The 98,108-nt window shown below is 62.4% G+C and carries 86 protein-coding genes, 1 tRNA gene and 8 pseudogenes; 42 read left to right on the top strand and 53 right to left on the bottom strand.

Going from position 1 to position 98,108, the window contains the following annotated elements; translation table 11 throughout:
• The first annotated feature begins 212 nt into the window (after positions 1–212).
• The 4 genes from F3H13_RS02345 (at position 213) to F3H13_RS02360 (ending at position 5,218) form a co-directional block, all read left to right on the top strand.
• Positions 213–1,742 (top strand): glycerate kinase type-2 family protein, encoded by a 1,530-nt coding sequence (locus F3H13_RS02345; protein WP_149797440.1) that lies wholly within the window; start codon positions 213–215, stop codon positions 1,740–1,742.
• Between the two features lie 20 nt (positions 1,743–1,762).
• Positions 1,763–2,821: an ornithine cyclodeaminase family protein gene (locus tag F3H13_RS02350; protein WP_149797546.1), complete on the top strand. Its 1,059-nt coding sequence runs from the start codon at positions 1,763–1,765 to the stop codon at positions 2,819–2,821.
• An 80-nt stretch (positions 2,822–2,901) separates the two neighbouring features.
• Positions 2,902–3,402: a dihydrofolate reductase gene (locus F3H13_RS02355; RefSeq protein WP_149797441.1), complete on the top strand. Its 501-nt coding sequence runs from the start codon at positions 2,902–2,904 to the stop codon at positions 3,400–3,402.
• A gap of 142 nt (positions 3,403–3,544) precedes the next feature.
• The gene (locus F3H13_RS02360) at positions 3,545–5,218 is read left to right on the top strand and encodes a histidine kinase N-terminal 7TM domain-containing protein (protein WP_149797442.1); all 1,674 of its coding nucleotides are present in this window, start codon (positions 3,545–3,547) and stop codon (positions 5,216–5,218) included.
• An 86-nt stretch (positions 5,219–5,304) separates the two neighbouring features.
• Here F3H13_RS02360 and F3H13_RS02365 read toward each other — a convergent pair whose 3' ends face one another.
• From F3H13_RS02365 to gatB, 6 genes are all read right to left on the bottom strand, one after another.
• Positions 5,305–7,812 (bottom strand): extracellular solute-binding protein, encoded by a 2,508-nt coding sequence (locus F3H13_RS02365; protein ID WP_149797443.1) that lies wholly within the window; start codon positions 7,810–7,812, stop codon positions 5,305–5,307.
• Positions 7,813–7,885: 73 nt separating this feature from the next.
• Complete coding sequence (locus F3H13_RS02370) at positions 7,886–8,677, bottom strand: 23S rRNA (uridine(2552)-2'-O)-methyltransferase (RefSeq protein WP_149797444.1); 792 nt, start codon at positions 8,675–8,677, stop codon at positions 7,886–7,888.
• A 78-nt stretch (positions 8,678–8,755) separates the two neighbouring features.
• Positions 8,756–9,205 (bottom strand): GNAT family N-acetyltransferase, encoded by a 450-nt coding sequence (locus F3H13_RS02375; protein WP_149797445.1) that lies wholly within the window; start codon positions 9,203–9,205, stop codon positions 8,756–8,758.
• Positions 9,202–9,420, bottom strand: a complete 219-nt coding sequence (gene samp2, locus F3H13_RS02380) for a ubiquitin-like small modifier protein SAMP2 (RefSeq protein WP_149797446.1) — start codon at positions 9,418–9,420, stop codon at positions 9,202–9,204. Before samp2 ends, F3H13_RS02375 begins: the two co-directional genes overlap by 4 nt.
• Positions 9,421–9,473: 53 nt before the next feature.
• Positions 9,474–9,788 (bottom strand): hypothetical protein, encoded by a 315-nt coding sequence (locus F3H13_RS02385; protein ID WP_149797447.1) that lies wholly within the window; start codon positions 9,786–9,788, stop codon positions 9,474–9,476.
• Positions 9,789–10,334: 546 nt separating this feature from the next.
• Positions 10,335–11,822, bottom strand: a complete 1,488-nt coding sequence (gene gatB / locus F3H13_RS02390; protein WP_149797448.1) for an Asp-tRNA(Asn)/Glu-tRNA(Gln) amidotransferase subunit GatB — start codon at positions 11,820–11,822, stop codon at positions 10,335–10,337.
• A 166-nt stretch (positions 11,823–11,988) separates the two neighbouring features.
• Here gatB and pyrE point away from each other — a divergent pair, with 166 nt between their 5' ends.
• On the top strand, positions 11,989–12,537 hold the full coding sequence (pyrE, locus tag F3H13_RS02395; RefSeq protein ID WP_149797449.1) for an orotate phosphoribosyltransferase: 549 nt from the start codon (positions 11,989–11,991) through the stop codon (positions 12,535–12,537).
• A gap of 26 nt (positions 12,538–12,563) precedes the next feature.
• On the opposite strand, the gene F3H13_RS02400 is transcribed toward pyrE, so the two are convergent.
• Positions 12,564–13,526, bottom strand: a complete 963-nt coding sequence (locus tag F3H13_RS02400; protein ID WP_149797450.1) for an AAA family ATPase — start codon at positions 13,524–13,526, stop codon at positions 12,564–12,566.
• 104 nt (positions 13,527–13,630) lie between these two features.
• On the opposite strand from F3H13_RS02400, the gene F3H13_RS02405 reads away from it, so the two are divergent.
• Positions 13,631–13,715 (top strand) — tRNA-Ser (locus tag F3H13_RS02405).
• Between the two features lie 54 nt (positions 13,716–13,769).
• Here F3H13_RS02405 and F3H13_RS02410 read toward each other — a convergent pair.
• The 3 genes from F3H13_RS02410 to F3H13_RS02420 are packed head-to-tail and all read right to left on the bottom strand — an operon-like array spanning position 13,770 to position 17,049.
• Positions 13,770–14,393, bottom strand: a complete 624-nt coding sequence (locus tag F3H13_RS02410) for a diacylglycerol/polyprenol kinase family protein (protein ID WP_149797451.1) — start codon at positions 14,391–14,393, stop codon at positions 13,770–13,772.
• Between the two features lie 4 nt (positions 14,394–14,397).
• Positions 14,398–16,200, bottom strand: a complete 1,803-nt coding sequence (glyS, locus tag F3H13_RS02415) for a glycine--tRNA ligase (protein ID WP_149797452.1) — start codon at positions 16,198–16,200, stop codon at positions 14,398–14,400.
• Entirely contained in the window at positions 16,201–17,049 is an 849-nt protein-coding gene (locus F3H13_RS02420; RefSeq protein WP_149797453.1) for a CBS domain-containing protein, read from the bottom strand.
• 346 nt (positions 17,050–17,395) lie between these two features.
• On the opposite strand from F3H13_RS02420, the gene F3H13_RS02425 reads away from it, so the two are divergent.
• Entirely contained in the window at positions 17,396–17,617 is a 222-nt protein-coding gene (locus F3H13_RS02425) for a DUF7556 family protein (RefSeq protein WP_149797454.1), read from the top strand.
• An 88-nt stretch (positions 17,618–17,705) separates the two neighbouring features.
• On the opposite strand, the gene F3H13_RS02430 is transcribed toward F3H13_RS02425, so the two are convergent.
• The 3 genes from F3H13_RS02430 to F3H13_RS02440 form a co-directional block, all read right to left on the bottom strand.
• Positions 17,706–18,602, bottom strand: a complete 897-nt coding sequence (locus F3H13_RS02430; RefSeq protein ID WP_149797455.1) for a ketopantoate reductase family protein — start codon at positions 18,600–18,602, stop codon at positions 17,706–17,708.
• A gap of 80 nt (positions 18,603–18,682) precedes the next feature.
• Complete coding sequence (locus F3H13_RS02435) at positions 18,683–19,885, bottom strand: pyridoxal-phosphate dependent enzyme (protein ID WP_149797456.1); 1,203 nt, start codon at positions 19,883–19,885, stop codon at positions 18,683–18,685.
• Complete coding sequence (locus F3H13_RS02440) at positions 19,885–20,841, bottom strand: succinylglutamate desuccinylase/aspartoacylase family protein (protein WP_149797457.1); 957 nt, start codon at positions 20,839–20,841, stop codon at positions 19,885–19,887. The genes F3H13_RS02435 and F3H13_RS02440 overlap by 1 nt, the downstream gene beginning before the upstream one ends.
• Positions 20,842–20,992: 151 nt before the next feature.
• On the opposite strand from F3H13_RS02440, the gene F3H13_RS02445 reads away from it, so the two are divergent.
• Positions 20,993–23,191, top strand: coding sequence for a caspase family protein (locus F3H13_RS02445; RefSeq protein WP_149797458.1), 2,199 nt, complete (start codon positions 20,993–20,995; stop codon positions 23,189–23,191).
• Here the strand turns inward: F3H13_RS02445 and F3H13_RS16680 are convergent.
• The gene (locus F3H13_RS16680; RefSeq protein ID WP_449405057.1) at positions 23,188–23,319 is read right to left on the bottom strand and encodes a DUF7503 family protein; all 132 of its coding nucleotides are present in this window, start codon (positions 23,317–23,319) and stop codon (positions 23,188–23,190) included. The genes F3H13_RS02445 and F3H13_RS16680 overlap by 4 nt on opposite strands.
• A gap of 216 nt (positions 23,320–23,535) precedes the next feature.
• Between F3H13_RS16680 and F3H13_RS02450 the strand changes: the two genes are divergently transcribed.
• Together F3H13_RS02450 and F3H13_RS02455 are read left to right on the top strand one after the other, a co-directional pair.
• A complete protein-coding gene (locus tag F3H13_RS02450) occupies positions 23,536–23,784 on the top strand; it encodes a hypothetical protein (protein WP_007345008.1) in 249 nt (82 codons plus the stop codon).
• A gap of 91 nt (positions 23,785–23,875) precedes the next feature.
• A complete protein-coding gene (locus tag F3H13_RS02455; RefSeq protein WP_149797459.1) occupies positions 23,876–24,673 on the top strand; it encodes a helix-turn-helix transcriptional regulator in 798 nt (265 codons plus the stop codon).
• A gap of 14 nt (positions 24,674–24,687) precedes the next feature.
• Here the strand turns inward: F3H13_RS02455 and F3H13_RS16480 are convergent, their stop codons facing one another.
• A complete protein-coding gene (locus F3H13_RS16480; RefSeq protein WP_262488586.1) occupies positions 24,688–24,822 on the bottom strand; it encodes a hypothetical protein in 135 nt (44 codons plus the stop codon).
• A 97-nt stretch (positions 24,823–24,919) separates the two neighbouring features.
• Positions 24,920–25,453, bottom strand: coding sequence for an inorganic diphosphatase (locus F3H13_RS02460; RefSeq protein WP_149797460.1), 534 nt, complete (start codon positions 25,451–25,453; stop codon positions 24,920–24,922).
• A 419-nt stretch (positions 25,454–25,872) separates the two neighbouring features.
• Between F3H13_RS02460 and F3H13_RS02465 the strand changes: the two genes are divergently transcribed.
• Positions 25,873–26,223: a PadR family transcriptional regulator gene (locus F3H13_RS02465; protein ID WP_149797461.1), complete on the top strand. Its 351-nt coding sequence runs from the start codon at positions 25,873–25,875 to the stop codon at positions 26,221–26,223.
• Between the two features lie 99 nt (positions 26,224–26,322).
• On the opposite strand, the gene F3H13_RS02470 is transcribed toward F3H13_RS02465, so the two are convergent.
• Together F3H13_RS02470 and rnhA are read right to left on the bottom strand one after the other, a co-directional pair.
• Complete coding sequence (locus tag F3H13_RS02470) at positions 26,323–27,063, bottom strand: DUF7108 domain-containing protein (RefSeq protein WP_149797462.1); 741 nt, start codon at positions 27,061–27,063, stop codon at positions 26,323–26,325.
• Positions 27,050–27,646 carry a ribonuclease HI gene (rnhA, locus tag F3H13_RS02475; protein WP_149797463.1) on the bottom strand — a complete coding sequence of 199 codons (597 nt, stop codon included), beginning with the start codon at positions 27,644–27,646 and terminating at the stop codon, positions 27,050–27,052. Before rnhA ends, F3H13_RS02470 begins: the two co-directional genes overlap by 14 nt.
• Before the next feature lie 141 nt (positions 27,647–27,787).
• Here rnhA and F3H13_RS02480 point away from each other — a divergent pair, with 141 nt between their 5' ends.
• Together F3H13_RS02480 and F3H13_RS02485 are read left to right on the top strand one after the other, a co-directional pair.
• Positions 27,788–28,774 carry a transcription initiation factor IIB gene (locus tag F3H13_RS02480; protein ID WP_149797464.1) on the top strand — a complete coding sequence of 329 codons (987 nt, stop codon included), beginning with the start codon at positions 27,788–27,790 and terminating at the stop codon, positions 28,772–28,774.
• Positions 28,775–28,900: 126 nt separating this feature from the next.
• Positions 28,901–30,229, top strand: coding sequence for an Nre family DNA repair protein (locus F3H13_RS02485; RefSeq protein WP_149797465.1), 1,329 nt, complete (start codon positions 28,901–28,903; stop codon positions 30,227–30,229).
• 451 nt (positions 30,230–30,680) lie between these two features.
• Here F3H13_RS02485 and F3H13_RS02490 read toward each other — a convergent pair whose 3' ends face one another.
• The gene (locus tag F3H13_RS02490; RefSeq protein ID WP_149797466.1) at positions 30,681–30,977 is read right to left on the bottom strand and encodes a DUF7130 family rubredoxin-like protein; all 297 of its coding nucleotides are present in this window, start codon (positions 30,975–30,977) and stop codon (positions 30,681–30,683) included.
• 447 nt (positions 30,978–31,424) lie between these two features.
• On the bottom strand, positions 31,425–32,423 hold the full coding sequence (locus tag F3H13_RS02495; protein WP_149797467.1) for a radical SAM protein: 999 nt from the start codon (positions 32,421–32,423) through the stop codon (positions 31,425–31,427).
• Between the two features lie 161 nt (positions 32,424–32,584).
• Here F3H13_RS02495 and F3H13_RS02500 point away from each other — a divergent pair, with 161 nt between their 5' ends.
• Positions 32,585–33,304 carry a DUF6517 family protein gene (locus tag F3H13_RS02500; protein WP_149797468.1) on the top strand — a complete coding sequence of 240 codons (720 nt, stop codon included), beginning with the start codon at positions 32,585–32,587 and terminating at the stop codon, positions 33,302–33,304.
• 120 nt (positions 33,305–33,424) lie between these two features.
• Complete coding sequence (locus tag F3H13_RS02505) at positions 33,425–34,534, top strand: DUF373 family protein (RefSeq protein WP_149797469.1); 1,110 nt, start codon at positions 33,425–33,427, stop codon at positions 34,532–34,534.
• 32 nt (positions 34,535–34,566) lie between these two features.
• Here F3H13_RS02505 and F3H13_RS02510 read toward each other — a convergent pair whose 3' ends face one another.
• The 5 genes from F3H13_RS02510 to F3H13_RS02530 form a co-directional block, all read right to left on the bottom strand.
• Positions 34,567–35,709 carry a DUF7139 domain-containing protein gene (locus F3H13_RS02510; protein WP_149797470.1) on the bottom strand — a complete coding sequence of 381 codons (1,143 nt, stop codon included), beginning with the start codon at positions 35,707–35,709 and terminating at the stop codon, positions 34,567–34,569.
• 105 nt (positions 35,710–35,814) lie between these two features.
• Positions 35,815–36,876 (bottom strand): phosphotransacetylase family protein, encoded by a 1,062-nt coding sequence (locus tag F3H13_RS02515; RefSeq protein ID WP_149797471.1) that lies wholly within the window; start codon positions 36,874–36,876, stop codon positions 35,815–35,817.
• Positions 36,869–39,043 (bottom strand): acetate--CoA ligase family protein, encoded by a 2,175-nt coding sequence (locus tag F3H13_RS02520; RefSeq protein WP_149797472.1) that lies wholly within the window; start codon positions 39,041–39,043, stop codon positions 36,869–36,871. The genes F3H13_RS02515 and F3H13_RS02520 overlap by 8 nt, the downstream gene beginning before the upstream one ends.
• Before the next feature lie 89 nt (positions 39,044–39,132).
• Positions 39,133–40,722 (bottom strand): PAS domain-containing protein, encoded by a 1,590-nt coding sequence (locus F3H13_RS02525; RefSeq protein ID WP_149797473.1) that lies wholly within the window; start codon positions 40,720–40,722, stop codon positions 39,133–39,135.
• A gap of 97 nt (positions 40,723–40,819) precedes the next feature.
• A complete protein-coding gene (locus tag F3H13_RS02530; RefSeq protein WP_149797474.1) occupies positions 40,820–41,206 on the bottom strand; it encodes a winged helix-turn-helix domain-containing protein in 387 nt (128 codons plus the stop codon).
• Positions 41,207–41,321: 115 nt separating this feature from the next.
• On the opposite strand from F3H13_RS02530, the gene F3H13_RS02535 reads away from it, so the two are divergent.
• From F3H13_RS02535 to F3H13_RS02550, 5 genes are all read left to right on the top strand, one after another.
• The gene (locus F3H13_RS02535; protein WP_149797475.1) at positions 41,322–41,954 is read left to right on the top strand and encodes a helix-turn-helix domain-containing protein; all 633 of its coding nucleotides are present in this window, start codon (positions 41,322–41,324) and stop codon (positions 41,952–41,954) included.
• A 64-nt stretch (positions 41,955–42,018) separates the two neighbouring features.
• Entirely contained in the window at positions 42,019–42,177 is a 159-nt protein-coding gene (locus F3H13_RS16070; protein ID WP_188127977.1) for a DUF7560 family zinc ribbon protein, read from the top strand.
• Between the two features lie 158 nt (positions 42,178–42,335).
• Positions 42,336–42,791: a pyridoxamine 5'-phosphate oxidase family protein gene (locus F3H13_RS02540; RefSeq protein WP_149797476.1), complete on the top strand. Its 456-nt coding sequence runs from the start codon at positions 42,336–42,338 to the stop codon at positions 42,789–42,791.
• A gap of 84 nt (positions 42,792–42,875) precedes the next feature.
• Positions 42,876–43,277 (top strand): type II toxin-antitoxin system death-on-curing family toxin, encoded by a 402-nt coding sequence (locus F3H13_RS02545; protein WP_149797477.1) that lies wholly within the window; start codon positions 42,876–42,878, stop codon positions 43,275–43,277.
• 30 nt (positions 43,278–43,307) lie between these two features.
• Positions 43,308–43,478 carry a hypothetical protein gene (locus F3H13_RS02550; RefSeq protein WP_188127978.1) on the top strand — a complete coding sequence of 57 codons (171 nt, stop codon included), beginning with the start codon at positions 43,308–43,310 and terminating at the stop codon, positions 43,476–43,478.
• 613 nt (positions 43,479–44,091) lie between these two features.
• Here F3H13_RS02550 and F3H13_RS02555 read toward each other — a convergent pair.
• Complete coding sequence (locus tag F3H13_RS02555) at positions 44,092–47,166, bottom strand: BGTF surface domain-containing protein (RefSeq protein WP_149797479.1); 3,075 nt, start codon at positions 47,164–47,166, stop codon at positions 44,092–44,094.
• A gap of 470 nt (positions 47,167–47,636) precedes the next feature.
• On the bottom strand, positions 47,637–50,174 hold the full coding sequence (locus F3H13_RS02560) for a hypothetical protein (RefSeq protein ID WP_149797480.1): 2,538 nt from the start codon (positions 50,172–50,174) through the stop codon (positions 47,637–47,639).
• A gap of 153 nt (positions 50,175–50,327) precedes the next feature.
• On the opposite strand from F3H13_RS02560, the gene F3H13_RS02565 reads away from it, so the two are divergent.
• Complete coding sequence (locus F3H13_RS02565; RefSeq protein ID WP_149797481.1) at positions 50,328–51,794, top strand: sugar transferase; 1,467 nt, start codon at positions 50,328–50,330, stop codon at positions 51,792–51,794.
• Between the two features lie 59 nt (positions 51,795–51,853).
• Positions 51,854–51,982, top strand: coding sequence for a sugar transferase (locus F3H13_RS16485; protein ID WP_149797482.1), 129 nt, complete (start codon positions 51,854–51,856; stop codon positions 51,980–51,982).
• 505 nt (positions 51,983–52,487) lie between these two features.
• Here the strand turns inward: F3H13_RS16485 and F3H13_RS02575 are convergent.
• The 3 genes from F3H13_RS02575 to F3H13_RS02585 form a co-directional block, all read right to left on the bottom strand.
• Positions 52,488–53,906, bottom strand: coding sequence for a carboxypeptidase-like regulatory domain-containing protein (locus F3H13_RS02575; RefSeq protein WP_188127979.1), 1,419 nt, complete (start codon positions 53,904–53,906; stop codon positions 52,488–52,490).
• A gap of 312 nt (positions 53,907–54,218) precedes the next feature.
• Positions 54,219–55,661 (bottom strand): hypothetical protein, encoded by a 1,443-nt coding sequence (locus F3H13_RS02580; protein ID WP_149797484.1) that lies wholly within the window; start codon positions 55,659–55,661, stop codon positions 54,219–54,221.
• A 5-nt stretch (positions 55,662–55,666) separates the two neighbouring features.
• Positions 55,667–58,816, bottom strand: a complete 3,150-nt coding sequence (locus tag F3H13_RS02585; protein WP_223174358.1) for a tubulin-like doman-containing protein — start codon at positions 58,814–58,816, stop codon at positions 55,667–55,669.
• Positions 58,817–59,153: 337 nt separating this feature from the next.
• On the opposite strand from F3H13_RS02585, the gene F3H13_RS02590 reads away from it, so the two are divergent.
• From F3H13_RS02590 to F3H13_RS02615, 6 genes are all read left to right on the top strand, one after another.
• Positions 59,154–60,140 (top strand): NAD-dependent epimerase/dehydratase family protein, encoded by a 987-nt coding sequence (locus F3H13_RS02590; RefSeq protein WP_149797485.1) that lies wholly within the window; start codon positions 59,154–59,156, stop codon positions 60,138–60,140.
• A 99-nt stretch (positions 60,141–60,239) separates the two neighbouring features.
• Complete coding sequence (locus tag F3H13_RS02595) at positions 60,240–60,515, top strand: hypothetical protein (RefSeq protein WP_188127983.1); 276 nt, start codon at positions 60,240–60,242, stop codon at positions 60,513–60,515.
• Complete coding sequence (locus F3H13_RS02600; protein WP_149797486.1) at positions 60,512–60,949, top strand: type II toxin-antitoxin system VapC family toxin; 438 nt, start codon at positions 60,512–60,514, stop codon at positions 60,947–60,949. The genes F3H13_RS02595 and F3H13_RS02600 overlap by 4 nt, the downstream gene beginning before the upstream one ends.
• A 116-nt stretch (positions 60,950–61,065) precedes the next feature.
• Positions 61,066–61,773: a sugar phosphate nucleotidyltransferase gene (locus F3H13_RS02605; protein WP_149797487.1), complete on the top strand. Its 708-nt coding sequence runs from the start codon at positions 61,066–61,068 to the stop codon at positions 61,771–61,773.
• 136 nt (positions 61,774–61,909) lie between these two features.
• A complete protein-coding gene (locus tag F3H13_RS02610; protein ID WP_149797488.1) occupies positions 61,910–62,467 on the top strand; it encodes a DUF7342 family protein in 558 nt (185 codons plus the stop codon).
• 5 nt (positions 62,468–62,472) lie between these two features.
• On the top strand, positions 62,473–62,976 hold the full coding sequence (locus F3H13_RS02615; RefSeq protein ID WP_149797489.1) for a hypothetical protein: 504 nt from the start codon (positions 62,473–62,475) through the stop codon (positions 62,974–62,976).
• A gap of 4 nt (positions 62,977–62,980) precedes the next feature.
• Here the strand turns inward: F3H13_RS02615 and F3H13_RS16630 are convergent.
• From F3H13_RS16630 to F3H13_RS02630, 3 genes and pseudogenes are all read right to left on the bottom strand, one after another.
• A pseudogene (locus F3H13_RS16630) lies at positions 62,981–63,115 on the bottom strand (twitching motility protein PilT); the annotation flags it as partial.
• Between the two features lie 107 nt (positions 63,116–63,222).
• Entirely contained in the window at positions 63,223–63,636 is a 414-nt protein-coding gene (locus tag F3H13_RS02625; RefSeq protein ID WP_149797490.1) for a type II toxin-antitoxin system VapC family toxin, read from the bottom strand.
• Positions 63,623–63,850: an antitoxin VapB family protein gene (locus F3H13_RS02630; RefSeq protein ID WP_149797491.1), complete on the bottom strand. Its 228-nt coding sequence runs from the start codon at positions 63,848–63,850 to the stop codon at positions 63,623–63,625. The genes F3H13_RS02625 and F3H13_RS02630 overlap by 14 nt, the downstream gene beginning before the upstream one ends.
• Positions 63,851–64,013: 163 nt before the next feature.
• On the opposite strand from F3H13_RS02630, the pseudogene F3H13_RS16340 reads away from it, so the two are divergent.
• Positions 64,014–64,193 (top strand): annotated as a pseudogene (locus tag F3H13_RS16340) (hypothetical protein); the annotation flags it as partial.
• A 48-nt stretch (positions 64,194–64,241) separates the two neighbouring features.
• Positions 64,242–64,457, top strand: coding sequence for a hypothetical protein (locus F3H13_RS02640; protein ID WP_223174359.1), 216 nt, complete (start codon positions 64,242–64,244; stop codon positions 64,455–64,457).
• A gap of 176 nt (positions 64,458–64,633) precedes the next feature.
• Here F3H13_RS02640 and F3H13_RS02645 read toward each other — a convergent pair whose 3' ends face one another.
• Positions 64,634–65,095: a GDP-mannose mannosyl hydrolase gene (locus F3H13_RS02645; RefSeq protein WP_149797492.1), complete on the bottom strand. Its 462-nt coding sequence runs from the start codon at positions 65,093–65,095 to the stop codon at positions 64,634–64,636.
• Between the two features lie 185 nt (positions 65,096–65,280).
• Here F3H13_RS02645 and F3H13_RS16685 point away from each other — a divergent pair.
• The 6 genes and pseudogenes from F3H13_RS16685 to F3H13_RS02675 all read left to right on the top strand — a co-directional run.
• Positions 65,281–65,461 (top strand): annotated as a pseudogene (locus F3H13_RS16685) (cell division control protein Cdc6); the annotation flags it as partial.
• 172 nt (positions 65,462–65,633) lie between these two features.
• On the top strand, positions 65,634–67,439 hold the full coding sequence (locus F3H13_RS02655) for an ABC transporter ATP-binding protein (RefSeq protein WP_149797493.1): 1,806 nt from the start codon (positions 65,634–65,636) through the stop codon (positions 67,437–67,439).
• A gap of 103 nt (positions 67,440–67,542) precedes the next feature.
• Positions 67,543–68,565, top strand: coding sequence for a polysaccharide biosynthesis protein (locus F3H13_RS02660; protein ID WP_149797494.1), 1,023 nt, complete (start codon positions 67,543–67,545; stop codon positions 68,563–68,565).
• Positions 68,558–69,514 carry a dTDP-glucose 4,6-dehydratase gene (locus F3H13_RS02665; RefSeq protein WP_149797495.1) on the top strand — a complete coding sequence of 319 codons (957 nt, stop codon included), beginning with the start codon at positions 68,558–68,560 and terminating at the stop codon, positions 69,512–69,514. The genes F3H13_RS02660 and F3H13_RS02665 overlap by 8 nt, the downstream gene beginning before the upstream one ends.
• Positions 69,507–70,697: a DegT/DnrJ/EryC1/StrS family aminotransferase gene (locus tag F3H13_RS02670; protein WP_149797496.1), complete on the top strand. Its 1,191-nt coding sequence runs from the start codon at positions 69,507–69,509 to the stop codon at positions 70,695–70,697. Before F3H13_RS02665 ends, F3H13_RS02670 begins: the two co-directional genes overlap by 8 nt.
• An 89-nt stretch (positions 70,698–70,786) precedes the next feature.
• Entirely contained in the window at positions 70,787–71,785 is a 999-nt protein-coding gene (locus F3H13_RS02675) for an N-acetylneuraminate synthase family protein (protein ID WP_223174360.1), read from the top strand.
• Here F3H13_RS02675 and F3H13_RS02680 read toward each other — a convergent pair whose 3' ends face one another.
• From F3H13_RS02680 to F3H13_RS02690, 3 genes are read right to left on the bottom strand one after another with little or no spacing between them, the layout of a single operon-like run.
• Positions 71,786–72,463, bottom strand: a complete 678-nt coding sequence (locus F3H13_RS02680; RefSeq protein WP_149797498.1) for a formyltransferase family protein — start codon at positions 72,461–72,463, stop codon at positions 71,786–71,788.
• Complete coding sequence (locus F3H13_RS02685; RefSeq protein ID WP_149797499.1) at positions 72,460–73,476, bottom strand: PseG/SpsG family protein; 1,017 nt, start codon at positions 73,474–73,476, stop codon at positions 72,460–72,462. Before F3H13_RS02685 ends, F3H13_RS02680 begins: the two co-directional genes overlap by 4 nt.
• Positions 73,476–74,225, bottom strand: coding sequence for a cytidylyltransferase domain-containing protein (locus F3H13_RS02690; RefSeq protein WP_149797500.1), 750 nt, complete (start codon positions 74,223–74,225; stop codon positions 73,476–73,478). The genes F3H13_RS02685 and F3H13_RS02690 overlap by 1 nt, the downstream gene beginning before the upstream one ends.
• A 152-nt stretch (positions 74,226–74,377) precedes the next feature.
• Here F3H13_RS02690 and F3H13_RS02695 point away from each other — a divergent pair, with 152 nt between their 5' ends.
• On the top strand, positions 74,378–75,535 hold the full coding sequence (locus F3H13_RS02695; RefSeq protein WP_149797501.1) for a polysaccharide pyruvyl transferase family protein: 1,158 nt from the start codon (positions 74,378–74,380) through the stop codon (positions 75,533–75,535).
• A gap of 301 nt (positions 75,536–75,836) precedes the next feature.
• Here F3H13_RS02695 and F3H13_RS02700 read toward each other — a convergent pair.
• From F3H13_RS02700 to F3H13_RS02730, 8 genes and pseudogenes are all read right to left on the bottom strand, one after another.
• A pseudogene (locus F3H13_RS02700) lies at positions 75,837–76,478 on the bottom strand (IS6 family transposase).
• 94 nt (positions 76,479–76,572) lie between these two features.
• Positions 76,573–77,886, bottom strand: coding sequence for a hypothetical protein (locus tag F3H13_RS02705; protein ID WP_149797502.1), 1,314 nt, complete (start codon positions 77,884–77,886; stop codon positions 76,573–76,575).
• Between the two features lie 187 nt (positions 77,887–78,073).
• Positions 78,074–78,357, bottom strand: a pseudogene (locus F3H13_RS16690) (IS6 family transposase); the annotation flags it as partial.
• 108 nt (positions 78,358–78,465) lie between these two features.
• Positions 78,466–79,893: a hypothetical protein gene (locus tag F3H13_RS02715; RefSeq protein ID WP_223174361.1), complete on the bottom strand. Its 1,428-nt coding sequence runs from the start codon at positions 79,891–79,893 to the stop codon at positions 78,466–78,468.
• 405 nt (positions 79,894–80,298) lie between these two features.
• Positions 80,299–80,771 (bottom strand): annotated as a pseudogene (locus tag F3H13_RS16695) (IS6 family transposase); the annotation flags it as partial.
• Between the two features lie 31 nt (positions 80,772–80,802).
• Positions 80,803–81,579 (bottom strand): annotated as a pseudogene (locus tag F3H13_RS02720) (IS5 family transposase).
• Between the two features lie 376 nt (positions 81,580–81,955).
• Complete coding sequence (locus tag F3H13_RS02725) at positions 81,956–82,831, bottom strand: glycosyltransferase (protein ID WP_149797503.1); 876 nt, start codon at positions 82,829–82,831, stop codon at positions 81,956–81,958.
• Positions 82,832–82,993: 162 nt separating this feature from the next.
• Positions 82,994–84,046: a glycosyltransferase family 4 protein gene (locus tag F3H13_RS02730; protein ID WP_149797504.1), complete on the bottom strand. Its 1,053-nt coding sequence runs from the start codon at positions 84,044–84,046 to the stop codon at positions 82,994–82,996.
• A 183-nt stretch (positions 84,047–84,229) separates the two neighbouring features.
• On the opposite strand from F3H13_RS02730, the gene F3H13_RS02735 reads away from it, so the two are divergent.
• Positions 84,230–85,486 carry a polysaccharide pyruvyl transferase family protein gene (locus F3H13_RS02735; RefSeq protein ID WP_149797505.1) on the top strand — a complete coding sequence of 419 codons (1,257 nt, stop codon included), beginning with the start codon at positions 84,230–84,232 and terminating at the stop codon, positions 85,484–85,486.
• Here F3H13_RS02735 and F3H13_RS02740 read toward each other — a convergent pair.
• The 6 genes and pseudogenes from F3H13_RS02740 to F3H13_RS02765 form a co-directional block, all read right to left on the bottom strand.
• Positions 85,483–87,018, bottom strand: coding sequence for an alginate lyase family protein (locus tag F3H13_RS02740; RefSeq protein ID WP_188127980.1), 1,536 nt, complete (start codon positions 87,016–87,018; stop codon positions 85,483–85,485). The genes F3H13_RS02735 and F3H13_RS02740 overlap by 4 nt on opposite strands.
• 247 nt (positions 87,019–87,265) lie before the next feature.
• The gene (locus tag F3H13_RS02745; RefSeq protein ID WP_149797507.1) at positions 87,266–88,528 is read right to left on the bottom strand and encodes a nucleotide sugar dehydrogenase; all 1,263 of its coding nucleotides are present in this window, start codon (positions 88,526–88,528) and stop codon (positions 87,266–87,268) included.
• Positions 88,525–89,607 carry a non-hydrolyzing UDP-N-acetylglucosamine 2-epimerase gene (gene wecB, locus F3H13_RS02750; RefSeq protein ID WP_149797508.1) on the bottom strand — a complete coding sequence of 361 codons (1,083 nt, stop codon included), beginning with the start codon at positions 89,605–89,607 and terminating at the stop codon, positions 88,525–88,527. Before wecB ends, F3H13_RS02745 begins: the two co-directional genes overlap by 4 nt.
• Before the next feature lie 56 nt (positions 89,608–89,663).
• Positions 89,664–90,887 carry a glycosyltransferase family 4 protein gene (locus tag F3H13_RS02755; protein WP_149797509.1) on the bottom strand — a complete coding sequence of 408 codons (1,224 nt, stop codon included), beginning with the start codon at positions 90,885–90,887 and terminating at the stop codon, positions 89,664–89,666.
• Between the two features lie 35 nt (positions 90,888–90,922).
• Positions 90,923–91,075: pseudogene (locus F3H13_RS02760) on the bottom strand (glycosyltransferase family 1 protein); the annotation flags it as partial.
• Between the two features lie 154 nt (positions 91,076–91,229).
• Entirely contained in the window at positions 91,230–91,550 is a 321-nt protein-coding gene (locus F3H13_RS02765; protein WP_149797510.1) for a MarR family transcriptional regulator, read from the bottom strand.
• A gap of 403 nt (positions 91,551–91,953) precedes the next feature.
• On the opposite strand from F3H13_RS02765, the gene F3H13_RS02770 reads away from it, so the two are divergent.
• The 4 genes from F3H13_RS02770 (at position 91,954) to F3H13_RS16075 (ending at position 96,547) form a co-directional block, all read left to right on the top strand.
• A complete protein-coding gene (locus tag F3H13_RS02770) occupies positions 91,954–92,271 on the top strand; it encodes a PadR family transcriptional regulator (RefSeq protein ID WP_149797511.1) in 318 nt (105 codons plus the stop codon).
• A gap of 520 nt (positions 92,272–92,791) precedes the next feature.
• Positions 92,792–95,647 carry an ArsR/SmtB family transcription factor gene (locus F3H13_RS02780; protein ID WP_149797513.1) on the top strand — a complete coding sequence of 952 codons (2,856 nt, stop codon included), beginning with the start codon at positions 92,792–92,794 and terminating at the stop codon, positions 95,645–95,647.
• A complete protein-coding gene (locus F3H13_RS02785) occupies positions 95,647–95,904 on the top strand; it encodes a hypothetical protein (protein ID WP_149797514.1) in 258 nt (85 codons plus the stop codon). The genes F3H13_RS02780 and F3H13_RS02785 overlap by 1 nt, the downstream gene beginning before the upstream one ends.
• Positions 95,897–96,547: a restriction endonuclease gene (locus tag F3H13_RS16075; protein ID WP_188127981.1), complete on the top strand. Its 651-nt coding sequence runs from the start codon at positions 95,897–95,899 to the stop codon at positions 96,545–96,547. The genes F3H13_RS02785 and F3H13_RS16075 overlap by 8 nt, the downstream gene beginning before the upstream one ends.
• A gap of 587 nt (positions 96,548–97,134) precedes the next feature.
• On the opposite strand, the gene F3H13_RS16080 is transcribed toward F3H13_RS16075, so the two are convergent.
• Both F3H13_RS16080 and F3H13_RS02805 read right to left on the bottom strand, forming a co-directional pair.
• Entirely contained in the window at positions 97,135–97,677 is a 543-nt protein-coding gene (locus tag F3H13_RS16080; protein ID WP_188127982.1) for a winged helix-turn-helix domain-containing protein, read from the bottom strand.
• A gap of 153 nt (positions 97,678–97,830) precedes the next feature.
• The coding region (locus F3H13_RS02805) for a zinc ribbon domain-containing protein (protein ID WP_149797516.1) at positions 97,831–98,108 on the bottom strand (278 nt) is incomplete at its 5' end.

Raw genomic sequence — 98,108 nt, forward strand, 5'->3', positions numbered from 1 at the left:
GCGGCTGGGGCTTTGGAGGTGTTCGCCATCGATCCGCTCTCAGATGTTTATAAACGAGCGGCTGGGGCTTTGGAGGTGTTTGTCGCGGTTTCGACAGCGCGGGTTCGCAATTGTATTTCAACGACGCGAATCGGTCGAACGCGCACCCATTCCGTGGGCGGCAGAATACTCTTGAGCCGCCGGGACGCATCCCGACCGAGGCGACCGAAGCAATGTCCGATCAGTCCGCCGACTTCGCCGTGACCGTCGCCGACCGCGAGCGACACGCGAGCGACCCGGCCCGCGAACTCGCGCTCGACTGCGTCACCGCGGGCATCGAGGCCGCGCATCCGGAGCGAATCGTCGCGGAGGCGCTCTCTCTCGACGGCGATCGACTCACGGTCACCGCCGTCGACGACACCTCGATCACCTACGACCTCGCCGCGTACGACCGCGTGCTGGTCGGCGGCGCGGGCAACGCGGCGGGCCACTTCGCGGCCGCGGTCGAGGAACTCCTCGGCGACCGGATCGACGGCGGCGCGGTCGTCACTGACGATCCCGTCGAAACCGAACGAATCGCGGTCCTGCCCGGCGACCACCCGACCCCGAGCGAGGCGGGTGTCGAGAGCGCCCGGCGGGTACGAGGGCTCGCAGCCGACGCGGGCGAGTCCGACCTCGTGCTCGGCCTGATCACCGGCGGCGGGAGCGCGCTGCTGGCCGCCCCAGCGAACGAAATCGGTCTCGACGACATCCGCGAGACGACCGCGGCGCTGCTGGCGAGCGGCGCGACCATCTCGGAGTTCAACGCGGTCCGCAAACACCTCTCGGCGGTGAAGGGCGGGCAGCTGGCGCGGGCGGCCGCCCCCGCCGACGTCCTCGGCCTCGCGGTCAGCGACGTGACCGGCGACGACCCGGCCGTGATCGCGAGCGGCCCGCTCTCGCCCGACCCGACGACCTACGCGGACGCGCTCGCGGTCCTCGACCGGTACGCGGTCGACGCGCCCGCAGCCGTGACCGACCGGCTCGAACGCGGCGCCGCGGGCGAACTCGCGGAGACGCCGACGCCGGGCGAATCCGCGTTCGAAGGGGTCGACTTTCGGGTCGTCGCGAGCGCGCGCACGGCCCTGAACGCGGCCCGCGAGGTCGCCGCGGCGCGGGGGTACGAGCCGCTCGTGCTCTCCTCGCGGGTGCGCGGCGAGGCGCGGGAGGCGGCGAAGACCCACGCGGCGGTCGCCGAGGAGTGCCGCACGGCCGGGGAGCCGGTCGAACCGCCCGCGGTCGTCCTCTCGGCCGGCGAGGTGACGGTAACGCTCGGGGAAGATCCCGGCAAAGGCGGCCCGAATCAGGAGTTCGCGCTGTCGGCCGCGCTCGAACTCGTCGCCGGAGGCGGCGCCGGGGGAGCGAGCGGCGCCGAGACAGGCGAGGCGACGGCTAGCGACGAGGCCGCGGTCGCCGTCGCGAGCGTCGACACCGACGGGATCGACGGCGCCACGGACGCGGCGGGGGCGCTGGTCGACGACCGCCTCGTCGGGGGCGGCCCCGAGAGTCCGCTGGACCGCGAGGCGGCCGCGGACGCGCTCGACGCCCACGACGCGTATCCGGTCCTCGACGAGGCGGGCGCGCTGCTCCGGACCGGACCGACCGGGACGAACGTCAATGACCTGCGCGCGATTGTGGTCGCGGAGCGCGACGCGGTCGCCCCCTCCGGCGAGGATGGCGCGGGTTCGAAGGCCCCCGACGCGAGTTCGGAAGAGACTAAGTGACGACCGGCAAATTCTGCGACATGCAGACGCTGCTCCTCAACGCGGACGACGTCGACGAGAACGCCGAGATGGACCGCGTGATCGACGCGGTCCGCGGCGCGTTCACGGCCTACGAGCGCGGCGACGCGAAGATGCCCGCGAAGTCGTACATCGACCTCCCCGAGTACAACGGCGACTTCCGGTCGATGCCGGCCTACCTCGACGTGCGCGAGGAGGACGTCGCCGAGGAGACCGCGACCGGCGACGGCTGGGACGCCGCCGGGATCAAGTGGGTCAACGTCCACACCGACAACCCCGGCGACCACGACCTCCCGACGGTGATGGGGACGATGATCTACTCGGACCCGGAGACGGCGTTCCCGCTGGCGGTCCTCGACGGGACGACGCTGACGATGAAACGCACCGGCGCGGCCGCCGCGGTCGCCACGGACCACCTCGCCGTCCCCGACGCGACCTCGCTGGGGATCGTCGGCGCGGGCGTCCAGTCGTACACGCAGCTGGAGGCGATCGCCGCGGTGCGTGACATCGAGGAGGTCGTGATCAGCGACCTCGACGAGGAGCGGGTCGCCGACTTCGTCGACCAGTTCGAGGACCGGTTCGACGTGCGCGCGGGCTCGATTTCGGAGGCCGGCCACTGCGACGTCCTCTCGACGGTGACGCCGGTCGAGACCCCGATCGTCGGGCCCGAGGACGTGGGCGACCACACGCATATCAACGCGATGGGCGCGGACGCGGCGGGCAAACACGAGCTCGCGGACGACCTCCTCGTCGACGCCACGGTCGTCATCGACGACCACGAGCAGTGCACCCACTCCGGCGAGATCAACGTCCCCTACGCCGCGGGGACGCTCACCGACGACGACATCTACGGCGAGATCGGCGAGATCGTCGTCGGCCGCCGCGCCGGCCGCCCCGGCACGCCGGGCACGCCCGCCGACGCCGACGGCGTGAGCGGCGTCAGCGTCTTCGACTCCACCGGCCTCGCGATCCAGGACGTGGCGGCCGCGCGCGTCGTCTACGAGCGCGCCGACGAGCTGGACAACGGCTACCCGTTCGACCTGCTCGGCCTCGACGGCTGAGTCCGGTCGACCTGTCCAACCCCGCCGGCGAGGGTGGAGCCGACGCGCGGATTTTTCACCGACGACCCCGTACTCGGGGCGTGAAACTCGTCAGCGTCGCCGCCGTGGCGGAGAACCGCGTGATCGGGAACGACGGGGAGGTGCCGTGGCCCCACATCGAGGCGGACGTCAGGCAGTACCGCGAGCGCGTCGCGGGCTCGCCGGTAATCTTGGGCCGCCGCACGTTCGACTCGATGCGCGACGACCTCCCGGGGAGCCGCCAGATCGTCGTGAGTCGGAGCGTCGACGCCGTCGACGTCCCGACCGCGACGGTCGCGAACGGCGACGACGAGACGATCGAACTGGCCCGCGAGGCCGCCGACGAGGTCGGGGTCGACACGGTCTACGTCCTCGGAGGCGGCGGGATCTACGAGCTGTTCCAGCCGCGCCTCGACGGGATGGTCCTCAGCCACGTCGACGGCGCCTACGAGGGCGACACGCGCTACCCCGAGTGGGACCAAAGCGAGTGGGCGATCGCGGACGAGACGGCGTACGACCGGTTCACGCTGCGCGAATGGGTCAGGCGCGACGGGGCGAGCTAACGCTCTCGGTCTCCTCCTCGCCGGTCGTCGGATCCGGTACGTGTCGGCTAGAATACAAGAGTTCGAGGTGTTTCGGTCCGCGCTCAGTACCCGAGTTAGGCGACCGTATTAAGTCGTTCCTGTCCGTCATCTATGTCATCCGATGGTGGTGGCGTGGTGGCTCGTCGGTCTGTTCGCGCTCTCGGGAGCCGCCTGTTTCGCGGCCGCGTTCCGCGGGTCCCGCCTGCGGAACGGCGACGCCAGACGGGGGCTTCGTTCGCTGCTGGTCCTCGTCGGCGTCTGGGCGTTCCTCCAGGCGGGCGTCCTGCTCGCCGGCGAGGAGCCGACCGCTGTCGCGCTGTACACCCTCGCGCTGACCGTCGGCTTCGCCACGCCGTTCGCGTGGCTCTACTTCGCCTCCGCGTACGCCGGTCGGGACTACCACCGCCGAACGCGGTATCGGCTGGCCGCCGTCGCCCTCTACGTCGCCGTCGTGGGGCTGAAGCTCACGAACCGGGTCCACGGGCGGTACTTCGACGCGACGCTCCGGACGGAGCCGGCCCGACGCCTCGTCGTCGAGGAGGGGGCGCTGTACTGGGGGTCGCTCGCGCTGGCGTACGTGCTGTCGGCGGCCGGTTTCTACCTGCTGTACCGGCTGTTCCACCGTTCGGACCGGTTCTCGTGGGCGCTGGTGGGACTGTTCGCGGCGACCGGAGCGGCGGTCGTCCCGAACGTCGTGGCGTCGGTCGCGCCGAGCGCGCTCCCGCAGCTGAGCTACGAGCCGCTCGGCGTCGCCGTCTTCGCGGTCGGGGTCGTCTACCTGGTCGAGGACACCTTCCTCGCGGTCGAGGAGACGGCGACACGCTCGTTCGTCGAACGCACCGCGGGCGCCGTCCTCATCCTGGACACCGACGGACGGCTCCGGGACCACAACGAGCGGGCCGCGGAGCTGTTCCCCGCCGTCGCCGACGGCGAGGAACAGATCGGGAATATCTCGCCGGCCATCGCGGACGAGTACCGGAAGGAACGGCCCGCGCTCGTCGACGTCGGGGACGCCGCGGAGGAGAGGCGGACCTACTGCGTCACGAGCGAGCCGCTCGCCGTCGGCGGCGCGGAGTTCGGGTGGGCGCTGCTCGTCCAGAACGTGACGGCCATCGAGCGCCAGCGCGAGCAGCTCGAACGCTACGAGGAGCAGCTGGGAGACATGGCGGGCGCGATCGCCCACGAGCTGCGGAACTCCGTCGCCATCGCCGACGGCCACCTCGCGGAGGCGGCGGACCGGCTCGACGACGGCGACGGGGACGCCGCGGCCGAGTCCGTCGCGGTGGCCCGGAGTCGGGTCGGCCGGATCGGCGACGTCGTCGAGGACCTCCACACCCTGGCGCGGTACGCACGCGACGACGGCGAGCGGTCGTTCGTCGACTTCGAAACGGTCGCGACCGGCGCCGCGACCGCGACCGACGCCGACCTCGACGTGGCGGTCGAGGGAGAAGGGCGGATACTCGCGGCGCCGACCCGACTCAAACAGCTGTTCAAGAACGCGTTCGAGTTCGCGGCGTTCAACGGCGCGACGGCCGTGACCGTGACGCTGACCGGCGACGGGTTCGCGGTCGCGGGCGACGGGCGGTTCACGTGGAACGACGGGGGATCGCTGCTCTTCGAGTACGAGAGCGCCGAGCCGAGCGCCGAGGCGGGGATGTCGCTCCCGAACGTCCGAGCGCTCGCTCGGGTAGAGGGGTGGACCGTCGAGCCCGATCCGACGCGGACGAACGGCGTCGGGTACCGGGTCACCGGTGCGAGGGTGGATCGGAGCGCCGGCGATCGGGAGGACGAGTGACGGCGGTCGGTCCCGCGGGCCGGCTCGGGCGAGGCGGCGATCGCCTGCCGGGCGAGACGGGCGCTCCCGCCGGTCCGCGCGGCGCCTCAGTCGTCGGCCGCCCGCTCTTCGGTGTACGCTCGCAGCTGGATCGACGCGCTGTCGGCGAGCCGGTCGACCGCGGACTCGACGCCGCGTTCGCGGGCGTCGACGGAGGCCTGGGCGACGAGCGTCCGGACCGTGTCGAACGGGCCGATCCGAGCGCCGGTCGTGGCGACGCCGCCCTCGGCGTCGAGCAGCTGCTCGATCGCGGTGCGGTAGCCGGGGTTCTCGTCGAACCACCCGTTGCGGTCGAGCCGGTCGACCGCGCCCTCGTGGACCGGGAAGTAGCCGGTCTCGCGGTGCCAGCGCGCCTGCCGCTCCGGCGCCGCGAGCCAGCCGAGGAACGCCGCGGCGGCGCGCTGTTCGGCCGATGACGCGCCGTCCGCGACCCACAGCGACCCGCCGACGACGACGACGCCGTGCCGCTCGTCCGCGACCGGGAAGTAGCCGACGCCGACCGGGAAGGCGGCGCCCTCCCGGACGTCGACCATCGCGGAGGTGGAGCCGATCAGCATCCCGGCGCGCCCCTCGTGGAACGCCTCGCGGGCCTGCCCGCGGGCCTCGATGCCGGGGTCGTGGTAGAGGCCGTCGGCCGCCATGTCGGCGATCCAGCGGTAGACGCGCTCGCCGACCGGCCCGTCGAACCGGCTCTCGGTCGGCGTGCCGCCCCGCCCGTTGTCGGCGTCGACGAGCGGCTCACCCGCCTCGGCGAACCACTGCTCAACGAACCACGAGTACGTCGCGAACGTGATCCCAGTCTCGGTCGCGCCGCTCTCGACGAGCCGCTCGGCGCAGCAGCGGACCTCGTCGAACGTCTCGGGCGGATCGTCCGGGTCCAGCCCGGCGCGCTCGAACGCCGCGCGGTCGTAGTACAGCACGGGCGTCGACGCGTTGAACGGCATCGAGTGGAGGACCCCATCGGTCCGGTAGTAGTTGGCGACGGGGTCGAGCAGGTCGTCGGGCGAGAACCCGGCGGCCGGACCGTTTGCGGCGTCGACGCCGACCCCGCCGGAGCCTCCCGCGTCGAGGAGTCGCTCGACCGGGGTGAACGCCCCGCTGTCGAGCGCGCGCTGGGTGCCGATCTCGTAGAGGTGCGCGATCGCCGGCGGGTCGCCCCGCTCCGCCGCCGCGAGCGTCGCATCGAACACGCCCCGGTAGCTCCCCTTCGAGGAGGGCCGAACGGCGATCCCGTCGGTCTCGGCGGCGAACTCGGCGGCGAACTCGTCGAGGAGCCGCGCCTTGCGGCCGCCGAAGGCGTGCCAGAAGTCGAGGACGACCGCGTCGTCGGCCGCGGTGCCGTCCGCGTCGTAGGCGTCGAGCGCGTCGTCCAAGGTGCCGGTCCGGTCGGAGAGCGTCGCGGCCCCGGCCGCCACCTCTGCCAGCGTCGTCTTCTGCGCGTGCGCGACCGAGGTGGCGTCGCCCGCGTCCGCGGCCGTCTCCTCGGCGAGGTCGCCGACCGACTCGACAGCGTCGACCACCGCCTCGATCGAGGTCGCCTGGTCGTCGGTCGCGTCGCGGATCTCCTCGACGCCGCTCGTCGTCTCCTCGACGTCGGCGGCGAGGTCGGTGAACGCCTCCAGCGCCGCCTCGGCGGTGGTTATCCCCTCGTCGGCGCGCTCGCGCATCTCGGCCATCTCGTCGACGGTCGCGTCCGTCTCCGCGCGCACCGACCGGATCGACGACTCGATCTCGCTGGTCGCGTCCCGCGCCTCCTCCGCGAGGCCCTTGACCTCCTCGGCGACCACCTCGAAGCCGGCACCGGCCTCGCCCGCGCGGGCGGCCTCGATCGAGGCGTTGAGCGCGAGGATGTTCGTCTCGTCGGCGATGTCCTGGATCAGGTCGGTGACGTCCTCGATCGCCGCGACCTCCGATTCGAGGGTCTCGACGCGGTCGAGGGCCTCCTCGGTCCGCTCGTCGACGACGCGGAGCTCCTCGATGGCGGCGGCCGCGGCGTCGGTCCCCTCGTCGGTCCGCTCGGCGACGCCGGCGGCGGTCTCGGCCACCTCGTCCGCGGAGGCGGCGACCTCCTCTGTGGCGGCCGAGACGGTCTGGAGCTCGCTCGTCGCGGCCGCGATGTCGTCGCGCTGGCGGGTCGCGGCCGCCTCGATGTCGTCGACCGCGGCGTACACCTCGTCGCTCTGGTCTTTCGCCCGGTCGACGTTCGACCGGACGTACTCGGTCGCGCCCGCGACCTCGTCGCCGAAGCCGTCGACGGCGGACACGGTCTCGGCGACCCCGTCGACGAACTCGTTGAGCGTCGCCGCCAGCGCCGCCGCCTCGCCGTCGGGCTCCTCGGCCGGAAACCGCGCCCCGAGGTCGCCGTCGGCGAGCCGGTCCGCGACCTCGCGGAACGCGGAGACCGGAACATCGCCCCCGGCGGCGGTCCGGGGGGCCGTCGTCTCCTCGGACGCGACACCGCCGTCCGTGGTCGCGTCGGCGTCGGTCGTCGCCGTCGAGCCGTCCCCCTCGGCGGAACCGCTCTCGGATTCGGAGCGTGCGTCCTCGCTGTTCATTTGTCGTCACTGTCCGACCGGAGTATATAAGAGACAGAGTCGAATTATCTCGGCTGATAGCGACCGCGACCGCTCAGTTCGACGGGGTCGACTCGCCGCCGTCGACCGCCTCCGCGAAGCCGAACCGCGGCTTGACGTCGGTGACCTCGACCGCGAGCGTCTCGCCGACATCGCCGTCGACGAACAGCGTGTATCCCTCGACGTAGGCGATGCCGTCCCCCTCGTCGCCCTCCTCCTCGATCGTCACCTCGATCCGGTCGCCCTCGGCGACGGGCGAGGTCGTGTACCCCTTCGCGACGAGGTACACCTCCGAAGAGGAGTCCCGCGAGGCGGGCGGAGAGACGGTCCGGACGTACTGGAAGGACGCGGCGACGTCGTCGCGGAAGGCGTCGAGGTCCTCGCCCTGGAACACCTTCACGACGAAGTCGCCGCCGGGCGCGAGTAGCTCCTCGGCGGTGTCGAGCGCCTGCCGCGCGAGGTGGACCGACCGCGCGTGATCGAGGTGGTACTCGCCGGTCATGTTCGGCGCCATGTCGCTGACGACGACGTCCGCGCCGCCCTCGCCGACCGCCTCCCGCAGATAGTGGCGAGTGCGCTCCTCGGTCATGTCACCGCGGAGCGTCTCGACGTCGTGGTCGTCGAACTCGTCGATGCGCTGGAGGTCGACGCCGACGACGGTGCCGCCCTCGCCGACCTCTTCGGCGGCGACTTGGAGCCACCCGCCGGGCGCGGCGCCGAGGTCGACCACGGTGTCGCCGGGGCCGAGGAGGGCCGCCTCCTCGTCGAGCTGTTTCAGCTTGTAGGCGGACCGGGCGCGGTACCCCTGCTGTTTGGATCGGTTGTAGTAGTCGTCTTTCCCACTCATTGGCGGCTCGTAGGCCGGCCGGCCGTTTATCGGCGTCGTTCGCCGGAAGCGGTCGCGCGTCAGGGGCCGCGAGGGGAGCTACGCCGATCGCCGGCCGACGCGTCGCCCCTCGTCTGCGCCCTCGATATCGACCGAAAACCCCAACGCCTCGTAGAACGCGGTCAGCTCGGCGTCGAACCGGGCGGAGACGGTCTCGACCGCGGGGTCCGACTCGCCCCGATCGACCGCGGCCGCGACGAGCGCGGAGCCGATACCCCGGCCGCGACGCGTCCGCCTGACCGCGACGGCGTCGACGTGGAGCCGGTCCGGGTCGGGTCGCACAGCGACCAGCGCGCCGACGACGCCCCCGGTCCGCGTCGACCGCGCGACGAGAACGTCCTCGACTGCGATCCGGTCGCCGACGGCCTCCGCGTCGGTCTCCAGCATCGCGGCGTCGAGGATTCGCAGGGCGTCGAGGCGGTCGTCGGGCGTCGCGGGCTCAATGGTCACGTCCGCGAGCGGATCGGAGAGGTCGCGCTCTCCCGTCACGCGCTGCCGTCCGTCGCACCGCCTTTTATTAATCGGAGGACTCGCACCTCCGCCGCGTCGACGACGCGGTCGCCGGGGACAGGCGAGCCGTCGACCAGCGCCGACGCCTCCTGCGGGTGGTAGCCCGCGGCGCGGATCAGGTCGTCGTACGTCGCGTCGGCGGCGAGGCTGTGCTCTTCGGTCCCCTCGCCGACGACCTCGACGGTCACGTCCATGCGCGTCGTATCGGGCGCGGGGGCGTGAATCGTACGGTTTCGGCGCGCTCGGCTCAGTCGCGGTCGGGCTCGCGGACGTTCCACTTCCAGAGGAACCACGCGACGGCGGCGGCGATCAGGATCGTCACCAGTAGGCCGGGGCGAGGGACCCCGCGGGTCCACGCGTCGACGACGAGGAGGCTCGTCGCGGCCGCGGCGACGACGAGGACCGCCGCCGCGTCGCGGGCGAGTTCCGCCTCGCGCTCGGGCGGGAGCCCGCCGTCGTAGCCGGCGATCAGGCCGACCTTCTCGCGACTCCGGATCGCCCACGCGAGCAGGAGACAGACGGCGATCGGGACGGCCGACAGGAGGGTTACAGCGAGGGCCATAGTGGAGGCACGTGGGGTGATCGGAATAAAAACAGCCGGTCGTTGACGTACGTGAATCGGAGTTGCGAAGTGGCTTTATAAATAATCGAGTGACCTCGCTGGCGGCTGTTTATAAACAGCGCCGACGCTGCGACGAGCACCGTCGAAGCTCCGGCCGCGGCCATATAAATCGGTGCTGACGGATCGACGGAGAACACCGCCAAAGCCCCAGCCGTGAGGGCGGCGCACGCTCGCTGCGCTCCTCGCTCGCGTTGCTCGCTGCGGTGCTTGCGTCGCCTGCGCCGCCCTCACGGCTGCCCCTTTGAGTCCCACCCCGCACAGCACCGCAGCCTCACACCTCCCCAGCCTCGTCGGTGGTCCTCCGCTTCGCTCCGGACCACCGACTCCCTCGCGCGCGCTCCTCGCGTCCTTCGGACGCTCGGAGGCACGCGCCACCGCATCGTTATTTATCAGCGATCTTCGCCACCGCTCACGAGTATTTAAATACCACATCGCGGCCACAGACCCGGTTCGCCCGGTCCCAGAACCGCTCAACGATCGACCGTCTCAGCCGTCCAACTCCTCGCGCAGCAGCCCGTTCACCTGTCCGGGGTCGGCGCTGCCGCCGGTCGCCTGCATCACCTGGCCGACGAGGAAGTTGATCGCGCCCTCGTCGCCGTCGTGGTAGTCGGCGACGGCGTCGGGGTTCTCGTCGATGGCGGCTTCGACGGCGGTCTCGACCTCGCCGCTCTCGGCCTTCCCGAGGCCCTCGCGTTCGATGACCGTCTCGGGGTCGTCGCCCTCGTCGAGCATCTCGCGGAGGACGACCTCCTCGGCGTTTTTCACCGTCAGCTCGTCGGCGGCGACCAGCTCGATCAGGCGCGTGAACTCGTCGAGTCGACCCTCGACGTCGGTTATCGCCATCTCGCGGTAGTTGAGCTCGCCGAGGAGGTTGTCGGCGACCCACGTCGCGGCGAGGTCGGGGTCGAACTCGCTGGCCACGTCCTCGAAGAAGTCCGCGACCGCCTTCGTGGAGGTGAGCTTGGAGGCCGCCTCGCGGTCGAGCCCGTACTCCTCGCGGAAGCGCTCGCGGCGGGCGTCTGGCAGCTCCGGGATCGCGATCTGCTCTTTCCAGTCGGCCACCTCCAGCGCGGGGAGGTCGCCCTCGCGGAAGTAGCGGTAGTCCTTCTCGGCCTCCTTCGAGCGCATCCCGACCGTGACGCCGCGGTCCTCGTCCCAGTGGCGGGTCTCCTGTTCGATCTCGCGGCCGCGCCGGAGGAAGTTCTCCTGACGGGTGACCTCGTAGGCGAGCGCCTGCTCGGCGCCCTTGTGACTGGAGATGTTCTTCACCTCCGCGCGGTTCACGTCCTCGAGGGCCTCCTCGGCGATCGTCCCGTCGTCGGCGACGTGCTCTGCGGGGACGAGGGAGACGTTGGCGTCGACGCGTAAGCTCCCGTCGCGGCCGGGGTCGAACACGCCGAGGTACTCTAAGACCTCCTCTAACTTCGCGAGGAACGCGCGCGTCTCGGCCGGCGAGCGGAAGTCCGGCTCCGTGACGATCTCCATCAGGGGCGTCCCGGCGCGGTTGTAGTTCACCAGCGTGTGGGTCGCGGACTCGATGGAGCCGCCGGCGTGCTGGAGGCTCCCGGGGTCCTCCTCGAGGTGCGCCCGGGTGATCCCGATGGTCCGCGGGTCGCCGTCGACGCGCACCTCGAGCTCCCCGGACTGGCAGATCGGCGCGTCGTACTGGGTGAGCTGGAAGTTCTTCGGGAGGTCGGGGTAGTAGTAGTTCTTCCGGTGGAACGTGGTCGTCTCGGGGATGTCGGCGTCGATCGCTTTCCCCACCTTCACCGCGGCCTCGACGGCGGCCTCGTTGAGGACGGGGAGCGCGCCCGGCAGCCCGAGGCAGGTCGGGCAGGTGCGCGTGTTCGGCGCCTCGTCCTCTTCGGCCTCCGTCGAGCAGCCGCAGAAGATCTTCGTGTCGGTCTCGAGCTGGACGTGGACCTCCAGCCCGATCACGACTGTCCGGTCCGCCGTCGCGGCCTGCGTGCTCATTACGGCTCTGTTGTGAGCGGGCCGCCTAAATCGTGTCGGGACGACGGCCGTCGCAGCGGGCGCCGGAGCGACGGATCCGCGGAGCCGATCCCGAAGGCCGCGGGGCACCGTCGGGGCGTCTCCTCGTTCCGACCCGTTTATTGTCGGCCGCGGCCCTCCTCCGCGTATGACCGACGACGACCGACGACGCGAGCTGATCGCGGCGCTCACCGCCGCCGACGCCGTCCGGTTCGGCGAGTTCGAGCTGTCGCACGGCGGCACGAGCGACTACTACGTCGACAAGTACCTCTTCGAGACCGACCCGGACGCGCTCCGGCTCGTGAGCGAGGCGTTCGCCGACCGCCTCGCGGACACAGATACGAAGCTGGCGGGCGTCGCGCTGGGCGCGGTCCCGCTGGTGGCCGTCACGGCCGCGGAGCTGGGCCGCCCGTACGTCATCGCGCGCAAGCAGGCGAAGGAGTACGGCACGGGCAACCGGATCGAAGGGCGCCTCGACGAGGGCGAAGCGGTCGTCGTGATCGAAGACATTGCCACGACCGGACAGTCCGCGGTCGACGCCGTCGAGGCGCTCCGCGAGGCGGGCGCGACGGTGGACCGCGTGCTGGTCGTCGTCGACCGCGAGGAGGGCGCGGCCGAGCTGCTCGCCGACCACGACATCGAACTGGAGTCGCTGCTCACGGCGACGGAGCTGCTGGCGGAGCGGGACGCCGAGTAGCTCACGGCTCCTTTTTTAAATCGGCCTCAGGCCTCCGGCGCGTCCACCGTCGGCACCGCGACCCGATCGAGCACGTCGGCGATCACGTCGCGCTCGTCGACGTCGTTGACGGCCGCGTCCGGCGTCAACACGAGCCGATGGGCGAGCGTCGGCTCCGCGACGCGCTTCACGTCGTCCGGCGTGACGAACTCGCGGCCGGCGATGACGGCCGCAGCGCGGGCCGTCTCGAAGAGCCGCTGGGTGCCGCGGGGGGAGACGCCGGCCTCGACGCGGCGGTCCTCGCGGGTCGCTCGCGCGAGCGATGCCGCGTAGCGCAGCAGGTCGTCGTCGACCCGGACCGACTCGGGGACCTCCCGCAGCGCCGCCACCGCGTCGGGGTCGAGGACGCGGTCGACCGTCGGCGACTGCTCGACGCGGCCGGCGCGCCGCCGGAGCAGCTCTAACTCCCCCGCCTCGTCGGGGTAGCCGATCGAGGTCTTGATCGTGAACCGGTCGAGTTGGGCTTCCGGGAGCGGGAAGGCCCCCTCGCTTTCGACTGGGTTCTGCGTCGCGATAACGTAGAACGGGCTCGGAAGTTCGTGGGTCTCGCCGTCGACGGTCACCTGTCCCTCCTCCATCGCCTCCAGCAGGGCGGCCTGCGTCTTCGGCGGCGCGCGGTTGATCTCGTCGGCGAGGACGACGTTCGCGAATATCGGGCCCGGGGAAAACGAGAAGGAGCCGTCGCGCTCGTCGAACACGTTGGTGCCGGTGACGTCGGCGGGCAGGAGGTCCGGGGTGAACTGGATCCGGGAGAACTCCAAGCCGAGCGCGGTCGCGAACGAGCGCGCCGAGAGGGTCTTGCCGGTGCCGGGCACGTCCTCTAAGAGGACGTGACCGCGGGCGAGGATGCCGAGCGTGACGCGGTCGAGGAACTCGCGGTCGGCGACGACCGCGCCGCCGACCTCGTCGACGACGCGGGCGCAGGCGTCGGCCGCTTCGGGGACGTCCATACCGCCCGCACGGGTGCCGGGCCGAAAAGCGTTGCCGGGATCGGAGACCGCGACGCAAACGCGATCGAAACGCATAACAGCGGAACCGGCCAACGTCGAATCGAGCCGAGGTAGCCTAGCCTGGCCAAGGCGGTAGATTCGAAATCTACTGTCCATTCGGACACCGGAGTTCAAATCTCCGCCTCGGCGCTTCTTTCAGTCCCGTTCGGCGAGCGGCGGCGCTGCCGTGCCCCTCAATCGTTCCTACCCGATCAGCGCCGCCGCGAGGAACATCCCGCTCGCGGCGGCCGGCGGGATGGTGAGGTTGTCGTCGACGGCGACGCCGCGGATCAGCGGCGGGAGCCCGTCGGCGATCGCCGCGGGGACCGCGCCCGCGAGCGCGACGATCACGCCGGGGTCGGGGCCGAACTCGGGGATCGCGTACGGGACGGCGATCCCGAAGCAGACGAACACCATCGCCGCCACCACGGAGAGCCGCTTCGGCTCCGTCGCGGCGTTCTCGCCGAGGCCGCCGCTGATCGGGTCCCCGACGGAGAGCATCCACATCGCGGGCACGGCGAACACCGGCGCGAAGCAGAGCGCGGTCACGGCCATGCCGATCTGATACAGCGCGTAGCCCGCGATCCCGTCGGCCTCGTAGTCGCGAACGAGCGCGTCGTACAGCGGGTCGAGCGGGCCCACCGAGCCGGAGAGCCGCAGCGCTTCGAGGGCGCCGGCGATCGCGACGCTGCCGATCAGCAGCCACCCGGTCGTCTCCCAAGAGATCCAGCCCAACAGGAACGGGACCGGGTAGAGGGTGCCGCTGGCGTGGACCAGGCGTCGCTCGAACTCCACGCGCTCGCGCCACGCCGCGGCCGGGAGCGTCACGCCCTCAGTTCCCCGCGGTCTCGACGTCGGTGTCGACGGCGTCGTATCGCTCGGCGACCGATGCGAACGGCTCGTCCCCGCGCAGCGCGGTCAGCTCTTCGGCCAGGTCCGCGACCGGGATCCGGACCTGCGCCGCGGAGTCGCGCTCGCGGAGCGTGACGGTGTCGGGACCGTCGCCCTCGATCCCGTCGCGGTCGACCGTGACGCAAAACGGCGTGCCGACCTCGTCCTGCCGGCGGTAGCGGCGCCCGATCGAGCCGGAGTCGTCGTACGCGACCGCCAGCCCCGCGGCACGGAGGTCGGCCGCGACCTCGTCGGCGAGCGCAGTGAGGCGGTCGTCGTTCGTCACCAGCGGGAAGACAGCGGCGTCCTGCGGCGCGACCTCGGGTTCGAGCGAGAGGTACGTCCGCGACTCGCCGTCGACCTCGTCCTCGCTGTAGGCGTGCGCCAGCAGCGTCTGAACGGTCCGGCCGACGCCGAACGACGGCTCGACGACGTGGGGCGTGATGTGCTCGCCGCTCTCGGTCACCTCCTCGATAGCGAAGTCCGCGACGTCGACGTCGACCGCGTGGCTCTCCGCGTCGTCGCCCTCGCCGACGGTGACCTCGACCGTCTCGCCGTCGAAGGCGTCCGGGTCGCGCTCGGCGAGGGTCTCGAGCGCCTCGGCGACCGCGGCGGCCTCGCCGCCGAACTCGGGCCCGAGGACGGACATGTCGGGGTCGACGGTCGCGCGCTCGACCGTCTTCGGCTCGTCGTAGCGTTTGAACACGGTGAACGCGTCGTCCCCGTACTCGTCGTGCTTCGAGAGGTCGTAGTCGGCGCGGTACGAGAAGCCCGCGATCTCGATCCAGTCGCCGTCGACCTCGCTCTCCGCGTCCCAGCAGTCGGCCGCGTAGTGGGCCCGCTCGCCAGCGAGGTGCTGACGGAACCGGAAACGGTCGGTGTCGACGCCGATCCGGTCGTACCACTCCTTCGCGACGCCGAGGTAGTAACCGACCCACGGGGAGCCGATGACCCCCTCGTCGACCGCCTCGCCGACCGTGGTCTCGACGTACTCGCCGTCGTCGGCCTCCTGCTCGGTCGCGGGGTACAGCCGAACCTCGACGTCGCGGACGCGGTCGAGCGGCGGTTCGTCTTCCTCGGGGTCGATGAACTGCTCTAACTCGGCCTGCGTGAACTCGCGGAGGCGGAGCAGCCCGCCGCGGGGCGAGATCTCGTTGCGGTAGGCGGGGCCGATCTGGGTGATCCCGAACGGGAGGTTCCCGCGGGCGTACTCCTTCAGCCGCGGGAACTCGACGAAGATCCCCTGGGCCGTCTCCGGCCGGAGGTAGCCCGGCTGGGCGTCGCCGGGGCCGATGTCGGTCGCGAACATGAGGTTGAACGCCTCGACCGGCTCGCCGGCCAGCATCGTGCCGCAGGCGGGGCAGGCGATCTCGTTGTCGGCGATGAGGTCCTCGACATCCTCGCCGGGGAGCGCCTCGGCGTCCTCGATGTCCGTGACGGCCTCGACGAGGTGGTCGGCGCGGTGGGACTCGCCGCACTCGGGGCACTCGACGAGCATGTCGTCGAACCCCTCCAGGTGGCCGGAGGCCTCGAAGACGGCCTCGGGCATCACCGTCGGCGCCTCGATCTCGCGGTTCCCCTCGCGGAGGGTGAACCGGTCGCGCCACGCGTCCTCGACGTTCCGCTTGAGGGCGGCCCCCTGCGGGCCGAACGTGTAGAAGCCGGCGGTGCCGCCGTACGCGCCATTCGAGCCGAAGAAGAACCCGCGGCGCTTCGCGAGTTCGGCGAGCGCGTCCGCCGCCATCTACAACCCCTCCAGCAGGTTGACGTCGCGGACGATCCCGTCTAAGTCCGTGCCCGAGACGAGCGGGACCTGCTCGATGTCGTTGCTGATGAGCTCCTGAGCGACCTCCTTGGCCGTCCGCGTGGCGTTGACCGTGATCAGGTCCGCGGTCATGAAGTGGCGGACCGCCTCCGCGGGGATCTCGACGTTCCGGGTCGGGAGGTAGCGCGCGCCGGTCGCTTTGATCCCCTCCCAGGACCACTCGGAGTCCTGCTCGGCGATCGAGTCGCCCGTGCTCGCCTCGCCCTCGACGACGCGGGCGACCTCGAGGATGTCGACCTCGGTGAGCATCCCGGCGACCGCGGCGTCGTCGTCGAGGACGACCGCGTACGGGACCCCGGAGAGGGCGATCTCGCGCTCGGCGACCGGCAGCGGCGTCTCGGTGTGGGTCGCGTTGACCTCGGGGGTCGCGAGCTCACCCACGCGCGTCTCGCCGTCGACCTCGCCGCGGGCGATGGCCCGCACCACGTCGGTGACGGTGAGAATGCCGACGAGCTCGTCGCCGTCGACGACGGGGAGCCGCCGCGACCCCTCCGCGGCCATCGTCCGGGCGGCGTCGACGATGTCGTCGTCGGCCCCCGCGGTCGGGACCTCGCGCATCAGCAGCGCGAGCTGGTCCTCGTCCGGCTGCTCGATCAGGTCGTCGCGCGTGACGAGCCCGCGGTACACTTCCTCGCCGTCGGCGTCTTTCACGACCGGGACGGACGAGAAGCCGTGCTCTTGGATGTACTCCAACACGTCGTTCCGGCTCCCGGGGATCTCGACGACGACGAGCTCCGAGCGGGGCGTCATGGCGTCTGCGACGTTCATGCCCGTCTTTCAGCGTGCCACCTCTTGTATACTGCGAAGGTGTGCGGAGGCGAAACACCGGGCGGCGACGGGCCCTCGGGGCGGCGGGCGGCCGGCGAGGTGAGGGCTGACGGGTCGACAAGCCGACGAGCCGGCGATCTGACGGGTCGACAGGTCGACGAGCCGGCGAGCCGACGGGTCGAGGGACCGTTGAGCCGATGAGAAACCCGACACGTTTCGGCGTATCGTCGTTTGAGCGGCGGTTTTTCGGGAGATACGTCGGCGACGAGTCCCGGAGATCTCCGATCCGACGGGAAACTTCGATCCGGTTCGCAACTCTTATACGTACTGTGAACTATTCACAACCATGTCACGGAGTTCCACTCCTTGGGACGAGCCGGACCCCGACCGCCGTCGGACGGCGCTGCCGACGAACCCGGCGCTCGACGCCGCCGACGCGCCGGACGTGATGGCGTCCATCGACTCCTCGTCGTCGCGGCCGGAGCTCGTCATCGCGGACGTCTCGCGGGAGGACGCGTGGGTGTCGGTCGACGAGACCGACGCGACCGTCCTCGAGGAGTGGTGTTGAGCCGCGCCCAGCGCCGACAATCCTGATCTCCTTTTTTCTGCCGTAGCGCCGCCGCATTCCCCCGTTCACCGGAGCCTGTGCGCCGCACTCACCGGAGCCCGCGCGCCGCCTCCCAGCCGCGGATCAGCGACGCGATCGTTCGACAGGTCGGCGTCGAGACCCCATGGCGGTCCGCCCGGTCGACGACCGCGCCGTAGACCGCATCGACCTCGGTGCGGCGCCCGTTCGCGACGTCCTCGTACATGGACGACCGGTTCGCGGCGGTGGCGGCGGCGACGCGCTCGACGGCGTCGACCGCGCGGTCCTCGGCGAGGTCGACGCCGACCGCTCGGGCGACGCGGGCCGTCTCGCGGGCGGCCTCGCAGGCGGCCTCGCTCGCGGGCCCGTCGAGCGTCGGCCCGTTCTCGGCCCGCGCGAGCGCCGACGGGCCGTTGATCCCGGCGTTGACCGCGAGCTTCTCGAAGCGGCGCGCCGGCATGTCCGCGGCCACCACCGTCTCGACGCCCGCCGCCTCGAAGGCGGCGCCGGCCCGCGCCGCCGCTGGGCTCGCGCCGCCGGAGAGCGGCCCGACGACGACCTCGCCGACGCCGGTACAGGTGACGCGGCCCGGCTCGGCGAACCGGGCGCCGTAGCTCGCGGTGCCGGCGAGGACCGTGGCGTCGAGCGCGGCGACCAGCCGCTCCTCCGTGAGCCCGTTCTGGAGCGAGCAGACTGCCCCGTACTCGCCGGTCGCGAGCGCCCGAGCGGCCGCGTCGGTGTCGTACGCCTTGGTCGTGACGAGCGCGAGGTCGGCGGTCCGGTGCGTCCCGTCGGTGAGCGCGCGCGGCGCGACGCGGACGTCGACCTCGCCGTCGATCCGGAGCCCGTCCTCGCGGATCGTCCGCATGTGCGGGTCGCGCCCGACGAGCGTCACGTCGTGCTCGCGCGCCAGCAGCCCGCCCACGAGGCTCCCGAGCGCGCCGGCGCCGTAGACGAGCACCTCCATACGCGGTCGGACGCGCCCCGACTGAAAAGGGGTAACGGTGAGGACGGGTCCGTCTCGCCCGCGGTCGCCGGCTCCTCAGTTCAGCCTTTTAACCCGCTCCCGGTGAGCGGCACGACGACGTCCTCGTCCGGACCGATCTCCCCCCGCTCGCGGAGGGTCCGCAGCGCGGCGGGCGCGACCGCGCAGGTCGGCTCCGTGTAGAAGCCGGCGGCGTGGAGCCGGTCGAGCTCGCGCGTCGCAGCCGCCTCGGTGACGGCGAGCGCGTCGCCGCCGGTCGCGTCGATCGCCTCGCGGATCTCGCGGTCGCGGACCGGGTCAGCGATCTGGATCCCGTCGGCCGCGTCGTTGCGGGCCCCCTCCGGATCGGCCGCCTCCGGACCGTGAAGCGCGCGCACGATCGGCGCGACGCCGGCCGCCTGGGCGCCGTAGAGCCGGGGGACGGAGTCGATCCAGCCGGCGCGTTCGAGCCGCCGGAACCCGCGGGAGGCGCCGAGGAAGAGCGTCCCGTGGCCGAGCGGCGTCACGACGGCGTCGGGGGCGTCCCAGCCGCGCTGAAGCGCGGTCTCGTACGCGACCGTGGCGGTCCCCTCGAAGAACGCCGGGTTCCAGGCGTGGCTGGCGTACCAGGCGTCGGTCTGAGAGTTTCCATCCGCCTCACCGCCGAGCGCCGCGACGCACGCGTCCGTCACGTCCCCTCGGCTCCCCTCGATCCGGACCGGCTCGGCGCCGGCGCGGCGGATCGCGCGGAGCTTCGACGCCTTGGCGTCCGCGGGGACGTATATCTCGGCCCCGATCCCGGCGCGGGCGGCGTAGGTCGCGATCGCGGCGCCCGCGTTGCCGGAAGAGTCCTCGACGACGCGCTCGACGCCCAGCTCGCGGGCCCGGGTCAGCGTCGCGGTCGCGCCGCGGTCCTTGAACGATCCCGTCGGGAACACGTACTCCAGCTTGAACGACGCGTTCCACGGGGGGAGGTCGGTCCCCGCGTCTCCGGCCGGTTCGCGCCCCTCGTCGGCGTCGACGAGCGGGGTCAACCCCTCGCCGAGCGTCACGCGGTCGCGGGGGTCGTCGCCGACGGCGAGCAGGTCGCCGAACGCCCACAGGCCGTCGCGCGCGTCGAACGACTCGGCGTCGGGCGCCGGGCCCGTTGGCGTCGGCGGGTCGGCGAAGTCGAGCGGAGCGCCGCACCGACACCCCCAGCGGTCGCGGTACGTCTCACCGCACTCGGAACAGCGGAGCCGGCGGGGACCGGTCGTCGCCGACCCCGAACCGTCGGAGTCCCCCATCAGTACTCGTCGACGTTGGTGCCGATCGAGCAGACGTACTCGCCGGCCGCCACCTGCGGGAGCCGGCGCGTCCGCCAGAAGATCCCGTCGGCGTCGGCGGTCACGCGGCCCTCCAGGGCGCCGAAGGTGTCGGTCACCTCGAAGAGGACGTCGCCGGCCGCGACGCGCTCGCCGAGTTCGCGCTCGAAGCGGACCAGTCCGCCGGCGGGCGACCCGTACTGGTCGAAGCCGCGGGCGCGGGTCTGCGATTCGAGGGGCGCGTCGCCGTCGAGGAACCCGTAGTGACGGAGCACGTTGAACACACCCTCGACGCCGTAGCGGATCGACTCCTCGTCCCAGCCGACGCAGCCGCCGAGCTCGGGGTCGACCGTGGGGATGCCGTGTTCCGGGCCAGCCCGGGCGAGCTGGCCGTCGGGGCCCTTGATGTCGAGGACGTGACCGCAGCCGAACGCCTTCGCGAGCTCCAAGCACTCCCCGTGGAGGCGGTGGCGGACGCCGCAGCGCACGCGCGTCTCGTTTATCATCCGGCTCGTCGACCCCTGGTGGAGGTCGAGGATGTAGTCGGCGCGCTTGGCGGCCTGGAACGTCTCGTGGGCGATCCGCTCGCTCGTCGTCCCGTCGGCGTCGCCCGGGTAGCCGCGGTTCATCTTGCGGTCGTCGACCGGGTTCCGGTGTTCCGCGGCCTGGAACGCGAAGTGGTTCACGATGCCGACGACGAGGACCGACCCGGACAGCTCGGCCGGGTCGAGCCGCGGAACGACGCGGCTGACGACGCCCAGCCCGTTCAGCTCGTCACCGTCGCTCACCGCCTGTACGTACAGCGTCGGCCCGTCGGCCGCGCCGTTGACGACGGCGACCGGCAGCCGGACGGGGCTCCCGTCCCGCATCTCCCCCGCCTCGAGACGGCCCGTGTCCGTCTCGCCCGGGGAGGCGCGGGCCGTTCCCAGCGTTATCATTATGCGGAGGTGGGGCGGCCGGGACTTTATCCGTTCGGTCCGCGGCGATCCGACCGACGCAAGTTTTATCGCCGCTATCGTCCAATCGGACGGTACTACCCCCCGCGGCGTCGGTTCCCGTCCGCCCCGACGACCGCCGCGGCGAGTCCCCATGAGCATCGACATCGACCCGCTGCGCGAGGCCGACGGGATCACCGTCACGGACCACATCGAGAACACCCAGTTCGAGGTGTACACCGACCGGCCCGTCGACCCGCGGCCGCGTCCCGAGTCGGACCACTACTTCCCGGTCGACGCCAGCGTCGCGGTCGAGACGGGGGCGATCGAGATCCCGCGCGTCGCGGTCGTCGAGACGCGCGCCGGCGACGGGACGCTCCTGACCCACGGGGACTGTTACACGATGCCGGACGGGACGTACCACGTCGGGATCAACCCGGCGCCGACGAAGCTGTACCTCACGTTCGACGCCGGCTTCTCCGTCTCCACGACCGACCGGACGACCCGGATCGACCTCGACACGCCGGGCATCGTCGGGCTCGGCTTCCGATCGCTCCACCAGACGCCCGCAGGGACGATCACCACCCCCACGGACCCGGAGTCCCTGATGGACGCCGTCTCGCTGCTCGGCTCCGCGCTCCAGACGACCAGCCCGGAGCGGTCGTTCCCCACCCTGCGGGGCCACCCGCCGCTGATCGAGCCCGGCGAAGAGTTCCGCGTTCCGGAGCGGGTCGAGCCGGTCGACAGCGGCGTCCGGATCGTCGTTCCCCCGGAGTACCGCTACCTCTACCCCGTCGTCTCGCTGGCGTACTACTTCGCGGCCGACGTCGTCCCGGGCGACGAGCCGCGGATCGAGGGTGACGGGTGGTCTTACCCCCTTGAGCCCGGGTTCGAGGCGCGGACCGCGCGGGTGCTCAGGCAGTCGTTCCACATGGACTGTCTCGCCCGCACGGAGGGCTTCTACCCGGTCGACCTCCACGAGCGCGAAACCACCGACCTCGGCCTCGACTGGGGGCGGCTGTACGACCTCCCGCTCGCGGAGCGGCTCGGCGAGTACCTCGAGGTCCCGTTCGCGGACGTCGAGCCGGAGCTGCCGCAGTGGACGCTGACGACGGACGTCCGGCCCGACCCCGAGAACGTGGAGATGCTCCCGTTCGTCGCCGGCGAGCTCTCGATCGTTCGCTCGCCGGAGACCGTCACGCCGGTAGACGAAGACGGGGGCGTCGGCGTCGGCTTCCTTGGCGGTGCGGACCGGAACCCGTCGGCGGCCACGAGGCGGGAGATCCCGGTCGGCGGCGTCGCCTCCGACGGCGCCGTCGACCCCGACAGCGGCGGTGCCCTCGGCGGCGGCGAGTTCGTGCGCGGCGCGAGCGCAGGCGTCACGAGCCCGAGAGCCACCCGCGGCGCGGACGCCTCCACGGACCGCGGCGCCGTCCCAGCGCAGACCGACTTCGTCCGCCCGGAGCCGGTCGACACCGTCGAGCACGCGTGGGTCGGCGACGGCGTCCCGCTCGACGCGAACAAGGCGACGCTCGACGCGTACCACCGCCGGCTCGAAGCCGGGCAGGTCGAGCAGTCGCGGATCTCCGTCCTCGTGGTCTGTAACGACGACCAGATGCGCGAGGAGGGGAACGTCGCCGACCTGTACGGGCTCCGCGACATGGTCCAGTTCGACATCGAGGTGCGCCACGACCTCACCCGCGAGGAGATGCGCGAGACCCTCGAGTCCGACGTCGACTTCCTCCACTACATCGGCCACGTCGACGACCGCGGGATGCAGTGCGCGGACAGCTACCTCGATTTGACCGACGAGGACCTCGAGATCGGCGTCAGCGCCTTCCTGCTCAACGCCTGCCAGTCCTACCAGCAGGGCGAGGCCCTGGTCCACCGCGGCTCGCGCGGCGGCATCGTCACCCTCTCCGACGTGGCGAACTCGCCCGCGACGACGCTCGGCCGGATCATCGCCCGCCTGATGAACAGCGGGTTCAACCTCCGGACCGCGCTTCACGTGGCGAAGCGGGAGTTAATTACGGGACACCAGTACATCGTCGTGGGCGACGGGGGAACAACCGTTTGCCAGAGCCGGAGCGGCTCCGTTTCTGTGCTTGATCTCTCAGAACCATCTACGGATTCGTGGGATCTGGATGCGAGAATGCTTCCTAATGGACCGTATGGGATAGGATCATTAACTGGGATAAATCTCTCAGATTCAACGGACAACCACTATATCCCAACTGTCATAAATATCCAAGAGATTTGTCAGCATGAACTGATGGATCTGCTCAATTTAGAGACAGTACCTGTTTTTATCAACGACGGACTGAGCTGGAGTGACGAAGTTGTTATTGATTAAGGACCGGGATTCGTGGTAGCGATATTCGCTGCCGCAGATGATGCCTGCGTCAGTAGCAGCAACGCGCTGAACAGGACGCCGGCCATCTTCGGGTGCTCTGCCACGTAATCTGCCACACTTTCGTGCATATTCGGAAAGTATCAGGATAAATAAATATTAAGATTGTTCTGCGGTTGAACGATAGAGATATTTGAAATATATTTAAACTGTATTAAATGGATGTGGCCGTTGAGAGTCGAGGAATCAGCCGTTTAGCGCGATTGTAGACGACTACGCCCGATCGCGCTCGCGACACTGACCGAGGACCGCGTTTTTTCACCGCCGGGCGCGGAATGTGACCCGCTATGACCGACATCGAGGCGGCAATCCGAGAGGCGTTCGAGCACACCGAGTACGACCTCGGCGACGTCGCGGTCAACCGCCGACAGGTGCGCGTGCCGGTGAGACAGGAGGGCGCCGACCCCGACGCGCTGCGGGCCGTGATCGAGGAGGCGCTCGGCGCGGACGCGCTCGCCGCCGTGACGGTGACCACGGAGCGCATCGCCGGCGAGGACACCGTCGGCACCGTCGTGTCGTTCCGCTACCGGGACTGACGCCGTCGAGGAGCGGGACGGGGCGATCGAGGGACCACCCCCGAGACGCGGTACGGTTAACACGGCGGTACCCGTACACGCGGATCACACGATGACGGCGGAGGAGGGACACGACGGCGCACAGTACCTCGCCGGCTCGCCCGTTCGGGTCGCGATACTCCGGGCGCTGCGCGAGGAGCCGCAGCGCCCCGCGGCGTTGACCGACGCGGTCGACGCCACCCGAACGACGGTCCAGCGGATCCTCGGGGGGTTCCGCGAGCGGGACTGGGTCGTGAAACGCGACGGCGACTACCGCGTGACGCCGACCGGGGAGCGCGTCCACGACGCGTACGAGACGCTCCTCACTGAGGTCGACCGTGCCGAGCGCTACGGGCGGTTCGCCGAGACCGTCGAGCGCGTGGGCGTCGACTTCCCCGCGGAGGGGATCCCGGACAGCGATCTCACGGTCGCGTCCGACCAGAACCCACTCGCCGTCGTCGATCGGCTCACAGAACTCCTGCGGGAAAGCCGCGGCGGCGATATCCGCGCCGTCTCCCCCGTCGTCCTCCAGCAGTTCAACGACGCGGCGGCCGCGGCGCTTGACGACGGCGCGAGCGTGGAGCTGATCATCGACCGCGACGTGGCCGACGCGTCGGTCGCGGAGTTCGAGCCGGCGACGGACCGCGCGCTCGACGACGACGACGCCGAGGTGTACGTCAGCGCCGAGCCGATCGAGTACGGCCTCTTCCGCTGTGGCGACGTCGCGTGCGTGACCGCGTACGACGAGCGAAACAACCCGCGGTGCGTGCTCGAATCGAGCGAGGAGGCGGTCGTCGAGTGGGCCGACGACGCGTTCGCGTCGCTGCGGGACGACGCGACGCGACTCTCCTCGGTCGTCGAGCGGGTCTGAGAAGGGACCGCCTCCTACGCGTCGTCCGTCGCGTCGGCCTCGTCAGCTGCCTCGTCGGCGGCCGTCTCGGTCGTCGCGTCGTCCGGGTCGAAGTTCGCGGGAACGACCGTCGGGTGGTCGATGCCGACGGAGGGCGTGGTGGCGCTCATGGCTCTACGTGACGATACGCGACTCACGCCCTAAAAATTACCCATAGGCATAACGCATCCGGCTGCGGGCGGCGGATGCGCCTCGGTTATTTGGCGGTTAGGCGACCTGTTCGTCGTACAGGTCCTGCGCGTGTTCGATCGCGTCCTTGGCGGCCTGTTTGTCCTCCCAGCCCAGCGTTTCGACCTCCTTGCCGGCCTCGAGGTTCTTGTAGGTCGAAAAGAACTCGTCGATCTCGTCGAGGGTCTGCTGCGGGATGTCTTCGAGGTCCTCGATGTGGTCGAACCGCGGGTCCTCGGTCGGCACCGCGATCACCTTGTCGTCCTGCTCGCCGTCGTCGTCCATCTTCATCAGCGCGACGGGGCGGGCCTCGACGACGCAGCCGGGGAACGTCTGGTCCTCGACGAGCACCATCACGTCGAAGGGGTCCTCGTCGTCGTAGTACGACTGCGGGATGAAGCCGTAGTCGTACGGGTAGTGGACGTTCGAGTGAAGCACGCGGTCTAAGACGACGCCGGGGATGTCCTTGTCGTACTCGTACTTGTTCCGTTCGCCTTTGAGACACTCGACGACGGCGTAGATCTCGTCCGGCGCGTTCGGTCCCGTCTCGAGATCTTCCCAGAGGTTGACCATGTGCCCGATGATGGGTGGAAGTCGGGCAAAGTCCTTTCGGGATCGCGTGGCGACCCGTCCTCGTCGTCGCCACAACGACGAGAAGTCGACGTCGCTGAACCGCAGAGAGGCGATGACACTGAACCGCAGAGAGCCGACATCACTGAACCGCAGAGAGCCGACGAAACGGAGACGAAACGGGTCGAACCCCCGATCGCTCGGTTTCGATCGCGAGCCGTAATCGGAGCGCGACCGACGATTCCTCGGTCCACCTGCGGAGAACGGAATCGATCAGTCGAACGCGCTTCACCGCCGGATACCAAGAGCGTCCGCCGAGAGACCGTCGATACCGAGAGATCCGGACAAATGTCCGGGGTTACGCATCGCTACGATCGTGAATGTTGAGAAAGATTATAAGTTCGGGTCCCCTCATGTCAGGCATGTCAGAGGCACAAACAGTCACTGATGAGTCGACGGCCGCGAGCGACCTAACGGCGTTCCAACAGAACATCCTCTCCATCCTCGCCGAGGAGCCGATGTACGGCCTCGCCATCAAGCGGGAGTTGGAGGCGTACTACGGCTCCGAAGTGAACCACGGCCGGCTCTACCCCAATCTCGACGACCTCGTCGACCACGGGCTCGTCGAGAAGAGCGAACTCGACAAGCGGACGAACCAGTACGAGCTCACCGACGAGGGCCACGACGTCGTCCTCGGCCAGATCGAGTGGGTCCTCGACCGGTTCGTCACGGACGAGACGCGCGCGGACGAGGTCCGCGCGCTGCTCGAGTAACGAGTCCGCAGTACCCGAGCACCGACAGCACCGAACGCAACCGAAAAATTCTGGCACACGGCGCGGCGAAAGCCGCGTTTTCTCTCCGCTGAGCGCAGCCTACGCCGAATCGCTGGGAGCGTCGCGGTCGTCCGCGTCGGCGTCCGCGGGGTCGTCGACCTCGGCGGCGACGGACTCGATCACGGACAGCGACTCGTCGACGGCGTCGAGCTGCTCGTCGGTCGGCCACCCGTTCCGGACCAGGTACTCCTCGCGGAACTCGGCGCGCATCGCCGGCGTGGCGTCGTCGACCGGGCGGACGTAGTGGTTGCTCATGAACGCCGCGAACGTCTCCGCGGTCCGCGCGTGGACCTCGGCTGCCCGTTCGTCGACCGCCTCGGCGACCGATTCGTTGTACGCGGCCACCTCCCGGTAGCGGTCGGCGTCGCCCGGGCCGGACAGCGACACCTCGACCGCCCGGTCGGTGTCTTCGACCTTGTCGAGCTGAACGGTTCCGTCCGCCATCCACTCGTCTGGGTACAACACCAGCGCGTCGTCCTCGTCGCGGACGCGCGCGGTGTAGCCGTACTCGGCCGCGAGCGCGTCGCGCCGCTCGCGGTACTGGTCGGCCGCCTCCTCGATCTCCGGCGTCGGCTCCGCGGACTCGGCCTCGCGGGCGAGCCGGGTGAGCCGCTCCGCCTCGTCGACCGCCTCGACCGGCACGTCCGGGACGCGGTCAGCGTCGGGGGCGGGTGCGCCCTCGGCGTCGGACTCGTCCGCCTCCGCGTCGTTCGCCGCCGCCATCATCTCGCGTGCCCGTTCTTTCGCCCACTCCGGCGGGTCGTCGTCAGTTCGCGTCATCGAGTGCCTCGTTCGCCAGATCGTCGGCGCGCTCGTTTATCTCTCGCGGTACGTGGGCGATCGACCAGCGGTCGAACCGCTCCAACAGCTCCCGGACGCGGACGCGCCGCTCGCGGAGCTCCGGGTCGTTGGCGTTCCACTCGCCGCGGACCTGCTTGACGATGAGTTGGGAGTCCCCCCGAACGTCGACCGCGTCGAAGCCGTACTCGTCGGCCCCCTCTAGCGCGCGGATCAGGGCGGCGTACTCGGCCTGGTTGTTCGTCGCGCGGCCGATCCGCTCGCCGCCCTCGGCGACGACCCCGTCGGAGGTGACCAGACACCAGCCGACCGCGGCCGGGCCCGGGTTCCCGCGGGAAGCGCCGTCGAAGTAGACGTGCGCGCGGCCGCCGCCGTCGCGCAACAGGGCGGTCAGTCGGGTCGGGTCGCTCCCCTGAACGACGACCTTGTCGTCGTACGCGACCGCGACGGCCCCGTCGCGCTCGGCGCGCCACCGCTCGTGGGGCGTGTTCCCCTCGTCGATCCGAACGTCCTCGCCCGCGAGTCGCTCGCGCGCGACGGCCGGGTCGCAGTCGATCGTCGGCATTCGTGCGAACTCCGCGCCCTGCGGACAAAGGGCTGTCCGTCCGCTGTCCGCACGAGACCGACTGGAGGCTCGCCATCCATGGTATAGACCCACATGGTAACGAACTTTTAAGTTAAACCGTTTGGATAGTATATAAATGCGATGACACGGCCCACCCGGCAACGGGATCACGACCGGCAGCGCGTGGGGGACGAGGACGCCGAGGAAGACGAGATCGACGTCGAGGACGTCGACGAACTGGACCCCGAGGACTTCGATCCGGAGGATCTCACCCGGACGGCCGACGGGGAGCTGATACACGAGGAGACGGGGATGATCATCGAAGACGAGCAGATCGATCCCGGCCCGGAGTGGCGCGCGTTCAACCACTCGGAGCGGCAGTCGAAGTCGCGCGTTGGCGCCCCGACGACGAAGACGATGCACGACAAGGGGCTGACGACGACGATCGACTGGAAGGACAAAGACGCCTACGGGCGCTCCATCTCCTCGAAGAAGCGGTCACAGATGCACCGCCTCCGGAAGTGGCAGGAGCGAATCCGGACGAAGGACGCCGGCGAGCGCAATCTCCAATTCGCGCTCTCGGAGATCGACCGCATGGCGAGCGCGCTCGGCGTCCCGCGCTCGGTCCGCGAAGTGGCGTCCGTCATCTACCGACGGGCCTTGAACGAGGACCTGATCCGCGGGCGCTCGATCGAGGGCGTCTCCACCGCCGCCCTGTACGCGGCCTGTCGAAAGGAAGGGATCCCGCGGAGCCTCGAGGAGATCTCCGAGGTCTCGCGGGTCGACCGCAAGGAGATCGGCCGGACGTACCGCTACATCTCTCAGGAACTCGGCTTAGAGATGCGGCCGGTCGACCCCAAGAAGTACGTCCCGCGGTTCTCTTCGGAGTTGGAGCTCTCCGAGGAGGTGCAGTCGAAGGCCAACGAGATCATCGAGACGACCGCCGAGCAGGGCCTGCTCTCCGGGAAGTCGCCCACCGGCTACGCCGCCGCCGCCATCTACGCGGCCTCGCTGCTCTGTAACGAGAAGAAGACCCAGCGCGAGGTCGCCGACGTCGCGCAGGTCACCGAGGTCACCATCCGCAACCGGTACCAAGAGCAGATCGAAGCGATGGGGATCCACAGTTAGGCGGCGCCCGGCTCGTCTCGGTTTCTCGTTTCTCCCGTTCTCGCGCTGCCCTTCTCCCGTTCTCGCGCTGCGTGTTCCGCCCGCGCCGGAAACGTTCAAGCCGGTGCGCCGCCAACGCCGATCCGAATGCGGCTCGACGAGTTCATCGAGTTCGAGGCGAACGAGCGCGCCGAGCGGCGGCGCCTCGCCGCGGAGAAGGACTACGGCATCCTCGACCACCTCGACTCCTTCGAGCGGCGCTTCGACGAGCACGTCTCCAACGACGCCGTCGTCGGCAGCGTCTCCCCGTCCATCTTCGTCGGCCGCGCCGACTACCCGAACGTCTCGACGGGGCTGCTCTCGCCGGTCGGCCGCGAGGATCGGGCCGAGGCGTTCGAGACCTCCGCCGCGTGGTACGACGAGGGCGTCTCCATCTCCGACGTGTTCGACCGCCGGACCAGCCTGCTCAACTCGACGCGCGGGGTCGACGTCGCGGACGCGGGCGCGACCGGCGGGGTGAAATCGGTCGGTGGCGGGGGCGGCCCCGCCGAGAGCGTTCACGACGCGTGGGACGGCTGGCTCGGCGTTCAACGCGAGGTCGCCATCGCGGACCGCCCGGTCGACGTTGAGATCGGACTCGACGGCCGGCCGGACCTCGACTTCGAGGTCGGCACCGAGGACATCAAGACGCCGACCGGGCCGCGCGCCGCGGCCCGGACCGCCGATCTCGGCGAGAACCCGCACGTCCCGCGGCCGGTGAAGAAGACGCTCGAAGACGACGACTGGCGCGCGGAGGGGGCGATGACGTACCTCTACCGCCGCGGGTTCGATGTGTACGAGATCAACACGATCCTCTCGGCGGGCGCGCTCGGGCAGGGGGAGAACCGCCGACTCGTCCCGACGCGCTGGTCGATCACCGCCGTCGACGACACCGTCGGGCAGTTCCTCCGCGGCTCTATCCGCGACAACCCGACGGTCGACCGGATCGAGGTCCACCGCAACGAGTACCTCGGCAACGCGTTCTGGGTGATCTTTGTCCCGGGACGGTGGGAGTACGAGCTCGTCGAGATGAAATCGCCCGGATCGATCTGGAATCCCGACCCCGACGCGGGCGTCTACCTCGCGGCCGCCAGCGAGGGGCGCGAGGGCCGAACCGGCTACGTCGAGGAGACGGCGGGCGCCTACTACGCGGCCCGGCTCGGCATCTTAGAACACCTCGACGACCGCGGGCGGCAGGCGAAGGCGCTCGTGTTGCGCCACGTCTCCGACGATTACTGGGGACCGGTCGGCGTCTGGCAGGTACGCGAGGCCGTCCGGAACGCGTTCGCGGGAGAGCGCGGGACCGCGGAGACGTTCGGCGAGGCCGTCCGGGGCGTCGCCGACCACCTCCCCGTCTCGCTCGGGCGCCTCCGCAGAAAATCGACGATGGCGGCCGGGCTTCAGGCGAACCTCGGGGACTTCGTGGACGCCGACTGAACCGGCTGCCGGCGACGCCCATTTATAAGCGACTGTGGAAGCGGTTGGGGTCTATTTATAAAGAGACGTGCGGTGGCGCGCGCCTCCGAGCGCCCGCAGGGCGCGAGGAGCGCGTGCGAGGGACGCGGTGAGCGCTCGGAGAGCGCGAACCGCGAGGCTGGGGAGGCGTGAGGTGCGGTCGCCGTGCTGTGCGGGGCGGGACCCGAAGGGGCAGCCGGGAGGCGGGCGCAGGCGACGCAAGCACTGGAGGAGCGAGCACCGCGAGCGACTGAAGCGCGCAGCGAGCGTGCGCCCGCCTCCCGGCTGGGGCTTCGGTGGTGTTCGCCGTCGATCCACAGTCGACCACGAATAACCGAGCGGCTGGGACTTCGGCGGTGTCCGCCGCGCCGAGTTGGTCAACCAGTTATAACTGAACGACGGGAAGACGAGCCGAGTCTCCGCGCTCGTCGTCTCAGTCTTCGGCCCAGTAGTACAGCTCCTCGCGGGGCGCGTCGCAGCTGGGGCAGTTCTCGGGGAGTTCCGAGCCGATCTCGCCCATCTCGCCGCACTCCCAGCAGCGCCACATCACGTAGGCGGTGCCGAACACGTCGCGGGCGTCGGTGAGCGCCAGCGGGTCCGTGCCGGTCGGCGCAGAGACGTAAAAGCCCGCGTCGTCGACCCCGCGGACGGTACCGAGCTCCTCGCCGCTCTCGTCGTACACCGTCTGCCCGATGCTCACGTCGGTAAATACGGGTTCTTCAGAGGCCATGCGCGGCTGTACGTGTTTATCACTTATAATTGTGATAGTAGGAGGCACCACACACACTGGAGAGCGATGGCAGCGAGGGGCTGCGCTGGCGACTGGTCGACCGTTAACACCATCAAAGCCCCAGCCGCGAGGCGGGCGCACGCTCGCTGCGGTCCTCGGTCGGTCGCTACCGCTCCCTCCCTGCGGTCCTTGCGTCACCTGCGCCCGCCTCGCGGCTGCCCCTTTGAGTCCCGCCCCGCACCGCACAGCACCGCACCTCACACCTCCCCAGCCTCGTCGACCTCCCTCCGCTCCGCTCCGGTCGGCCGACTCCCTCGCGCGTGCGGTTCGCGCCCTGCGGGCGCTCACCGGCACGCGCCGACCGCACAGCAAACCGGTGGTTCCGCGCTGGAGGTCCTAAACACGACAAAACAGAGAACTCGACGCAAAAGGCCGAGAGAGTCCGCTTCAGGCGACCGGCGTGCGCTCAACGACCGTGCCGTCCGCAGTCGGGTACTGCTCGACGATCTCGCCCTCGGCTAAGTCGCCGTCCTCGACCATCTCTTCGAGGAGCCACCACGCGACCTCGACGTGGTTCGACTTGACGGTGTAGAACTCCTCGGGGACGCCGAGCGCCTCGAAGCGCGCGGGGTCAGCGAACGCCTTCCCGTAGACGAGCGTGCCGTCGTCGGTCACTTCGTCGAACTCGCGGCGGATGTTCTTCGCCATTCGCTTCAGGCGGTTGCGGTGTTGGGCGGCGTCTTTGAACACCGACGTACAGAAGTACACCTTCTCGTGGCTCGCCATCTCCTCGAGGATGGCGTCGTCTTTCGACCCCTCGACCGCAGACATGTGCCCCTCTTGGAGCTCGAACCCCTCCTCTTGCATCCGGCGGTAGTTCCCGTCGGACATCTCGAACTCGTTGATGTTACAGAACTCGGCCGCGCCCTCGTCTAAGAACTCCAGGAACTCCGGCTCCGCGCGAATTCCCGGGATCTCGAAGGCGGGCGTGAGCCCCTCCTCGCGGGCGATATGGAGGATGTCTTCCCACTCGGTGCCGTGCATGTCGCCCCACATCTCTAAGGGTGGGTGGAAGCGGATCTCGTCGAGCCCGGCCTCCGAGAGGCGGCGCATGTTCTCGCGACCGCCCGTGATCCCGGTGTAGAGGTGGGTGTGGTGGTCCTCGCCGAACTCGTCTTTCAGCAGTTCGAGATACCGGGTCGTCTTCGCCATCGCCTCCTGCGGCTCGCCGCCGGTGATGGAGGTGCCGAGCGCGCTCATACGCTTGGCCTCCTCGATGACGTCCTCGTCGGACTCGACTTTCCGCTCGTTGGCGTACACGTCGGTGACGTTCTTCCGGTTCTCTCCGAGGGGGCAGTAGAAGCAGTCCCGCTGGTCGCAGTAGCCGTAGACGAAAAGCACCATCTTCCCGCCCTTGGCGCACTGTTCACAGCCCTTGGAGATCATCTACCACCATCTACCGGCCGCGGCCTCAAAAAGCGTCCGAACCGCGCGCTGCCGGGAGAGCCGTTGGCACGCCCGCGGATTCGGCGGTCGATCCCGCTTCGACGCCGAAGAAGGGGTGACCGAACACAAAGTATGTACCCGCGCCGCCGCGAGAGGAAGCCATGAAACCCGGTGAGACCCTCGACTCCGGCGACGAGAACCGCTCGACGACCGACGCGACAACCCGTCGGGGCGCGCTCGGGCTCGCAGGCGCCGTCGGACTCGCGGGGCTCGCCGGCTGTACCGCGCTCGACGTCGCCACCGGCGGCCCCGCGGAGTTCAGCGCCGGCACCGCGACCGTCGCCGACGAGACGCTCTCCGAGACGGGGTACGAGCGCAACGAGATCTCCGACGAGACCCTCAGCCGGGAGTTCGATGTCGGCGGACAGACCCGGGAGGTTCGTGTGACCAACACCGTCGCCGAGTACGACAAGGCGGTCGAGCTGTTCGGCGAGCGCTACCAGGCGGCCGTCTTCGCCGCGGTGGCGACGCCGCGCGTCGAGGTGCTCGGGCGGGCGTTCAACCCGATTGCCGAGCTCGGCCCGGACGAGCGCGCCGCCCTGATCGCGGACCGCTACGAGGGCGTCAGCAACCTCGAACGCGGCTCGGAGTACACCACGGAGGTCCTCGGCACCGACGCCGAGGTGGTCGTGTATTCGGCCGACGGCGAGATCGAGGGGACCGGCGTGAGCGTCGAGCTCGAGTTCCACGTCGGGGACACGGTCGAGGCCGGCGAGGACTACGTCCTCCCCCTGGCGGCGTACCCCGCGCCGCTCGGCGACGGCGAGAACGTCCGCTCGATGATGAACGGGCTCGAACACGAGCCGAACGAGGAGAGCTGACGGCGGTCGACGACGCGGGCGCGCGCACCAACGCGACCGCCTGCGCCGACGCAGTCGACGGGTTCCCCGACCGCGAGTCGAGCCGAAAACATATGTCGCCCCCTCGCGTAGCCGCGTACGATGCTGCTCGTCCTCTGTGTCGACCTCGACGACGACCTCGGCCGCAAGACCGGGATCCCCACCCCGGTCATCGGCGCCGACGACGTCACCGAGGCCGCGGTCGCGCTCGCGACCGCCGACCCGGAGGACTCGGACGTCAACGTCCTCTTCCAGGGCGTCAACGTCCACGACGAACTGGCCGCCGAGGGCGAGGCCGTCGAGGTCGCGGCCGTCACCGGCGTCGACGGCCCCGACGTGAAGGCGAACCGCGCGGTCGGTCAGGAGGTCGACCGCGTGCTCGCCGAGCTGTCGACCGGCGAGGAGATCTCGGCGGTCGTGATCACCGACGGCGCCCAAGACGAGTCCGTCCTCCCCGTGATCCGGTCCCGGATGCCGATCGACGGGATGCGCCGGGTCGTCGTCCGGCAGGCGCAGGACCTCGAATCGCTCTACTACACGATCAAGCAGGTCCTCGCCGACCCGGAGACCCGCGGCACAATCTTAATCCCGCTCGGCGTGGTCCTCCTCATCTACCCGCTCGTCGTCGTCGCGAACCTCTTCGACGTCGCCGGCGCGGCCGTGCTAGGAATCCTCTCGGGCGCGGTCGGCCTCTACTCGCTGTTCCGCGGGCTGGGGCTCGAAGACACCGTCGACGGGACCGCCGAAACCGTCCGTAACGTCCTCTACACCGGCCGCGTGACGCTCGTCACCTACGTCGTCGCGCTCGCCTTAGTCGTCGTGGGGGGCGTTCAGGGGATCGACACCGTCGACGTCGTCCGGAGCGCACAGGGGAGCCCGCTCGCCGCCGGCACCGCGGTCGCCGCGTTCGTCCACGGCTTCGTCCAGTGGCTCGGCGTCGCGGGCGTCACCTCCAGCCTCGGGCAGATCACCGACGAGTACCTCGCCGGCCGGTTCCGGTGGCGCTACCTCAACGCCCCGTTCTACGTGGCCGCCATCGCCGTCGTGTTATTCGCGGTCTCCGGGTTCTTCCTCCCGGACGCGCCGGGCGTGACGGCGCTCGGGCTCTCGGAGCTGGCGATGGCGCTCGCGGCCGGGACGCTCATCGGCGTGTTGAGCACGCTCACGTTCGCCGTCGCGGAGTCGCAGCTCCCGTCGACGGAGCCCGTCTGAGAACGACGAGAGTTGGCGGTCGGGGAGGGTCGCTACCGGGGCGTCCAAGAGTCGCACGCCTCCATGTCGTCCATCAGCTCGTCGTAGTGGGCACAGTAGGGGCGCATCCCGTCGTCCGTCCGGACGTAGTCGAACTTCGCACAGTTGCCGCAGTAGGTGTCGCCGGGGCCGTCACGCGCGGCGGGAGAGCCGGGCGACGGCGTCGGCTCCGGCGTCGCCGGCGACGACGGACCGCCCGCCGGCCCCGCGTCGTCGAGCGGCGAGGTGATGTCGCTCTCGGCGCTGCCGCCGTCGCTCACGCCCGCCGAGCCGGGGCCGGAGCGGCCGCCGGGGACGCTCGACTGCCCGCCCGAGCCGGTGGCCGGACCACCCGCGCCGGTAGCCGGACTGCCCGCACCAGAGGCTTCCGCGCCGGTAGCCGGACCGCCCGCACCAGAGGCTTCCGCGCCGGTAGCCGGACCGCCCGCACCGGAGGCTCCCGCGCCGGATCCCGACGACGCGTTTGCCCGGCCGCCCGACGCGGACGCGGAAGAACCGCCCCGCGTCGCGGAGCCGGCAGCACCGTCGTCGGGGCGGTTCGTCTGCGTCTCGACCTCGCCGTCGGGCGTCCCGCCGAGGAGGCCGATGCCACCGCGCCCGCTCAGCTGGTCGCGGGGGACCTCGACGACTCTCGTCTCCCCCTTGTGGGTCACCTCCATCGAGACGGTGCCGCCGGGGTCGTTTCGGGTCTTGAAGTTGGCGACGCCGACGAACACGCTCCACAGCGTCGTCGCGGCGCCGAGGAAGTAGACCCCGGCGGTCGGGAGGGTGAGGTCGGTCAGCTCCGGACGCGGCCCGCCCACCCACTGCTGGGGATACGCGTGCGCGAACAGAGCCACGCCGAGGCACATGACGGCCGCGCCGACGACCGCCGCGACGTAGGTGTTGCGCTCGGCGGGGAGGACGGCCATCACGCCGAGCAACACGAGCGGGACGCCGACGCCGCCGACGATTCCGCCGACTTCCCGGGCCGTGCCCGAGGTGAACCCCGACGGCAGCACCACCTCGGCCGCCACGAGTATCCCCGCGACGACGAGCAGCGCGCCCGCGACGAACGACCCCACACCGAGGTACAGCCGACGCGGGTCGACCCCGGAGCGCCCCCGTCCGCCGTACGCCTCCGAGAGACTGGTCATGGGCGGGGTACGTCGTCCACCGTGAAAACAGTACGTCAGACGATCACGGATCGCGGGCGAACACGACCGCGGACCGGGAGCGAACCGGAGGGGGAGAGATCCCCCTCAGACCAGCGCGTCGACGTCGACGTGGTCGCCGAGCAGCTCGGCCATCCGGTCGACCGTCCGCACGTCGCGCGTGCGCCCGCCGCGGACGACCTCCTCGGCGCGGTCGATGGCGGTGACGGTGTCGGTGTTCACGGCGAGGACGGGCTTTCCGGCGTCGGCGGCCTTGCCTAACACCGCGCCAGAGGGGCGGTGGCCGCCGGTGAGCACGAGGCAGGCGACGCCGGAGGCCTCGAGCGCCGCGGTCTGGACGTCCGCGCGGTCGCCGCCGGTGATGACGGCGGCGTCGCGGGCGCGTCGGAAGTAGCGCAGCGCCTCGTCCCCGCCCATCGCGCCGACGAGGAAGCGCTCGACAAACGCGTCGGTGGGCGCGTCGGTGAGCAGCTCGGCGCCCAGCTCGTCGGCGAGCTCGCCGACCGTGACGCCCGCGAGCGCCTTCTCGTGGGGGATCGCGCCGAAGACGGTGATCCCCTTCGACTCCAGGAACGGGATGCCGTCCTGGTCGAGCGACTCGAAGGCGTCGTCGGACACCTTGTTGAACACGACGCCGGCGAGGCGGTCGCCGAACGCGTCGGCGGCCGCCAACACCTCGTCTAAGTCGTTCGGCGAGCCGTACTCGGCGACGAGGACGACCCGCGCGTCGAGCAGCTCCGCGACGTCGACGTCGGTGAGGTCGACGACGCCGCCGGTGGTCCAGCTGCCGCCCCCCTCGATAAACACCCGGTCGTGGTCCTCGGCGATGTCGTCGTACTCCTCGCGGATCCGGTCGCGGAGCGCGGCCGGGTCCTCGGTGCCGCGGATCGCGCCCTCCACGAACGTCGGCGAGTAGACGACGGGCTCCATCTGGTGCATCTCCGCGTCTAAGCCGAGCACCTCGCGGGCGAGCATGGGGTCCTGGTCGAGCGTCTTGCCGACGTTCGACTGGAGTCGGGTGCCCTTCGGTTTCATGTAGCCGACGCTGCTGTCGCGGTCGGCGGCGAGTCGCGCTAAGGCGACGGTGATCGCTGTCTTTCCGGCGCTGTCTCCGGTCGCGGTGACGAGTGTGGTGGGTGTGTCAGTCATCGGTGGGTTCCTCCGCGTCGAGCGGTTTCGGGTCGGTCTCCGCGTCGGACTCCGGCGCGTCGAGCGCCTCCGGGTCGACGGTGAGTCTCACGTCGACGGCGGCGGCGTTCGTGCCGCCGTCGTCGTCGGGCAATGCGACGAGGGGGTTGATGTCGAGTTCGAGGATGGCCGGGAAGTCGGTGACCAGCTGCGAGAGCCGGCCGATCGTCTCGATCACGGCGTCGACGTCGACGGGGTCGCGGCCGCGGGCGCCCCGGAGCAGGGGCGCCGACTGGATCTCCTCGGTCATCTCGCGGGCCTCGGGCTCGGAGACGGGCGCGACGCGGAAGGTGGTGTCCTCCATCACCTCCACGAAGATGCCGCCGAGCCCGAACATCAGCAGCGGCCCGAACTGCGGGTCGCGGTTCATCCCGACGATGGTCTCGACGCCGTCGTCTAAGTCGACCATCTCCTGTACCTGTACGCCGAGGACGGTCGCGTCCGGCTGGTAGTTGCGCGCGCGGGTGATGAGGTCCTCGTAGGTGTCGGCCACGTCGTCGTCGGCGACCCCGACGGCGACGCCGCCGATGTCGGATTTATGGAGGATATCCGGGGAGACGATCTTCATCACCACGTCGCCGTCGACGCCTTCGGCGACCTCGCGGGCGCGGTCGGGCGAGTCGACGATCTCGCCGTCGGGCGTGGGGATGCCGTACGCGTCGAGCAGTTCCATCGCCTCGACACCCAAGCGGTTGTCGTCGCGGTCGCGCACCGTCGAGAGGATCTCGCGGGCGCGCTCGCGGTCGACGTCGAACGCCATGGGAGGCGCGTACTCGCGCGCCTTGATGTCGCGGTAGCGCGCGAGCGTCGCGAGGCTGTCGATGGCGCGCGCGGGGTCGAAGTAACAGGGGATCCCCTTCGCCTGGAGCTGCTGTTTGGGCTCGCGGGTCCGGTCGCCGCCCATCAGGCAGGCGGCGACGGGCGCGTCCATCTCCTCGCTGACCGCCTCGATCGCGTCCGCGAGGTCGCCGAAGTCGATCGTCGCCGTCGGCGCGGCCAACACGAGGGCGGCACCGACGTTGTCGTCTTCGACGGTGATCTCCAAGGCCTCGCGGAACCGGTCGACGTCGGCGTCGCCGATCACGTCGACCGGGTTGTGGATGTTCGCCTCCTCAGGCATCGACGCGGCGAGCCGGTCGCTCGTCTCGCTCGTGAACGACGCCATGTCGAGGTCGGCGTCGCCGACCGCGTCGGTCGCCATCACGCCCGGGCCGCCGGCGTTCGTGACGATCGCGACGCTGTCGGTGTCGGGCAGCGGCTGGCTCCCGAGGATGCCCGCCGAGTCGAACAGCTCGTCGACCGACTCTGCGCGGATGACGCCCGCCTGGTCGAGGCCGGCCTCGTACGCCTTGTCGGAGCCGGCGAGCGTGCCGGTGTGCGAGGAGGCGGCCTGCGCGCCCGCGCTCGTCCGCCCGGACTTCACGGCGACGATAGGGGTGTCCTGCGTCGTCTCTCGGGCGGTCTCGATGAACTCGCGACCGTCCTCGATCCCCTCGAGGTAGCCGATTATCACGTCGGTCTCCTCGTCGTCCCCCCAGTGGTCGACGAAGTCCGTCTCGTCTAAGACGGCCTTGTTGCCGAGCGAAACGACGTCTTTGAACCCGATCCCGTTGTCGTTGGCCCAGTCGAGGACCGCGGTGACGAACGCCCCGGACTGGCTCATAAAGGAGAGCCCGCCGGGGAGGGCGTTCTCGGGGCCGAACGTCGCGTTCATCCCCGAGGGGGTCGACATGATCCCCAGGCTGTTGGGGCCGACGAGGTTGAGGTCGTACTCGTCGGCTAGCTCCGCGAGGCGACGCTCCCTCGCCGCTCCGTCCTCTCCGGTCTCGCCGAACCCGGCGGTGATCACGACGACGTTGCGGACCCCGGCCTCGCCGCACGCCTCGATGGCGTCCAACACGATCGAGGGCGGGACGACGACGACGGCGACGTCGGCGTCCGCGTCGGCGACGTCGTCGACGCAGGGGGTGTCGAGCACCGCCTCGTAGTTCGGGTTGACGGGGACCGTGTCGCCGTCGAAGTCGTCGAGGAGATTCGACGTGACGGCGCGGCCGACGGCGCCCTCGCGGGCGGTCGCGCCGACGACGGCGACCCGGTCCGGGTCGAACAGCTCGTTGAGCGTACCCATCAACTCGGGAGTACGCGAAGCGTCGGCTTAAGATCGGTGGGAGGTTCTTCGAAATCGGAGTTAACAGTGAACGATCGATCGGGTTTCGGTCAGCCGTCCGTCGATTCCCACGGCGGTCCGCCGTCCTCGCCGTCCCGATCCGGACCGGTGTCGGCGACGTCGGCCGGCGATCCGCCGTCCGGCTCGGCCGCGGCGGACCTACCGGCGAGCCCTTGCGGTGGGGACCACCGTCCCGAGGGAGGCGTCGGGTCGCAGTCGGCGTCCGGCACGCTGATCGTCACCTCGTTCCCGTCGGCGTCGGCGTCGAACGCGAGGTCCCCGCCCGAGCGGTCGGCGATCCAGTAGACGAGCCACAGCCCCATCCCCCCGGTGTGTTTCAGGTCGTCCATCTCCCAGCGGTCGGTGATCGGGTCGCGCTCGTCCGCGGGGATCGGCGGCGCGTTGTCGCGGACCGTGATCTCGACGCGGTCGGCCGGGGCGGTGACCTCGACCTCGACTCGCGGCGCCGCCTCGGCGTGTTCGATCGCGTTCTCGACCAGCTCCGCGATCGCGTAGTCCAGCTCGGGATGCGTGAACGCCCGCAGATCGTCCGGGCAGTGAACAGACACCGCCGCGGCTCCCGCGTCGCTGTCGGCGAGCGCGTTGTCGACCGCGGTCCCGACGAGCGACGCGACCCGGAGCGGCTTCGGCGGCTCCTTCCGACGGAGCAGGTCGATCACGCCGCGCTGTTTCTCGGCGGAGGTCAGCAGGTCGTCGGCGACGCGTCGAATCGTCTCCGCGTGGTCGATCAGATCGGCGGCGAGTTCGGCGGCGTCGCCCTCGCTCGACGGGTCCGGCGCCCGGAGCGCGTCGTCCGCGCGGGCCGCGATCCGCTCGGCGGTACCGTCGACGATGTTCATGTCGTTGCGGATCGTGTGGCGCAGCAGGTTGTCCATCACCGTGAGCTGGCGCTTCCGCCGGTACTCGTCGGTGACGTCGCGAGCGAAGCCGGTGATCGCGACGACCTCGCCGTCTTCGACAACGGGACGGGCGGGCACCCGAACCCAGCGCATCCCCTCGTCAGAGACCCCGATGCGGTAGTCGAGGTTTGTCGATTCGCCGGCCGAGAGCCGCTGTAACGCGTCCTCGACCGCAGAGCGGTCATCCGGATGGATCACCTCGAGGAACGCCCGCGGCCGCTCGCGCAGCGCCTCGCGGTCGATCCCGAACACGGCTTTCACCGCTTCGTTGACGAACAGCAGTTCGTTCCAGTCGGCTGTGAACATCCACAGCACGTCCGGCGAGGTGGAGGCGATCGTCTCCAGTCGCCGGCGGGACTCGACCTCGAGCGTGACGTCGCGAGAGCTCAGCGCGTAGCCATCGAGTCCGGTCTCCGCCGGCGGGTACACGCGCGTGCGGAGCCACAGCCAGTCGCCGTCAGCGGTCGCATACCGGTACTCCAGCGGGCCGTCCGGAGGAGCGTCGCCGGCAACGGACGCGTCGAACGCGGCCCGGACCCGGTCGACGTCGTCGGGGTGGATCAGGTCGAACGCGTCCGTGCCGACGAGCTCGTCGGGGTCGAACCCGAGGAGGTTGCGAGCGGCCGCGTTGAGATACCGGAACCGTCCGCGCTCATCGATCACCGCGAGTTTGTCTTGCGCGAGATCGATAAGGGTATCTGGCTCCGGCGAGCGAGACATACGCAAAACCTTCGTAAACGGGCGTATAATCTTGACCGTTCGATTATCAGGTTCGAAAGCTTGCGGGGCCTCCGGCCCGGATCGGCCCTGAAAAACGTCAGTCGGCCGAGACACCGGGCGCGTCAAGCGCGGCCCGCAGGGGATCGGTCCCCCCGTCGTCGACCGTGAGCGAGACGCCGTCGTCGCCGAGTTCGACTGCGGCGTCGGCGGCATCGCGGACGTACTCGGCGGCGTGGTCCCCGTCCGGGTCGAACCGGACCCCCTCGGCGAGCAGCGGCGTCTCGCTCAGCAGCTCGACCTTCCGGTAGGCGGTCGAAAGCGCGATGTCGCAGTCCTCGGCGAGCTCGCTCGTCGTCTTCGGCGTCGCCGCCGCCGCGAGAATCGCCCGGCAGTCGGCGTCGGCGAGCGCCTCGAACGTGGCGTCGAGCGCCGCGTCTCCCTCGGTCGTCGTCGTCGCGTCGGTCGTCCGCAGGGGGCGTTTCATATCTGTAGATACCGCCTCCACCATCCCGAACGGTGGCCCACCATATGCGGGGGGTTTTATACCGCGAGAGCACGCCCGCCAACGTTTTTGCTCGGGGCGGGTACGGACGAACGAGATGGGATCGGGAATTCGGGCGGAGGTCTCGCTGCCGACCACGGTGTCCCCGTTCGACGGCGTCGTCGACGGAGCGACGCCGATCATCGAGGTGGCGCGCTGTACGCCGGCGGACAACCGCGAGCGCGTCGTCGTCGAGTTCATCGCTGACGCCGACCTCTCGGTCCCCGAGGGGGTCGAGGTCGTCTTCGACTACGGCGGGCGGGCGGCCTACCGGTTCGACGCAGCCGTCGACCCCGACTCGCCGTTCGCCGTCCTCGACCGCCACGGAACGCCCGTCTCGGAGGCGACGATCCGCGACGGGCGGCTCCGGATCACCTTCCACGCGAGCGACCTCCCGACGCTGCGGTCGGTGTTGGAGGCGTTCCGCGACGGGTGTCCGGACATGGAGGTGTTACGCCTGCTCCAGTCGACGACGACGCCGACGGAGTCGGACCTCGTGACCGTCGACCGGAGCGAGCTGACCGAGCGCCAGCGCGAGGTGCTCACGGCCGCCTACGAGGCGGGCTACTTCGACCACCCGAAGGGCGCGAACGCCGGCGAGGTCGCCGCGTCGCTGGGTATCGGCCGGTCGACGTTCACGGAGCACGTCGCGGCCGCCCAGCGGAAGCTGTTCGGGTCGCTGCTGGATTGACCGCGTTCCGAAGCCGCGAGAATCCGAGGCCCGTTTGATGAGCGTGGGTGTCGTACCCACAGATATGACGGGGCGATCCACCCACACCTTCGTCTGCCCGGAGTGTCGGCGCTCGATCGAGGTGGACGACGCGATGCGGGCGACGCTGCTCGAGACAGGCTGCGTCGTCTGCGGGGCGCCGGTCACCGAGGAGGACATCGACGGGGCGCCGGCGATGCACTGAGAGCCCGCGCCGCGACCGGCCAGCGGTCCGCCCGTCGCACCGTCGACACTGCCCCCGGTCCCCGCGCCGCCCCGCACCGCGTCGTCGTCGATCCCCGTTCGCCCCCGCTCCCCGCGCCGTCTCGTGCCCTTTAAGCCGCCGTGCGAAGAAATTCGGGTATGCCGACGAACAGCGAGGTCGAGATGTCGGAGGCCGAGGTCGACGCGCACCTGTCCCGTCACGAGACGGGAGTGCTCGCGCTCGCGCGCGACGACGCGCCGTACGCCATCCCGATCTCCTACGGGTACGACGCCGACGAGCGCGCGTTGTACCTCCGGCTGGTGTCGACGCCCGACAGCGAGAAGCGCGAGTTCCTCGCGTCGACGCCGCGGGCTCGCGTGGTCGTCTACGAGGACGAAAACGACGAGTACGCGAGCGTCGTCGGCGTCGGCACCCTCGAACGGGTCGACCTCGATGAGCTCACCCCGAAGACGATCGCGCAGTACGGCGAAGCGCGGCGCCCCCTGTTCGAGATCTGGGCGGACGACAAGCCGGACCTCGACATCAGTCTCTACCGCTTCACGCCCGAGACGCTGACCGGGCGCACGGTCGTCGTCGAGCGCGACGAGGAGTAGGCGCTCGGGGTGGTGATCGGGGACAGTGAGGCGACGATCGGGCCTGCGGAAGAACGATTGTTTTGTGGACAAGGATAGAACGGTATGACCGGTGAACTGTCGTATCCGTCTCGCGAACTCATCTGCGATCTACACGAGCAGGTCGTCAGGGAAGGCGAGGTGACGGAGCCGGGTGTCCGATCGACAGATTCGATCGAATCGGCGTTACAGTACGTTTCAGAGGGATACTTCGGGGAGAGCCCAGAAACGATCCATCAAAAGGCGGTCCACCTGATGCGGTTGCTCGTCGCCGACCATCCGTTCGTCGACGGGAATAAACGAACCGCGCTCCGGACGGTAGTCGTTTTCTACATGCTGAACGGGTACACGTTCGAGTACGGCGGCGAGATTCGAGCCTTGCTCCACCGGTTTGCGACTGCCGAATCGGACGTCGACGTCGCGACGGCCGTCGTGTATTTTCGTGCGTGTGCGCGCCGCAACGGCTAAATGGGATCCGGCATGATTAACAGTACACAGATGGCGTCCAGTAGCGATTCCACGACTCCGGTCGATGACGAAGTTCGCCGCCTGTACGAGCGGTATCAGTCGGCCGAGACGGAGGCGGAACGCCGAGAGATCGCCTTAGAGATGGGCGAACTCGACGGTCGACGCCACGCGATCATCTACGAGCGACTCGAAACGGAGTAGCTGTTTTTCCGGGCCCCGGCTCTCAGTGCGCCTCGATCCGAACGCGCTCGCCGAGTATCGTCCGCGGCGAGCGCGATTGCCGCCGCTGGCCGGCGTGAGCGCGACGAGGAGTAAGGGTCCGCCGACCGCGGGCGGCGTCGGAGCGGTCCCGGACGCGGAGTCGATCTGCGGTCCTTTTCGGGTTCATCGTCGCCGCCGAGTGACGTCCGTCGACTCGTTCGCGGCGAGTCGCGGTCGAACGACGGGCTCGAGTAGTCGGCTCGCTCAGAGCGGGCCTGGTGCTCAGTGCCGGGATTCGTTGATGGACCTCGTGTGAGGAACAACGTCGACTCTATCGATCGCTGACCCTTGGATTCGACCGTAACGAGAGTCCGGCGATCCGCCCGGATAGCGAGCCGATGCCAAGTCGGGATACGAGACGTCGTGCGTATCGAGCGGTGTCGCCGGTAGTTACCGGTGACACTTACCGGATAAATAGATACGCATCAGCGCAACACTTCGACCGTGAGCGCCGCCGCTGGCCGGCGTGAGCGCGATAAAGAAAGACCGCGTGTGGGTCGGCCCGCGTGGGCCGATGGTTTAGCGACTGCGAGTCGCGACCGTAGCAGCGACGTTAGTCGTTGCGGCGGGTCGCGAGCAGCGCAGCGGCGATGAGGGCGACGAGCGCGACGAGCGCGCCGAAGCCGGGCGTGCTGCCGTCAGTGGAGTCGTCACCAGAGGAGTCGTCTCCGCTGGAGTCGTCTCCGCTGGAGTCGTCACCAGAGGAGTCGTCTCCACTAGAGTCGTCACCAGAGGAATCGTCTCCGCTGGAGTCGTCACCAGAGGAATCGTCTCCACTGGAGTCGTCACCAGAGGAGTCGTCTCCGCTGGTGTCTTCCTCAATGGTCAGCGTGCCGGTGGCTTCGTCGTCGTCGGACGCGATGCCGTGCTCGTAGTCGCCGGCGTCGAGGCCGGTCGTGTCAGCGGTGAACTCGACCGTCGTGCTGTTACCACCCGCGAGGGTGACTTCAGTCGTGTCGAGTTCGTCGCCGTCGAGCGTGAGCGCGATGTTCTGCGTGGCCTCCTGCTCGCCGGTGTTCTCGATCGTGGCCGAAACCGTGACCGAGTCACCAGCAGTGGCGGTGGCCTCCGCGGGCTCGAGGTCCGAGACCTCGAGGAAGGCGGCCTCGCCGACCGTCTCGACGACGGTGCCGTCTTCCTCAGCGTCGAAGGTCGCCTGCTGCGCGGTCACGGTGAACGTGTCGTTCACCGAGGCCTCGCTCAGGTCGAGACCCGTCGCCTCGAAGGAGCCGTCAGACTGGACGGTTACGTCCTCGGAAGTCTGAACGAAGCCGGGCGAGACATCAGAGTCGGAGCGCACGCGGACCGTGAACTCCTGACCGGGCGCAGCGTTGGTCGTGCCCGTGATGGTCTGATCCTCGGCGGCCTGGACTTCGACCGGCGTATCGAATTCGCCAGTCGCTTCGACGTACTCGAAGCTGACCGTGGCGGTCTCGTAGAAGTCCGTGATGTCCACGTCGCTGTCTTCGAGTTCGTCCTCGTCAGGGTCGAGCAGGCGCTCGTCCTTCACGCGGAGACGCACGTCGAAGGCGTCCTCGTCCGAGATGGAACGGCTGGAGTCATCAAGGACGATGTTGCTCTCTTCGAACGCGATGTAGTACGAGCCTTCGGTCGAGATGATGTCGACGTTACCGTCGGCGATCATCTGCTGAACGTCGACCTGCTTACGCTCCGAGTTCGGCGCGGTGCTGTCGGCCGTCTGGCGGATGCGCAGGTCGATGCCCGTGCTGTCGTTCGCAGAGCTGGTATCCGTGATGAGGTCGGCGAGGCTGCCACCGTTCGCTTCGATGGCGCCCTCGAGACCCGTCGCGCTGAGCTCGTGAATGAGGACGTCGCCCTCAGTCAGCGAGTCAGTCTCGACGACGGTGTCGTTCTCGACACCGTTCGAGATGTCCTCGACATCTTCGACGTCCTCGTAGACGTCAGCCGAGGTGGTCCAGAGGTTGAACGAGTCAACCGAACGCTCTTCGAGTTCGAGGTCGCCGACCGCGTCGGAGTTGCCGTTGGCGATCTCATCGAAGCTCGTGTCGCTCACCTCGAACGGGTACGTACCCGTCTCGAGGATGTTGGTGAGGTTGTCCGGGCTTTCGTCCACGGACGTGATCTCCGCGTCGCTGTCACCGTCAGCGATGTACACGAGATCAGCGTTGTTCAGCGTGCTGGTGTTGCCAGCAACGTACGTGTTGAAGCCGACCGTGACACTGTCCTCTCCGCCGGAGTCGACGGAGACGTTAGCCTCGTAGCCGACCTCTTCCTGGTCGCCAATCGTGAGGTTGGCGGTTTCGACGTCGCCCTGGAAGTTGATCGTGATGTTCGCATTGTCACCGCGCTCCTCAGTGATGAACGTCTCCTCGAAGGAGATGTCACCCTCGGGCGCCTCGGTGACTTCAAAGTCACCGCTCTCGACGGAGACCGCCGAGTTGTCGTCAGTGACTTCGACCGTGTAGGTACCAGTGTCTTCGACGGTACCGAAGTCGACGGCGACCTCACCGTCGGAGTCGATCGAGGTTTCGACCGTGTCAACGACATCGCCGTCGTCGTCGAGCAGGTCGGCCGTGATTTCGCGGTTGATCGCGTCGGACGTGACCGTCGCGGTCACCGCGTCATTGGTCGTGAACTCGTCCTCATCGACCTCAACGTCAAGGCCGAGGTCGCTGATTTCGAGGACGGAGGTGACATCAGCATCGTTAGTGATATTGTAGTCACCGTTCTCGAAGTCGTCGGTGTCGAGAACGTACACGAGGCTGTTCGTGCCCGTACCACGGGTCCGGCTAACGCCGGGGCCGTCGATATCGAACGTGGAGTCGGCAGAGGCGTTTTCGAGGGCAACGTTCTCACCGGAGAACGCCTCGAAGGTGGAGTCGTCGTTCACCTTGACGACGCTCGGAGCGAACGTGACATCGAAGTCGTCGTCGCTCACGTCGTTACCAGCGGCATCTTCGAAGCCGGCTTCAACAGAGACGTTCTGAACGTTATTGAACGTGGTACCGGTATCGACTTGAATGAGACCGGCACTAACCTCAGTGAATGAGGTAGCCGCGCCGGGTCCGATCGTCACGACCGAACCATTGTCGAGACCAACTTCAACTTCGGCGTTGCTCTGGTCAGGGATAGTGACATCATTCGAGTACGAGAGCTCGATGATGGCAGTACTCGAGTTCGCGTAGTGAGTTGCCTTACGAAGGTCATCAGTCACACCATCAACGTCCAGAGTAGTGGTAGTGTCAGCAGCACTGACATCAGTACCGTCCGCTTCTGACGAATTGGGTGCTTCGATGACTGCAACATCGAAGGTGTCATCAGCGTCTGCTCCGAGTCCCGCAGCGTCGCTCGGAGTGAAGGTGGCGCTGTCGCCACCACTAGTCGTGTTAGCGACTACCTCGTCTTCTTGAATCGTTCCGTCGCCATCAGCGTCGATAGCGATTTGATAGTCATCTGAATCATCTGTATTAAACGAGATGTCTGTACTCTCGTCCGGAGTTACCGGTTGCGTAGAGTCAATGGTCGCACTGTTAGCAGCGGCAGCTGCTGGAGCAGCAGCGAAGCCGACTGCAACCATGGATACGACCATGACCGCCGCAAAGAAGACCGCGTTAGCCTTCTTGCGTGTGTTATTGTCGTTTGTCATTGTTGTGTTGTGTTCTGCGTCGCGACAGTCTGCTTTGTCCTCGCCTGAATCGCCCGTTCGTCGTCTGCCAACACACTCGATGTGGTACGGCCGGACTCGACGCGGATTACTTGCGGTCGTGTCGCATTGTGGGGTAGGGGCTGCGTCAGCTTGTTAAAGCGGTCGGTATAAGTACTTTGTGTCGATCATCGTTGTGTGTGAATGCGTCTCACAGGCTTCTCAGGCGCTGAGGCGCCCGTTTTCGGATTCGAGGTGTTCGGAGTTGGTCATGGTGGGCATATGAATCGGTGAGTATGAATCCGATATTCCGTCGCAGTCGGTCCGACCGAAAGGGGTACAAGCCGAGACAGCCTTCCTTCAACCGGGGCCTACGGGTCCACGCGACCGGGCAGTCACGCTGGCGGTAGGGGACGTCCGGTCGTCTGTGCCCGTTCGGCTCCGTTTTGCTATTTCGGTACCGGCTGGACCGCTTACGCTGGTGGGACAGTCGTCTGATTGCCCGCGAGCACGTCGTCGTCGGTCACCGTGACGGTCTCGTTGCCCACCTGATACTCGCCGGGATGCGCGACGCGAATCGTCGCGGTGCCGTTTGCGACCGTCGCGTTACGCGCGTACTCGTACGTGGTGTCGTCAGATCCACCGTCGATTGTCAGAGTCGTCGTCGCGGTCACCGCCTCGCCGCTCGGCTCCGAGACCTCAATCGTCGCGCCGGGGACGACCGCGAACGTCCGCACGCCGTCGTCGCTCGCGAGCAGCTGGTAGTGGCCGGTCGGAGCGGTGTCGTTGGCGCCGAGCCCGAGCCCCTCGTGGAGCGCCGCGTAGGTGGTGTTCGTCGCGGGCGCGTTCTCGCGGTCGGTGACGACGACGTACCCGACCCGGTCTCGGAACCGATCGTAGGAGTCGTCCGGGTTTGACGAGGCGAGGAACTGGTCGTGATTGCTCCGGGCATAGCCGTACCCCTGCGCCTCGCCGTTCACGAAGTAGTTGTACATGCGGTTGTCGCCCCATTGGCTCAACACGAAGTTCCGCGGGTACTCCCGGTCGACCTCCTCGGCGTGGGAATCGACCGTGAGCGCGGCGTCGAACTGCGCGCGGTCGTGGGTCGTCTGCCCGACGAGCGACGGAACGAGGAGGAGATTGAACAGCAACACGAGCGCGACGGTCGCAGCGAGGTACCCGCGCAGGCGGGTCCCCGCCGGGAGCGCGAGCGAGGTGATCGCGTTCCCCTCGCTCGATACATCGTCCGCTCCGGCGCGACTCGACCGGGAGCGACTCGAGCGAGTCCCGGTTGACACGGGCTCGGCGTCGTTGCCCTGCCCGAGGGCGGCCACAGGGCGTGCGATGTCGATCGCTGAGAGCAGGTAGACGAGCCCGATCCCCGCGAACGGCGCGATGAAGATCGCCAACTGCCCCGCGAACCGCACCTGAACCGTCGCGAGCAGCGTGTAGTACCACGCGAAACAGACGGGAACGAGCCATCCGGGCTCGTAGCGGCGGGCGACCGCCCACGTCGCGACCCCGAGGACCGCAATCGCGAAGTAGAAGCCGAGCCCGAGCTGGAGCAGCGGCCCGAATATCACCGCGAAGTCCGGAGAAAACAGCGAGGTCGTCTCGGAGATCCCCTCGCGGAAGAACAGGTCGTCCGCACGCGTCTGGAGCCGTTCAACGTCGCCTGGGCGTAGGCGTGCGTACGCGACGAGTCCGCCGACGGCGACGACCGCCTCGGCCGCGACGAGCGCGAGGGGAGGCCACGCGACCCGCCGCCACAGCTCGCCCAGTCCGACGACGACGAGCGCGCCCCCGGCCACGAGGACGGGCGTAATCGCGGCGATCGACTCGTGCCACCCTAAGGCGAGATGCGCGGCAAGTGCCAAGCCGCCGCCGAGCGCCAGTCCGCCGAGCAGCGGTGCGTTGGCGGCGGCCGGGGAGACGTCGTGACGAACGTCGAGGGCGACGCGGAGGCCGACGACGGCCGCGACCGGGACGAACGTGAGCGGCGAGCCGCCGTACGCGTGCGCGGACGCCGCCACGGCGAGGGCGAGCGCGAGCGCGACGAGCCACATCGTCGCGTCGCGTGCGTGTGCCCGGACGGCCGCCTGCGGGTCAGTGTGGGTAGTTCGCCGCGTCACGTCGACCCCGAGCGCGGTCAGCGTCAGGACGAGGAGCCCCAGCCACAGGTACTGGTGAGCCTGATGATCGAGGAAGCCGACGGAGGTGTAGACGACGTTCACGGGCGCGAGCCCGTAGAACAGCACCGCCGCGAGTGCGACCCGCACGTCGTCGGTGAGCAAGCGCGCGAGCCGGTAGACGAGGTACCCCAGACAGACGGACGCGACGACCGGGAGCCACGCGGCGACCGCGGGCGCGGCGTCGACGCCGCCGAGCAGGACCGTCACCCACCAATTGATCGCGTGGGCGAGCGGGCGCGTCCCCGCGGCCCCGCCCATGTCCGCGAACAGCCCCAGATCGAAGACTCCGTCGGCGCGGGCCGCGAGCCGCTCCTGCCAGTAGCGGAAGAAGTACGTGTCGTTGGCCGGCGAGACGACGAACCCCTGCTGGAACACCGCGGGCGCGGCCACGAGTCGTGCGCCGGCAACCGCCAGCAGCGTCCCGACGAGCCCGAGGAGGGTGACGACATCGACGTCGGCTGAAGTGGGGAGTTGCGACAGCCTGGCACGGACATCACCGGACGGCGTCGAGTCGGCCGGGCTCTCGGCTGGGGCGGCCGCCCCGGCGGCCGCGTCCGCACCGTCGGCCGGGGCGGGCCCAGCCTCGATCGCGGCGCGGATCGCGGCCGGATTTTCGAGCCGATAGCCGTCGTCGACGGACGTCGCGAGATCCCGAGCGACGAGCTCGCCGAACTGGCCGGAGTCGAGGGCGATGTCGGCGAACGTCCACGGCGCGTCGCGGGCGTCGCGCTCGACGAGAGCTGTGAGGGCGTCCTCGGCCTCGGGGTGGTCGGCGAGGAACTCGCGCGCGGCCGCGGTCGTCTCCTCAGGCGCGGGCATTGGCTGTCATCTGTCGGGGGCGCCGATTAGCGGTTTCGGTCGCGGGCGGGACACAGCGGCTGGTCGGAGAGCTGTCAGGGACGCTCGATCCCTACCCCATCGCCGAAACGGGAAACATAGTGTTTAACTCGATACATGTGACAGTAGTTGGTAATGGATACGGGATGGCGGTACCGCGCCGCGAGCGTGGGGGGCGTCGCTGCCCTCGTTGCGCTCGCGGTGATGCTCGCCAACAACGGGACCGTTCAGGCGACCGCGGCGATAGTACCCGTCTTCGATCGCCTCCCGGTGGACCCGCCCGCCGGGGCGGAGTTCATCATCGAGGTCGCGTTGACCGTCGCTGTCGTGACGGCCGCGTTCGTCCCGCTGTACAAGCCGCGGCCGCGGCGGATCCTCGACATCGTCGCGCTCGCGCACAAGCGCACGTTCGTCGCCGTGTTCGCGCTCGCGACCATCGGCTACTTCGATTACACGTACAAGGTGCCGCGGCTGACGCTGGTGTTGATCACGCCGCTGCTGTTGGTCGTGCTGCCGGCATGGTTCGTCTGGCTGCGCCGGCCCGAGGCGCGCGGCGAGCGTGCGATCATCGTCGGGGACGATCTCACGGAAATCGCACAGGTCACCCAGGCCGCCCGTGAAACGGACCTCGTGCTGCTCGGCTACCTGTTCCCCACACAGGCGCACGCTGGAGCCCACGGTCAATCAACAGAAGACCACGAGGCGACAGGGGCTGGAATCGCTTCTGTGGCGGACGGCGGCAGAGAACTAAATAGTAGTCTCGAACAACTTGGCGGCCTCTCACGGCTTGAAGACGTACTGGTCACACACGACGTCGACACGGTGATTCTGGCGTTTGGCGAGACAGATCGGGCCGAGTTCTTCGGCGCTCTCGACGCCTGTTACGAACACGGCGTCGCCGCGAAGGCCCACCGTGACACAGCGGATACAGTGCTACTCGCGGAGGATGACCCAGGGACCCTCGTCGATATCGACATCGAACCCTGGGACGTTCAAGACCACATCCTGAAACGCGCGTTTGATGTCGCGTTCGCGGGGGCGGGGCTGATCGGACTGTCACCGGTTATCCTCGCCATCGTGGTGGCGATCAAGCTTGAGGACGGGGGATCGGTCCTGTATCAACAGGATCGGACCGCCGTATTCGGTGAAACCTTCGACGTGTATAAATTCCGGTCAATGGTCGAGAACGCCGAGTCCGCGACAGGCGTGAAAATCAGTGACGAAGACGATGGTGGTGTCGACCCCCGGGTGACACGCGTCGGGCGCGTGCTACGGCAGACACACCTCGACGAGATTCCACAGCTGTGGGCGGTGCTATCGGGGGATATGAGCGTTGTCGGGCCACGGCCCGAACGTCCTGAAATTGATGCCGACATCCAGCACGGCGTCGACGACTGGCCGAAGCGGTGGTTTGTGAAACCGGGCTTAACTGGATTAGCACAGATCAACGACGTGACCGGCAAGGAACCGGACCGAAAGATCCGCTACGACCTCCAGTATATCAAACAGCAGTCGTTCAGTTTCGATATGAAGATCGTGACGCGACAGATTTGGAAGGTGTTGGTCGATGCCGCCGCTATTGTATCTGGAAAGCGCGAATAAGAAGAACAGCGTTGGGGACGTGGTCATCCCAAGCGATACACCGTCGAGCTCCCCCAGCTGTGGTCGATCCTTCGGGGAGACATGACCTCCAGTACGTGCGCGAGCAGTCGTTCGCGTACGACCTGAAGATCGTGGCGCGGCAGCTGTGGAAGGTCGGTGAAGACGTCTGGATGGCCCTGACGAGCTAACGCGGCCCGAAACCGATCGTCGGGAGGTCGGTGGCGGAGATGTGTCGGACGGTGGGTAGAATACGGCAGCGGTCTCGGATCCGAGTCGGAAGCGCGGACGGGCACGCCAGCGTGCCCCGAGTGACCGCGAAGGGACAGGTCGCCGCGGGCACGCTGGCGTACCCGTGCGGGTTCGAGAGACGCACCTCACGGCCGCAGAGACTTCCTGCGAGAAACCGACGATGCGGAGCCGGGCCGATGGCACGGCCCGCGCGAGTCGAGGGGGACGACCACGAGCGAGCGGGGAGGCCAGCCCGTCACAACGGTTCCAAAAGAGCGCGCGCGACCCCGCACGACGCCTCCGCGGGTCGGTGAACGACGCCACAACGTGGGACTCCTCCCGAGTCAGTGCGGGGAGGACATCAAGGGCGGCCACGGGCGCTGACGGCCGACGGCGACCCGCCAGCCGTGTTCCCCGGCGGCGACATCTCCGGGGCTGTCGGAGAGCACGAGGCCGTGTGAGCGGCTACGCAGACTCGGTGGCTTCGACCACTATCTCGAACTCTTCTCCCGGATATATTTCTCTCGAAGCTCGGCCATCGGGGACGACCTCCGCGGTCGTGCCTTCGTAGTCGCCGCTCGTGAGTTCGACCTCGTACGTGCCGGCCGCGACGCTTATATTGTACCAGCCGTCGGTATTGGTTTTGGAACTGCGGATCGGCTCATCTGTTTCAGCGTCGATCAGGCGCACGTCTTCGCGGGTGACGGCGGAGCCGTTCTCATCGACGAACTGGATTGACGCCGAGACGTTCGGTGCCAGCTCGATGGCGTCGACCTGCGTCTCCGAGCTGTCCACGGTAATCTGTTGTCCGTCCGACGCGGCGTATTCGTCCGCGTTCGCCGAGAGCGTGTACTCGCCGGACGCCACGTTTTCGAAGGAGTACTCTCCTCCGTCTGCGGTGGTCGTCTCGTCGGTCTCATTCTCGTCGTTGGTGAGTGTCACGGTTGCGTCTGAGACGCCATCGCCGGTTTCCGAATCGATTACGCTCCCCTCAACGAGCGATTGAGACGGATCAAGCCGGAGATCGCCCCCGGGACTGTCTTGGGAGAGGTTCATCCGCCGTTCCTCGTACCCATCCACGGAGGCGACCAGCGTGGCGTTCTCGATGTCTCCCTCAGTGATGGTGAAGTTGTATTCCGGCTGTTCGGTGCTGTTCATCACCGTCCCGGTCCCGTTGCGGAGTTCGACGAACTCGACATCGGTCGCGCTGATCTGCTCGTCGGTGGCGTTGTCGACGAGCGTCCCGTTCACGTTCAGCTCCGCGTTTCCGGCCTGGTCGCCGGCATCTACCAGTCCGATAGCTCCCAACACCTGCGGGCCGAAGGTAACTGCGGCGAACAGGACAAGCAGGACGATAGCGCCGACAGCGACGTACAGACCGGCTTTCGGCGGAATGAGATAATCATCGTCCGATCCGCTTGTTGTCGATCCGAGGTTCGAACTGGTCGCGGGTGCTTTGAGCGCGGGAACGCTGCTTTGGACGCGCTTTCGTATCTCTCCGTTCGAGAGGCCGTGTTCGCGTGAGAGCGTCTCCACCGACTCGCGTATCGACGCGATCTCCTCTTTGATATGCTTATCACGGAGTGACCGAGACGTCGACTCCCACCGCGCTTCCGTCTCGCCGAGCGGGGTGATACCGCGATGTCCACCGGGCGTGACGACGAGATCAAACCTCGAGAGGACGTCCGCGTCCGTCGAATCGGCGACCGCCGCTTGGTCGTACTCGCCGAGGTACTCGTCGAGCAGACCGAGGGCATTCCGTTCATCCGACACCCCCACCGTCACCGAATTGCGAGAGGCGACGAGTTCGGAGAGAATATCCTGTTCCGTACTGTCGCCGGGGAGGGCCGTGTTCCCGCGTTTCAGTTCGCGGTACACCTGCATCTCTTCGGAGGACTCGTCGATCGTGTACCCCCACTCGGACTCGATACGCGTCGTGAGATCCGTGACGAGGTCCTGGAGCGGCGCTGAGGAGTTGTCGACGGAGTAGACGGCGTAGAACTGCTCTGTGCGGGCGTTGCGGGTCTCGCGAGCACGGAAGAACAGGCTGATTTCGTGTCTGTGATCTGAACGGATCGCGAGCCGAACCCCACCGTAAAACAGCTCTTTGATCTGCTCGTCTGATCCCGTCGCGGTACCATCGGGGGAGTACGCGTTCCCCTTCGTGTCATAGATGCGTAGCGTTGACATTCGTGATCACCCCAGTTTCTCTAACATCTCCTCGAATCCGACCGTCATCACGTTCCCGTTCCGGTCGCGCATCGGCACGCGTTCGCCGTCGTCGTTCACCGTCGTCTCGTAGTACACCGGATGGATCTCCGAGCCAGACGTGTCCTGAACGAGCGTCCGTACCGCTTGGTTGTTCTCGATCAGGGTGTCGTTCACGTACTGGCGGAAGTCCTCGAAGTACTGGTGCGGGTCCAGCGCCTGCTCGTCTTCGAACTGCTCCGCGAGAATGTCGGACTTCGTCGCCACCAACAGGACGTCCTTGTTGTCGGCCGTATCGAGAATGTCGAAGTACGGCTCAATACCGAGCGGTTCGTTGTTGTGATAGCGCTCGACGTCGATCACTAAGATGAGCGTGTTCGCCGCCCGAACGCGGTCGGAAAGCAACTGGACCGTGGAGTTGTCGATCTCCGAGTCGGGACTCATCAGTGCCCCCGGGAGCTCTTCGAGATACTCCCCGGCGTAATCGAGGCTCGACAGCTCGATGTTCTTCGGGAAGACCCGGCCGTTAACGAATCGGAACTGGAGATCCTCGACCTCCGTCGCGCCCGTCGAGTCGAGTTCCCAGCCGGCGCTTTTGGTCGCAGCGTCGAGTCTGCCGACGAGCTCCATCAGATCGCCGCTCGGATTCAGCGGCGTGTCGCTTTTCCTGTCGACTGCGTCGTCGAGTGCGGCGAGATACTTGCCGACGAGAAACAGCGATTTCCCCGATCCCGGCGGGCCGAGCACGAAGAAGTTCTCCGAGGAGTCGTACGTGACGAACCGGCGGAGCGTCACGACGAACACCCCGGCCATCAGGATGTTCGTGGTGAGCCCGCCCCACGCGACCGAGACCGTCGGTTCCGGCGCGATGATCTCTACCGTGCCACCCGACGGGTCGATGAACTGCGGGAAGTTGACGTGGAATTCGACGAGGCCGACGAGAACGATGGCAGTGATGAGGTAAAACAGAATACTCGCCGACTGGCGGAACTCGAGTGCGGAGGTGGTTCGAACTTCCATGAGCTGTTTGCCGCCACCGATGACGGTTCCACCCACAAGGCCGGCGCCGAGCCACGCGACGTTCGCGGCGAAATCGATGTTCGGGATGAACAGGCCGATCGAGAGCAGTCCGATAAGGGCAGACCCGGTTCCGAGCCAGAGCAGCGCGCCTTGGACCCGTTTTTTCGGGTCGATTGTCATCAGTAGGAGCAAGCCGAGATAGATCCCGAACACCGCCGCTGAGAACTGTTCGAGTGATATCGACAACAGGGGGTTTAACGAGAGTATCAGCGGCCGGAACACGTCGGACGCGACCCACGCTTCGCCGAGGGTCAAGAACAGCGGCCCGGCGACGACGACCATGATGAGGAAATACACCCCGAGGAAGAACTTCTCACCGTGTTCCTCGAGGAACGTGGCTGGTGAGTCCATGGCTGTTACTCTTCCTCCTCCCCGTCAGCCGGGGCGGTGAAGTCGGTGCGGCTGATGTGATCGGCGAGGAGATCCGCTTTGATGTCTCCCTCATCCCTGAGGAAGAACTCCACGTCGTCGGGGTGTTCGAGGTTCAACACGGAGTCGCGTTTCACGTAGTACCCATCATCGAGGCCGTACGCGTGATGGACGAGAATATCGGTCTCGTCCGACTGGTTCCGCGCCTCGTAGCCGTTCCGGTAGCCGTCGGCCTCGATCTCCGCCCGAAGGTTATCCAGGAAGATGCCGTCGATGAAGATTCCGAGGCCGACGTCCCAACTCCCGCCCGCTTCGACCGGGAACGACGCGTAGTTCTCGCCGCCCGCACCGAGGTTGTACGCGCCCTGAAACTCGGATTTGAGATCGGCGACGTCGTTGATCTGCTCGATAGCGCGGCTCATGACGCCGACGACGACGTTCATCTCGTTGTATCGCGCGCGGTCGCCGCTGATCCGGCGCCGGCGAATCCCGGTGTAGCGGGGGTTGTGCGCGTTCCGGGCGAGTTCTTCGAGCGAGCCGCGCAGCCGCTGCCGCTCGGTCTCGTCGTCGAAGATCTTGCTTTCGGCGATGTCGGTGTCGTCACTGAGTTGGAGGATATCGTTCGGCTGGACGGTTTTGACGTAGCTGTACTCCTCGGTTTCGGTCGCCACCGATGAGTCCTTCTCAGTGTTGTACTCTTCGCGAAGCCGCTTGTACGACTCCTGGGCGTTCAGGAACGAATCTCGCGGGCCGTTTAGTTCCTCAAACAGCGTGACAGTCGCCTCGTAGAGATCTGATTCGTTCTTCGCGGTTTCCAGATCCGATTGGAGGTCGTCGCGTCGGCGTTCGATGTCTGCCGTCTCGACGATCTCGTCGCGAACGAGCTCTTCGTACTGGCGAGTGAGTTGGTCAAAGCCGATCCCCGACTCGAGGTCGCGTTCCAGTTCGTCGATCGCCGCTCGGTGTTCCTCGTCGAGCTCGGAGCGCGTCCGCGAAACGATCTCCTGTTGGCGCTCGTCCACCTCTCTTTCGATGAGGTGTTTGAGTTCGGTGACCGAGAACTGAACCTCGATCGAGAGGTTGCTGCCTGCCCGCGACATCTTGAACACCTCCGCTTCGTCGAGCTGACTGCGCTTGCGGCGGTAGTTCTTCTCGGCCTTCTTGCGTTCCTCCTTGCCTGAGGAGTCCCACGGGAGGATGGATTCGAGCGTTCCCTCCTCCTGGTTCATCGTGAGGAACGACTTCTTGGCGTCTGCGAGGTCCGCGAGCGACGAGTTGATCCGGCGCTCGATATCGGTCGTATCGACGCCGACGGTCTCGAACTCGTTGCTGATATCCTCGAGGGCCGTCCGAACGGTGCTGTCGTTGACGGATTCGACCTGGTCCGCCTCTTCGGCGTTCTCGACGGCCCGTGCGAACGACTCGAGTCCGTTGCGGAGATCCCCTATCAGCTCGTCGACGGCCATCGACTGGCAGTCGTTGTACTCCCGGTACAGGGGCTCGACCGCGTTCTTCCACGTTGCGACCCGACGGTCCACCTCGTCCTGCTGTTCTCGCTTTCGGGTGTCGAGCTCGGCTTCGGCCTCTTCGAGTTCCGACTGAAGTCGGTCCCGGCGGTCGACGACCTCGTCTCGTTTCGCTTCCAGTCGGTTGATGCGGACCCCGGGGTTGATCCCCTCGTCTTCGACGGCGAGCAGGTAGCTGATCGTGCCTTCAACGCGGTTGTTGTCGATCGACCGGAGTCGGACGAGCAGGTCCTTGCGGTGGGCGATCCGGTTTAGTTCCGTGTCGATGATGTCGGCCAGCTGCTTGTCGATGCTATCGACATACTGTTCGTTGTCGCCGATGCGCGCGGTGCCCGCTCGAATGGACCCGGCGATAACGTCGATTCGGTCGAGGATATCGTCGGTTTCGGCCTCGGCCTCCGACATGATCTCGCGGTAGGCGGAGACGGACTCGTACTCGAGTTCGGTGAAAATGTCGAGCTCCGTGAGCGACCAGACGTTGTCGAGCCGCGTCTCGAGATCCGTCCGGTCGGAGTCGTGGAGTTCGCCCTCCATCTCGTCGGGGCTCCACTCCCGCGAGAGGAACCGGTCGACGCCCGTGTACACGTCCGCTTCCGCCTCTAAGGCGTCCTGTTTTGCGTTGAGGATCTCTTTGGTGACCGTCTTCGCGTCTTGGATGGCGTCGACGTTGTACCGGAGGACCTGCGGGATACCCATGATGAATGGGGCATACGACGGGGTGTCCGCGAACGGATCCTCCATGTCCATCATGTTGTAGTACGACGTGATGAGATAGATCGCCGCCCTGTCGAACTCGACAAGCGCGTCAGAGCTCTGGATGAGGTTCCCCTTCTTCCCGCCGAACCCGGTGGGATCGATCGGGATGAGGATCCGGTCTTTGAACAGGTCCTCTCCCTGAAGGCTCATGTACTCCAACTCGGAGAGGACGGCGTGCGCGTTCGCGCTTTCCGCGTCACCCTCCTCGTCGTTGGGGAGCACCCCGAAGAGCGTGATCTCAGCGGTTCGTTTCGTTCGTTTGAGATGTTTGACTAAGTCGATAAAGATTCCCGATCCGGAGCCGCCGCCGAGGCCAGCAATAACGGCAACCTTACCGCGGTTCGGGAGGTCGATCGACGTCCGAACGTTGTCGTCTTCGGCGTAGGACTTGTAGTACAGTCCCTTTCCGAGTCCCCGTTTCCTGACGACGCCGGTCGCGAAGTCGAGGTTCTCGTTGATGAACTCGGGTTTGAGCCACCAGTTATCCTCGTCAATACCGACCCCGGCCGCGATCCGCGGCACCGCCTCTTCCCCGATCAGGTCGTTCTGATCGTGGAGTTGGATGTTCTGTGTAAGCGGTAGGTAATCGATGTTGATCTCACCGAGCCGGCCCTCCCCTGTCGTCTCCTCACGGAGGCGTTCTCTCGTCTCCTGAATGGAGTCCCTAATCTGTTGAATTCGATCGAGGTCTCTGTTCTCTTCTTCTTCGGCCGTGTCGATCACGGTCACCGTCAGGGTTCGCGGATTCCGTCGCGGCTGGAGCACAGACTCTTGAACCCAGTCTGCCTCCAGAAGTTCGTAGGTGATCGCTTTGCCAGCACCACCCACCGCGAAAATCCGACTTGGTAGATTCATCTGGACACTCTCACACATGAAATATCTTTCAATAAACTATTCGGTCTTGTCCATACTATCTGATAATTTGGGTAGGCTGATCCTTCTGTGTGGTTTGGTTTATATTTCAACTACTGTATTGTGAGTTCAATAGGCTTGATATGGGAGTGGTTGATCTGACGGGTATTCAGTATCGGGTTACAGTCATCGATGGGGCGGCCGGAGGGGTGCGGGCGCGGTCGAAGCAGGGATGAACGCAGCGGGGTGGCCACCGAGGAGTACTATCAACCTACCGAGGACAAATGGTGTGAGCCAACAGAACCACGCGAGTTTTGTGTCGGCCCACTGAACGGCGCGTATGCGAATCCTCGTGACAGGTGGGGCCGGGTTCATCGGCGGGCACCTCGCCGAGTCGTTCCTCGAAGACGGCCACGACGTGACGGTCCTCGACAATCTCGAACCATTCTACGCCGAGGGGATCAAACGCCACACGCTCGACGTCCACCGCGAGGTGGCCGCGGAGCGAGACGTGGCGTACCAGTTCGTCGAAGCCGACGTTCGGGATCCGGACATTGTCCAAGAACTCGTCGGTGCTGCGGACGTCGTCGTCCACCAAGCCGCACAAGCGGGCGTGCGCGAGAGCGTGGACAATCCCCGGAAGGTGACCGACATCAACGTCGACGGGACGGTGAACCTCTTGGAGGCGGCGAAGGAGGCGGACGTGGAGCGCGTAATCTTAGCGAGCTCGTCGTCGGTGTACGGGAAACCGAAGTCGCTCCCCTACGAGGAGGACCACCCCACCGAGCCAGTGAGCCCCTACGGCGTGACGAAGCTCACCCAAGAGCATATGGCGCGTGTCTATACGGAGCTTCACGGGCTGCCGACAGTCTGTCTGCGCTACTTCACGGTGTACGGCCCGCGAATGCGGCCGAACATGGCAATCTCGAATTTCGTTTCGCGGTGTGTGAACGGCGAGCCGCCGGTGATCTACGGGGACGGCCAGCAGACGCGAGATTTCACCTACGTGGCCGACATCGTGGACGCGAACCGGACGCTGCTGGAGTCGGGCGCGGCCGACGGCGACGTGTTGAACATCGGGAGCTCGGACAACATCTCGATTCAGGAGTTAGCCGAGACGGTGCGGGATCAGTTAGCGCCCGAACTGGAGATCGAGTACGAGTCTGCGCGCGAGGCCGACGCCGAGCACACGCACGCGTCCGTCGAGAAGGCCGGCGAGGTGATCGGCTACGAACCCTCGCGGACGATCGCGGAAGGCGTTGGGGAGTTCATCGAGTGGTATCAGGCGAACCGCGAGTGGTACGAGCCGTTGGTGCGGGAGTCGTAGGTGACCGCCGTAATCGGGCTACAAGACAGCTATGTGGATGCTGGGGCCGGCAATAGTTTAGTGGAAAGGTTAACTGTGTTGTAGTTGCAACTCAAATGTATCTCAACAGCGGTCAAGATGGATGAGGACGCAAAATCCCAACTCGAAGAACTCCAGGCAGAGATCCGGCTCAAAACGGGGAAGAAGGTCACCCAGCAAGAAATCCTCTCAACACTGATTCAATCGGTGGTTGACTCCCGCGCGGAGTTCGTCGATTCGTTCCGAGATGGAACAACAGCCCTGAACGAAACGGAACTCGAGGAATTCAACCGAGGGACGATCGCCTCCGGTGTCGAAACGACCGAAGACGACATCGACGATATCCTATACGGATGAGCGTCTTCGTCGACACCGGCGTCTTCTACGCACATCACGACACCGACGCCAGCCGACACACGGTCGGTACTGAGGCCCTGAATACCGTCCTTTCGTCCGCGGAATACGGCCACGTGATGACGAGCGACCACGTCTATGATGAAACGGTCACGCTGACGCAGATGCGGACAGGGGATGTCGACGCCGGTCTTGAAGTTGGACGGCGTATTCGCGGCACGGGATACCCCTCGGCCATCGAACTACTCCATTCGTCTCCGACGCTCTTCGACCGTGCTGTGTCTGTCTATCAGACGTACGACCACGAGCTCAGTTTCACCGACGCGATGACTGTCGCGATGGTCAAATACCACGAGATAGACGGGGTGTTGAGTTTCGACGACGACTTCGATGGGGTCGTTCCCCGGCTCGTTCCGGATACACTAACGTTTCAGTGACGCCGCTGCGACAGTCACAGTCACGCGAGACGTATTGAAGCCGGATTGCGAATTGCTCGACGTCTCGGTAGATCGGAACCAACGGCTTGAGGGGGCTGGTGTGTGCCACGTCCCGTATGGACGCGGTCATCCCCGCTGCCGGGCGCGGCAGTCGACTCGGCGAGCTAACGGCAGATCGACCGAAGGGACTCGTCGACGTGGCGGGGCGACCCCTGCTCGCGCACGCCTTCGAGACGGCGGTTGAGGCCGGGGCCGACAAGCTGGTCGTGATCGTCGGGTATGAGGCGGCCCAGATCGTCGACCGGTTCGGCGACGCCTTCGCGGGCGTCCCGATTACGTACGTCCACCAGCGCGAGCGCCTGGGGCTCGGGCACGCCGTGCTTCAGGCGGAGCCGCACGTCGACGGGATCTTTCTTCTTTTGAACGGCGACAACGTCTTCGCGGAGAGCGTCGCGCCCGCGGTGGAGGCTGCTGGGGAGGCGGACGCCGCGCTCGCGGTCGAGGAGGTGTCGCCAGAGGTGGCGACGACGACCGGCGTGATCGAGACGGACGAGCGGGGGCGCGTGACGGGACTCGTCGAGAAGCCGGCCGAACCGTCATCGACGCTCGTGACGACCGGGTGTTACGTGCTTCCGGAGGACATCTTTCACGCCTGTGCGCTGCTCAGGCCGTCGGCTGAGGGCGAGTACCAGCTGAGCGAGGCCGTGGGGTTGTTGGTGCGGGCTGGGTATGAGGTGGCGACGGTTCGGCTGGGTGAGCGCGTGAACGTGAACATGCCGGAGGACGTTGAGCGGGCGGGCGAGTTGGTTCGCGAGGAGTGGTAAACCTCGAGAGTTCGGAGGACATCCCCGTTCGGGAGCCGGGGCGGAACCACCCAGTTCGTCCGTTCGTCGTGGGCACGTTCTCGCATATCTGAGAGCCGTCCAAAGAAATAATAGAGATCTCTTCCTACGACTGACTATGACTGAACGAGGCCTCGCGTCATGGAGTGACGGGCAGACCGCCCGTGAGCGGGTCAGGGCGATCGCCACGACGCTCACGCAGCCGCGGTCCGTCGACTGGGTACGCGACGAGGCGCAGGTGTCCTCGTGGCAGACAGCCAAAGACGAACTGGAGATGCTCGCCGAGTTCGGACAGGTACAGATCGTCGACGGTGACGACGGGAGTCCCAAGTACGCGCCGAACTACCAGCAGCGGTATTTCACCGAGCTCACCGAGTTGATCAACGACCACACCCGCGAGGAACTCCGTGAGGAGGTCGCGACCGTCCAAGCGCAGATCGACGACTGGAAGACGGCGTTCGATGTCGAGTCACGCGACGAACTCGAAGTGACACTCACCGACGACGCGCTTTCGAGCGACGAGATTCGGGAGCGAAACCGCGTACTCCGTCGGTGGGAACACACCGAGGACAACAAACGGCTACTTAAACACGCGCTCGAACTCTACGACGACGCTCGTGAACTCTATCCCGGACCGGGAGACTCGACGAACGCCTCAAATCCGCTTTCACAGTAGTCGCGATGATCGTTCTCGCAAATCGTGTCACCCTCGACAAACGGACGCTTCTTACTCGGATCCACACCCAGCTACAGACACAGGCCGGTGCGGACGCGCCGGTTGAACAGGTCCGGTATCATCCCTCGAAGGCGAACAAACTCGAGGTTCGAGCGACGATTCGCCCGGAGCGATTTCTCGGCGGGTCGTATCCCGTCAGCACGGTCGAACTCCACGTGTCGTTCGATTTTCCGAGTGAGTATTCGTACGACTTCTACCGGATCCAGTGGGTCGACCCCGACCGGGAGCTCATGTTGGGGTGGCATCAGGATGACACGCATATGAACCTCGGTGAGTGTCACTTTCAGCTTGATTACCGTGGTGACACCATCCACCGAACGGAGGCGGCGTTTCTCGACCGGCATCCACGGAATGTGTTTGACCACCGAATCGCCCAGCTCGTGGATGTCGTCGATGGGCTCACATGGACCAACGGTCGACCTACGGTCCCGAGCGATACGCTCGGGTGACCACTGAGATCGTCGCGGCTGGAATCTCATCGTCGAGTGTATCGAGTGCCGGCCGAAGATACGGATGCGTATCGACGCCGGTTTCGAGGTCCTCGTGTACGACCGGAACGGCACAGATTCCGGAGAGCCCTATGACGACAATGACGTCACAAGATGCCGGTGACCGGATCCCGGGGAGGCCTTCCCTGCGTCTCCTCGCGGTACGGATTCGCTGCTCGCTCTGTCTGTGCCCGCGGTCGGACCACCTCAGAACGTCTCCCAGTCGACGACGCGGAGGTCGTCAATCCGGTCGAAGTGATCGACGTTCGCGGTCAACACCGGGAGGTCCCGTGTTCGGGCAGTCGCGGCGATATACGCGTCGTGGAGATCATCGAGCGGCCGACCGGCTTGTCGCAGCGTCGCGATGATCGTCGCGGCCGTCGTCGCGACCGGTCGCGATATCGGGAGCACGTCGAACCGCGAAAGGAGGCGATCGAGGTCGTCGATCGCCCGTTGATGTCGGTCTGTCCCTCGTTCGTACTGGAGGTCCACGCCGAGCCGGAGTTCGGTCACCGTCACGATGCTGATTGCGTGTCGGCCCGCTTCGTCAAGAGCAGCGACTTTCCCGTCGACCCCGCCGCGGTCGATATCGACGAGGACGGACGTGTCACAGATCTTCATCGGTGACTCGATCCATCGTTCCCTCGCTCAACCGCTCGATCTCATCAGTGACCTTGTCAGGCGTTTCGGCGTCGAAGATGCCTTGGCCGGTGACGTCCGAGATCTCACCGCCGCCGTCGAGTTTGTCGGCGATCACCTCGCTGAAACTCCGGTCTCCCTTCTCGCGTTTCAGTCGACGGTACACGTCGTCGCTGATCGAGATGTTCTTGCTCATATATTGCGTATGGGTACCCATACATAAATTGATAGCGGCGCGGAAGCCGTCGCCGAAGGGCTCACCGTGACGACGATCTCCTCGTCCACCGGCTCGATTGCTCCTGTCGCGGGAAGATATCAACCAGACGTTTCTGGAACCGGTGCGTTTTCATCAAGCTGGACTCGCAGCACACGCCGGCGTCACGCGCCAAACCGTTGGCAACTACACCGACCTCTTGTGTGAGGTCGAACTCATCGAGGACGTTCCGAACACGTCACCACGCCGGTATCGGGTCGCGGACAGCGACGTCGTTCGTGAGCTGTTCGAGTTGAACAGCGCGCTTAACAGCGTCGGCGAGTAGTCGCTGCCCACGAGGCGTTCTTGGGTACTCCCGTCGGTGTTCGGAGCCGTGGTTTGTCGCCTGGTCAACGGGCTGCTTCCGGAGCGCGCCAGCCGGTTCCCGGAGTGGGGACTCGGGACCCGGGACGCGTTCGACGAGCTGTATCGACAGTTCGATCGCATCGGCGGGACGCACCGCGTCGTGTGCGACGAGATCGACCACCTGGAGGACGCGAACACGTTGCTGGACGAGCTGTCACACGCGCGAGCGACCGGTCACACTTGAGTATCGACGAGGTACGAATCGTCTCGCTGTCGTCGCTGCGCTTCTTCGCCACTTTGCTGTCGATCTCGAGGAGGTTGAGACACGGCTGCGGAGGAGTTTGAAGAGGGTAGGTCCATAGATAATCGGGGGTAGAGTGACCGGAGAGAGGAGTTGAGTCAGATCAGTGATAGTGTGGGCTAGCGATCGTTGAGATACTGCTCAACGTACGGATGGAGATTCTCGAAGGGTGGGTGAAAGACTTGGAAATCGCTATGTTGCTCGTCGGTGACGATATCAGGATCGTCGCGTGTGAAGTGACAGCGATACCCGGTTGCGAGGTAGTGTTTCGAGTCGACGCCATCGACATCGGCCGTTTCGTAGAAGTGCTCATAGGTTCCGAGACAGTCGTCAATGCCAACAGATTCACCGAGTTCGTCTTTGGCTACGCGGTGGACAGCATCAGTGCGAGATTCATTTTTTAATACCGTCCCACCGGGCACAAACCACTCACCTTTTGCGGGCTCATTCTGGCGTTTGCCGAGGATGACACCCCCATCGTGTTCGATCACGAGATCAACCGAGACGAGCGGGACGTTTGCGACGATTGTCCGCCACTCGTCATCTGCGATCCATCCGTCGGGTTCGTCGCCTAGTGGCATGGTTATCCACTACCAAGACAGACAGTTTACACGTGTTGTTTGTCCGTAGATCTATGTAGAGAGGCCGCTAAAGACTGACATCGTGCTCGCTGCTGGGCGATCTCGCCTGTAGTCGCGGCGATGATCGGCGTGTCCCGACGGACGAGACGGGGCACGTAGCGGGAATCGTCGAGAAGTCGATGGACCCGCGGTCGACGCTGAAGCGCATCTAAGATCATCGCTCGGACCGCCACATGCTGGGGTTCCTTCGACGCCACGAGCAGAACAAGGGATTGAGGGGCGGGGCAGTACGACGAGTACGGACTTGATCTCGATCCGGCGATCGTCTTAGAGACGCGAACGGAGGTCGCTGAACACACCGAGTGAAAGCACACGAAACGCACTCTCTCCCTTATCGAGGTTACAGTCGCAGAGATGATGAAGGAGATCCGAACGAATGTAGCGTACAACTGTCGTGAACGCAGGGCGGACACGGCGCACGGAACGAGACCGACGACATTATTCGAGTCGCCGACAGAAATCGGTGTAACTCACTGCTATGTCATCGTCAGATCCCGAACCGGTCTCCAGACGCGAGAAACTCGACGCCCTCCGCGACGTCGCGCGGTACAATCCGAAATATACGGCGGCGGTCGTCGTGCTCGGGATCGTCGCTGCGGTGCTTGAGGGTGTTGGATTAGGATTTATTCTTCCGATTGTCGAACTCGTCCAGCTTCAGGATCCCGCCGCGGAGGCGGACGGGTTGCTCGCGGTGTTCGTGACTGTGTATCAGACGCTCGGGATTCCCTTCACGCTGGGCTACGTCGTGGTCGGCGTGTCGGCCGTGATGATCGCTCGGTACACGACCAGCTTCTCAGTCGCGTGGTTTCGGGAGGCGTTGAGGACTTACTACATGCGGGACCTCCAGAGTCGGGCTTTCCGGAACGCGCTGAACGCGCGCGTGGAGTACTTCGATAGGGAGGGGTCTGATGATATTCTGAATGCGATCGTTACGCAGACGAACTACGCAGGGAGGGTGATTTCTCAAGGGATCAAGTTTTCTCAGCAGGTCTTTTTGGCTGGTGTGTACTTCGCTGTTGCGCTGGTAATCGCACCGGTGCTGACGGTCATCACGGGAGTGGTTCTTGGCGGCTTCTCGGTCTTCTTTCGACGAGTTCTTGACTCGGGGTACGACGTGGGAGAGAAGGTCGCGGAGGCGAACGAACTGCGACAAGAGGCTGCACAGGCTGGGACGCAGGGAATTCGTGACGTGCGGATCTTCGGGCTCGCCGAGGAACTCTTCGAGGATTTCACGGAAGCAATCGAGCAGTTCACCGAATCACGGATTGTTCTCCGGCGCAACGAGGCGGCAATTAACAACTTCTATAATCTCGTCGTCGCGGTGTCCGTGTTTGTACTCATCTACCTCGCGTTGACGTTCGCGAACCTATCTGTCGGTGAACTAGGTGTTTTCCTTTTCGCGATGTTCCGGCTCGGCCCCAAGGCGAGCCAAGTGAATACGCTGTACTACAAAGTCGAAAACAATCTCCCGCATCTGGTCCGCACAATCCAGTTTACCGACGAGCTGGCAACGTACAACGAACCGACAAGGTCGAGTCGGGGGGTCCCTGAGACGATTCGGGAGGTCGAGTTCGACGAGGTCCACTTCTCGTACGACGACGAAGAGGCGGTGCTTCGCGGGATCGATTTCACCGTCGAAAAGGGCGAGTTTGTCGGGTTCGTCGGGCAATCAGGCGCGGGGAAGTCGACAATCGTTTCGCTTCTCGCGCGGCTGTACCCGGTCAATAAAGGTGAGATCAGAGCGAACGGAGTCCCAATCGACGAGATGGACATCGCGGAGTGGCGCGACCGGCTCTCGATGGTCAGACAGGATCCATTTATTTTCAACGACACGCTGCGGTACAATCTAACGCTCGGGAACCGAGACGTCACCAAGAAAGAGCTAGACCGTGTGTGTTCGATCGCTAAGGTCGACGAGTTCATTGACGAACTCCCAGACGGATACGATTCATTGTTGGGCGACGACGGGGTTCGACTATCAGGTGGACAACAACAGCGCGTCGCACTCGCACGGGCGTTGTTAGAAGATGCCGACCTATTGATCCTCGATGAAGCGACGAGCGACCTCGACTCCAATCTGGAGAAGCAGGTCCAGCAAGCGATCGAAGAGATGGATCGGGATTACGCGGTCGTGACGATCGCTCACAGGTTGTCAACAGTGAAGAACGCAGACCGGATCTACACGATTGAAGAGGGGCGGGTTACCGAGATAGGCAAACACGACGAACTCGTTGAGGAAGATGGGAAGTATGCAGAGCTGTACGGAATCCAAGCGAGCAAATAGTAGTTTATGTGATGACACGAGAGACTACCTCAATCCAATGCTACTGTGGGATACCGATCGGATTCAATAGCTTAATTGGTATCGTCCGGAAAATGGCAAAGAGATGATTGACGGAAACACCGTACTCCTAACCGGTGGAGCGGGATCAGTCGGTCGATCCCTCGTTCCACGGTTACTTGATCAAGACCCTCAGACTCTCCGTATTCTTGATAACAGCGAACCCGGATTGGCATCGTTAAAATCAGAGATTTCAGACGATCGCTGTCGGTTCTTCGCTGGAAATATCCGAGATAGTGACCGCCTCTCACGGGCGATGTCCGGCGTGGATGTGGTTATCCACACGGCCGCTATGAAACATGTCGATATCTGTGAATACAATCCGTTTGAGGCCGTAAAGACGAACACACTTGGTCTCCAAAACGTCGTCGACGCAGCTATTGACGCGAATGTCGATCGGCTTGTCTTCACGAGCAGCGATAAAGCGGTACACCCAGCCAATACAATGGGAACCACGAAGCTGCTCAGCGAAAAACTCGTCACGGCCGGAAATATCTACAGCGGCGAAAACGATATTGATCTCACATCCGTTCGATTTGGAAACGTCATCAACTCGTCACAATCGGTAACCCCAATCTTTACCGAACAGATCCGTGAGGGTGGGCCAGTCACTCTGACAGACGAACAGATGACGCGGTTTTTCCTCACGTATGACGACGTATTCGAACTCGTCACCGGAGCTGCGGAAAAAACGGCCGGCGGCGAGGTGTTCGTTTATAAAATGCCAGCCATCCGAATTCCGGACCTAGCGGATGCAATGATCGAAACACTCGCACCACAGTTCGGATATGACCCGAGCGATATTGGGATTGAGGTTATCGGGCGTCGGCCAGGTGAGACGTTCCACGAGGAGATTATGACCGACCGTGAGTCGCTGCGAGCCTACGAGAACGGATCGATGTACGCAATTCTCCCAGAAGCAACTGAAACCCGGACACCTGATCCACCAGAAGGGTTTGAAGAAGCAGATGATATCGTGCTGTCCTCGAAGAACGCAGAGAAGCTATCGAAAAGCGAAATTGTCTCACTCCTAGAGACGAATGGTTCCATGGAGGCGAATAATGAGTGAAACAGTCGCCGTCACTGGTGCCGCGGGATTCATCGGCCGGTGGGTCGTCGCGGAACTTCTTGATCGAGGACACACAGTTCACGGGCTCGATAACTTCTCAAACGGCTCTGAACGAAACATCAAGGAGTTCAGAGATAACGATAGGTTCCACATCTACGAGGGAGATGTTCGATCCCGCAAAGACGTCGATCAGCTCTTTCAACACGACGTGGATGCGTGTATCCACCTCGCCGCCGAGATCGATGTCCAAGAAAGTCTAGAAGATCCGGAGTCACATTTCGAAGCGAACGTAGTCGGTACCCAGAATGTACTCGAAGCGTGCCGAGAAAACGACACACGACTCGGACTCGTCGGAACCTGTATGGTGTACGACATGGTCGACTCGGAGGCCGGAATTAGCGAGGGACACCCAACGAAGCCGGCCTCACCGTACGCCGGATCGAAGTTGGCTGCCGAGAATCTAGCGGAGGGGTACTACCACGGATACGACCTCCCAGTCACGATATTGCGCCCGTTTAATACATACGGTCCGTATCAAAAGACTGGAATGGCGGGTGGGGTGGTATCGATCTTCACCAGCCGTGACATCCGAAGAGAGCCGCTGAAAATTTTCGGTGACGGGACTCAAACGAGAGACCTGTTGTACGCGACCGACTGTGCTCGCTTCATCGTCGAAGGAACGTTCAGTGACGACACAGTTGGTGAGGTTCTCAATGCGGGGACGGGAAGCGACGTGTCGATCAACGAACTCGCGGAACTGATCGCCACTGAGGGAACGGAAATCACGCACGTAGAGCACCACCATCCGCAAAGCGAAGTCCGAAAATTACTCTGTGATCCGACAAAGGCGAAGAAGGTACTCAACTGGGAAGCGGAAGTCACGCTTGAAGAAGGCGTCTCTCGGCTACGCACATGGCTCCGAGATCGTCAGGAAACAAATCATGAGTAAAAAAGTACCTGCTCACTACGGGGGCAAACCTGTTCGCGAGGACGTCCTCGGCTACGGCTCACAAAGCATCACCGAGAATGAAAAGGAAGCAGTCGTAGAGGCGTTGGACGGAGATTACATTACACGGGGTCCTACAGTTGAACGGTTCGAGGAACGTGTGGCAGATCTCGTCGGTGTCAAGCATGCGGTGGCGACGACCTCGGGAACGACCGCTCTCCATCTAGCAGGCCAGGCGGCCGGCTTTGATGACGGCGACGAGGTGATCACGACACCGCTCACGTTTGTATCGACCGCACACGTGGCCACGTACTGTGGGGCGACACCGGTCTTTGCCGACATCGATCCCCATCTGCGGTCACTTGACCCGGACGCAGTCCGCGAGCAAGTAACTGAAAATACAGAGGGAATCGTCCCGATGCACTACGGCGGACAGCCGGCGGACATCGAGGGGCTGCTGGAGGTCGCTGATGAACACGATCTGACCGTTATTTGGGACGCGTGTCACGCCTTCGGTGGGAGCTGGAACGGTGAGCCGATCGGCGCGCAACGAGACATGGTGATGTTCAGCTTCCACCCGGTGAAGAACATTACCACCGGAGAAGGCGGTATGGTCGTCACGGATGACGACGAACTCGCAGAGAGGCTCCGGCGACTCCGGTCGTTCGACATGAATTACTCGCCGGACGGTCACAACCAAGAGCCGTGGTATCAGGTGACCGAAGGCCTCGGCTACAACTACAACGTTACCGACATTCAAGCCGCGCTAGGACTCGCTCAACTCGATCGGTTAGCGGAGTTCAAGCAGCGACGTGACGAGATTATCGCCCGCTACGATGAAGCGTTCTCTGAGTTAGAGGGAATTCGGACGCCACCGGAGCCTGTCAACTCCGACCCGATGTACCACCTGTATGCCGTGGAGATCGGTGAGGAATTCGGCTGTGATCGGAGAGAGGTAGTCAACGCACTTCACGCCGAGAACATCGGTGTACAGGTCCACTACGTGCCGCTTCACTACCATCCGTATTTCCAAGAGGAGTTTGGGTACGAGCGCGGTGAATTCCCACAGTCGGAATCCGTGTACGACGGATTGGTGAGTCTTCCGCTACACGCAGAGATGGATGAGAAAGACGTTGAAGACGTAATCTCGGCCGTCGAAACACTTCACGCGTACCACGCCAAGTAGGTGCGTTTATCCGATTTCCGCACCGATCAAGACTCATGAATTCGTTCGAAATAGACGATCGTCTCGTCGGACCGGGAGAGCCGACGTTCGTGATCGCGGAGGCGGGATCGAATCATAACGGGGACCTCAATACCGCGAAGGAACTCATCGACGTCGCTGCCGATGCTGGGGCCGACGCGGTGAAGTTCCAGACGTTCCGCGCCGAGGACCTGTACGTCGAAAAGAGCGGCGAGGTCGAGTATCTCGATGACGACCGGAGCATCTACGAGATCATCGAGTCGATGGAGATGCCCTACGAGTGGATCCCCGAACTACACGACTACTGTCTCGATTGTGGGATCCAGTTCATGTCGACACCGTTCGACGAGCGATCCGCCGTGGAACTCGCCGAGTACGTTCCCGCGTGGAAGGTCGCGTCGTACACGAGCAGCCACATCCCGTTTCTCGAACACCTCGCGGACACCGACAAGCCAATCATCATGTCCACGGGCGCTCACGAGTTAGATGAGGTTGCGGAATCGGTGACCGCACTCCGCGAGGCAGGAGCTTCTGAACTCGTCCTATTACAGTGTGTCGCCGCGTATCCGACGCCGATCTCCGAGATCAACGTCGGCGTCGTCGAGACGCTTCGAGAGGAGTTCGACGTTCCCACGGGGCTTTCGGACCACACGCTCAACCCCGTGACCGCGCCGTCGGCCGCTGCCGCCCTCGGCGCTTGCGTCATCGAGAAGCACTTCACGCTCGATAAATCGATGGAGGGTCCCGACCACGAGTTCGCTCTCGAACCCGACGAACTAGACGAGATGGTGACCGCGATTCGCGATACGGAAGCCGCGCTCGGTTCGGGTGAAAAACGTGTGCTGGAAGTCGAACGAGAACTCCACGAGAAGGCGCGCCGCGCGGTTCACGCGGTCAAAGATGTCGAAGCGGGCGAGAAGCTGACGGAAGAAGATATAAAAGTGCTACGTCCGGGAGAACAGGAGTCGGGGCTCCATCCGAAGTTCTACGATGAACTCGTCGGCACAACTGTCGTGCGTGACATCTCACGGGGAGAGGGAATCGACTGGGACGACGTAAACCAGAGCTGATCACTCTCGCCGTATCTCGACGTCGATATAATACGTCTCGCCGTCCACTTCGATCTTCGCGTTGTCGTAGGGCGGGAAAGTTAGCGCGCGGAGTCGATCCAGAAACTTCTTCGCCTGTACCGTCTCCTCACCGTCGATTTCGCAGAGTTCCTCGAACTCATCGGTGCGATGGTACGTCCCCTCGTCTTGCTCTTGCTCAGTGAGTGAGACATTCCCGCCCACTACGTCCGGCCAAGTCTGTTTGAACAGCTCGACCTGGGTATCCTCGAGTCGTTGATAGAGATCCTTGCCCGTGTCAGAAAAGTTCGTTTCGACCTCGCGGCGGGCAACGATGTCGCCGGTGTCGAGAGTCGAATCCATGTAATGGAGTGTCACGCCCGCAGGCGTCCCCTCGACGATGCTCCAGACGTTCGGATTCGCTCCGCGGTTGTACGGGAGGTACGCCGGATGGAGGTTCAAACAGCCCATCTCCGGAACGTCGAGGATTGATTCTGGTACGATATGGCGGTAACCACACGAAACCACGAGATCGGGTTTCACCTCTTCGATCACGGTCAGTTGTTCCTCCGTCGTTAAGAGAGCACGAACGAACACCTCGGAACGATCACAGAGCCACTCGTACACTCGCATGCCGGCGTCGTTCACGCCGAGAAAGACGACCTCAATCTCGTTGCTCATGCGTTTCGGTTGGAATCACCGGCGGAAAGGACTTTCCGGAGCACGCGATCCACGCCGCGGCCGTCGACGAGGTCGCGTCCGGTTTCACGTCGTTTCCGTCGGAGAGATCGATCACTCACGTAGTCGCCGATAGCGTCAGAAAACGCGTCCACACCAGCGGTGTCTTCCAGTACGGTCGCAGAGTCGTGTTCACGAAGCGCATCCGCGATCAGTTGCTGGTTGTCAACGACGGGGAGATTTATAATCGGCGTACCGAGTGCGAGCAGTTCGTAGGAAGTCGTACTGGCAGTGGTCACCGCGAAGTCAGCCTGAAACATGCGCTCCGGAAGATCGTCAGGATCACGAACGACACGGACATCCGCACTCACGTTGTCAGCAACCTTTCTGATAGTGTCCTCCTGCTCAACTGAAAATCCGGGTCCGACGACAGCATCCACACGGAGATCAAACCCATCAAAGGCCCGAATCACCGTCGGAGTCAGCTCCGCAATATCGCTCCCACCCATCGTGACGATCGCCCGAGTAGGTGTTTCACGCTGCGGTGGATCCATCGAAGCGTACTCTACAATCGCCTGCCGGAGGAGGAGGAACTTCGGGCCGAGACACCACGTCGGCTCCGCACCGATGGTATCGTACTCCAAGCGGGGTGCGTAGAGATTTCCATTCACGAGTACGTCAGCGGCGACCCGATGGCGAGTGTCATCAGCGATGACGACGAGCAGGGAGACCTCCCAAAGCTGCTCTTGGTACGTCCCGTCCGCAAGGTACGAGTCCACGACGGTGACATCCGCGTGATCGCGAATTAACTCTCGGACTGGCCCAGGATCCTCTCTAGAAGGGATATTTACCGTATTCACACCGGGTGGGCAGACTTCTCGGACGTGTTCCGGTGTCGTCGTTGCGTACGTGACCTCATGGCCGCGATCAAGAAGTTCGCTCGCGAGTGCGCCGGTTCTGACTAGGTGCCCGTAGCCTATTTCCGGGCCACCATCGGCACGCACGACGATATCCATCAGTGTGATTTCTGCTCAACGCCGGCGTTTAATTCCATTAGATCGTTCTCATCGACGTAGCGTATCGCTTCTCTGATTGGGAGAACGTCGTCGAATGGGACGTTCCCGTAGATCGTCCGCAGTACCTCGTAATCGTCTGCTTCGTCGAGGGTTAAACGAAGGTCTCCGCGGTTCTGGAACTGGGGCTCATCGAATACGTCCTCAGATCTGACGCTTTCCGTGGAGAACAGGTCCTCCTGCTCCCGATAATAGGGAGTCACGTGTTCGCGGTGGTGTGGCTCGGTCGCCTCCTCGTGTACCCGCTCGAAACTCTCGAAGGTGAACGCCTCGACGTCGAGACCGCGAGGGAAAGTGCGCTCGAAGATGTTGGCCGCGTATTGTGTGTCGCCGTTAAGGGCTTCTTGGACGACTGTATCGATCGCCACCGGATCAATGAGGGGACAGTCTCCAGTAATGCGGACAATAACGTCAGCGTTTGTGGAGCAGGCAGCATCATGGATCCGTCCGAGAACGTCCGATTCGCTACCACGAAACACGTCCGCTCCGGACCGAGCCGCGTACCTCGCGACAATGTCGTCTGCCGTCCGTTTCGAGGTTGCGACCATCGTCTTCGTCACGTATTCAGTCGATCTTACACGTTGGATCGTGTGTGAAAGGGCATGCTCCGTAGCCAATGGAAGCATGACTTTCCCAGGAAGGCGGGTCGAACCCATCCGAGCTTGAATAATTGCGACGACTTGCTGTTTCATTATATCAAAACATCATCTGGTGGTGTGAATGTTTTGTGATAGTGGTCTATCCATGAGCTACCATAACTCAACACCAGAGGAGTGGATATCAAATGATAACTATGTAATAGAGACCGATATAATAAATACCCTTCAACGGTGAAATCGATATAATGTATACGATCCTATCGACGTATCCTCCTCACGCTAGCGGTAACGTTGGCGATAAACTACTAGAAGAGCAAGTTCAAAATCTAATACAAAAAGAGACGGGCGTTAATGAGTTCAATATACTTCACCGAAAACAAGATCTTTCTTCTCAAGTAGACAAAATAAACGAATCAGACGCCATTATTCTCCCAGCTTTTGCAATTCGGGAGCCGATTCATCCAAATACATACTCTCTGACAGAAGATTTAGATTCGATCGAAGTTCCAATAATACCACTCGCAGCGAACTGGTCACACTATCCGGGAGATCAAATCGATAATGAATCACTAGAATACAAGCCAGAAACTGTCTCGTTCATTCGTCACTTAGATAATCAACCTACACTCGATCGGCTCACGACTCGGGATATATTCACAAAACGAATCTTGGAACGACACGGATTCAATGACGTGACTTTAGTTGGTGACCTCGGGTGGTACCATGATGATTATCTGGGAGAGCCGATGCGTACTCCGGATTCCATCGATCACATCGTGATGACGACTCCCCATAACGCTCACTACCTCGAACAGGCGGAAGCGTTGATGGACATGCTCATCTCCGAATTCCCGGATGCCAGAATAACCTGCTCGTTCCACAGTTCTCTATCGGCCTCAGACAAGGAAATACGAACGCGAGCAAAAGAGCGTGGATTCGATATCGTACTGGCAAGCCATGATACAGATAACATCGAGTTCTATGACGACTGTGACCTCCACGTTGGATATCGGCTCCACGGCCACATCAGCTTCCTTCGACGCCGCCTACCATCGGTTTTGATCGGAGAGGACGGCCGTGGAAACGGATTTAATGCGACACTCGGTGTCGGTGATTTCCAGGCAACGAAGCGTCGACTCAGTTACCGATCTGGCTCGCTGGTTAATCGTTTTGCTAGCACGCTACCAGGTGCGGGAATCCGGCAGATCCTCGAGACGACTCGATATACGAATCCATTCAAGAGGATCATCGCACCTGCGGATATGAACGTCCCGAATCGGATCCAGAAGTTCCTCCACGAACAGATAGAAAATGATTTCTCAGATTATGACGCCGTTCCCAAGCTTTTCGACAGCACTTATGAAAATTCGATGAAACCATTCCTGAAAACACTTCCTCGTTGATTCTAGAACTAACATCGATTACGGGGGCATCAATCTTACTGCTTTCATGCTGAAGACGACAGTTAGGAACCTCCTCATAGACTTTTCTAGCTATAAATTCTGATCAATAAAATGAGGATACATTATAAGAGAGATCAGTTACTGGGTGTGTATGAAGTGTTTACCAACACACGAGTATGCCCCTTCTCTCGAGGAGTACCACGATGGTATCCCGCCTGATTGGCGACAATCAACGTTTCTTTGGGAGCAGTACAGTAGATCGCCTCGTCCTCGTCGTAGAACACGGCATCAATCAGTCCCGTTAAGTTTGGCGTGAATTGTGGTAGACGGCGACGGCTTCGAGCCAGTTTTGAGCTGTCTCGAGCGCGACATTGCTAAAACTATTCGCAAACGATGATGTTCGTCGTTCTATTTCCCAAAAGACACGTTCGATAGCATTCCGATTTCCATGTTGAATGACTTGAAATCGATAACCGTCTTCAGCGAGAACAGATCCAAGATAGTCCGCGTCATCGACGAGAAATTCGACGTTATCGAGCTGATAGCGCCGGTGTAGCTCGGTCAGAAACCATCGCGTCGTCTGTTTATTTGCGGTCAGAGAGAGAGGCTTAATATGGAGGATCTCGTTCGTATTCGGATCAACCGCACCGTACAGCCAGAACTTCTGGCCGTGGAGGCGGATCATCTTTTCGTCAACCGCAAGCTGATCCTCGGAGACGGTTGAGATCGGCTGTAGATCGGCTTTATGAACCCAGTTATGGATAGCGACGTGACTCCGTTTGATCCCATATTGTTCAAAAAATTTACTCACCTCTCAGAGTGATATACCAGTCAAATGACAGCGAATTCCCTCTTCAATCGCCCAGCGTGGAGTCCGATCTCGCTCCACAAACGACAAGTCGATCCACGCGATACCTTCGCTGAGGCGTTCGATTTCAGCCATAAGCACTCTGAAGTCGAACGCCTCATCCTCTAACTTTACGCGACCTTACAGCCTTCACCGCTCTACATAATGCGACGCTCTAACCATGATACCGTTAGTGAATATCAGATACAAACCCGCCAAAAGCGATCCACCAAAAGATCATCTGAGGAGTATTGATTGGATAGGGCCCAATCTTACCACCAACTGCTAATCCAGTAAATATAGTACCAGTTAGAATAACGCCCAAAGCAAATCGGGTTGGTGATGTAGGTTGCCGGATCTCTTGGATAGTCCCACGAGAAACAGTCCAGCAGATATAAATCAAGAAACAACCTAATAGGATACCGTATTGAATCATAAATTCAAATAGAAAATTATGTGGTCTTGTCAGCATACTTCTTGGTGAGCCTATTGAATTAGTGATCTCCATTTCAGCGCGCGTATATTCTCCCCATGGGTTTGGTCCCCATCCAAAGAAGGACTGTAAATTACTTGTTAACAATTGAATTGAATCAAAATACAAGGCAATTCTATTTGATATTAAATTGTTTAGACTTTCTAGTAGTGGCCTCACGGTTTGATAATCTTTAATCAGATACAATCCTGTCCAGAGAAAAAGTGGTGAAAATACAACCAGAGGTAAAATTGATTCATTAGATGTCTTCTGTAACAACATAACGATAACAAAAAATATTGGTAAAACAAATCCTGCTCTCCCAGAGCCGGTTAACCAGTAAATGGTAATCAATTGAGTAAATAGTATGTATGAAGATAAGAGATACAATTTTGACAATTTTGAATTTAATTTCACATAATAGACATATGAGAGTATAAGACCGACAGATGTAATCGAGTATATGCCGCGTTCTCCAAAGAAACCAAAAGAATTCAACTCAATAGATGAATTACTAAATCTCACTTCCGGCGAGACATAACCATCATACAGTGGGAAGGCCATATCGAATCCAGATAGTGGTGTAAATGTGATTATTAGTGAATATAATGTAACGATAGTTAACCAAATAGTGAAAGTATGAAATATAATTTTTAGACTATTTTTGTTTTGATAAAAATAAATGACTGTTACGCAACCAAAAGCAATAATTAACGAATCTGTCAAAAATCCATAAGCGAATATTCCTAGCCCAACAAGTACCGCCGCACTAAGTAGATATATCCATGGAAGTACAATTTTGTGATCTCGTAATTGTGCGTACGTTTGGTATAAAATAAACAACACCATCAGCACTTTCCAAACATTTCGAATTGATCTGGGATGTACGCCAGGTATCCAGCGAATTGTAGTTAGTACAATCAGAATTTGGAGGATAATTAGATTAAAATTAATATATTCTCTCAAATTTTCTAGTTTGACGTTCGGCAAAGGCTTGGTTAGACGGCTTATTGAGTACATATTTTTTGACATAGATATATTCTCCTTCTTTTCTACAGTATATACATTTGTCGAAGGGCGTCAACTTAGCGTGAAAGGTGCGGTCAAAAAAAGTAGTTGATGAGCTGAGGTTTCTTGCTCGCGTGGTTGCTATAGAGCGCGAGCAAAAAATATATTCACATGTGGATATAATTGGGGGAAACTCTACTAAAGGGTCGCGTTAAGCTTGGCGTGAATTGTGGTATACGGTGAGGGCTTCAAGCCAATTTTGAGCTGTACATGGCGCGATAGTGCTGAAACGATTCGCGAACGATGATGTTCGTCATTTTATTTCTCAAAGGACATGTTCAATGGCATTACGATTTCCATGACGGATCACTCGAAACCGATAGCCATCCTCAGCGATGACAGATTCGATATATCTACGTCATCGACGAGAAATTCTACGGTATTCTGTTGGTAACGCCAGTGTAGATCGGTCAGAAACCATCGCGTCGTCTGTCGCTCCATAAACGACAAGTCGACCCCATGCGGTATCTTCGCTGAGTCGCTCAATTTCGGTCATAAGCACCCAGAAGTCGAGCTCCTCATCCACCATCCTTACGCGGCTGTTCAGTTCTGAATTATAGACCTATTTGTTGTTCCGTAGTCCTGGATGTATTTTAGTTCATCAATAATATTTTGAGTAGCATTTGATTTAAAAAATATCTCACGGTTGAATTTTTTTGTGTTTTTAGAATGTAGAGCAGCGTTTAGGTCCTGAATTGTTTTAATTGAGGTGGCAATATTTTTGTCGATCAGTGGTTGGAGAATATCTGTATTCTCGGTTTCAAACACAAATGTATCTAAGTCAAAACAAAGGCCTTCATAGACAGCGGTCGATCCAACTCCAATTTGTGCTGTTGAATCTGTAAAAAGTTGATAAAGTGGTGGTTTAGACTCATCAATAACTCGTATATCGGATTCTACGAGCCAAGGATACTCTTTTTGCCACCTTTCGTACTCACCTGGATGAAGCTTGTAGACAACTTTGTGATCGATCCGATCATCTTCATGAACTTTAACAGCGAATTGCGAAAGTTTATCACCGATAGTTCCCTGTGAAATAAATAAGAGTTGTTTGGAGCGTCCTATGTCATCGTACATTTTAAGTCGTTGCTCAAGATATGGGTAGCCAACTGCTTTCACACGGTTCCCGGGTATCGGAAAAGACACATTTTTGCTCCAAAATTCCCCGAATGTCAAGATATAGTCCGGGAAAGTAGACTTATTCTCATCATTTGGATAATTATATCCAAAGTGATGGTCATAAATCACACCATGTTGAAGTTCGACAACTGGGATCCCTAATCGTTTACATGCTTCAATAAACGTTTCTTTCCCGTACGAAACGACCACAACAACTACATCCGGATTGATCCGATCCAACAGTCGTTCGTACAGCGGAAGGATAGTATTCCGAACGTGTAGTGATTGTCGTACTTTTGAAATAAGGTCAATATCTAAGTCAAACCGAGATTTGATCTCCTCTTCAGCCTCTTGAAGACGAGAGATGATGTCAGTAGGTATTGATGGAGTGCGGATACCAAGTCTTCGTTGGAGTGTCCCAGTATATCGAATAGGATCCAAATAGCGGAGATACTGAGTTTTAGCGGGATTGTGATGAGACATGAGGTGTGGAGATTCCACATGTATGTAATCAAATTCGTTCTGTTCATGAATCGGATCACAATAAATATCCCACCAGTAGCCATCTTCTTCAAGCTTCCTGCGTTGATGTCCGTAAAAAAGGAAGTCATGTTCGTCGGCAAAATATGGGTTTTTGTAGATCGAATATTTTAACCAGAGAGAAAGTCCTTTAAGATGTGAATTTATTCCGGCACCATGGTGTGTATGGGCTTGGCCTTGTCCCTTTTTACGAGTTATTTCCCGAAAGGTTCGAAATCGGATCCGTTCCCAGATTGGAATTTGTTCAACCTTTATTGAGTATAGGTCACAGTCCTTCTCAAAAGATTTGAACAGATCAGCCTCAGTGTTCATTAGCCAATTTCTGAGTAAGTTAATTATAAATAAAAGAGTACCTATTTGCCGCTATTATTTAGATCAAAAACTAAAATACATCAATTGAACACAACAAATATCATGAATAAGTAAGTATATTAGTTAGAGTTGCGGCGCTATAAAACTGGTAGAGCTGTAAGCCAGAATGTGATTGGGTCGACGGCGCCCTAGGTAGAGAAATCGCTGAAGATCTCTCAATTTATTACTAAGAGTTTAAGCGATAGTTGTACTAAGCGACAGTCATTTTACACCACAGATGGATATCTCTATTTACGCTACCGCCGCTCCATTTTATCATTATCTTCCGTTATAATATAATATTAGAAATTCTGTAATCAAACTATAAAATGCTTCAACAGTGCCTTATATCAAATAGACGTTGAGTTAACTTTGGCGTGAACTGTGGTAGATCGCGAGGGATTCGAGCCAGTCTTGAGTTATCTCTAACGCGACATTGCTGAAACGATTCGCGAAAGATAATATTCGTCATTTCATTTCTAAAAAATACGTTCGATGTAATTCCGATTTCTATGATAGATCACTCGAAATCGATAGCCATCCTCAGGGAGAACAGATCCGATATATCTGCGTCATCGACGAGAAATTCTACGGTATTCAGTTCATAGCGCTGGTGTAGCTCGATCAAAAACCATCGTGTCGTCTGTTTATTTACGATCGGATAGAAATTCACGTGAAAGATTTTGTTCGAATACGGATCAACTGCGCACCCTAAATCTGTAACTTCTGTCCATGATTACGGATTTTTCTACAACCGCAAGTTGGTCCTTAGAGACAACCTATCTTGACGGTAAGTCAGCTTTATGAACCCAGTTGTGAATAGCGATGTGACTCCGATCTGCTTTGTTGAATCCGATGACGGTGTCGAGGTCACTGTTTGAATACTTGTTCGAGGTTGTAGACTGCGGCGGTCAACACCAGCTCACGGAACTCGCGGTACCATGCGCGAGAGTGAACAGCGGGGCCGAACTGACGCTTGATGGCCGAAAAGGCGGTCTCGGCCATCCAGCGCTGGCCGTATAATTCGCTGTCCAGCCGGGCGTTGTGTGCGTGATCGTACGCAGCAAACAGCCGATGACGCAGCAAGGACCGAACGGAGGGCGTCCCGGAACGATTGGTCGTCATAGCCTTTGTCGCCGGCGATACTTTCTATTTTCTTAGTGTTACGAAGAGCGACTCGACGGCCAGTTTGCGTGTCGTGAGGCCGGTGTGCCGAGCAGTAAATATCGAGGACGGTACACGAGTCTGTATCAACTAGGGCCGTCGTTTTCAGCGTGCGTATGTGGCGATCCGAGAGGTGTTGGTAGTGTCTCGATGACGTTCGCGGTCGAAGAACGTGGTATCGATGGCACCGTGCGAGCCCGGATCGCAGATGTTCGCGGGCTCACGAAGGAAGCCGCGCCACACCGACATGGGCACCCTCTCGAACGACCGGTACAGCGTTGAGGGTGCGGGAAATGCCGTCCGCCCCAGCTGTAACAGACCACGAACGCGATCCATCTCACTCGCCCAGTCCACGATTTCGCGGTACGTCGCATCCATGTGGACCCGCAAAAAGTGGAGCGTCACATGCTTCCATCCGGGAAATCCGTGGCCAGTCGGATCACTCACCGCCGTTGGACTGGCGGCACAGCGCTTTTGAGCCAGCGACGCGGCTTGCTTAAAAGTAGAAGAGTAGGTTAGTCACATTCGACTCTTCCGCTTCGCTACTACCTTCAGAGCGACGCTATCCCGCCGCCTTCTGCGGATTCAACAGAGCACTCCGATCAATTTCGTATACCTCGAAAAATGAAGTTGCCTCGCGTAGTAGCATAGCGGCCAAGTGACAACAGAACCCTATTTTAATCGACCTGCGCAGCGTTCGATCTCCTCTACAAACAACAACTTGATCCATGCGATACTATCGCTGAGTGGGTCAAATCCTGCCATAGACGCTTAGAACTCGTCCGCTTCATCTTCTAACTCAACGCAACTCAAATACAATTATGTATTACTAAATATGGATTGTATCTTTGAATAGGATCTATAACGAGATACGATTGATGATCTCTGATAGTGAGTAATTATTCCATTTTGTCTTGATCAGATCTGCCATATTATAAATGTCCCCCGAATTAAGTATATACAAAATCATGAATTTTATGGAGATATCATTGATGCTAGTGATGTCAAGTGGCCAGTCCGTTCTCGATATTACTCGACTCTCTAATTTGCTATTAATACAGTCATCTATCTTGTCGTATCCTACAGGGTGACGTCCGTGAATAATTTTAACCTTATCATGAACTTCTGCAATTTTTGGTAATCGGTAATTATATTCTCTTGGTAAGGGAAGAAGTTGGATGTCACTCTCAAATAAAGCCTTTCTAAAAGATGGTTGGTTTCTTTCAAATTCGTCCTGTTTTTCATATAGTTTATTCCACTTGGTTAAAAAATCACATATTTTGGTTGATTTTCTAAAAACAAGAACACCAGTATTAAATTCACAAAAAGATTCTGGAACAGAGTTAGATTTTTCAGAACACACGTTAGAATCAATTTTTTTAATGTCTTTGTAGGGGATACCAGTTCCAATATTAAAAGAACAACCAAGGTCAAATTGTTCTATTGAATCAAACAGATCTGTTATAGGAGATGTTACATATGTATCTGTATCTAGAAATATGGTTTTATTGTATGGTAATTGTGATGGAGATAATACAGAATCGCCCATATTATATTTTGGATTGTCAATAACCCTACATTCGTCAAAAACATTATTGCTGATTTTTTTATCAGATATGAGAGTAATATCTACATTATTATGTTTCAAAACGCTTTCGGCAGATTTCTTTGCTTCATTAATATACTTATCACCAGTAGCAATATAAACAATACCTTCAGAGTCATTCTGTTTCATCGTTATAATAGTGGAGCAGTTATAGATATATACCCTTTGGTATTCTACAAATTAGGGTCTGTTTGAGCATAATCAGACTAGAGCTCAGACATATAAAGCAATATCAACTGTTAATTCACCAGCTGAATACAACCCGGAATATTCAGAGTAATACTAACTATTTCAATGATTGTTTAGTAAATAATCTGAAATAATACTTTCGTATTGTGTGAATCCTTGAGATAATGAGAATAGATCTACGGAACGCTTTCGACTCTGTATGGAATATTCATTGCGTCGTTCTTGATCCTTCCATACTGAATCCATCGTATCCTGAAATTCATTTATATCCGTAGCAGAAGTATACGCCACCGTATCTCCACAAACTTCTGGAACTGACCCGTTTGGGGTAGTTATTATCGGAGTCCCACAGCTGAGTGCCTCGAGAATCGCCATTCCAAATCCTTCATGAAGCGTTGGAAGGACTGCTGCTCGTGCCCCTCGAAGAGCGTCTATTTTATCATCAATTTCCGCGTTTAACATAAAATGTACTTGATCAGTAATGTCCAATTCCTCAGTCTTACGGACCAACCTATTATATCCACCTCGATCGATCCCTAACATGACAATATTCGAGACTACATCCGAATTTGCGATAACTTCCAGTAGAAACTCGAGTCTCTTTCTTTTTATATGGTTGTCATTGAGTGAGGAGATCGTGATCACGTAGTCTTCTTGCTCAACTGACGATGGCAATGATGTAGGAACCCCAGGCGAAAATTTTTCTGTATCTATAAAATGGTGTAGTACATCAGGCCTTATCCCAGCTATTTCTTCGACATCTGATGCCAAGTACTCAGAGGTAACGAACGTTTGAGTTGCTAATTGGAGGCTGAGGCGGGTTAGCGACTGTTTCCATTTTGGTTTCTCAAGATAGTAGTTATCGATCTCATTGTCAGATCGTAGAACTACCTCGGATCCACCCGTAAACAGAATCGAAGGAGATCGGGCGATCTTGGAAGCGAGTATAGGAAAGATACCCGAGGTAGCCCATCGTACGAAGTATAAATCAGAAGTGAGAGACAAATCAGTTGGAGTCGTACTTATTTTTAATTGATATCCTAATTCGTTCGATAGCTGCTCTAATATCTCCAGTTCATATTTGTAATGGGTTGCTTTTTCTAGTGTATTTGGATCGGCATTGTGCGCATAATATTCGAGAACTTGAGCCGTCATTGTTGTTTCTGAATAGTGTAGCTATATAATGGTATCCGTTAAGAGGAAGCAAAGGGAATTGAAGACATGGCTGCTTACGTATTATCTCAGGAGATTTTGTCTGGATTAATTGGTTCATTCTGACCGCGATCTCGAACTGATTCGATCAATGCTTTTAATTTTGTAGAGATTGCCAGCACAATCATGAGTTCGATATCGCTTGCTTGGGGCTATGGCTGCCGAAATGCGGGCGATATGGCTATTAATTATGGTTTCTTAGATTTTTTAGATCAAAGCTTCCGAGATTCAAAGATAGAAATTATTTCTCGATATGCTCCAAATCAGCCAGAAATACGAGAGACGAGAGATCGATTGGCCGAAAGAGGATACGAATTCGATTTATTGGGAGGCCCGATCCATTATAATCCAAAAAACCAATCGAGAGTAGAGAAAATATCTGCGTTGTCAGGTGATAGTCTGAGATATACATCTGATATACTCAGACTAGATGACATTGATGACCGCTTCGGATCCGAAATGGCTTCCTCAATCCAGGATTCCGAATTGCTATTGTTCAATGGAGGAAACCTGATCCACCACAGTCCACACAGAGGATTCCTCCCGTACGTTCTAGCGATCATGTATCCATTAGTGGTGGCTCGACGCAATAAGACACCGTATGCTCTCTTACCTCAAACGATATTCAATCTTGAAGGTCCGTATGAACCGATACTCACATCTGTATTGAATGGAGCCGAATTTATTTGGACAAGAGATGATCGAACATATGAATATTTGAAACAAAAAGCGTCGATCTCAACACCGGTACACAGAGGGTTGGACATCGGGTTTGTCGGCTGTCGTCAGTACGAGAAGAGCAGTGAAGACAGCGCGAAAGGAAATCATATCGCAGTCGTACCCCGATTTTCTGAACTCGGAGACACCGGCAATATACAGAACACGGATCTCAGTTCCGTAGAAACTAGTCTAAAACGGTACATACAAACAGTCGTTGACGATGGGGATTCGGTTTCGATCGTCGTACAAACGAACTCCGAGAAAGAATGGGTCAACAACAATATGTCCTTTTTACAGTCAACAGGAGTTGACATATTCGAATCATTCGACCAAGATGAATTGTGTTCGTTCTATGCGAAATGTGATCTACTGGTAACTATGCGATTACATGCGGGGATTTTTGGATTAACACAAGGTACACCGACGATCGGAGTGTATCGAGAGGAGTGGGGACCAAAGATACCGGGGACGTGGGAGGCACTAGACATATCCGCGTACGCCAAATCATGGGACGAGATAAGTGTGAATACTCTACATGATCTTACTTTATCTGCCCTAGAACAGAGGAACGTCCTTAGAAAGCGAATTCTTGAAAATATAGATGAGCGAACAACGGAGATGACTAACAAGCTAGAACACAGTATGAGAGAGGTACTAGACTAGTCACGCCGGTCAGTGTGAATCTTCCAAGTGAGTTCAGATCCCTCAGAACCAACCATCACGAGTGCGTCTCTCGTGATTTCCTGACCATATCTTGGATAATAGAGTGCGTCAACGACGGAGATGTGATCGTGTCCAGTTGGTGTAATCGAAAGGAGCTGACTACCACTTGAATCCAATATACGGAATTGATTGTTCTCCGTTTTCACACTTAGATCTGGATGGAGATGTAATCGGCTTCGAACTGGAGATCGATCAGTATCGATACGATCAGTAACAATCCAAGTGTTTTGGCTCAATCTAATATCACGGTAGTGATGATATCGAGGACAGCCAACCGTGTTAACTGAATACGCGATCTCGAAGTGATTCGTTGCCTCGTTAAACGAAACCCTCGGATCGACGGTTCCCCACATCCAGAAAGACGATGCCATCCGAATTGGCTCTTGCTCATCGACTTGGACAGTGTTGTGACTCTGGATACTGCGAGCACGCTGGCGATGAGGCCCAGCAGAATATTCAAACACGCCTGTATCGGTAAGGACTCGCTGGTTACCGATCCATAAACAGACCTGTCCCGGATGAATATGAGCATGGCCAGGGAGATGTGGGATCGCCACTTCGTGTCCAGCAACGAGCATCCGGTCATCATCGGTTCCGAGCCAATAATACCCGGAATCAGTTAGTGAAGAGAATAGGTGGTTACCTGCCCGTTTTTGAACTAGATCTAAAACAGGGATCGATCGGGCATACTGTAGGATCGATGAAAGTGGAAGCGCTTCATCAAATACAGAGTCATTCAGTAGTGGGATCTGGTTATCTGGTGGTTGGAGGTGTTCCACAAATCGAACACCATCTGCCGCCGTTTCTCGAATAATTCGAGAGCCCTCATTTAACTGTTCTAACAGATCTACAGCAGTCAGAAATCGCTGGCAGACTATCAAGTGATACATCGGGCTGCGTTCAATATGCCCTCCGTCTTCGAAGAACTGGTTCTTAGCAGTCTGTTCAAATATCCGGACACCGAGTTGTCGCCACGTTTTCTCCTGAAAGTAGGTTCCTGCCACAACAAGACCCGCAGCGTTCTCGATAAGATGATTCCCTCCCACACCATATTCGACATTATCAGCAAGGAACTGTGCGTTCTTATGAATGAACCGGTTGATCTTCTCTCGAAACTCCTCGTCAAGGTGTTCTTCAAACAGAGTGACGTATCGAGTCCAGTTCAGTATTCGGAGAGAGACAGAGTGTGGCATCCAGTATCGACGCAGATAGCGGGTGTCAGATGCAATAGGGTGGTCACCCATCCAATCATCGAGCCATGCTTGATGAACTCCGAAATCGCTATTAGGAATCTCAGAGGGATGATAAGAGGACAACCAGATCGGCTTGAGATGTTCGAATCCCCAGCACTTGAGTTGCCAGTGAGATGATTGGTCTAACACCGCAGGTGCGTCTACCGATATAGACCGTCCATCTTCGAATGAGATCGTTTTATTGAGAAACGAAATATCACCACCGATGGTTGCTTCCATCTGTCTTTGAAAACTTTCACGCTTGTCAGAAGTACTCTCTTGGATCCGGATCGTATTCTTTCGTATCGCTTCAGAACAAACTGTGAACTCGTCAGGGATAGATTTCTCATATCGGCGATCAACATCAACTGGCAATCGAGGGAAAACCGCAGATTTGATCGTGCGAGTCGCGATTCCGAAAAGCTGTCTCGGTTGTTTGTTGAGTGCGGTCCCGGTGAGCGTCAAGTAATCCGTCATCGTACACCAACTACACTTGATACATGTCGAACCCAGCTGTTTCCCACCGATCTTCATCCAACATAGCCCGCGTGTCGACGATCACGTTACCGCGCATGTGATTGACGAACATCTTCGGAGAGAGTGCGCCGTATTCGGGGTGGTCCGTCGCCAGTACGGCGGCATCGACCTTATCGAGGCACTCCTCAACCGACGAGAGTTCGTAGTCGATGTCATCGCTGTCCACGTACGGGTCCGTCAATCGAAGTTCGTCGATACCTCTCTCCAACAACCCCTCGGCGATCACGAACGACGGGGTTTCTCGAACGTCGGACACCCCGCCCTTGTAGGCGACGCCAAGTAGCGCCACCTTCACTCCTTCTAGGTCACCGAGTGCCGCCGAGAGCAGTTCGATCACGAACTCCGGCATCCCGTCGTTGACCCGGCGAGCCGTCTCGATCAGCATCGGGATGTCGTTGTTGTGATTCAAGAACAACGGATCGATCGGAATACAGTGACCGCCGACGCCCGGACCCGGACGCAGGATCTCCACTCGCGGGTGTTTATTAGCCATCGCGATCGCTCCCCGTGAGTCGATCTCAAACTCGTGAGCCAGCTTCGCGATTTCGTTCGCGAACGCGATGTTCGTGTCCCGGTAGGCATTCTGGATCAGTTTCACGAACTCTGCCGTCGTGGCGTCGGCCGTCCTGATGTCGCCGGAGACGAACGAGTCGTACAGCGCGACGATCCGGTCGGTCGGCTGTCCCCCAACCGTGCCGATGATCCGGTCGTTCTCCCGTAGCTCTGTGAGAGTATTTCCGGGAAGTACCGTCTCTGGACTGTATCCGAGAGTAATTTCCTCGCTCGCGGAGAATCCCGATGCCTCGATCACATCCCGCAATCGACCCGCGGTCGTCCCAGGCGGGACTGTAGACGAGAGGATCACCGTATCATCCTCCCGAAGCTGTTCCGCGACCGCCTCACCAGCCGCCTCAACGTAGGAAAGGTCCGTGCGGTCGAGATTCTTGTCATACGGCGTCGGGACGCAGATGATATGAAACTCCGCGTCCTGCGGTTCTGAGACAATTGTCAACCCGTCCTCAAGCGCGCGCCTCACGAACCGGTCAAGATCTGGCTCCTCGATATCGAAGGAACCCTGCTTGAGATCAGACCGGTGTGCCGGGTCAGCATCGAACCCGTACACTTCGTAGCCGGAGTTTGCGAGGACTGCGGCCGTTGGAAGGCCGACGTATCCAAGCCCGTGGACACAGATGCGTGGGTCTGTCTCAGTCATTCGTATTCAAGCGTATCGAGGATCCGGTCAGCGGCTGTGCCGTCCCCAAATGGGTTCTCCCAGTTTCGTTTCTTCATCAGCATCTCGTGGACACCGTCAGCGACGTCGCCCGGATCCACGCCCACAACTAAATTCGCTCCGACATCAACAGTTTCGGGTCGCTCCGTATTGTTGCGTAGCGTTACACAAGGCGTCCGAAGGATACAGCTTTCCTCTTGAACACCACCCGAGTCAGTGAACACGATCGTCGCCTCGTCCTCCAACACGAGGAAATCGAGAAAGTCCTGCGGGTCCACTAACTGAATGGAATCAGGGACATCGATCCCAAATTCAGAGATTTGCTTTTCCGCTCGGGGGTGAATCGGATACACGACCGAAAGATCGTGCTCGTCGGCAGCCTGCGCCACACTATCGAGCAACCGCTCGAATCGTTCCCTGTCGTCAACGTTCTCCGCTCGGTGAGCAGTCAACAGCGCGAACCGCTCGTCGAGATTCAGCTCAGACAGGACGCTGCTACGTTCGTGAGCGATCTCGACGTTCTGTTGAACCGCGTCGACGATCGTGTTGCCGGTGACGGTGATCCACTCGTCGGGGAGTCCCTCCTGACGCAACTGATCCCGTGAGGTGTCGGTCGGCGCGAACAGGTGATCGGCGGCGTGATCGGATACTCGCCGGTTGATCTCCTCAGGCATGTCCCGATCGAAGCTCCGGAGCCCTGCCTCCACGTGGCCGACCTCGATGCCCTCCATCTTCGTCGCTGCGATGGTTCCAGCGAGGACAGAGTTGGTATCTCCCTGAACGATCACGACATTGGGACGCTCCGATTCCAAGACGGATTCGACCTCGGCGATCATCTTCCCGGTCTGCTCTCCGTGGCTGCTCGATCCGACCGCCAAGTTGTAATCTGGCGTCGGGAGATCGAGTTGCTCGAAGAACACCGAGTCGAGTTCCTCAGAGTAGTGCTGGCCAGTGTGGACGATCGAGAACGACACGTCCCGTCGTTGGCAGGCACGAATGACAGGAGAGAGCTTGATTATCTCCGGTCGTGTTCCCAAGACGAAACTGAGCGTAGAGGACATCGTGTGAATCTGTTGTATGGATAAATCCGGAGGTCGAATTTAAAAGCTCGTATTCGCTACTCGTCGAAACGATCCCCACGTTCGGTGATTGTTTCGAGATACTCCCCGCTGATAGAGTCCCAGTCGAAATACGCGTTGACGTACTCGCGTCCCGACGCCGCGAAGGCTTTCCACTCCTCAGGGTCATCGCGGAGTCGCCTGATTGCCGAGACCAGTTCCTCGTTGTTGTCGGGCTCGATGGCGATCCCGGCGTCGGCGTCCATGAGGATGCGTTTCGCCTCACCTCGAACGCCGAGGATCACCGGAAGTCCTGCCGCCATCGACTCCAAGAGCTTCGAAGGGATCACCGTCTCGAATATATCGCGAGGCTTCAGATGGACGAGAGCAACGTCCGACTCGCGAAGGATGTAGGGAACCTCCTCTTTCGGTCGTCGGCCGGTGAACGTCACGTTGTCCAGATCGGCTGCTTGTGCTTCCAACACGTCACGCTCGGCCCCATCACCGACGATCACGAACTGAACGTCGTCAAGTCCCGGAGCCGCCTCCAACACGATCGACAGACCGTGTGCCAGCCCGATCGTTCCGACGTACGAGATCGTGAATTCGTCGTCGAGATCGTTCAGAACTGGCGAGCCGTCTCCCTCGACATCGTAAAACGCCAAGTCGATTCCGTTCGGATGGAACGCGATCTTCGATCGATCGACGCCACAGTCCACGATGGGCTCGATGAATGCCTTCGATACGACGATGAGATGGTCCGAACGCTGATAGAGGAACGTCACTGTACGCTCGAGCAACCAGATCACGAGCTTGTTGTCGAAGTCGCTGACTGCGAGGATAGATTCAGGCCACAGGTCGCGAACCTCAAACACGAATGTCGCTCGCTTAACCCGCGCAATAACCCAGGCAGAGATACCCGTGAGCGGTTGCGGCGACGTCGCAATTACGACCGACGGCGAAACGTGTCGAAGTCCAACAACCATCGAGATGAGCATGAACCAGACGAACTTCAAGCTGCGACGAAGGAGGTTCCCACTAGGCGACGTGATCGTTTTCGTATAGAATACGTCCACGCCATCCCGCTTCTCGTGTCGCAACCACTGGTTATCGTACCCATCATAGATCTCCCCTTCCGGATAGTCCGGCGCAGAGGTCAACACGGTCACAGATGCCTCCTCCGACCACCGCTTGGACAGTTCGTCCCATCTCGTCTGGGAGGCCCCCGTCTCAGGTGGGAAGTACTGCGTTACGACGAGGATCGAATCGGATTCGTCCGTCATTCTTGTAGACTACTGTCGTTTCGATCTTGGAGTGACTTGATCCTCGGCAACGACTCGTCCGCACGCGTCGTGAGCACGGTCACGTCGTGATCCATTCCGGCCTGGTCTCTCAACATCGCGTGGACGTGGTAGTCTCCCCTGCCCTTCGTGTCGGGACAGATCCACGGCGCGACCTGGAGGATTCGCATTATCGACTCGTACCCGACGCCAGCAAACAAACGTACCGGTTCGGGTTAGTCACGAATCTTGTTTAACCAACAACCGCTCTCGGATGGAGTCCGCTGTTGGTTAAGTAAAATATGATGACGTGGAGTAATTCACGCCGATTCAGAAAGTCGCCGCTCAGCTGTCAGTAACAGCGTCACCAGTAGAACCATCGTGAGTATCCTCATCAGTCTCTTCATCGATATACTGCCAATCTTCAGTGTCCAAACGTCCTTCAAGATATAACTCGCCGTCGTCAGTAATCACATAGACACCATTTCCAAGATGATCAACTAATCCCTTTTCGGCTAATTTCTTACATCTCCGATCCACCTGTTGGCGTGAATATCGGATCGGGCCTTCTCGCTTCATTTTGGTGGGAGAACCGGATTTATGTTCAGTTAGATACTCTAGGATACGATCATCTGCCGCAGTCATCCAACTACCCGCATATCTCATAGGGCACTCTGTTGTTCCAAGGTCTATATTACGGTCGGATCGCACCCCTAATAGTTTGTAGCTATTTAGATAGACTCCGTAATATTGATAAGACAAGAGCGTATGTGTCTATTCACGGAACCCGAGTGACGAACCCTCGGCTCATGAGAAAGTGTAGAAACCCCGGCCGCGGTGTTGTAGCACCCGGCCGGGACGGGTTCTGTGCGCGATCACAGAACCATGCTAATGCTGGCAACTGCGGGGCTTAAGCCCTGCGAGACGACTGACGGATCGAACAGTAACAACTCCGGCTGTAGTTTGTGTCCCAACTCAGCCGACGGCTACGACGCTACCTTCGACGGCCCACTCTGTACACCGTGCGCTGCGACACGCAGCGTCGACGAAGACACCGTGGAGGACCACAATGTCTAGCTCCGGCGAGAACGACGATATCTCGCTTGCCGGTCTCTCAGCCACCCATCGCGACCTGCTCTGGGTACTCTCTCAGACTGGCCCCAGCGAGAGCGGTCCACTCTACCACGCACTCACCGACTACTACACCGACGGAATCGACCAAGCCCGAGTCTGCGACGCCCTCGAGGAGCTCATCGAACGCGACCTCGTCACCAAGCAAACCCACAACACGACCGAGTACCGACTGACCGAGTCGGGCCGTCGCGCACTCTCTGCGCGCCAAGCGTGGGAAGCTGGCACTCGCAACGCTGCGGGAGAACACGAATGACGCGCCCCAGCGATCCACAAGCCGTAGATCTCTCCCAACTTACGCGCATCTCACTCGACACCGACCACCCGATCTGTCAAGTCTGCGGCCAACCGCTCCACGAAGGCGACGACATCACCGCCTACGCCTACCGCGCGGCCGGCGAGCCCGCGTACGCGATCGGCTATGTCATGTGCGGATCGGATACCCACGAACACCCGACCGTCTTCACCCGCGGTGTTCGCGAGTACGTCCTCACGGGCCACATCGGGACGTGTTCAAATACCCACACGCAATCCACAACGTACGTCCTTCATGATCCGACTGCGGTCGTTACGAGTCCCACGACGACCGCTGAGCCACAGATCCACCCAGACGCCCCAACACCACGAGACCCAACCCAGCCGGCACGGCAGGAGCCAACCCCACTTCTCACGGCTGTGCGAGAACACGCCCGCTCCGATGGTGGCTCCCCACACGAGGGGTCAGAGTAATGCTGGCCGATCTGATCCACCAGCCCATCACCAGCAGGTGATCGGCTATGCGAACACGCCAGCCTGCGGCCCGTAAGCGAGGGGTCCGACTCGTTAGCCACAGCACGGACATCTCCACCGAGGGAATCACCTGTCCAGCAGTCTCACCCCGGCTGACCGAGTGGGTACCAGCGCTCCTCGCCAAACTCAGGCCATACACCGAGCGGACCATCCGCGAACACGCCACCACGGATCCGTGGCGGACGAGCTCCCAGCTCCTCGCCAAAACCCTGCCAGCGTGGCAGAACACAGACAACCCATGGACCGACGACGTCGCTGAAGCCGTCGCGTACACCCGCGCGATCACGACACTCGCACTCACCTATCGAGACGAACCCACCAGTACACGCAGTCCGTACCACCAACAGCGACACGCGGACCTCACCGACACAGTCACCAGCATCGGCACGGGGCGCGGTCCGGTCAACGCCGACCTCGGCGCACTCGCGAAAGGCCCGGTCGCCCTCCATCGCGAACTCGACGATCAGCCACGTGCCCTCACACTCCTGTTGGACGGCGACGCGTGGACCAGCCTCACCGACCGCCGCACGGGCGTCCGCGCACTCGCGGCGATAGCCGTCCTCGCCGACGGATTCGACGTTAGACTCGTCGCCTCCCCCAGAGTCCACCGACATCTCTCGAAGCGGTATCCCAACTGGACCGAGTGTCACCTCGATCTTACTGCCAGCCGGGATCGGTCCCCCCATACTGACCACGCTCAAACTGTCGAAGCCGCGTGGGAGGCCATCCGTGATCTCGACGCCGAGCCAGGGAAACGCCGGCTCCTCGGGAACCTCAAGACAGAGTACGACCGGAGCTACCGGGAGCTCACCACCGACCACGCGATCGATGTCGCCGACGGCACAGTTAGCAGGTATGTCCTCGATCTCGAAAATCGTGACCTCGTCACGATCGACCGCCGTGGCCAGCACAACACCGTCCAACTCACCGACCTCGGAGAGCTAGCCGTCCAGCAGTGTCTCGACGACAACAACGACCTCGTCCACCCGGATCAGCGCCGACTCGATGGGCGTCTTACTGCGACCCCTCAGCAATCTACAAGTACAGTGTCGCCCCGCCGAGAAGGAGAAGAGCCACCCACTCCCGACGAGTGGGTGGCAGCAACCGGCGACCCCGACGCAGACGCCGACTACGTCCAGTGGCTCACTGGTCCTGCAAACGCCCCAACCAACCTCCACGAGCGAGTCAACACCGTCGCCCACGACGATGCTATCACGCTCGTCGACGACCAGCTCCACGCGTTCGACGACGGCCGCGTCACATACCTCAGTCACACCAACGATGACACCCACGTCGTCCTCCAGTGGGGTGGCCCCTTAGCCACCCTGGGACGTCTCGCGGGCGCCTTACTGAGCGAGAAAGCCCTCTCGAAAATCCTCTCCTCATCACGACTCGGTCACGAATTCGAAGCGATCGACGACGACACCCAGACGTATCCCACGGACCGCATCCTCCGCCGTGGCCACCAGGTCGGCTGGTACAGCGACGCCGAAACCACCTACGGAGCGTGGCGCGAGCGAATCACAACGGTTCGAGACCGCCTCCTCGCACAGGTCGCCGAACTCACAGACAGCGACGACACCGTGGCCCGCACCAACCTCTTCGAAGATCTCCACGGCCTGATCGCTTCAGCAACCCAGCTGTATCACGCAGCCGGCATCGATCTCACGACCACGCTCAGAGTGCCCGATACCGACGCCCTCGCACGCAGCCCCACCCACCTCCAAGACCTCTGTGAATTCCTCGCCAAAACCGCCCCCAAACAGTCCATCTACGGGATTCACTCAGGGTATCGCATGCTGTTCGAAGACCGGCCCGCAAAGCTATGCCGGCGACTCCCCGCCGAAACGGACCACGACGCGACGATGGAGCTCACCATGTCGTGGGTGGTTGCCGGCCCGACGATCACGGAGCTCCACGACGAGATCACCGATACCCTCACGAGGGAACTCACAACGGTCCGGGAAGCGATCGCCGACGGCACCGAAGCCGCACCGACACTCGAAATCCCGGTCGTCGACGGGACGACCTACCCCGCCATCCGGCGGGTGATCGACGAGATCGCGATGACCCACGACGCCCAGTGGACACCCCGCGAGCGCCAGCGACTCGTGCGGCTCTGTCTGCGCTCGTTCGGCCCGGCGGACACCCACCAAGCGTGTCCGTACGACGTCGTGGTGAGCCTGCTGCGAGCGCTGAACGAGTCTCGAACGCCGACGCTGGCCGCGGTCGAGCGCGCAGCGGCCACCCTCCCACCGGAGCACTTCCGACCCGAATTCACACCGACAGCCACCAAACTGTACGCCACCCTGCTGCGAGCCGACGGCCCACTCGGCCGCTCGGAGCTAATCGAGGAAGCAGGCATCTCCGCGAGTAGCTATGACCGACGGCTCAGCGATGTCCGCGGTCTCGACCGTGTCACGCCCGTCCAACAAGGGGGCCACCGCCGGTGGACCACGACGAAGCCGACGCCACACCCGAAGACACCCCCAGTAACGGCGTGGCTCCCGGCGACCAGCGATCAGCCCGCGCCGCCGCTGGTGACGTATCGGCAGTCAACCACACCCGCCGGGCCGAACAGCCCGGCTCCCGACCGCACAGGGAGAGACGATTGCGGTAGGTGGGACAGACATCCACCACTCTCGATCACCACCAAACCCACCGGAGACACCGATGACACCACGCGTCCAATGACGACCACCAACCAGAGCCGACAGCCGAACAGCCACGCCCACCAGCTCCCAGCCACCCAAGACCACCCAAATACCATGCCACCGACGACACACCCGACAACAGCAGTCGCAACGCCACAAACACGACTCCCGACTGGGGGTGACCAATAGTGAGCGACCAAACACTCGATCTGGAGACCACCATCAGACGTGATCGCCCGACAGCGACGGATGGAAGTATTCAGGTCAGCACCGACAGCACCGACATCACGGAGGGATCGCGTGTCCTCCTCGGCTTCGGCGATGACCGCGAGGTCACCTTCGCCGTACTCACGCCGACAGAATCCCAAACGATCGCCACAGCCCTCGAACAGGCAGCCCAGCAGGCAGACGCCGCAGACACGCTCGAGGACCCAACCGGTGAGTGACGACAGCGCCGATTTCACGGACGAAATTGACATCGTGGGAATCCCCGACGGCGAGGATCCGGACCACGATCCAACCAACGGTCGCTGGCTCGAGACTCGGGTCGCCGAGACACTCGAACAGTGGGGGTACAGGACGGCCCGCAACGAGTACTGTTTCGGGCTCGAAACCGACGTGATCGCCCGCCGAGACGATCTCCGTGGTGACCCTGACGATTTTCTCGTCGTCGAGTGTAAAGAATGGCACCAAGTCCCGGTTCAGCGGGACGCCGTCGAAGCAGTCGCGCTGCGGGCCGCGCTCATGCGGGCAATGCCCGTCCTCGCTGTCGCGCGCCGTGTCAGTGCGAGTGCGTGGCGGTTAGCCCAACTACTCGACGTGCGGATCGTCACCGAACAGGATCTCTACAAAGGCCGACTCCCACCGCTGACTGAACGCCGGCCGCCGAGTGGAACGCTCCACGTACGGCGGGAACCGTTCATCCACGACTTGCGTGACCGGCTCCCGCTTCTGGTTCACCGTCGAAGCGGTCTCGACATCGAAGCCCCTGTCTTCCACATCGCGGATCACGGTCCGTGTTACGTGCCGGATCGAACGGGCAACGACGAGTACGTCAAGGCCGCCGACAGCGACTACGAGTTCGGGTAAGAACGAACACTGGAGGAATCACGAACCATCCCGCATAGTGAGGCGAGCGGCGAGGGCGTCTAACATCTCCCACAGAAGTCCAGACACCGAACCTGCGTCGAATGAGACTGGTTCGTACGTGTATGGCTCATTCACGTCTTCTCGTTCCTGAAAGTGAAGCAGGCCGTCGATGTGGGGATTCGGTTCACAGTGGAAGCCACAATCGAAGCCAGACGATTCGCTGTAATGAAGTGTATAGTATGCCTGAATCGGGGTTCGCATCCACGTGTCACTCGTGCGATCAGCGTCCTCTGGCCCGGGTGACGGGTCTGGAAGCCACGTGAGTCGGAGGGAGGCAGTCGATCCCGAACGACCGAACCAAGACGGATCAAGCGCAGCCTGTAGTTCTCGGTATTCACTCGGTGGCTCACCTGTAACCGACAGCACGGCGGGATGTCGCGCCAACTCGCCACGCAACTCGCGAAGGATACGATGTCGATCCCGTCCTGACGTGGTTCCGCCATCGGAACGGACACCGTCTGCCTGGGACTGAGAATCAGCAGATTGGTGACGTGGAGACTGGATATCCGGCGCACCCGACTCATCAGTCATACGGTGAGCGACGACTGGTCAGCAGACCACGTATCGTAGTTTGTGATCGCATCTTGGACGAGAGAGAGGTGATACCGGGCAAGTTCCCAGTCGCTTGCGGCCTGCGTGAGTTCATACGCGCGCTCCGCAGAGACAGGCTCTGCGGCCGCTCGTTCCCGGAGTGTATCCGGTGTGTCAGCATCGTATTCTGTTTTCCATGCCGCGATATCGTCTTTTAATACTGCGGCCTGCTCCGAGAGTTCTTGTTTCGTCGTCCCTTCAAGTAATTCACGAATATCGCGGAGTCGAGTGTACAGTGGATCCGGATAGTAGTGCCGGGTCCCACTGTCGTCGCTTTCCGCCACGACACCGAGGTCAACGAGTCGGCGGAGGTGATCTCGTGCCGTATTCGGGGACACGGCTGCTTGCTCTGCGATCCACGGTGCGGATCGGGGCTCCGAGAGCGTCATCGTCACCGACTTGACTCGATCAAACGCCGATGCGTGTTCTTTCCAGGTCTCCATCCAGCCAGCGTCGTGGGGCGGGTCTGAAGGTGACATACGTGGTTGTACCGCCTCGACAGTAATAGTTCTACTCCCACGCAGATTATTGCGTTATATTTGCGACCACAAGAGTACTGATGGTGTGGGCCGGACACAACATTGACATCCTCCCCGCGCTAAAGCGCGAGGATTCCTCCGTTGGGGATTCGGCTACCGACCCACGGAGGCAACTTGCGGGTTCGTGCGCGCTTCTTTGGGACTGTCGTGAGGGTGTGGTTTCCCCGACCAGTCGTGGTCGTCCCACTCGAATCGCACGGGCCGTGCCATCGGCCTGACTTCCGTATCGCTGTTTTCTCGAAGGAACGTCTCCGACGCCGTGAGATCGGCATGCCCCTCGAACCCACACGGACACGTCAGCGTATCTCCGTGGCGAACCGTCTCCTCGTGGTCGCTACACTCAGGACACGTTTGAGAAGTCCACGCTTCCG

The sequence above is a fragment of the Halorubrum xinjiangense genome (genome assembly GCF_900102375.1).
GTDB lineage: Archaea > Halobacteriota > Halobacteria > Halobacteriales > Haloferacaceae > Halorubrum > Halorubrum xinjiangense.

Excerpts from the sequence above, each read along its gene's own strand:
- F3H13_RS02345 (WP_149797440.1), top strand. The coding sequence starts at position 213 with ATGTCCGATCAGTCCGCCGACTTCGCCGTGACCGTCGCCGACCGCGAG.
- F3H13_RS02350 (WP_149797546.1), top strand. The coding sequence starts at position 1,763 with ATGCAGACGCTGCTCCTCAACGCGGACGACGTCGACGAGAACGCCGAG.
- F3H13_RS02360 (WP_149797442.1), top strand. The coding sequence starts at position 3,545 with ATGGTGGTGGCGTGGTGGCTCGTCGGTCTGTTCGCGCTCTCGGGAGCC.
- F3H13_RS02365 (WP_149797443.1), bottom strand. The coding sequence starts at position 7,812 with ATGAACAGCGAGGACGCACGCTCCGAATCCGAGAGCGGTTCCGCCGAG.
- F3H13_RS02370 (WP_149797444.1), bottom strand. The coding sequence starts at position 8,677 with ATGAGTGGGAAAGACGACTACTACAACCGATCCAAACAGCAGGGGTAC.
- samp2 (WP_149797446.1), bottom strand. The coding sequence starts at position 9,420 with ATGGACGTGACCGTCGAGGTCGTCGGCGAGGGGACCGAAGAGCACAGC.
- F3H13_RS02385 (WP_149797447.1), bottom strand. The coding sequence starts at position 9,788 with ATGGCCCTCGCTGTAACCCTCCTGTCGGCCGTCCCGATCGCCGTCTGT.
- gatB (WP_149797448.1), bottom strand. The coding sequence starts at position 11,822 with ATGAGCACGCAGGCCGCGACGGCGGACCGGACAGTCGTGATCGGGCTG.
- pyrE (WP_149797449.1), top strand. The coding sequence starts at position 11,989 with ATGACCGACGACGACCGACGACGCGAGCTGATCGCGGCGCTCACCGCC.
- F3H13_RS02400 (WP_149797450.1), bottom strand. The coding sequence starts at position 13,526 with ATGGACGTCCCCGAAGCGGCCGACGCCTGCGCCCGCGTCGTCGACGAG.
- glyS (WP_149797452.1), bottom strand. The coding sequence starts at position 16,200 with ATGGCGGCGGACGCGCTCGCCGAACTCGCGAAGCGCCGCGGGTTCTTC.
- F3H13_RS02420 (WP_149797453.1), bottom strand. The coding sequence starts at position 17,049 with ATGAACGTCGCAGACGCCATGACGCCCCGCTCGGAGCTCGTCGTCGTC.
- F3H13_RS02425 (WP_149797454.1), top strand. The coding sequence starts at position 17,396 with ATGTCACGGAGTTCCACTCCTTGGGACGAGCCGGACCCCGACCGCCGT.
- F3H13_RS02430 (WP_149797455.1), bottom strand. The coding sequence starts at position 18,602 with ATGGAGGTGCTCGTCTACGGCGCCGGCGCGCTCGGGAGCCTCGTGGGC.
- F3H13_RS02435 (WP_149797456.1), bottom strand. The coding sequence starts at position 19,885 with ATGGGGGACTCCGACGGTTCGGGGTCGGCGACGACCGGTCCCCGCCGG.
- F3H13_RS02440 (WP_149797457.1), bottom strand. The coding sequence starts at position 20,841 with ATGATAACGCTGGGAACGGCCCGCGCCTCCCCGGGCGAGACGGACACG.
- F3H13_RS02445 (WP_149797458.1), top strand. The coding sequence starts at position 20,993 with ATGAGCATCGACATCGACCCGCTGCGCGAGGCCGACGGGATCACCGTC.
- F3H13_RS16680 (WP_449405057.1), bottom strand. The coding sequence starts at position 23,319 with ATGCACGAAAGTGTGGCAGATTACGTGGCAGAGCACCCGAAGATGGCC.
- F3H13_RS02450 (WP_007345008.1), top strand. The coding sequence starts at position 23,536 with ATGACCGACATCGAGGCGGCAATCCGAGAGGCGTTCGAGCACACCGAG.
- F3H13_RS02455 (WP_149797459.1), top strand. The coding sequence starts at position 23,876 with ATGACGGCGGAGGAGGGACACGACGGCGCACAGTACCTCGCCGGCTCG.
- F3H13_RS16480 (WP_262488586.1), bottom strand. The coding sequence starts at position 24,822 with ATGAGCGCCACCACGCCCTCCGTCGGCATCGACCACCCGACGGTCGTT.
- F3H13_RS02460 (WP_149797460.1), bottom strand. The coding sequence starts at position 25,453 with ATGGTCAACCTCTGGGAAGATCTCGAGACGGGACCGAACGCGCCGGAC.
- F3H13_RS02465 (WP_149797461.1), top strand. The coding sequence starts at position 25,873 with ATGTCAGAGGCACAAACAGTCACTGATGAGTCGACGGCCGCGAGCGAC.
- F3H13_RS02470 (WP_149797462.1), bottom strand. The coding sequence starts at position 27,063 with ATGACGCGAACTGACGACGACCCGCCGGAGTGGGCGAAAGAACGGGCA.
- rnhA (WP_149797463.1), bottom strand. The coding sequence starts at position 27,646 with ATGCCGACGATCGACTGCGACCCGGCCGTCGCGCGCGAGCGACTCGCG.
- F3H13_RS02480 (WP_149797464.1), top strand. The coding sequence starts at position 27,788 with ATGACACGGCCCACCCGGCAACGGGATCACGACCGGCAGCGCGTGGGG.
- F3H13_RS02485 (WP_149797465.1), top strand. The coding sequence starts at position 28,901 with ATGCGGCTCGACGAGTTCATCGAGTTCGAGGCGAACGAGCGCGCCGAG.
- F3H13_RS02490 (WP_149797466.1), bottom strand. The coding sequence starts at position 30,977 with ATGGCCTCTGAAGAACCCGTATTTACCGACGTGAGCATCGGGCAGACG.
- F3H13_RS02495 (WP_149797467.1), bottom strand. The coding sequence starts at position 32,423 with ATGATCTCCAAGGGCTGTGAACAGTGCGCCAAGGGCGGGAAGATGGTG.
- F3H13_RS02500 (WP_149797468.1), top strand. The coding sequence starts at position 32,585 with ATGAAACCCGGTGAGACCCTCGACTCCGGCGACGAGAACCGCTCGACG.
- F3H13_RS02505 (WP_149797469.1), top strand. The coding sequence starts at position 33,425 with ATGCTGCTCGTCCTCTGTGTCGACCTCGACGACGACCTCGGCCGCAAG.
- F3H13_RS02510 (WP_149797470.1), bottom strand. The coding sequence starts at position 35,709 with ATGACCAGTCTCTCGGAGGCGTACGGCGGACGGGGGCGCTCCGGGGTC.
- F3H13_RS02515 (WP_149797471.1), bottom strand. The coding sequence starts at position 36,876 with ATGACTGACACACCCACCACACTCGTCACCGCGACCGGAGACAGCGCC.
- F3H13_RS02520 (WP_149797472.1), bottom strand. The coding sequence starts at position 39,043 with ATGGGTACGCTCAACGAGCTGTTCGACCCGGACCGGGTCGCCGTCGTC.
- F3H13_RS02525 (WP_149797473.1), bottom strand. The coding sequence starts at position 40,722 with ATGTCTCGCTCGCCGGAGCCAGATACCCTTATCGATCTCGCGCAAGAC.
- F3H13_RS02530 (WP_149797474.1), bottom strand. The coding sequence starts at position 41,206 with ATGAAACGCCCCCTGCGGACGACCGACGCGACGACGACGACCGAGGGA.
- F3H13_RS02535 (WP_149797475.1), top strand. The coding sequence starts at position 41,322 with ATGGGATCGGGAATTCGGGCGGAGGTCTCGCTGCCGACCACGGTGTCC.
- F3H13_RS16070 (WP_188127977.1), top strand. The coding sequence starts at position 42,019 with ATGACGGGGCGATCCACCCACACCTTCGTCTGCCCGGAGTGTCGGCGC.
- F3H13_RS02540 (WP_149797476.1), top strand. The coding sequence starts at position 42,336 with ATGCCGACGAACAGCGAGGTCGAGATGTCGGAGGCCGAGGTCGACGCG.
- F3H13_RS02545 (WP_149797477.1), top strand. The coding sequence starts at position 42,876 with ATGACCGGTGAACTGTCGTATCCGTCTCGCGAACTCATCTGCGATCTA.
- F3H13_RS02550 (WP_188127978.1), top strand. The coding sequence starts at position 43,308 with ATGGCGTCCAGTAGCGATTCCACGACTCCGGTCGATGACGAAGTTCGC.
- F3H13_RS02555 (WP_149797479.1), bottom strand. The coding sequence starts at position 47,166 with ATGACAAACGACAATAACACACGCAAGAAGGCTAACGCGGTCTTCTTT.
- F3H13_RS02560 (WP_149797480.1), bottom strand. The coding sequence starts at position 50,174 with ATGCCCGCGCCTGAGGAGACGACCGCGGCCGCGCGCGAGTTCCTCGCC.
- F3H13_RS02565 (WP_149797481.1), top strand. The coding sequence starts at position 50,328 with ATGGATACGGGATGGCGGTACCGCGCCGCGAGCGTGGGGGGCGTCGCT.
- F3H13_RS02575 (WP_188127979.1), bottom strand. The coding sequence starts at position 53,906 with ATGCAGGTGTACCGCGAACTGAAACGCGGGAACACGGCCCTCCCCGGC.
- F3H13_RS02580 (WP_149797484.1), bottom strand. The coding sequence starts at position 55,661 with ATGGACTCACCAGCCACGTTCCTCGAGGAACACGGTGAGAAGTTCTTC.
- F3H13_RS02585 (WP_223174358.1), bottom strand. The coding sequence starts at position 58,816 with ATGAATCTACCAAGTCGGATTTTCGCGGTGGGTGGTGCTGGCAAAGCG.
- F3H13_RS02590 (WP_149797485.1), top strand. The coding sequence starts at position 59,154 with ATGCGAATCCTCGTGACAGGTGGGGCCGGGTTCATCGGCGGGCACCTC.
- F3H13_RS02600 (WP_149797486.1), top strand. The coding sequence starts at position 60,512 with ATGAGCGTCTTCGTCGACACCGGCGTCTTCTACGCACATCACGACACC.
- F3H13_RS02605 (WP_149797487.1), top strand. The coding sequence starts at position 61,066 with ATGGACGCGGTCATCCCCGCTGCCGGGCGCGGCAGTCGACTCGGCGAG.
- F3H13_RS02610 (WP_149797488.1), top strand. The coding sequence starts at position 61,910 with ATGACTGAACGAGGCCTCGCGTCATGGAGTGACGGGCAGACCGCCCGT.
- F3H13_RS02615 (WP_149797489.1), top strand. The coding sequence starts at position 62,473 with ATGATCGTTCTCGCAAATCGTGTCACCCTCGACAAACGGACGCTTCTT.
- F3H13_RS02625 (WP_149797490.1), bottom strand. The coding sequence starts at position 63,636 with ATGAAGATCTGTGACACGTCCGTCCTCGTCGATATCGACCGCGGCGGG.
- F3H13_RS02630 (WP_149797491.1), bottom strand. The coding sequence starts at position 63,850 with ATGAGCAAGAACATCTCGATCAGCGACGACGTGTACCGTCGACTGAAA.
- F3H13_RS02645 (WP_149797492.1), bottom strand. The coding sequence starts at position 65,095 with ATGCCACTAGGCGACGAACCCGACGGATGGATCGCAGATGACGAGTGG.
- F3H13_RS02655 (WP_149797493.1), top strand. The coding sequence starts at position 65,634 with ATGTCATCGTCAGATCCCGAACCGGTCTCCAGACGCGAGAAACTCGAC.
- F3H13_RS02660 (WP_149797494.1), top strand. The coding sequence starts at position 67,543 with ATGATTGACGGAAACACCGTACTCCTAACCGGTGGAGCGGGATCAGTC.
- F3H13_RS02665 (WP_149797495.1), top strand. The coding sequence starts at position 68,558 with ATGAGTGAAACAGTCGCCGTCACTGGTGCCGCGGGATTCATCGGCCGG.
- F3H13_RS02670 (WP_149797496.1), top strand. The coding sequence starts at position 69,507 with ATGAGTAAAAAAGTACCTGCTCACTACGGGGGCAAACCTGTTCGCGAG.
- F3H13_RS02680 (WP_149797498.1), bottom strand. The coding sequence starts at position 72,463 with ATGAGCAACGAGATTGAGGTCGTCTTTCTCGGCGTGAACGACGCCGGC.
- F3H13_RS02685 (WP_149797499.1), bottom strand. The coding sequence starts at position 73,476 with ATGGATATCGTCGTGCGTGCCGATGGTGGCCCGGAAATAGGCTACGGG.
- F3H13_RS02690 (WP_149797500.1), bottom strand. The coding sequence starts at position 74,225 with ATGAAACAGCAAGTCGTCGCAATTATTCAAGCTCGGATGGGTTCGACC.
- F3H13_RS02695 (WP_149797501.1), top strand. The coding sequence starts at position 74,378 with ATGTATACGATCCTATCGACGTATCCTCCTCACGCTAGCGGTAACGTT.
- F3H13_RS02705 (WP_149797502.1), bottom strand. The coding sequence starts at position 77,886 with ATGTCAAAAAATATGTACTCAATAAGCCGTCTAACCAAGCCTTTGCCG.
- F3H13_RS02715 (WP_223174361.1), bottom strand. The coding sequence starts at position 79,893 with ATGAACACTGAGGCTGATCTGTTCAAATCTTTTGAGAAGGACTGTGAC.
- F3H13_RS02725 (WP_149797503.1), bottom strand. The coding sequence starts at position 82,831 with ATGAAACAGAATGACTCTGAAGGTATTGTTTATATTGCTACTGGTGAT.
- F3H13_RS02730 (WP_149797504.1), bottom strand. The coding sequence starts at position 84,046 with ATGACGGCTCAAGTTCTCGAATATTATGCGCACAATGCCGATCCAAAT.
- F3H13_RS02735 (WP_149797505.1), top strand. The coding sequence starts at position 84,230 with ATGAGTTCGATATCGCTTGCTTGGGGCTATGGCTGCCGAAATGCGGGC.
- F3H13_RS02740 (WP_188127980.1), bottom strand. The coding sequence starts at position 87,018 with ATGGAAGCAACCATCGGTGGTGATATTTCGTTTCTCAATAAAACGATC.
- F3H13_RS02745 (WP_149797507.1), bottom strand. The coding sequence starts at position 88,528 with ATGACTGAGACAGACCCACGCATCTGTGTCCACGGGCTTGGATACGTC.
- wecB (WP_149797508.1), bottom strand. The coding sequence starts at position 89,607 with ATGTCCTCTACGCTCAGTTTCGTCTTGGGAACACGACCGGAGATAATC.
- F3H13_RS02755 (WP_149797509.1), bottom strand. The coding sequence starts at position 90,887 with ATGACGGACGAATCCGATTCGATCCTCGTCGTAACGCAGTACTTCCCA.
- F3H13_RS02765 (WP_149797510.1), bottom strand. The coding sequence starts at position 91,550 with ATGAGATATGCGGGTAGTTGGATGACTGCGGCAGATGATCGTATCCTA.
- F3H13_RS02770 (WP_149797511.1), top strand. The coding sequence starts at position 91,954 with ATGTCTAGCTCCGGCGAGAACGACGATATCTCGCTTGCCGGTCTCTCA.
- F3H13_RS02780 (WP_149797513.1), top strand. The coding sequence starts at position 92,792 with ATGCGAACACGCCAGCCTGCGGCCCGTAAGCGAGGGGTCCGACTCGTT.
- F3H13_RS16080 (WP_188127982.1), bottom strand. The coding sequence starts at position 97,677 with ATGTCACCTTCAGACCCGCCCCACGACGCTGGCTGGATGGAGACCTGG.